Below are 115343 nucleotides of genomic sequence, written 5' to 3' on the forward strand. Positions count from 1 at the left end.
CAAACGAAACATCATCGATACCAATAATAGCGAGATCAGCAGAGATTTGAACTTGGTGATCTTTCGTATATTGTAATAACTCAAACAATACACGGTCATTTAATGCAAGAATGGCCTCTGGAGGATCTGCTAATGTAAGCATTTCCTTAATTCGTATGTGCATATCCGTGATTTCTCCACTTGCTAAATAGGCTGGTCTAAATTCGATCCCGTATTTTTTTAGTGCCGTTTTGTACGCCTCCATTCTCTCTCTTCTCGGTGTGACAGGCTGTTCCATTGGGGGTGAAATCATCCCTATTTTCTTGTAACCTGCTTTAATAAATTGCTCTATGGCTAAATGAACAGCTTTTTCATTATCAAGTAATACCGCATCCATAGCTACTCCTGGAACTAGCCTATCCATTAAGATAAAGGGATAGTTTTCCTCTAATAGACCTTGATATAAATCGATGTTTTCCCCTGTAGGAAAAGCAATTATGCCATCTACTTGCTTGGCCCGAAGCATTTCAATATATCGCTTCTCTTTCATTGGATCATCGTCAGCATTACAAACAATCACATGAAAATTAGAAGCATTGCAATAATCCTCGATTGCCCGAATAACCTGTGTGGAAAACACATGGAGTATATTTGCAACGATTACACCAATCGTTTTTGTCGACTTTTGCTTTAAACTCCGGGCAATTATATTCGGGCTATACCCTAAAGCTTTAATAGCTGCTTCAATTCGCTTCTTTGTATCTGCTCCCATATAATCGTATCGTTTATTTAAGTACTGAGAAACCGTACTTTTTGAAACGTTGGCATACGTTGCCACATCAGCAATTGTAATCTTTTTCATGTCTTTCTCCTCTTTATTTGCTTTGGACTAAACCGATTTACTAAATCGATTTAGTCCAAGTATAAATTATTTGTAAGCGGTTTACAAGAGAGAAATCGCAAACTTGTTCATGGATATTAATGGAATTAGAGAGCAATGACTAAATGGCCAGGTTACTCACAACGTATTCCATGTCATAGATGAATCTTGTCGGACATAGATATAAACTAAATAATCTAAATAGGGAGTTAGTGACATGGAAGAAACATTATCTATCACAGAGGAAGAAATAAAACGATACTATGTATTGCACGAGCAAAAAAAAGAAATGGAGCAGGAATTAAACCAGTTAAAAAAGAAATTTCACCACTACTTAGATAACACTACTGGAAAAGATAGAAAAGGTGACATTCAGCGAGGCAATTATCAAGTACTACGACAGATTCGTTCGGCCATCAAATACACGCCAGAACAAACGGTACAAAAATTGGAAGAACTACAATTAAGTGATTTTGTTATTACCGAAAAACGCCCAGATACAGAAAAGTTAGACGCTGCTATTAAGTTAGGGCTCGTAGATGAAGCAGCCTTTGAAGACTGTAAAAACACAAAAGTAACCCAGGCGATTGTAGTTAAAGAGGGAAAATAATAAACAAAAATAGTTGCCATTTCGTTCAACTTTGACTTGTAGTGAACCTTTCTCTACAAGTTTTTTTCTTGTCAACATCTAGTAGCTCTATTTTCCCCACTAGCTCGTTACCCCATCTAAAAAAGCCTTTCTAATTAAATTTTGAATTTGGAAGCAAAATGAATGATCAATACGTAGGTAGGAAAGAAAGGAGTTTAACAATGCTTAAAATCATTACTGGTATCGGGGTGATTGCAATACTTATTTCCGCAACTTTTTTAGGAATATGGACGAGTGGGCTGCAACAACGCGCTAACTACCAATCAGAAACGAGGGAGCACCGTGAATTCCGTACTAAAATTGGTTTATATAGTGGACTTATTGGCTTGATTTTTCTCGGAATTGCTGGACTAATATGGTATTTTTAAAGTAGATAGCATCACTTATTCCAAAAAAGGGGGTGATTACGTGCAAGTCAATCGTATACCGATACTTATTCTTGTCATGAGTATCGTATATATCTTTATCATTCCTTCCGAACCAGGTAATTTCAAATTGTTTTTTAAGATAATACCTATGTTATTAATTATTATCTATGCAATGAATCAGATGCCTAGACAGCGATCAAGCACGCATTGGTTAGTTATTATTGGACTCATTTTTTGTATAATTGGAGATGGTACATTACGATGGTTCATCATCGGACTTACTTTCTTCTTGGTTGGCCACTTGTTTTATTTAACAGCTTTTTCCTTGCAATGGAAGTTTTCTTGGTATCGATTCCTGATGATTATTCCACTAGCTATCCTTGGTTTTCTAATGGGAAATGAATTAATTCAGGCAATTGCTAGTTCAGGTGATGAAATATTCGTCCTACCTGTGATTAGTTATATCTCAGTGATTACTAGTATGGCCTGGCTGGCAATTATGACAGGAAATAAGTTTGCAATCATCGGGAGTTTGTTATTTCTTATTTCTGACGCTATTCTTTCCTGGAATATGTTTATTTCACCAGTTCCCTACTCACATGTACTAATTATGACGACCTATTATGCTGCACAATTCCTAATTGCCCATAGTATTAGCTCCGTCGTAAAGCAGTCTAGTCGAATGGTTTGGTAATTAACTATTCGTAAACACTTGCAACAGAGGAGGAATCACATGAAAATTGTACTAGCACCAGATTCATTTAAAGGGAGTCTTACTTCCTTAGAAGCAGCAACAACTATGAAACAAGCGATTCAATCCATTGACGAACAAGCAACTATCTCAATAAAACCGATGGCCGATGGCGGAGAAGGAACGGTAGACGTGCTGCTTGCTTCTACAAAGGGAGAAAAAGTACCTATTACATGCACCGGTCCACTTGGTACGCCAATACATACGTATTATGCTGTACTGAAAAACAATACAGCGGTCATCGAAATTGCGAACATAGCTGGGTTAACGCAGATAGCTAAATCACGCAGAAATCCAGACATAACCACTACTTACGGCCTTGGTGAAGTTATTAAGGCTGCGTTAGACAGAGGTTGTACGTCCTTTATTATTGGACTTGGTGGAAGCGCAACCAATGACGGGGGATTTGGATTATTACAAGCGTTAGGCATGCGAGCATGGAATCATGCTGGTAGTCAGTTGGGGATATTCGGCAAAGACATGCTTGCCGTGAAAGATATTTGCTTTTCAGATATAGATCCACGTCTACGTAAAGTCCACATCCAAGTAGCTTGTGATGTAGATAATCCTCTTGTTGGAGATAGAGGGGCAAGCGCTATTTATGGGCCACAAAAAGGCGCAACAAAGGAACAAATCATCATGTACGACAAAGCCCTATCTACGCTAGGAAAAAGACTGGAAGCAGAGCTGAATCAAGACTTCACCACCGTTCAGGGAGCTGGAGCAGCGGGAGGACTTGGTTTTGCCCTTTTAGCTATTGGTGCAGAACTTACATCTGGAGCTGCTTTAATCGGAAAAGCATCTGGCATCGATCATGCGATCAGACAAGCAGATCTAGTAATTACCGGAGAAGGCCAAAGCGATGAGCAAACACTCTATGGGAAGGCCCCAGGCTATATCGTGGAAGTAGCGAATAAAAATAAAGTACCGGCAATATTATTGTCAGGATCCTTGTCTGGTGATTTAGCTGCACTACGAGAGAAATTTGATGGGTGTTTCTCCATTATTACCAGTCCTTCCACTGTAGAAGCTTGCATGGAAAATGCAGATCGTTTGTTATTTAATCAGACCGTGAATATTCTACACCTGATACAAAACTTGAAAAGCTAGCGAGCTTCGTTTTCCTTTCAATACTGTAAGCATGTTGAAAGACAAATCCAACGTAGGAATGAATTTCTCGTGATAGGATTTATCTATCATTAGTAGAAAGGATACAGTTGGATGAAAAAATTATTTATCACAATTTTAGGATGCGGCCTCATTATTGGAGCCGGTTTACTAATTATGCAACTATTTTCAAACGAAGTAACGGATCGATTTAACCCGCTCGTACCAAAGAAAGAAATATATGTACAAGTCAATAAAGAAGGAACCGCTCTCAGTCCAGGAGGTTATAACTATACGTTAACTGGGTTCGATAAAGATGGCCGGAAAAAAGAAGTCACCTTCTATGCTAGTGGAGAATTAAGAAAAGATGCTTATTTACGTATTTTTACCAAAGGGAAATATATTGAAACTTGGGAAGAAGTACAACAGCAAGATATTCCTGAACAAGCCAAGCAAAAGTTATAACGCCTGCTCCACACATTTATACATTGCTTTTTAAAGAAAGGAATGTTAGGATAAATTTAATAAGTAAATATTGCATCACATGTTACTGATACGATCAGGCATGGTGGTACCTACGATGGATTTACTCCTCTTTGTACTGCCATGCCTTTTTTCGTGTCGTGCATGAATCTATATGATTGGATAAACTAAACCTAAGTGTATATCCATTCCATCATTGCGATCGCATAAGAAAGGAGAAATAAACTTGTTTAAAAACTTATTCAAAAAATCAAAAGATCAACATATCTATGCACCGGTAAATGGTAAAATAGTTTCTCTAGAAAACGTACCAGATCCTGTTTTCAGTCAAAAAATGATGGGGGAGGGCATTGCTATCCTGCCAAGCGACGGTAAAATTGCAGCTCCTTTTGATGGAAAGGTCGTGCAAATCCCTGAAACCAAACATGCTATCGGCCTTGTTACAGATGAGGGATTGGAATTGCTCATTCATGTCGGCCTAGAAACCGTTGGATTAAAGGGTGAGGGGTTCCGTGTTGAGGTGAATACCGGCGATACTGTTTCAAAAGGACAATTACTAATGGAAGCAGACTTGCCTTACATTAAAGAACATGCAGCGGATATTATCACTCCTATTATCATTACCAATAGCAATGATTTAGACAAACAGTTCACTTATGCAGAAGAAACCGTAGCAAAACAAGGCGAAACGATGATTATCACATTAAACTAAGTAACATGGAAGCATGGAAATAGGAGGTGTCTTCCGGTGAGAATCACAAAAATCTTAAATAATAATGCCGTTATCGTTATGGATGGGGACCAAGAAAAAATAGCTATCGGTGCTGGTGTTGCCTTTGAAAAAAAGAAAAAAGATATTGTTAATCCTGATAGGATTGAAAAGCTATTTGTAGTAAAGGAAAATGAAAAGCTTCAGGAATTAATTGTGCGTATCCCGGAAGAACACCTAATTATTTCTGAAGAGATTATTGATTTCGCTGAAAAACAGCTAAATACAAAACTAAATGAACATATTCTTCTAGCTCTAACCGATCACTTATCCTTTGCGATTGAAAGAGAACAAAAAGGTATTCATTTAAAAAACAAATTATTGCAGGAAATAAAAATTATGTATAGACAAGAATTTGACATTGGCGTTTGGGCACTTCATCACATGAAGGAGAAGCTAAATGTGGATATGCCTATTGATGAAGCCGCCTTCATTGCCCTGCATATCCACACCATGAAAATTCAAGGAGGTGATTTACACGAGACGGTTAGGCAAACAGCAATTGTGAAAGATATGATGGAAACGATAAAAATTGACTTGGACATCACCATTGCCACAGATGATCTAGCCTACGAGCGTTTAATGACACATCTCAGATTCGCATTAAATCGTATCTACCATTATGAAGTTCACTCGATGGACGAGGAAATGCTTTTTATGATCAAACGAAAATTCAAACGCAGTTATCAATGTTCCGAACGCGTTGCTAAGATGTTGTCCACTTCCCACGGTATCCAACTTCCTTCTGAAGAGTTAGGATATATTACACTTCATATTGAACGACTTAAAAAATATCAATGACCTTATACCAATTATCTTATTTATAGGGAACAATTATTATAAGAGACTACAACAATCAAGGGGGAATATGTATGATGAACTATTTACAAAGACTCGGTCGCTCATTAATGCTGCCGGTAGCTGTGTTACCAGCTGCTGCTATTTTAATGGGGATTGGGTACTGGATTGACCCGTCTCCAACTGGTTTTGGGTCGGGGAACCCGGTCGCTGCATTCTTTGTCAATGCAGGATCATCGATAATTGATAATATTTCCATTCTCTTTGCAATTGGGGTTGCTCTGGGGATGTCAAAGGACAAAGATGGGTCAGCCGCTTTGAGTGGGCTGGTGGGTTATCTTGTTGTCACTACATTACTTTCAACAGATACCGTTGCATTATTACAAGGCATCGAAGCAGAAAATGTAAATGCTGCGTTTGGGAGTATCGAAAATGCATTTATCGGTATGCTTTCAGGGATTATTGCCTCCATGATGTACAACCGTTTCAGCCATGTTAAGCTTCCAGATGCGTTAGCTTTCTTTAGCGGCAAACGACTTGTTCCTATCATGACGGCCTTTTCTATGATGATTATATCTGGCGTCTTATTCTTTGTATGGCCAGTTATATATAGTGGGTTAGTATCCTTTGCTGAATCAATTAGTCAACTAGGTGCAGCAGGTGCCGGACTATATGGATTCTTCAACCGTCTTTTAATTCCAACTGGATTACACCATGCTTTAAACTCGGTGTTCTGGTTCGATGTGGCAGGAATTAATGATATAGGGAACTTCTGGTCAGGTGAAGGGGAAAAAGGCGTCACCGGCATGTACCAAGCTGGATTTTTCCCAATTATGATGTTTGGTCTGCCTGCAGCAGCTCTTGCCATGTACCATACAGCTAAAACAAAAAGAAAAAAACAAGCAGCATCTTTACTACTTGCAGCAGGATTCGCAGCTTTCTTTACAGGAGTAACAGAGCCACTTGAATTTTCATTTATGTTCTTAGCACCAGCACTTTATTTTGTACATGCCGTGTTAACCGGTTTATCTTTAGCAATTGCAGCTTTCTTTAATTGGACTGCTGGATTTGGTTTCAGTGCCGGATTTATTGACTTGTTCTTAAGCTCACGACTTCCATTAGCCAATGAGCCCTATATGCTCGTTGTTCAAGGACTCGTATTCGCAGTGATTTATTATTTCTTGTTCCGTTTCTTAATCAAAAAATTTGATATGAAAACTCCTGGTCGTGAATCAGACGAGGATTTGGATGAAACAGATAAAGAAGGTGAAGAAGTATCATCCGATCAGAAATTCACTGCAATGGCTGCACAAATTTACGAAGGATTAGGTGGAGACGGCAACGTTACCTCTGTCGATAACTGTGTTACTCGATTACGTGTCGAAGTAGATGATATGAATAAAGTGGATGAGGCGAAAATTAAATCTACAGGCGTACCAGGAATTAATATTGTTGGAGCACATAGCATTCAAGTAATTGTCGGTACGAATGTACAATTTGTTGCGGATGAAGTGGCTAAAATTCGCGGCAAACAGGATTAACACGAACGAAAAAGCGAACTGTTTATACGGTTCGCTTTTTTCATTTATTGTAATCCTTTTTCCAGCTTGCTTGCCTTTGATATGATACTATGTAGTGAGAGAATAAGGAATATAACTTAAGGAGAATCGATGTATGGCTCCATTAAACGAAGACCAATTAACCCAAATTCGTATCGAACGGAAAAATCAAATAATGAAAGCAGCATTGAAAGTATTTGCTGAGAATGGCATAAGACTAACCAAAGTAGGGATGATTGCTAAGGAAGCTGGAATTAGTCATGGCCTGCTCTATCACTATTTTCACTCCAAAGATGAGGTGCTTTTTCATAGCCTTGAATGGGCAATGGAAGGGACAGATGAACTATTCAGGGAAATCCACACGCTATCATTATCTCCCTTGGAAAAAATAAAATATTTTACAAAGGTGGCTTTCACTGAGGGAAATAGTGATATTTTCCGAGTTATCCAACATATCACTAGAAGTAACGATAATATCTCCAATTCTACCGAACAATTGATTGAGAAAGTAGGAAAGGATTACTATGAACAGCTGCTTCCGTTAATAAAACAAGCGCAAATCGACGGCGATATCATTCCACATGATCCAGACGAATTGTTAAATCTTTACTTGACTGTTGTATCTGGAATTATTGTAGAAGACATTACTTGGATTCAAACAGATTTAGGATCAAAAGTGGACCTTATCTTACGGATGTTCACAACAAGGTAAAGAGGGAATACCTATCTCTTTCCAGATTTTCTCCACTGCAATTTGGATTGACACTGGCGTTGATTCCATTTATTCTTATATTGACTGATTAAGTCAATCAAAAAAGGAGGAAATGTATGGTTATGGAAATCAAGAAAGCAAGTGAATTAGAAAAGAATGTAAGCCACGATATTAGTTCCATTTTTGTCGATGGTTTTGGAGAACATCTCACTTTCTTTTCAAAGAAGAGGGAAACATTAACCGCTGCACTGGCACACATGTTTGTGACAGAAGTTTTTTATGTTGCAATCATTGATGGAGAAATTGCTGGAATAACAGCATGTACAGATGGTCATATCCTATCTGTTCACCCAAATAAACAGGAATTAAGAAAACACCTTGGCTTCGTTAAAGGTACATTTGCCTATTATGTTTTTAACCGTGAATTTAAAAAACCTCCCATTGAAACTGGATCGGGTAAAGTATCTATTGAATTCGTGGCTACTTCTCCCGCCTTTCAAGGAAAAGGGGTTGGTACAGCTATTTTAGAGCATTTACTTTCCTCCCCTACATTCACTGAATATATACTAGAGGTAGCTGATACAAATACAAAAGCGATGAACTTATATCGTAAGCTAGGCTTCAAAGAATTCACCAGAAAAAAACAAGCGTTTCGTAAGCTAAGCGGGGTCAATTACCGTGTTTATATGAAATGTAAAACGAATGACTAAGATCTCATTACTCCCCCTCTAGGCCATACAAAAGGAATCTTTCTATTTATTCTATGAAATAGTAAAATTATGTAATTACTGGAAAGTCTGTACGGAAGGATTCCTTATGGTATAATTAACTGGCTGTCCAACAACATCCCTCACACGTTAAGACATTCAACGCGTGACGTCCACATTTATGACGTTTCAACCTTCATTTATCCATTTTCATAGTAGGGGGTAATTTATCAAATGATTAATTTTGACATTTGGGCTTTAATGCTCGATGTAAGTATTATTTCTGGACTATTATTAATTGGAACCATTTTACGAGCGAAAGTTAAATGGATACAATCACTATTTCTTCCTGCTAGTATGATTGCTGGCTTTCTTGGACTCGCGTTTGGTCCAAGTGGGTTCAATTTGCTGCCTTTTTCTAATCAGTTCAGCACCTATCCTGGACTATTAATTGCAATTATCTTTGCCGCTATTCCAATTGGGGCAGCAAAAGTCAATCTAGGAGAAGTGTTTCATCGTGTTCGAAACATGTTTTCTTATTCCTTGATCCTCACCCTGTCGATGTGGGGGGCTGGTGCGTTATTCGGACTCGTGGTATTAGTACCTCTGTTCTCAGATTTACCAAGTGGATTCGGACTAATCTTAGGTGCTGGATTTTTAGGTGGTCATGGAACTGCTGCAGCCATCGGGGAAGGTTTTGCACATTATGGTTGGGAAGAGGCCATGGACTTAGGGATGACCTCTGCTACGATCGGTATATTAGTTGCTGTACTAGGCGGATTATTCTTAATTAAGCAAAGTACAGAAAAGGGACATACAAAGTTTATTACTAGTTTTAAAGATTTACCAGATGAACTTCGATCTGGATTAATGCCAAAACATAAACGGTTTAATATGGGGCAAGAGACGGTGTCTTCCAGTTCCATTGACCCTTTTGTTTTGCATTTAGCAATTATCGCTTTCGTAATTGGTGTATCCTATTGGTTAACTAATGTATTAACAGACTTGATTCCTTCTGTATCCATTCCGTTATTTAGTGTTGCCTTTGTTTTAGGACTTATCTTTCAAACAATCAGTAGAAAACTAAATGCCGATGCGTATGTGGATCAACGAGTCATGGAGCGCATTGGTGGTACCGCCACAGATTTTCTTGTAGCGATAGGGATTGCTTCGATTAATATAACCGTGGTAATGGACTATGCTGTGCCACTGCTCTTATTATTCGCATTTGGAGTGCTATGGGCTTATTTTCTATTCCGATTTATTGGTCCGAATATTTTCCAGCAATTTTGGTTAGAAAAATCATTATTTGGCTGGGGGTGGAGTACAGGGACAGTAGCGATGGGACTAGCCTTATTACGTATCGTAGACCCTGAATTAAAAAGCAAAACCCCAGAAGACTATGCATTAGCCTATATTGGGGTGGCCCCAGTAGATATCATCATCGTTACGTTTACACCAATTCTATTTTCACTTGGGTTCACATGGGTAATTCCTGCTGTACTCTTACTCATTTGTGTAATTATTGTTGGAATTTATATGTATACCGGCTTATGGGGAAGTAGCAGGAATCATCAGCCATAACAAAAATGACAGCTCTCTAAAAAGAGAGTACTGTTGAAGGAAAAATCAACTTATGATACACGAGGGAATGTCATAAGTATGCATCAAACCGGATGTGTAGCATGCTACAAGTACAAGGAAAACTCTATCAAGTATTTGTTAAGACAGCCGAGCAGTGATGTGCTCGGCTGTTTGTAATTCAGATGACAGCTGGCCCTACTAACGAATAGGCTTGCTTTCCCAGTAAGAGACTGCTTACATTACCATAACCAATATGTTTATAAGCTCCTAATAATGCTTGCAAGTCTTGTATATCTTGCTCTGATTTTAGTTGATCTACTTCTTTTTGATAAACGGATAAGATAAACGCATTCTGTACTTGCGGACGGAAGCTGCTCGGTTCTTCATTCATAATTAAACAGCCCATGTATTGATAATTAAATTGCAGCTGTCTGGTTAAATCAATGATTTGTTTAAAACGCTGGTATAATCCAGGTTTATTCTCTTTAAATTCGTCAATTGCTTGCTTTGCTTCTTCTAGTTCATGGTAACTTGTTGTAATAAGCATCCTTTTCACTCCTTTCGCCTATTCATCCCAAGGTTTTTTAATAGAAAGTTTCGATACTAAATCTTTATTTTGCTGTCTTTTTAATTTACGAATCTTCGCCCGTTCTTCTCCAGTATCATATAGGAATTGCTCCTCTTCTGATTCAGGAATAACGGTTGGAACTTCAATCGGTTTCTTATCTTCATCCAAAGCAACGAACGTTAAAAAGGCTGTAGCTGCAATTCGGCGCTCTGCTGATATCATATCTTCCGCTATGACCTTGCAGAAGATTTCCATGGAGTTCTTTCCTGTATAGGACACAAAGGATTCAATACATACGGAATCGCTTTGACGAATTGGCGATATAAAATTAACTGTGTCGGTGGATGCTGTTACACATTCCTTCACCCGAGCATGTCTTCTAGCAGAAAGTGTGGCACAGGCATCTAGCTTTTTCATAAGCACGCCACCAAATAGGGTATGGTAGTTATTCAAATCGTTAATCAATACTTGATCATTCTGTATGATACGAGTTTCTTTACTCTTTTTTGCTTGCATAACAATCACCTTATCTATTGATGTCATCAGTAGGCTTCGTACCTTACTGCTATTCCATTATAATCCCCTCTGTGGCGCAGCGTACAATGCCAATAACAAATGCGCATCATAACAAATTGTTATGGAAAGGCTTCACTGTTTGTCAGACCCATTCATTCTGTGAAAGCAATTGGTCTAAATAGATTTATAAGCTTTATTTACGAATTAATCCATGGCCATCTCCCTAAACTCCTCTACTCGAATCGGGAGAAGACTACCCGCAGATTAGCACTTTAACGAAAAAACGATTGCCCCCCCTGGATAGGGCGAGGGCAATCGTTTTCAGGTTCCGACAGTCCGCTGTCAGTAAGTTCAGTTTCAATTTGTTTATCTTGTTGAGTTTGAAATTTGATATTACCGCCTAAATCAAATCTCCAATATAGTATTCAAACCACCATCCTAATCGTAATACACGAAGACACCAGCGGAAAATGCAAGCGCAGAACGGAACGTTAGTGGAGTTGGAAGGGCTCACGGGTTCCCCGTGGAAAGCGTAGTGTATTCTATGCCGTTAGAGCCCATTAGAAAAGACTGTCGAGTTCCTTTCCCGACAGCCTGAGCCCCTCGTCAAATATGAAGTCCATCGATCATTCCTTATGCATTAGTTTTTCTTTGGCAAAACGAATAAATTCTTTCATCACTTCTGGCAGCTGACGATTACGCTTCCATATCAGAGCCAGATCCCATACAACGGTTGGGTTTTCAACTGTAATTGCTTTTACATCATTGGTTAGTTCAGTACTTGTACTTTCAGGTAATAAGGTAATCCCAACGTTGGAAGCTACCATTTCTTCTATAAAATCTAATTGAGAGGTTTCTGAAATAATACGAGGTTCGAAACCAGCATTTTTACATGCTGTAACGATACTATCACGTAGTGAAAAATCTTTATTGAACATGATAAATGATTCATGCTTCAAATCATTTACTCGGATTTGCTGCTTATCTGCAAGCTCATGTGTAGATGGAACGATCACTTTTAACCCCTCTTTCAGGAAGGAATAATAATGAAATTCATCATGAATTGTAGGGAAAACAACAACCCCAAAGTCAAGACTGTCTTCTAGTACCTGTTCTTCAATCCTTTTTGAACCGTCCTCTTCTAATTGAAACGTAATTTCTGGGTACTCCTCGTGAAATGCAGCAATTAAATGTGAAAAAAAGAAAGAATTTGTAATAGAGGGTAGTCCGATTCGGATATGTCCTTTATTTAATTGCTGCATTTGCTCTAATTCATAATGCATCGCTTTGTACTGCTGATCAAATTGTTTAGCATGCTCAAATAATACACGTCCGGCTTCTGTTAATATCAGTTGTTTTCGGGAACGAATAAATAAGGGAAAGCCAACTTCCTCCTCTAGTGATTTAATAATTCGGCTAATGGCTGGTTGCGTAATATATAAATGGTTTGCTGCTTGTGTAAAGCTGCCTAACCTAGTTACCTCCAAAAAGTACTGTAAATGTTTTATTTCCACGGCCTTGCTTCTCTCCCTGTAATCAGAATTACATTCTTCATTATCAAACAACTACTTAAAATAGGCCCTGTATGCTGAGATAAAAGCTTCTGGTGAAGACTTCACCGTGTACGTATAAACCCCTTTAAGCGTATGTAAATAAAGAATACCACCCTTGTCCGCGATTTTTCGAAATGAGAAATCCATTACATCGTCCATCGGGAATACTCGATTCTGGGTAACTACTTTATCGGTGTATAAATAAATTACCCGTTGATGCTCAATATCATATTGTTCAATACTCGTTACTTTTCTTTCTATTTTTATATAGGGGTGTTGTGCAATCAGACTCATATCTTCCTCCTAATACATAGGCTTGTCATTCATATGGTAGCACATTCTCCATTCCGTCAACTTCTTCCTAGCAATTCTATTTCTTTTATATAAATACTCCATTTTCATCAAACTTTCACATTCGATATGTATGATGTAACTATACCGAGCTTACGGAGGAGAAATATGCCATCAACTACGATTTTAATTACTATTTCCATAAATGTTGTTAGTTTAACAATTGGCTTTATTGCCTTTCAGCTGATGAATGAGCTGGATCGTTCAGATAAAAAGCAAATCACTGACCAAATGATTACCTCCATTATTAATATGATTTTATTTATTTGGTTAGCGAAGATTATCCTGCATCTGTCTATTTTCATTTCAGACCCTATCGCTGTGCTTGCTTATCCAAGTGATGCGAATGCATTCTATCTTGCTCTTATATTAACAAGTATACAGCTTGTCTACAAAGCGAAACGAAATGGTTTAAAACTAGCGAGACTCTTCTATCACTTTATACCGGTACTCGTATTTGCAGGTTTCACTTATCATTTTATTGAGATAATTTGGATGGATAACTCATTTGCCTGGGGAAATTTCATTTTAATGTTTATGCTCTTAAGTCTATTTTTGTTGCTAAAGCGTCTAATCAATCAAAAAACGATGCTATTGCTAATAAGCTATTGCTGGGTATTTGGTAAACTTCTGATAAGTTGGTTGTTACCTTTCACAACCATTTTTGGGTATATGGTCGAACCACTATTCCTAGTAATGGTTGCTCTAATAATCTCTGTTCTATACTTATTCAATCGAAAGCTGGTGTTCTTATGATCGAAACCGCAGACCTTACAATTTGGTTAGCATTAGGGGCAGGAATGTTATCATTCCTCTCCCCTTGTACCTTGCCTATATTTCCAGCGTACTTATCCTATATAACTGGAATGAGTGTAAAGGAACTGGAGCATCATGCCACCTTCAAAATCCGACGGAAGCTCCTTTTTCATGCTGTGTTCTTTCTATTCGGTGTATCCCTCGTGTTTATTAGTTTAGGAATTGGCGTATCTTATGTTGGACAATGGATACAAGGAATGTTAGCAGGAGAATCCGGACAATTTATTCAACGGATAGCTGGAATTTTCATTATCCTTATGGGGTTATTCGTCAGTGGTTGGTTAAAAGTTACTTCCTTTATGAAAGAAAAACGTTTTCGCTTCACTAAGAAACCAGTTGGCTATGTAGGAACTATCTTTGTAGGAATGGGGTTTGCTGCAGGATGGACACCATGTATTGGGCCAATCTTTGCATCTATTTTAGTTGTTGCTGCTGCAAACCCTACCCAAGGGGCATGGTATACGTTATTTTATATTGTCGGTTTTTCATTGCCGTTTCTTATTCTTACGTTTTTTCTTGGATCAACACGATGGATTGTTCGTTACAGTGGGATGATTATGAAAGTTGGCGGAGTAATTATGATTCTGATGGGTCTGTTGCTATTTACAGGGCTTATGCCTCAAATATCAGCGTTTTTATTAAAATTAGTTGAGGATACTTGGCTTACGAAACTAGGTTAGCTAATTCGGCAAAATGAATCCGAAGGAGGTTGTAAAAATGAAAAAGATAATACTTATTGGAGTTATTTTAGCTATGTTTAGTTGGGCGGCCTATGACTTTCTTACTTCATCTAATACAGCACCAGAACAAGATCAGCAAGCATCTGAAAATAAAATCACCTCGACGTTGAAGGAAAGTGAAGAAAAAGCAGCGCAATCAAATGAAGTTGGACTTGAGATTGGGAATACTGCCCCTGATTTTACGTTATCAACGGTAAATGGAGAATCCATTCAACTGTCTGAACTAAGGGGAAAACCAGTAATGATTAATTTTTGGGCTACGTGGTGTCCCCCTTGCCGAGCTGAAATGCCGGATATGCAAAAGTTTTATGATAACAAAGATATCGTTATTTTGGCAGTCAACCTAACGGAAACAGAAGGAAGTCAACAAGAGGTAGAGAACTTTGTGAAAGACTTTCAACTCACCTTTCCAATTCTAATGGATGAACAAACAGAAGTAGCAAATAAATATCAAATTCAACCAATACCGTCATCCTATATGATTGATGCAGATGGAAGAATTCAGTACAAAGCACTCGGCGCAATGAATTATGATTTAATGGTTCAGGAATACGAGAAAATGAAATAGGAAATTGCTTCTCATTAATTCGCCTGAATGATGTAAACTATTTTTGAGGTGAAATCATGAAACAAACAATTATGGTCGTAGAAGATGACAAGATGATTCGAAACCTGATACGAATTTATTTGGAAAAGAATTATTACGAGGTAATAGAAGCTACGGATGGAGAGGAAGCACGGTTATTATTTTTAGAACAGCTTCCCTGCTTAATCATTCTCGATTTAATGTTGCCTAAATCAAGTGGAGAAGACTTCTGTCAATGGGTGCGCACCCAAGCACATGGCGAGGTTTCCATTATTATGCTTTCAGCTAAAAGCCGCACAGAAGAAAAAATATCTGGCTTAAGGATAGGGGCAGACGATTATATGACCAAACCTTTTGATCCTAACGAACTTATTGCCCATGTAGAAGCAGTATTACGCCGCACCGGTCAATTTTGTCAAAAAATAGTCTGGGATGGCCTTTGCATTAAACCTCGTAAAGGTGAAGTGCTTCTGCATAATCAGCCAATTAAATTAACCAAATACGAATTTAATCTGCTTTATTATTTCATGCAAAACCCAAATATCATCCTTTCTAGGGAACAACTAGTAGAAAAGATTTACCCGAATACTACACATCATGTCATGGATAGAACCATAGATGCTCATATTAAGAAGCTCCGAGAAAAAATAGAAATCGTTCCTTCACAGCCTAAACGTGTACAAACAATACGTGGAATGGGGTATAAATTTGTCACAGCTACGTAAAACGTTAAAGATGCTTCTTCCTGATAGCTTTTTATGGCGATTGACCTTTTTGCACTTTATTGTTATTGGTATCGCCTCACTTATTAGCGGCTGGGCATTATATCATACTGCCTGCTTTCTTGCAGCGGGCGTTGGTAACCTCGGAGAAGAGCGCCAACAACAATTTAATCAATCCTTATTTCATTATGTGTGGATGTTTATACTTATCGCAGTAATTGCTGGAACGATCCTTTATTTCTATTTAACGAAACGTTTACTAAAACCAATACATGAGCTTATAAATGCAACGAGGCTGCTAAAGAAAGGAAACTATCCGCAACCTATTGCAGTATCAAAAAAAGATGAGATCGGTCTCCTTGTAGAACAATACAACCAATTAATCCAGCAGTTAAATAAAAAGGAGCAGGATCGTAAAAAGCTTGTTTCTGATATTTCCCATGAATTTCGAACCCCTTTATCCAATCTCAATGGTTATTTATTTGCATTAAAATCAGAAGACATCACAGGAGATAACGAATTATTCGAAGCGCTCTATCAGGAATCAAAACGGCTTACTTCTATGCTGGAACAGTTTGAACAATTAAAGCAATGGGATCATACAACTTCTACTATGCACCCAAACAAACAACTCATTTCAATAAAACAAGTTATTGAACAAAGCACATCTATGTTTACATGGTCATTAAAACAAGCCGATATTCAATTACTGCTTAACGTAGAAGATGTACATTGTCTCATCTATCCAGAAGGACTGCAGCAAGTCATTAATAATCTTCTCGATAATGCCATTCGCTATTACCGAAGTCCTGGTTCGATACGAGTAAGTGGGAAACAACAAGACAATTACTATAACCTAACTGTTTCTGGACCGAGCGAAACGATTCCAGAAGGAGAAAAGGAACAAATTTTTGAACGTTTGTACCGAATTGAAAGGTCACGAAGTCGAGAAACTGGAGGTGCTGGTTTAGGACTAGCCATTACGAAGGAAATCGTCGAGCAGCATAACGGTTACATTTATTTAGATACGTCCGAAGGTGAAAATAGCTTTCATGTTTATCTACCAATATAACAGACTCTCCCTGAATAATGAAGGGAGAGTCTGTTATTACTTTCCAGTTGCATTGAATTGTTTTATACGTTCACCAATTTCATCGCGTACACGTTGAAATACTGCCCATTTCTCCTCTTCCGTTCCTTCTGCTTTAGCTGGATCATCAAACCCCCAATGCTCACGCTTTACATGGGGAGGAGTCATCGGGCACTTATCTTTTGCATCCCCACACAATGTTACTGCTAAAGTTGCGTTGTTAAGAATGTCTCTGTTAATAATATCCGATGTTTGCTCTGAGATATCGATATCAACTTCCTGCATCGCTTTTACAGCATTTGGATTTAATCCATGTGCCTCGATTCCAGCACTCTTTACTTCCCAATCATCGCTTAAATAGAATTTCGCCCAACCTTCTGCCATTTGGCTTCTGCAAGAATTACCTGTACACAAGAAATAGATGGTCTTTTTGTTCATTTTTAATCTCCTTTTCATCTCATGTTTATATTAAAACAATACAAGTGTTACATATAAACCAATTAATGTAATTAATAGAATTGGTAAGGTTAAAATGATCCCTGTTTTGAAATAGGTACCCCAAGAGATTTTAACCCCTTTTTGAGACAATACATGGAGCCAAAGCAGCGTAGCAAGAGATCCAATGGGTGTGATTTTTGGCCCAAGATCGGAACCGATGACATTAGCATAGATAAGTGCCTCTCGAATCGTTCCTGTAGTATTTGTCTCTGCGATTGCAAGAGCATCAATCATTACCGTCGGCATATTGTTCATGACCGAAGATAAAATTGCTGCGATAAATCCCATCGCAACCGTGGCAATAAACAAGCCTTGTTCAGCACTGGCCTGAATAACATTCGCCAATACATCGGTAAGCCCCGCATTTCGTAAACCATATACGACAACATACATTCCAATCGAGAAGAAAACGATATTCCAAGGGGCACCTTTAACAACCTTTCTCGTATTCACAGTACTGCTTCTGCTGGCCATAACTAAGAAAAAGATAGCAGTAACCCCTGCTACAATGGATACCGGGATCTCAGCAAATTCACTTACAAAATAACCAATGACTAATATCGCTAATATAAACCACGATAAGCGAAACATTGGCAAATCGCGAATTGCCTCCCTTGGCGCTTGCAACTGTTCTGTGGCATAACTGCGTGGAATACGTTTACGAAAATAAAGTAGTAAAACGCCGATCGTTGCAACTAGCGAAAATAAATTCGGAATGACCATTCTAGAAGCATACTCCACAAAACCAATATTGAAGAAGTCTGCTGAAACAATATTTACTAAATTACTAACTACTAATGGAAGTGAAGTCGTATCAGCAATAAATCCACTTGCCATTATAAATGGAAAAACCATTTTTTCTGAAAAATTCAAATTACGTACCATTGCAAGCACAATCGGGGTGAGTATCAGTGCAGCTCCATCATTTGCAAAAAATGCAGCAACAATTGCACCTAATATACTAATATAAATAAACATTTTAATGCCGTTGCCCTTTGCTAATTTGGCCATATGTAAGGATGCCCATTCAAAGAAACCAATCTCATCTAAAATAAGCGATATAAGTATAATTGCTATAAATGCTAACGTCGCATTCCAAACGATTTGGGTTACTTCGATAACATCCGTAAATCCAACAACTCCTGCTATTAAGGCAAGAATTGCTCCCCCGCAAGCTGACCATCCAATGGATAGACCTTTCGGCTGCCAGATAACAAAAGTCAAAGTAATAATAAATATCGCTGATGCTATAAAAACCGTTGATGTCAAAACCTTCCCCCTCCTCTAACAACAAGTAATCCGTATTCCTTTTTCTTCTAATTCCTTTAATTTATCGTCCTGATCAGGGAGGTTTACCAGAATAGTTTGCACAAACGCATATGCTTCATGTTGTTTATTCATCGCGTAAAATATCCACTGACCCCTCCGTTCTTCTTTCACCAAACCAATATCCCTTAACTTCCGTAAATGCTGGCTGATCGAGGGCTGGCTAACTTGAAATATTTCTACTAATTCACAGACACAGCAATCTTGACTATCAAGAATTTTCATGATGGTTAACCTTGTTTTATCACCGAACAATTTACAAATTAATGAGGCTTTCTCCATTTCCATGACCTTATCACCACCTAATATAATCATATAAGCATATGCTTATATTTTCAATAAAAAAACCTCCTAAAAGCAAAATGCTGACGTTTCATGCCACCATGGCATACTTAGTCAGCGTTTTTGATTAACGGCTTTTGACAAGAAGATTAACCGCTTCTTGAATTAATTCCTCCGTACTCTCTCCATTTTTCTGTTCTTCACGAATACATCTTTCTAAATTTTGACTCACGATTAAAGCCAACGTGCGATCTAATGCGTTTCTTGCGGCTGACATTTGTGCCACAACATCTCTGCATTCCTTTTGTTCTTCCATCATTTTCTGTAGCCCACGAACTTGTCCCTCAATCCGCTTCATGCGATTCTTTACCTTTTCATCATATTGCACACGTCTTCACTCCTTTCTATTATCATAGCATAAAAAATAGGAATAGCAGCAAGATTATGAGGAAAGGAGCTGTTCTATAATCAGCTCCTTTTAAACAACAAGAGAAACACTCCTTACTACTATTCTTCCTCTAAATGCGGCTCATGCTTGTTAATTTGTACCCGCTTTATCGTACGGTCTTCAATTTCAAGTATACGGAATGTTAGCGTTTCTTTCGCTAATGTTTCTCCTTCTTCTGGAAAATAATGAAATTCTTTTAATAAGTAGCCAGAAAGGACGTCTTCTTCCTCTGGTATTTCCGTATGAAAAATGGTATTCAATCGATGTAGAGGTATCTTGCCATTACAAATAATTTCTGAATCCGTTACTTCCTCAACTAATGGTCCATTTCCACTATCCGTCTCATCTTCAATCTCTAAACCGATTAGTAATTCAATAATATCTTCATGGGTGATGATTCCTTCTGTTCCACCATATTCATCAAGTACAATCGCCATATGCTTTTTCTCTTGAATCATCTTGCGGAACACCCAATCAACCGAGTGAAACTCAAAGACAATTAACGGATCCATGTCACTATATGACTCCAGCGTTTTATCGGGATCCATCGACCAAGATAGCAAATACTTCGAATGAAAAACACCTACAATGTTGTCAATTTCTTCATCATAGATTGGATATCGTGTATACGGACTCTGAATGGCAATATTTCGCACCTCTTCAAAGTCAGAATCATACGGAAGCGCCAAAATATCTACACGAGGGGTTTTAAGTGCATCCTTTACATTTAAATTCGTAAATTCAAGCACCCCTTTAATTCGATGCGATTCGTCCTGCCTAAAAATCCCTTCCGTGCGTGCTACATCTACCATTGCTCGTATTTCGTCCTTTGAAACAGATGTATTGGCCTTTTCTCCCTTGGATAGAAACCGGATGATAAAGCCTGTTAACCAGTTTAACAGCATGGTTAACGGCTTAAAAACAAACACAACGGCTCGAATTACCGGGTAAACGATGTATGCAATTCGATCAGGAAAAGTCGCTGCTACTGATTTGGGGATAACCTCTGAAAAGATAATAATGGTGATGGTTAATACAGCTGAGGCTAGTCCAACATTAATTCCATAATCCATGGCTACCATCGTTACTAATGTAGGCAAGATAATGTTTGAAATGTTGTTCCCTATTAAAATAGAAGTAATAAATTGTTCTGGTTTGGATACTAACTTTAGTAGCTTACCAGAGCGTTTATCACCATTCTTCTCTTTCGTTTGCAGTTTCATCTTATTTGCTGCAGTTAGAGCAGTTTCACTGCCTGAAAAGAAGAATGATACAAATAATAAAACAATGATCACAATGATCACGTGCGTTTTCCTCCTTATGTAGTATGTAGTACCTCTAATATCATGTAGTTTAGGATGTGTTAATCCTAATTCTATGATACATGGATTTCCCAATTATACAAAAGAAAAACCTTTATTTTCCTTATAATGAACCATCGCATATTTTCCGTCCATAAAACGAAAAATAAAGGTAAAAGTAGGTGAAAAAATGAAAAAGGAACGTGCACAAGAAATCATGGATGCATTAGAACTTATCCAAGTTCGCTATCGAGGGATTCCGGTATATATAAAAGATTTACAAGAAACGACTGCAACAGTCTTCGCTTTAGATGAGATGGCTGAGGAACAAATCGTGGATTTACATGGGTTACAAGAAGTTGCTAATCATGATGAAATGGAATAGCTGGTGATACTGCACGCCAACTATTCCAACAATTAAAGCTGTAATCCAGTCCACTGCCAATACGTGAAGTAAAAGAATACCATAACTAGAATATATACAGGCATCAACACACCACTAAGTTGGAGCAACTGTTTCTTATCAAATGATGTATCTTCCGCAAACAGCAAAATTGCCTTCGAGCTAACTGGAAATGTCAAACAATAATTCATTCCGATTAAGCTAAGAAATACAACTGACGTGGAATCTAACCCAATTGTTTCACTAAAAACAATCAAGCTTGGAATGAATATAACAGCCCTCGTCGTATGCGAGTGGATATAGAAATGACTAGTTATTGTAATCAGTAAAATAATTAGCAATAACAACCATTCTGGCGCTTGGTTAATTAGGTTTAAACCAATGAATAACTCCTTTTCCAACCAATTAATTACACCGGTATCAATAAGTGTTCCGCCTAAAGTAGTAGCACAGGCTACAAATAAGATAAGTGGCCAAGATACAGAATTTACTGCTTGCTTCCAGGTTATCACTCCATAAACAGGAGCCATAAATAACATTGCTCCCAACATCGTAATAAATCCAATATCATAATGATGAATGGGATGCGTTAGCCACCCTAGTAAAACCAAACCAATAAATCCTAACGCACGAATCTCCTTTTGATTAAGCGATCCATCCATCTTTTGTTGTTGTGAAATGGTCACATGACTCTTTTCGTTTCGCTTTTCTTTCGGCCAAATCATCCACTTTAGAATATATAATGTAAGAAAACTAATTACGATAGTAAATGGTACACCCCAAATGAACCACTGGATATACGTAATCGATTGTCCGGTTGCATTTTCCAATAATCCAACGCCAATCAGGTGAGATCCTGCTCCAATTACCGTAGCTGAAGTACTTATTAAAATCAGAATCGGTGTAAATAATGCAAGAAAACGTTTCTCTTTTTCTGACTGCCACCGTTCACCTATTTGCGCAATTAATGGCTTCGCTAATGCAGCTCGGCCAGAGGTGGATGGAACGAAAAACGCAGATAATAAAAGTACATTTGTTAAACGCCGAAGGAGTTTTTCTTTACATGAAGCATTCTTCAGTAAATAATCGATCATGCGATCCGTTAACCCAGACTGTTTTACCGCTTCTCCCATAATAAAAGCACCTATCATAAGCCAAACAACCTCTTGCGCTAATGCATCATATAAGATGGAAGGAGTAGCTCCTCCTAATAAAATAATTGCCATTAAGGCTGCAATTGCTATAAAACCAGCAGGAAGTTTCGTCAACACCCAACAAGTCATTGCGGATAAAAAGATGAATAACGAAACTTTGGCCGAATAATCTAGCGCTCCTGGTAAGATCACTGCCATTAAATAGAAGAGATGTAAAATAAGAACAACTGTATTTTTGAAAGGCAGCCGCGATTCCAATAATCCTGATTTACTGATTTTGATAGATTCGGCCATTCCTCTTAACATGAATAACATCCTTTCGCTTCGCTACCTTCTTACCAATGTCGATTTGTCTTAATATCGATTCAATACTGTCTGCGATCCAGATAGGTGCTAACTCCAACGCTTCTTGAAGTACGACTGGCTTCTGTGTAATACTGGTATAGGCATGGATACCTGCTCGGTAATTCGCAGTTGCCCCTTTTCCAATTGCACCAGCGATAAGAATGACAGGCACATCATATTTCTTTGCAATTCTTGCTACTTCAGCAGGAACTTTTCCATTGGGTGTTTGGAAATCTAAACTTCCCTCTGCAGAGAAAACGACATCCGCAGTTGCGATTGCTTGTTCGATATCAATAAACCTACGAATTAATGAAAACCGTTCATGTAACTTCGCCCCTGTAAACGCTGCCAAACCTGCGCCTAATCCACCAGATGCGCCTCCACCTGGAATCATTCGTACATTTACACCAATTGCTGTTTCAATTACTGTTGCATAACGTTCGAATCCTTCAGATAAAAGGTCAACCTGTGACGGGGTAGCACCCTTTTGTGGTCCAAATATGCGGGCAACTCCTTGATTACCGCAAAGGACGTTCTTCCAATTACAAGCTACATCAACTGGAATATGATGCAGACGTTTATCTAGTTCACTTGTATCCACTTCTGCCACTTCAATTAATCGTTCTCCACCTTCAACCGTTATCAATTGCTGTTTATCATTATAAAAGCGGACACCTAATGCCTCAGCCATCCCAGCTCCTCCATCAGAAGTTCCGGAGTCCCCACATCCTATCAGAATATGATCCACACCGTAATCCAAGGCATGGATAATTAATTCTCCAACTCCATAGGACGTTGTCTTCAGAGGATTTCTTTGCTGAACCGGTACTAAATGTAAACCAGCTACCGCGGCCATTTCTATTACGGCAGTTCGCTTCCCATTCTCACGAATAACCCCAAAATAACTGGGAACTTTTTCACCGACTGGACCGACTACTTCTCGATGAACAAGTTGACCACCTTTTATATTAATAATGGTTTTCGTAAAGCCTTCTCCACCGTCGATCATCGGCACAACTTTGATGTCCATTGTCTTATCAAATCTTCTAGCTCCCCTTTCCATAGCTTCAGCAACCTCTCCAACCTGTAAGCATTCTTTAAAGCCCGAAGGTATCATAACTACTCTCACGTTAACCGCTCCTCATGAAAAATTTTTGATATGATAAATGTATCAATGAAAACTGAGTCCACCATGAGAAGTAGATTATAAATAATGAGAAGTTTATGAGAAGCATGAATTTAAAATGAAGGATAGCTAAAAGGAGCATTCGATTTTCGCTAGATTACTTGGTTCGTTATTCCACCATCTACCATTTCCTAGACAATAAAAAAGCTTGCAGAAGTCCTACAAGCTTAAACAAAATGAAAAGCTGGTTATTCTTTATCTTTTCCCTTATTACGATGCATCATCAATAACGTCCGTGGTTGCTCATCTCCAGTCATTAACTTCGTTACATAGGACGAAGTTAACTGATAACCATCTTCAATTTTTTCTGCCAGATAATTGGTTCGCTCAAACAGAATAGAGCGGATATTATCCAACTGCCTCACCATCTTTTCTGTTAACGCTTCTTGATTTTCTAAACGTGCATTTGTTTCTTTCTGTTTTTCATCTTGGTTATTCACACGTTCTACAAGACCTTCCTGTAATTCTAAATGTGCTTCAACCCTCTTGGCAACATCGGCATTCGCTTGTTCAGACATTTTTAATTGCTCCATTAATTTTTCATCCGAATCTTTCAGCATATCCATTTGCTTGTGAAAATCCTGTTTAGATAATTGATGGTCATTTAAAACATTTTCCAGATTTGCTGTGGTTGTTTCCAAATGATGTAGCTGTTGCATTACTTTCTGTTCTACTTGATCATGCTCGGTGTGCAATTCTTTTAATTGATTTAGTCGCTTGCTGACCTCTTTAAATCGAGTCGATGCCTTCACATCCTGCTGAGCAACCAAGCGATTTAGACGATTAAAAGACTGTTGCAATGCAGCATTTACCTTTTGCTGTTCTTTTACCATTTCGGTCGTATGGTTTCTAACAAAGAATCGTTGATTCGGCTCCTTCCTAGCTTCTTCATGTTCATAAATGGTTGTATGATTATCTCGATTTATATATAAGCCCATGTAAATGCACTCCTTTGATTCCATCTACACTACTAGTTTATGCCTCAATAGGTTAATTGGGACAGAAGACCACGCCCATTTTAGAAACGGCTGTGAAAAGATTCAATCGTGGATGAGAAATATGATAAGATAAGAGAAAACAATTCCATCCTTGATGAAGGCTTACCTTATAGGAAAAAGACAAGCTTTCTAATTCCAATAAATCAATAAGGTAAATAAAATGGAGGGAAGCATATTGCTAAAGAAGTGGCTAAATGAAGCAAGTTATGTTGTTGTTTTTACTGGAGCAGGCATGTCGACAGAAAGTGGTTTACCTGATTTTCGTTCAGCAAATCAAGGACTGTGGAACAACCAAGACCCTAGTCAGATTGCAAGTACAGAAGCATTAAATAACAATGTCGAGGCGTTTACACAATTTTATCGCGAACGCGTCATAGGTGTAAAAAACTATCAACCACATAAAGGCCACTATATCCTCGCAGATTGGGAAAAACAAGGAATCGTCCAATCTGTAGTCACACAAAACGTGGATGGTTTTCATCAACAAGCAGGCAGTAAACGGGTAGCAGAACTCCATGGAACCCTGCAAAAGCTTCATTGCCAGTCGTGTCAAAGAGAATATAGTAGTGAAGAATACGTTCAGAGGGGATACTATTGTGAGTGTGGTGGTATCTTACGCCCTTCCATTGTCCTTTTTGGTGAAACATTGCCTGTGGATGCCTTTCAAATGGCTTTATTAGAATCCGAGAAGGCTGACTTATTTATTGTTCTCGGTTCTTCGTTAAGTGTCACACCAGCAAATCAGTTCCCTTTAATTGCTAAAGAACGTGGAGCAAGATTGGTTATTGTAAATCGAGAACCAACTGCTTTCGACAATTATGCTGATCAACTCATCCAAAATCGTCAGCTCGGTGATGTTTTAGCAGAAATTGAATAAAAGATATAAGAAGTGCCGGAACATTTCATCCCAGCACTTCTTAAGCCATCCATTTTGGTGGTGTATTCTTATCCCAGTATATATCGCCAATATCATAATGTTTCTCAAAATTATCGTCTTTAATATGATAATGGAAGTTAAACCAATGCCCTTCTAATGGACGATGGTCTCTCCTTACGTGGAATTTCGCAACATACTGCTGATTCTTTACATCTAAAATATTAAAGATACGTTCTCCATAACCATCAGCAGGGTCTTCTGTAATCGTATAATAAGGAATTGGTTGGTTGTTTTCATCGAGCAAGATGGTTTGCATAACCGCTTCAATGTTTGGCAGAATAACCGATGTAAATTCATCACCTACACGACGCGTAATCCTTGGTCCCATTTTAAGCTCAGTCTGTGCCTTGATCTTATGACTAAGCTGCTCCATTGTTAAAGCTACGTTCGTCGATTGTTCTAGTACAGTAGTAGAAGTTGCTTCATTTACATTCGATCCCGAGTCATAACGTTGTTTGGGCTCCTCCGGATCGGCAGTTAAAGAAGCAGGAACGTACATCCCTAAAGTCATTATTGTAATTAAAATGACGGCTATTTTTCTCATCCATTGCTTCATGATCGGGCGCTCCTTTTTATCTATTACTATAGATTTTATCACTTCTTGTCCATTTGTCTATCCTATTTTTCAGAATTTAACCATTTATTAAATGAAGTGATATATTTTGTAATTATATCTTTGTCAATCTGCTTTCGGGGGAACGCGAGCCTAAACGGAAGAAACCTTTGTCATTTAAGAGGTTCAAGATCATTCTGTTCGTGTGCCAAGCGTTAATCCACCGTCAACAACAAATTCAGCACCCGTACAGTATGAACTCTGACTGGAAGCAAGAAAAGCAATAACATTTGCAATCTCTGTTGGTTCACCGATTCTTCCTAACGGTGTTTGCCCATAAATCGGCAGCGTTCCACTTTTCTTCGCCATTTCCGTATTTACACCTCCAGGGTGTACCATATTGATTCTAATTCCCAATTCACCAACTTCTACAGCAGTTGCCTTCGACATTGCAACCACAGCTGCCTTCGATGAGGCATAAGCTGCTGTACCATCCAACGGCGCAAAAGCGGAAATAGATACATTGTTAATAATGGATCCTGCCCTTTGCTTCGACATGACAGGAATAACGTTTTGCATACCAAGGAAAACACCTATTTGATTCACATTTATAATTTCACGGTAGCGATTCAATTCTGTGTCTGTTAAAGGACCATTATAATATAAACCAGCATTATTCACGAGTACGTCCAACCGCCCAAACACTGCGATGGTAGATTGGATAGCTTGTTCCCAATCTTCTTCGCTTGTAACATCAAGCTGAACAGGGAGCGTTTGATTTACTTCAGCTTCTTGGGAAAGTTTCTTAGCATCTTGCAGCTTACGGGAAGCAATGACGACTCGAGCTCCTAAGGACAAAAACTTGTTTACTTGAGACTCGCCTTGACCTTTAGAAGCGCCAGTAATCAGAACAACTTTATTCTCAAGATCATACATACGATCACCTTTTTCTTTATCTATTTTTGCATGATTTAATCATATCAAGTCAGCATCAAAACTTCACGAGAAATGTCACCTCTCATTTCTGGCTACACATCCCATTCTAACCTAAATCTTTCTTCTTCTCGTTTTACTTACGTATTACCGGGGAACATAAAAAAAGAAAGAATGCAAAAGACATCTATAGAATGACAGAAAAGAGGTATAAAATGAATACCACCAAAGCTTCTTCTAAATTACGCGATAGCTTTTGGTTTTTACCAATTATATATGGGCTATGTTCCATTCTTGCTGTCAGCATCATCACGTTAATCGATGTTACGCTCGTACCAAGATTTTCGAATAGTATTCCAAATATACTACTAACAGGACAAAGTATCGCAAAGAATTTGTATTCAGCTCTAATCACCGCGATGCTCACCATGATAACCATCAGCTTCTCAACAATCATGGTTGTATTAACCACTTATTCTTCCCAGTTTTCGCCGCGGGCCTTACAAGATTTTATGCGAAGTAAAATCACTAAACATGTCTTAGGTGTGTTTACCTTTGGGTTTATATTTGTGTTGATTAATTTATGGCTGTTAACAGAATCGAAGCAGAAAGACTTATTAAGCCCTTTTTTCACAGTGATATTCACTATTCTCTCTCTAGGATTTTTCATCTTGTTTATCCATTATGCCGCGCGTTATGTACAGGTGAACTTTTTAATTTCGACTGTACGTAATGAAACATCGAAATTAATTAAAGAGACCTTTGCAGATCGGACATATGGTGAGCACCAACATTGGGACCATTCACAAATTCAGGAGATAAAGGAAAAGGATAAGCAAACCACGTATGCATTGCGCTCTGGATATATTCAGCATGTTGATTACAACTATCTCATTCAATGGGCTAGTAAAAATAACATGGTACTCGAAGCAAATTTCCAAGTAGGAGATTATGTACCTAAGGGAATGCCCGTATTTTATTATTGGTCGTTTAACCACAAAGATGTAAATGAAGCCGAACACGATCAATTTCTTATGGTGGGAAATGAACGAACAAATTTGCAAGATATTGAATTCTCGATGGAAAAATTAGTTGAAATTGCTGTAAAAGCTTTATCAACGGGGATGAACGACCCAAATACAGCAATTAATTGTATTCATCGTCTTGGTGGTTTACTAACCGAATTAGCAGGAAATTACCGCCCGATCACGTACTTCTCGGATAATCAAGGAGATTTAAGATTAATAATGGAACAAAAAAGATTTCGGGATTATCTATATAAAAGCTTTTACCAAATTAAACATTATGGCAAAGATGATATATCTGTCGTAAGTAACATCGTAGACGTATTATATAAATGTGCGGTTGTCAGCAATCAGTCGATCCAAAAAGAGCTTTGGGACTTTACCCATTATGTTTTAGAAGCGGTAGATGTCCAAAGTCTTCCATCAATGGATTACCATTATTTAAAAGAGATCATGGTTAAATTTGCAAATGTGACTGGCAAAAATCTAAATTGGGGCTGACGCAAGCGTCAACCCCATTTGACTATAATTGGCGATGGTACGTTTTCTTCCCATCGTGAGAATAGATGACTTTCTTCTCCTCCACATAGGTTTCTAAATAAACCGTTTTGCCCCATAATTGATAAATATAAGGAAGAACATGTTCTAAATAAGTAAGGTCCAGTTCCGTTCCTTCATAATTATGAACTAAATAGAGCTCCCCATTACGTAGATAATCTCCATTTTCTACCGTAATATAAGGAAAACCACCATTTACACGCATGGTTACTAATTGATCTCGGACTGCTTCATAATCTTTATTCGTAATTTGATAATTCCTTCCTTTCTTCTCAAATAAATACATATCTTCTCGCTGTACCAATTCTTTCGTTAAATAATTACGAATAAATGATATGTCTGACTCCAGTTCTCGTACTTCGAAAATTTTTTCTCTACCTGAATTATCTTGAACACCCAATTCCTTCATCTCTTTGGTAGGATGATTATAACGTTCCTCAATATCTTCAAAGATCTTTATTCCCAAATAATAAGGATTAATTTGATGCCTCGATGGTTGAACAACTCCAGCATTTAAGGAAGCAAATTCAATCGTTTCATCACTCGTTAAATCCAGCTCACGTAAAATGCGCTGATGCCAATAGGAAGCCCAGCCTTCATTCATAATTTTCGTCTCTAACTGTGGCCAAAAGTAGAGCATCTCTTCACGCATCATGGTCAATATATCTCGTTGCCAATCGTCTAGCTCTCTGCTATATTCTTCAATAAATAACAGAAGATCTTTCTCTGGTCGAGGAGGAAACTTCTTTCTTTTTTTTATTTCCCTTTTTTGTTTATTCTCAGCCTTCTCATCCAAGCTCCATAAGTCATCATACGGCGTTTTTTGTATAGATAGCTGCTCTTCCTCTTCTTCTATTTGATAATCTGGTAACTTGGGTCTGATAATCGACGGATCAATATGCTCTTGAATTGCAAGAATAGCATCTAAAAATGCTTCCACTTCTTGTTTTCCATGAATCATTTCATAGTGAGCGATTCGTTCAGCCGTTGCCGTCATACTCTCTACCATATCCCTTCTTGTATTGGAAAAGCGCACATTATTCTTAAAGAAATCACAGTGCGCCAACACATGAGCAACGATCAATTTATTTTGAATAAGGCTATTAGTATCTAGTAAAAAGGCATAGCACGGATTAGAATTAATCACCAATTCATAAATTTGACTCAGTCCCAAATCATATTGCAGCTTCATCCGATGAAATTGTTTTCCAAAGCTCCAATGGCTAAAACGTGTTGGCATTCCATAAGCACCAAATGTATAAATAATATCTGCTGGACAGATTTCATAACGCATTGGATAAAAATCCAACCCAAATCCGGACGCAATTTCCGTAATTTCGTCAATGGCACGATCGAGTTTCTTCATTTCGGTCAAATAGATCCCTCCAAACGTACTTTATACAGTTTATGAACAAATAAAAGAATGATTACAGTTTATCCGAAAAGCTTTAGCGGATATAAAAGGGGGTCACTTTTATACTCAAATGCTACATGAGGACGATTGATCTAGTTAATAAGTGATACGTCCAAAGTTTTTAAACAAAAGTATTGATAAATTTAAACCATTGCCATATAATTTGCCTATAGGAAACTTTTTATAACCAATAAAACCTTTTGGACATAATACAACAAGAGCATGATTCACATATAATGCAAGAGAATTTTTTTAGGTTTGTTTTGCATTAATCAAACTTTATTAGAGAGGGGAAATACCACATTGAGAAAGATCGGATTTTTTATGATTACTACCCTATTTATTATCGGAGTTGCAGGCTGTTCCTCGGGATCAGAGGAGATACAAGGTTCAGAGGATAAACCGGTTGAAATTGTAACAACTACTGCCCAAATTGGAGATATAACAAAGAATATTGGCGGTGAGCTTGTAGAAGTAAATAGCCTAATGGGACCAGGGGTTGATCCGCATTTATATAAAGCAGTCCAAGGCGATATTCAAAATATGACAAGTGCTGATATCATTTTTTACAACGGCTTGCATCTTGAAGGACAAATGGGAGAAATCTTTGAAGAAATGAAAAAGGAAAAACCAACCATTCCAGTGGCAGAGCGTATTCCTGAGGATACATTACTGGCTGACCCTGACAGTCCAGATGTGAGTGATCCCCATGTATGGTTCGATATTAACTTGTGGAAATATGCTGCCGAAGCTGTCCGGGACGGACTTATCGAACTGGATCCCAGCAATGAAGAAACATATGTTAAAAATACCGAAGCTTACCTAGAAGAGCTTGATAAACTAAATGAATACGCTATGGATAGATTTGAGGAAATTCCAGAAGAAAGTCGTGTTCTTGTAACAGCTCATGATGCATTCAATTACTTCGGTGAAGCTTATGGCTTTGAAGTATTAGGGCTTCAAGGGTTAAGCACCGAATCGGATTATGGCGTCAACGATATTCAACGAATTATTGATGTACTCGTCGAACGAAATATTAAAGGTGTATTCGTTGAAAGCAGTGTATCCGAACGTTCTATTAATGCGGTAGTAGAAGGTGCGAAAGAGGAAGGACATGATGTCTCCATTGGCGGTGAATTGTACTCCGATGCAATGGGTGAAGAAGGTACAGAAGAAGGTACCTATATTGGGATGTTTAGACATAATGTGGAAACGATTGTAGAATCTTTAAAGTAAGGTGGAGGATAGCATGTATGCATTGTCAGTGAAGAATATATCAGTAACCTATGATAAACAGTTAGCACTTGAAAATGTGTCTTTTGCTGTACCAGAAGGGTCGATAACCGGGATTATCGGTCCGAATGGTGCTGGTAAGTCAACGCTTATTAAGTCTATTTTACAATTATTACCTACACTCTCAGGTAATGTAGAAGTATTTCATAAACCAATAAAATCACAGAAGAAAATTATCGGTTACGTACCACAGCGCAGCGAAGTCGATTGGGATTTTCCAACTAATGCACTCGATGTCGTACTAATGGGAAGATATAATCACATTGGTTTGTTCAAACGCGCCAACAAAAAAGAAGTTACATGGGCCAAAACCTGTCTTGAAAAAGTTGGCATGCAAGACTACGCCACTCGACAGATTAGTCAATTATCAGGCGGACAACAGCAGCGTGTCTTTCTAGCAAGAGCTATGGCTCAAGATGCGAAAGTCTACTTTATGGATGAACCATTTGCAGGTGTGGATGCATCTACGGAGAAAGCAATCATTCAATTGATGAAAGAATGGAAAGCAGAGGGCAAGACAGTCCTTGTTGTCCATCATGATTTACAAACAGTAAATGATTATTTTGATCACGTATTATTATTAAATAAATCACCTATTGCTTATGGAGAAACGCAGACCGTATTTACCCTTGATAATTTAGAACAAGCATACGGAGGAAAGATTGCATTCTTACAAAAAGCCCCGGCTACTGTAAAGGAGAGTACGTAAGATGGACGCTTTTTCATCTTTTTTTTCCAGTGCTAACTTGCAATGGGTGCTTGCAGGGAGTTTACTATTAGGTTTTGCGAGTGGTGTCATTGGAAGTTTTGTTTTACTGAAAAGGCAAAGTTTAATTAGTGATGCTATGGCTCACGCGGCATTGCCAGGTGTATGTATTATTTATATTCTATTTCAAGTCAAATCGGTACCTTTTCTCTTAGCAGGGGCGGCAGTTACTAGTTTGATCGCAACTCAATCGATTCAAACCATCGTGAATAAATCGCGTATTAAAACAGACGCAGCGATCGGCATCATTATTTCTGTTTTTTTTGGACTTGGTATTGTTTTGTTAACCTACATCCAGCAGAACTCCAGCGGAAATCAAGCAGGACTCGATTCATTTATCTTTGGGCAAGCAGCTTCCCTTGTAAGGAGTGATGTTCAATTAATAGCCATTGGTGCATTGGTTTTGATCATCCTAACGGCATTGTTTTTTAAGGAATTTAAAATTAGTATTTTTGATCCACAGTTTGCAAAAGGAATTGGATTACCAGTGACATTCTTTAATGGCGTTCTCTTGTTTTTAGTCGTTGCTGTAGTTGTCATAGGTATTCAAATGGTTGGTGTTGTATTAATTGCTGCACTATTAATTACACCGCCAATCTCTGCAAGGTATTGGACCGATCGTCTTGGATGGATGACGATACTAGCTGGTATATTTGGTGCGATCGCTGGTGTTAGTGGTGCTGTTTTAAGCACAGCTTTTAATAATTTACCAACTGGTCCAGTTATTGTTTTAAGTGCCTCCCTTATCTTTTTCATTTCCTTGTTCTTAGGATCAAAAAAAGGGCTTATCATTAAAGGGGTGAAGCACGCATGACCTATACAATGTGGATTATCTTAACTGGATGTCTTGTCGGTCTAACCTGTGGCGTGACAGGATCGATATTGGTTTTACGAAAAATGTCCATGATTGCAGATGCGATTAGCCATACGGTTTTATTAGGGATTGTTGGTGCATTCTTTGTTACACAATCACTGAATGGCGTACCCATGTTGATCGGTGCAGGAGTCGTCGGTATTTTAACAGCACTATTTGTGGAAATGCTCCATTCATCTGGTGTACAATCCGATGCGGCAATTGGTATCGTATTTACATCCTTGTTTGCATTGGGAGTTGTACTCATTTCCTTTATTGGGGATCAAGTTCACCTGGATGTACAGCATGCATTAATGGGTGAGATTGCTTTTGTACCTTGGGATACATTATCAATAAATGGTGTCAGCTATGGCCCTATTGCCGTATGGATGCTTGGTGCCGTACTCATCATCAATTTACTTTTAATCACCCTATTTTATAAGGAAATTAAAATGTCAACATTTGATGCGCAATTTGCAACGTTAATTGGAGTACCTGTTGTTTTTATTCATTATTTATTAATGACCATGGTATCCTTATCTACGGTAGCATCATTTGATAGTGTGGGAGCTATACTAGTCGTCGCTATGCTTATCGTACCTGGTGCAACTGCCTATTTATTAACAGACCGCTTTCTTATTTTACTTATTTTAAGTGGTGTCATTGGTGTTGTATCAGCATTAATGGGCTATTGGTTCGCTGTCAGCTTCAATGTATCTATTGCGGGTTCAATGGCCGTAGCAACAGGTGTGCTATTCCTTGCCGCTTTCTTATTCAGCCCTAAGCATGGTGTTATTTTGCGAAAGTGGAGAAATAAAATAGAAGAAAATGTACAACAATCTGCATAAACTATGACCAAGGAATAGAATTCCTTGGTCATTTTTTATAGGTAAATGGAAATGGATGGAAGTAGTGAGATGATAACGAAACCAAGTATCTAATCATTCTTTGTATGTTTCCTTTCATTCGGGAAAAACTACCTATTAGGAGGAATTAGTATGCCAGATCAATTTTTAACCATCGAACAATTTAATAAGCTGTTAAAAAGATGGAATGGAAAACGTGTAAAAATTGCAAAGCAGGAACTACATGATTATGATGAAACCATCATTGATCTCTCTGCGGTCTCCTATGAGACAAACACCCGAAGAATCGATGATTATCAACCACTACATGCACTACATTTAAATGGAGTTGGTGAAATAGAAAATGCTTCCAATCACCTAGAAGAATTACCTATGTCTATGTATGAAATACCGCTGGAGGATACCTCATTATATCAGTTTGATGGCGAGCGATTTGCATTAGTAACGGATCGGGCCATTTATACAATTGAGGTTGTCAATGAATAGAACCGGCGCATCACTGGGTCATGGGACTCCAGAAATGCCCGGTTCTCCTTTTATACCAACGCTTCTTCTTTTTTGAAGAATGTTTTTAATGCTTGGTAAATATCCGCTTTTTCCTTCACAATATAGTACCTAAACTTCGGATCATCGATTTCTTCAAAAGCGCGCATTAAGGTTGATTTTCGATTATAGCCATTTACCTCACCATAGCCAAACATACTAGACACCTTCATAACCTTTTCTACAAGGTCGATACAGGTAGGGTTATCGGAAGTGATATTTTCCCCATCGGATATATGAAATGGATAGATATTATAGCGAGATGGGTGATACTGTTCTTGGATTAGTTCTAACGCTTTGGAATAGGCAGAAGAACAAATCGTGCCTCCACTTTCTCCCTTCGAAAAGAAATCTTCTTCGGATACCACTTTCGCTTCCGTATGATGCGCAATAAATTCAATTTCCACTGATTCATATTTTGTTCGTAAGAAGCGAGTCATCCAGAAAAAGAAACTACGAGCCACATATTTCTCAAATGTTCCCATCGAGGCACTTGTATCCATCATTGCTAATACAACAGCCTTGGATTCTGGCTTGGTTACATCATTCCATGTTTTAAAACGTAAGTCATCATTATAGATCGGTGTTATCCCAGGTCTGCCCTCTCTAGCATTCCTTTTTATTGCAGTAAGAATGGTACGCTTTTTATCAATATTACCCATTAAACCTTTCTTACGAATATCATTAAACTCAATTCTTTCTGTAGTAATCTCGGCCTGTTCTTTTTCTTGGAGATTAGGTAATTCTAATTCTCGAAAGAGGGCATTCTCAATTTCTTCTAAGGATACTTCCGCTTCATAGTAATCTTCTCCTGGTTTATCTCCCGCCTTTTTGCCTCTTCCTTGGCCTTGCTCATCTCCTTTTGGAGCTTGGGCAATAATGTCACCGACTTGGCTATCTCCCTTTCCTTGCCCGACATGCTTTGATTTATTATAGCTATAGCGAATCTTATATTCATCTAATGACCGAATTGGAATTTTAATTACATCTTTTCCATTTGACATAATAATGTTTTCTTCACTTACCAAGTCCGGTAAATTATTCTTAATAGCATCTTTCACTTTATCCATATGACGTGTTTGATCCTGATAACCTTTACGGTGGAGGGACCAGTTTTCCTTCGATACGACAAAATTCCCCTTATCTTCTTGCATGCCTTCCCCTCCTATACAATTTGATCTACTTCTGTTTTGATGCTTTCTCTATCCTATGCAAGCACTAAGTTATTATTGCATTATTTAAACTATTTTGTAAAAATGGTTCATTTACCATCAAACAGAATTGCTATAAAAAATAACAGGGCGCGCGTCCACCCTGTTATTGGCACAAAGTTACTTATCTATTCAACAAACTTCCTACATATCGGAGCAGTTCATTCGCTGAGACAGAATTATAACCATATTCGTCAACCAATCTTGCAATAACCTCATTGATTTTCTTCAATTGTGATTCATCCGGTGTTTTCGTAGAAGTCGTTATTTTTACAACATCTTTCAAATCGGCAAACAATTTCTTTTGAATTGCTTGGCGTAAGCGTTCATGCGAGTTATAATCAAACCTTTTTCCTTTTCTGGCATACGCAGAAATACGAATAAGAATTTCCTCCCGAAATGCTTTTTTTGCATTTTCTGAAATTCCAATTTGCTCTTCTATCGAACGCATTAGCTTCTCATCAGGATTCATTTCTTCGCCAGTAAGTGGATCACGCAGCTTATTCTTATTACAATATGCCTCTACATTATCTAGATAATTATCCATTAATGTCTTCGCAGATTCTTCATAGGAATAAACAAAAGCCTTCTGTACTTCTTTTTTAGCAATCTCATCATATTCTTTTCTTGCAATAGAAATATAGTTCATATACTTTTCTTTATCTTCCTGAGAGATGGATGCATGCTGGCTTAAACCTTCTTTTAGTGAGCGCAACACATCCAGAGCATTGATCGATGGTACTTCCTTACGAATGATGGCAGAAGATATACGGTTAATTACATAACGTGGATCAATCCCGTTCATTCCTTCCACTGGAAACTCTGCCTTCAATTCTTCCACATCCATTTGATTAAAGCCTTCAACACTTTCCCCATCGTACAGGCGCATTTTCTTTACAATATCTACACCTTGCTTATTTGAATCTTCCAGCCTGGTCAAAATAGAAAAGATTGCTGCTACTTTTAGCGCGTGAGGAGCAATATGAACATGCGCCATATCACTTTCTTTGATCATTTTTTGGTAAATCCGTTCCTCTTGTGAAACTTCCAAATTATAAGGTATTGGCATCACAATAATCCGTGAATGCAAAGCCTCGTTCTTTTTATTGGAAATAAATGAGCGGTACTCAGCTTCATTCGTATGGGCGACAATCAATTCATCCGCACTAATTAATGCAAATCGACCTGCTTTAAAATTTCCTTCTTGTGTCAATGAAAGCAAATGCCATAAGAACTTTTCATCACACTTTAACATTTCCTGAAATTCCATCATTCCACGATTGGCCTTATTCAGTTCTCCATCAAATCGATAAGCTCTTGGATCGGATTCAGAACCATATTCGGCTATGGTGGAAAAATCAATGCTTCCTGTCAAATCGGCAATATCCTGTGATTTGGGGTCAGAAGGACTGAACGTACCGATGCCAACACGTTTGTCTTCGGAAAGGAAAATTCGCTCTACCCGTACATCTTCAATTTTCCCATTGTACTCTTTTTCTAAGCGCATTGTATTAAGTGGTGATAGACTCCCCTCAATCCGCACACCATATTCCTCAGCAAATTCCTCACGTAAATGATGCGGGATTAAATGCAATGGGTCCTCATGCATTGGACATCCTTTAATTGCATAAACAGCACCTTCCTCTGTCCGTGAATACTTTTCCAGTCCACGTTTCAGCATGGTTACAATTGTCGATTTCCCACCACTTACAGGACCCATTAATAATAGGATACGCTTACGTACATCCAGCCTTTTCGCTGCTGGATGAAAATATTCTTCCACTAATCTTTCCATTGCATCTTCCAGTCCAAAAATTTCTTCTCCAAAAAAGTCATACATCTTCTTGCCGTCTTTTTCTGTAATACCAGAACTCATGATCATATTATATATGCGTGAATGAGCAGTCTGAGCAATCTCTGGTCTCTCTTTCAATAACTCTAGATATTCCGCGAACGTACCTTCCCACTGCAGCTTGCGCTCTTCCTCACGATAAGTTTTCACCTTGTTTAATATATTCATTCGATCCCTCCATCAAGGTCGCGGTTTAATTACACTATATGCATTAGCCTACTTGATGATTCCCGTAAAAGAAATTACATTAAAAATCTTATAACCTTCCCTTATAGAAAAGCGCAAGTGTCCCAATCTCTACAGACACTTGCGCTTTAACCATTCAACTTTCGCTTCGAACCGAAGCAGGGAAATAACGGTTTTTCAATTGGGTAGACAATACCTCCAAGATAATAGCAATCAGTAGGATAGCATAGGTAATAAATCCAACCTCACTGAGATCAAAGTAAAATCCAGAAGCCATGAATAGTTCAAAACCAATCCCACCGGCACCTGCCGCTGCACCCATTGCAACAGCTACCGAAAAATTGATCTCAAATCTAAGAAACGTCCATGATAATAAATATGTAAACGTTGAAGGTAGTACCCCATGGGTAACTATATGCCACCAATTAGATCCGGTCGATTGTAATGCTTCTATGATCCCTTTATCTATCTCTTCAAATGCCTCGGAAAAAGCCTTTACTAAATAAGCAATTGAATGAAAAAGCATTCCAAGAACAGCGGCTTCACTTCCTAGGCCTGCTGCGATTGCAAAGATGAGGACCCATAGAACAGTTGGTACTGCTCGAATAAACGCAACGACAATTCGTACCGTTTTGGAAACCCATGCATTCGAAAGGTTTGTAGCAGCCATCAAAGAAAGAAACAATGCAATAACTGCTCCAATAACGGTAGAGAGCACCGCTAGTCCCAATGTAATACCTACTTGATAAAAAGCTTCTCCCAAACTAAAATGATTTAATGCAGGTTCAACGAACATTACCTTTAGATTATAGGCCGTTTCTGTAATTGCACTTGCTAAATCAAGGCCCGTATAATCAAATAGCAGAAAACCAATAAGACTTAAAATAATCAATGAACCGATCGTTGCACGCATAACCAATTGTTGTTTACTTCTAGCCTTAATTAAAATGCTGCCATCCCGGTTGCGTTTCATATACGTTGGTTTTGATAAAGTTTCCATTATAAGATCACCTTCCGTATATAGTTTGATAGCAATTCGATCACGATTACAGCGATAACAATACTAAAAGTAACCAATGCAACTGCATTATAATTCATTGACTTATAATACATATCAAACGTGTAACCAATTCCTGTTCCAGTTAGAATTCCTACCAGTGTGGCACTTCTAATATTCGTTTCAATCATAAACAGTATCCAGCTAATGATTTGGGGAAGGCTTTGTGGAATGACCGCTTTATTAACAATGTGAACATAGGTTGCTCCCGTTGCTGTTAAAGCCTCAACCGAACTATGACTCGCTTCATCAATCGATTCAATGAAAGCTCTCGTTAGAAAACCCACCGTACCGACAAATAAAGCTAAATAACCCGTTACGGAATTTTGTCCGAAGGAAAGTAATAATATTAATGCCCAAGCTACTACTGGGATATTTCTAGATACAGAAGCAATAAATCGGGCTGCCACGCTTAATACCCCATTTATACTCGTTGTTTTTGAACCCATTATACCTAAGAAAAGGGATACGACTGCAGCTGTTGTTGTAGCTGCAATCGACATAAATATCGTTTCTGTCAGCTTCTCTAAAATGGTTGGAAGCTTTTCTAGCGATTCCTGTGTAATCAGTAAATTAGCGAAAATCCAACCAATAGCTTGGGGGAATGCAGTTAAGCCTTCCATAAGGTTGAAGTTAGTAATAAAAGCTGATATATACGTAACAGCTATAATAAGGATGAAGAATAAGGTTGCTTGCCATTTTCGTTTTTGCATGACTTTTTCATTCACTTTAATTTCTCCCTACACCGTAATTAATTCTCGTGTTTGTGTTCCATAGATTCGATTAATCTTATCATCTGTTAATTGGTGATTTGGTCCATCAAAGACAACTTCTCCTTCGTTTAATCCAATAATCCGATCAGAATATTGATGAGCAACTTCTACTTGATGCAGATTAACTAAACAAGTAATACCTAGTTCTGAAGTAATGCTCTTTAAATGATCCATAATAATTTTTGAAGAATTTGGATCAAGGGAAGCAATAGGTTCATCACATAGTACAAGCTTGGGGTCTTGAATCAAGGCACGAGCAATGCCAACTCGTTGTTGCTGCCCTCCACTTAATTGATCACAACGTTTATATGCATGCTCTTCAATTCCTAGTTTGTGCAGCAAATAAAATGCCCGTGCTTTCTCATCTTCATTAAATCTCCCAAGTACACCTTGTAGGGTTGATTTATAGCCAAACCGTCCATGAAGAACATTTTCAATAACCGTTAACCTTGGTACTAAGTTATAATGTTGGAATACCATACCAATGTCCGTACGGAGTTTTCTTAGATCCTTTTTCTTTAATCTACTTACTTCTTGATTATCAAATAGTATACTTCCCTCACTTATCGATACCATCCGATTGATACAACGAAGTAAAGTTGACTTCCCAGCACCAGATGGACCAATAATAGAAACAAATTCCCCTGCTTTTACATCGAAATTAACTCCTTTTAATACACGGGTTTCTGTGTTGTAGGACTTACCAAGCTCAATAACTTGTAATAATGCCATCTTCATTACTCCTTTCTGTTTATAGTGAAGCTTCTATCGGTGGGAGTTCTTTTATCCCCCGTCAATTGTTAATACTCCGAGATGCTTAAAACCTCTGAACACAATCGTACGTATACTGGTAGCCTCCTAAGGATCACTGTCAGTTACATGGTAGGATAAAAGAGTATGCCGTTCTACCGTGCATACTCTATTGGTTTATTGACAAGCTTTATTTACTTATTGATTTCACGAATCGGATCAAACCATGCATCTTCTACAGGAGCGAATCGTTCGGCACCAGATTTAAAGAATAAAGCAGATCCTTCTGCATCTTCTGGGACAAAAATGGATGCATTATTTGCTACTTCATCAGAGGTTAAAGCTTCTTGTAATTTCTTATAATCTTCTTCGCCTAACGTGTCCATATTAGCAACAAACGGTGCATTTAATACTGGCGTAACACTCATTAGTGTAAATTTACTACCAGTCACTTTATTGAATGGTTCAGCGGCATCATCCTTGACACGATAAACGGAGCCGACCTTATTCTCTTCTCCTTCTGTAATTTCCACATAATTTTCCACACATGTATCACAGAAAGCAGCAACATCGGCATTACCAGATAATAAATTCACGGCTGAACCTTGATGGGAATTACCAAACAGTACCTGAGAGAAAAGTGATCCACCTTCCATTAAATCTTCTTCTGTTAAATCGGCATATTGATCTTGTTCGGTAAAGTGTGCAAGAATACTAGAAGAAGGTACTTTAAATCCTGATGTGGAGCTATTTGAAACAAATGAGAATGACTTGTCAGCAATCGTGTCTAATGAAAATTCGCCATCCTTTTTAAACGTTTCTTGGTCATCAACATTGACAGCTAACCAGCTGTGATAAACAGCATCGTCTAGTGTGCCAGAAGGACCTGTTGGAACAACCAGCGGCTGAATCGAATCATTACTGTCATTTGCTTCGATATATCCTTGTGCACCCATAAATGCAACATCTGCATTATTATTAACTAGCGTTTCAATTGCAATTGCATAATCTGTAGTTAAATGATGTTCTACTTCTTTCCCTGTTGCATCCGCTATTACTTTCCCAATCTCATCACGAGACGATTTCAAATCTTCTCCTGATTCATTTGGATACCAAACAATATCAATGACATCATCTACTTCGGGTTCTCCATTTGCATTACCTGTTGAACAGCCAACAGCAAATACAGCTAATAAAAGTAAAACAGCTAACCTAGAAAATGCTCTTCTCATGTTAAACGCCCCTTATTTATAGATTTATGACCATTAAATAGACAGACTGATTCTTAAGCCTATTCAATTGTCCTATATCATTGAAACATAAATAATTTAAAAATAGCTTATATTTACAATAGTTTAACTATTATTTAAGCTTGTTTACAATTACTCAACAGTCGATTTGTTTTTCTTCTTTCGAAGTGGAAGCATCGGACTAGTCAGCGAGCCAATTTCTACCTGAGCACCGAAATATCCATGATAATCTGTTCCACCAGTCATGACTAAGTGATATTCCTTTGCTAATTCCTCTACTTTAAGAACATCCTCCTCCGTATGATCAGGATGATTTCGCTCTATTCCACCTAAACCAACTTCCATTAGCTCTGGAATTAATTCATACGAATCAAGCTGTCCGGGATGAGCTATTACAGCCAGTCCACCGTCCGCAACAATTGCTTTTACAGCATCTGTCGCATCAACATACGTAATATCACCTGCTGCAGGACCCTTCCCTTTAAATAACCGTTGATATACCTGTTGATATTCAGCTGAATTGAAATCAGCCTCCGTTATATGTTCCATCACATGTTGTTTATAAATAATCGAGCTTGGCTTCGCTGATTCAATGATCATTTGTTTATCCAAGTAATAACCATGACGATTTAACTGGTCAATCTGCCATAACGTATGACGTTGCCTTCTCCTACGTACTGCTTGACAAAGCGCATTGATATGTTTCGCCGGCGTTTGATAATGATAGCCTAGGACATGTACCTTTCGATCTCGCTTAAAATCATAAGCAGAGATCTCAATTCCCGGAATTACTTCGATTCCAAAGGTACTGCCAAGGGTTTGTTTTTCTATCAAACCATCCGTACTATCATGATCCACAAAACTCAGATGGGTAACCCCCTGTTGTGCCGCCTTTTTTAGAACAGTACAAACAGCATCTGACCCATCAGAATAATAGCTATGCACATGGAGGTCAGCCTTCACGGATAACACCTTCCTTGGGAGATCGTATCGCTCTTGTTCTCATATCAAAGACTTTGTCACAGAGGCCATTCATAAATTCAATATCATGGAAAATCCCGATTAGTGTAGTTCCATTTGTTTTCAATTTTTCGATGATTTCCCGTACTTTTACCTTTGATTGTTGATCCAAACTAGCAGTTGGTTCATCTAATAATAGTAATCTTGGTTGTTTTACGGTTGCCATTGCAATATTAAGCCTCAGTTTTTCTCCACCCGAAAATGTATTTGGGTAGGTATCCCATAATTCCCTATCAAGCTCAAAATGATTCAATGCTTTTTCTGCTTCTATCTTAGCAATCGCTGTTGGCTCTCCCATTTCCAGCATTGCTTTTTCGATAAGTTGTCTAGATGTTGTCCGTGGCATGACGTTTAAAAATTGCGATACGTAGCCAATTTCATGTTTTCGGAGATAGAGAACCTCACGTTCTGTTGCATGTGCTAAGTCGATCAACCCATAGCGCTTCGAGTCATATACAATACTTCCTTTATCTGGCAAGTAGGTACGGTAGATACTTTTTAGTATGGTAGATTTGCCACTACCACTCTTACCCGCAATGCCGATAAATTCTCCTGCATCTAAAGAGAAATTAATCTGTTCTATGGCTTGCATGGTTTTGCCTAGATGATGAATTGTAAATCGCTTGCCAAAATTCGTAACCTCTAACATTGCCATTATCGTACCTCCTGTTCTTCTTAATTTGTGCGATAATTCGTCGTTGTCATTAATGCACCATTCACCATCGCAGCTGTTAGCATTGGATAACCATCATCCATTCGTTCAATAACAATTATATCTGCCCTCTTCCCAGCCCGAATGGAGCCAATCTCTTCATCCATTTGTACAGCTTTTGCTGGGTTGAGTGTAACCTTCATAAACATATCATGTAAGTTATTGTCATACGTGTCAGTCAATGTAAAGATGGCATGAAGTAAGGCAGCGGGATAATAATCACTGCAAAGAATATCGATACAATTTTCGGATATAGCTTGAGCTGCTGATAGATTCCCAGAATGGGAGCCCCCCAGCATGACGTTAGGAGCACCTGCAATCGTCTGCAAACCTATCTCTTTCGCCTTTTTAGCTACATCTAAGGTTATCGGAAACTCACTAATTGTCGTTCCATAAGAACGTACTAAATCTAGTTTTTCTGAATAATCATCATCATGAGAAGCTACTGCAATGCCTTTTGAAATGGCGACAGCTGCGATTTCGCTAATTTGATGAATAGTTAAACATTCCGTATTCTGACGATCTAAGATAATCGTTTGCACATCTTCGTCAGATAGATTACGATACCCTTTTAGTGTTTTCCGATATACTTCTAAGTCACGGTACTGTCCTTGTCCTGGTGTATGGTCCATAAAAGATAATAGATGTACTTTATCATTATTAATATTTTCTATGAGTCGATCCACCTCATTCACATTGTCAATCTCAAATCGAGCATGCAATCGATGACGAATTAAATGCGGTTGATTATGTGTTGCTGCTATTGCATCTACCATACGTTGGACATTGGCTGGATTACGCATCGGCTTATGATTAAAAATGTCATCGCGATAAAAGGATAGTGAATGAAACATGGTAGTAATACCATGGCTTATCAAGATTTTTTCTGCCTCTCTTAAACTAATACCGAAATCCATCATAGTCGTAGGTCGAGGAGAGGCCAGTGTTTCAATATAATCGGAATGAATATCGATAAACCCTGGAGAAATAAAGCCACCATGTGCGTCAATTTTCACTGCATCCGGATAATCCAATACTTGATCCTCTGAAATAATTTCTTTAATACGTTCCCCTTCGATGACAACGGCACATCCTTCTTCAATTGTTTCTTCTGTGATTACCTTCCCATTATGAATAACGTACACCGTAGCTATCCCTCCTACAATAATGAATAAACCAACCGCTGCGTATAAGCATGCTGCGGGTCTTCCAAGATTTGATCTGTCAGACCTTGTTCAATAATGGAGCCGTTCAACATGACAACCGTACGGTCTGCCAACATCCGAATAACCGCAAGATCATGAGATACAACGACCATACTAATCCCAGATTCACGTTGAATCTTTTTAATTAAGTCCAAGACATTTGCTTGAACAGACAAGTCCAGTCCAGTAGTAACCTCATCTAAAAATAGAATTGGTGGATTATTAGATAGTGCTTTTGCAATTTGAACACGCTGCTGCATCCCACCTGAAAAATTGCTTGGTTCTTCTTTGGAACGGAATAATGGAATATGCACACTTTCTAATAATTGGTTACCTGTTGTTTCCATTTCAGATACATTTCGTTTTCCAGCACTAATTAGCTTTTCCGCAATATTACCCATCGAGGAAAAATTCATTTTCAGTCCATTAACCGGATTCTGGTAAACCATGCCATACTTATGGTTACGAATATATCTTTTCTTCTGAGAGGATAGCTGGAACATATTTTCATCTTGTAATTCCGGGTCATTCAATGTGGCTTCTCCCGAAGAAACATCAGCGTCAAAGTATAAGCATTGCATCATGGTTGATTTCCCACTGCCACTCTCTCCAACAATACCTAAAATTTCACCGGGAAATAAATCGAAGGAAACATCTTGGCAAGCGTAGACAGTACCACAAACAGAGCAATAGTTCTTCTCCAAATTTCTATTCGTTTTTTCCTTACATTCTGGACACCCTGGCCCAAAACGTTTATCTAAATTTCGAACGCGTAATAGTGCTTCCTCACCCATGGTTATGGACCACCTCCTGTCGTTCTCCGCTATTTAGCCGTTCCATACAATAACTGGTATCATTACATTGATAATATGTTTCACCTGTAGCTTCATCGATTAATTCATCTAAGAAGACATCTTCTGCCCCACATAAATGACAATGTTGCCCAGCAAATGATTCCACCGTAAATGGATAATCTTCAAACGCCAAGGATACTACATCCGTATATGGCGGGATTGCGTAGATTTTCTTCTCTCTTCCAGCACCAAGAAGTATTAATGCCTCTGATTGATGCATCTTCGGATTGTCAAATCTAGGAATAGGGCTCGGAGCCATCACATAACGATGATTAACAAACACTGGATGATCCGCACCTGTTGCCGTCTTACCATATTTCATAATTTGTTCAAATAACATGAGCCAAGCTCCGCTGTATTCATCTTCTGCATGCAGTCTTTTTGTCACGTATTCACGAGCCTCGACTTTGCGGAGTGGTTCGGGTGTTGGAACCTGAAGAACGAGAATTTGGTCTTCCGTCAACGTAACTTCCGGAATCCGGTGCCTTGATTGAATCAACGTTGCTGCTTCGGTTTGTTCTGTTAGGTCTACACCAGTTGTTTCCTGAACTAATTTCTTAATACTAACTGCATTAACTGATTCATCAGCACCCTGGTCAATAACTTTCAATGTATCCTGGGTTCCAATTAAAGACAATGTCAGCTGTAATCCCCCCGTTCCCCAACCTCTAGCAATCGGCATTTCTCTTGAGGCAAATGGAACTTGATAACCAGGGATCGCAACTGCTTTTAATGTAGCCCGGCGAATTTCTTTTTTTGATCCTTCGTCAAAAAAGGCAAAGTGTGTCGCAGTCATCACTGTTGTTTCCCCTCCTTTTTCACTTCACGGATGCTATCTAACTTGGATTGGAAGGTAACATAATGTGGAAGTTTTAAATGGGAAATGAATCCTGTTGATTCCACGGAATCGATATGTAATAGCACAAACTCCTCATCATGTGTTGGAAAATCCGCCTCTGGATGTTCTAAACATTGATCTAAAATACTCATTGCAATTGCTTTTGTTTCGTTTTGGCCGTAGCATATTCCGTAACCAATTTCAAACTCCAGCTCATTTTCATTTTGTTTATTTTTTACAGAAACAGGCACAAACGACTCGACTTCTGAAACTTTTATATTACCTATATAGTAGTGATCTGCTTCGTCCTCGTCAGCTTCATTTGGGTGACCAACGGAAATCGGCAGTGTTCCAACTCGAACTTCCCCAACCGTTGGATGTACTTGTCCATATCCACGTAATGATGCATAACCTAAAGCGGTAACTGCTCCTGTTTGGCCGCGGGTTAATGTTTGTAACCTGGCACTTCTTGTAGCTGGAAAACTCAAGTTTTCTTTCGTGATGTCTGTTGGTTTGCTATTATCCCAATCATAGGTTTCGAATAGTCCCTCATGCCTTAAATGATCGACTACCTTTGGAAAATAGATAACTTCATTACCATCACCTACATGTTGTAATGCTTGTTCGTAGTCATGGAGCCAAGATTCGTTCGTACTAGCACTCTCATTGATTAAGGTAAAATCTAGTAATCGATGGGTATAATCATTTGTGGCCCCGAGTAATTGCCCACCAGGAATATCTTTGAAACTTGCAGAAATACGACGTTCTACGAACATGGTTTCAGATTCAACCGTTTCACTATAGTATAACCTCGGCAGCGTAGATCGATGAGCTCGCATAATAAAAACCGCTTCTTCCATACTTCCATTCGCCTGTTTGATGGATAGTGCTGCTAAATACGGAGAATAAAGACTGCTTTCCGACATGACTTGATCAACAAGCGATCGCATGGTAGCCATAATGGTTTGAACTTCAATAATTTCTCCATCCTTTAGCCGTTCATATGTTAGTCGTTTTAAGGATGCTTCTATCGCGTTAGTTCCGCCTTTTACAGCAACATAGCCCATTTAAACCACCTCCAATATTTCGATCTTTGTTGTTCGCGGCACACATACAAGATTTGCCTCGTTGTCTAAGCAAATCAAATCTATTCCTAATGGATATTCCTTTACACGTTTATTTCGAGTTGTCCATAATTCCTTTGTTAAACCTATTTGTAATTCTGTTTCATCCTTAATCCCTGGTCCAGTTAATAGCAACTCTGCTTGATTCACGATCCCAGAACTTTCTAGAAACCACGTAGATGAAAATTGCGGATCTATTAAATTCCCTATCTTGCATTGCTGCAAAGCTTCCACTATATCTTGTTGCAACGCATCTTGAAGAACAATAATGTAATCTGCTTCATGAATTGGCGCTGACTTTGCCAAGGTATATGCAGTAAGCTTCGTACTTAATTGCTGGCTATTTTCAGAAATTATAGCAAAGGTCACCTCTGCATCTAATAATGTCATTGCACTAAGAAATGTTGCCTCGTAACATGGCAAATCATAATCCACTTTTTCGGCAAACGGTTCTAGATTTGAAATCGTGCCTGGATGAGACATACTATGCAATATTTTCCGATATACTTGCTGTAGGTCATGAACTTGATCCATCGCCATAAAATCTCTCCTGAACTGTATTTTTCATGCTATTAAACGTCCATCGTTTCAAAATGAACCTTGGTCTCAAATAATTCAGCTTGTTCCTTGGCTTTTTTAGCTTTAAGGTCTGCCTCAGCTTGTAAGAGCAAATCTTGCCACTCCCTTGTCTCTGGTAAGGTGGCATTATAGGCGGCATCGATAATTGCTAGATGCTTTGCCAGTTCTTCTTCCATTCCCTGTACAATACCAATACCAATATACTGATTGATTTCCACCTTTGCTTCTGTAACTAGAACTTCACCAATATAAAATAATGACTGCTTCGCCGATTCTCGCATCTTGACCATCGTTAACCCATGATGTGGGGGGACGATTTCTTTACAGGTGTATGTCTGCAAAATCGTTTCAGCCAGATGTTCGGCTAGGTCAGCATTTGATTGAACCAGGATTTCAGTCCTTCTACGCCTTTTCATTCAAGCAACCTCCTTTACACACTTATCGTAACTTGTTGCCAAGTGCTTGTGTTTTAAGAGATCGTAAAGTATTTGTAAATCAGATTTACAGGTACAACCTTAATAAACAAAAAGGATAGATAAAAAAACAAACAAGATCCCTTGTTCTTTTAAGGAGACTGAAAAACTAATTTCACACGCTTTTTTCGCTAAAGGTTCGGTATCTTCATTAAAATAGCATCGAAATAGGAACAAAATAAAAAGCTGGCATATGCCAGCATCCAGTTTGTTTTGTATTTCTGTAATTTCGTTGTTGTTCTGTTGTATTAAGCAGTAATTTATAAGGGAAAGTTATTTTGTCATGTATAAAAATGTTGACAGGATATTATCTATGTACCGAACCGCCTATTCATATAAACTAACCAAAAATCATTTGAAACAGCTCACTGCCCCCGAGGTATACATATAGTAAAATGATGAGGCCAAAAATAGTATTCTTCACCTTACCGTTTTGATCAGTCTTATCAATGTGTTTTGAATTTAGTAGATACAACAGGACAGCAGCCAGAATTGGCATAAATGCCGCACCAAGAGCACCGTATAGAAGCACAATCGCCACTGGCTGTTTAAATAACAAGAGTAGCATCGGTGGGAATGTTATCCAAAAGAGATAGAATCGAAATGACGAATCCTTTTCATTTATTGGCTTTTCTTTTCCTGAAGCCTTATGCCCTTTATTCTTTACTATACGAACAAAATCTGCAAACAAATAGGACATCCCATGCCAAGGTCCTACGATAGATGTGAAAACAGCACCCCATACTCCAATTAGAAAAATCCAGCGAGCTAGATCTCCAAACCTCGCACCATAGGCATCAGCTAGACCTACAAGTCCCTCATTGCCACTAATTGTTATTCCTGAACCAAACAATAATTCCGCGGCAATTATCATGACGCTTATTGCAAATATACCTGTAACTATATAAGCTACTGACACATCCAGTTTCATAATCGAAATCCAACGCCTGTCCCTCCAGCCCTTTGCATAGATCCAATATGCATAGGAGGTAAGGGTAATAGAAGCACCAACTCCTCCTAATATGCCCAATATCTTAAAAAATGAACCTCTTGGTATGGAGGGAGCTAGCCCATATGCTACGTTTCCTGTATTTGCGACAATCATGATCGCGGATCCAATTATACTTATAAACATTACACCAATTAATATCTTTAAGAAATTCTCAATCACTTGATACCTGCCGAACCAAACAAGTAGGAAACCACAAATTCCCGAGCTGATTGCCCATAAGGAAAAAGAAGTACCCGGGAACATAGCAACCATTATCATTGCACACGTTCCTGTTATCGCTGAACCGTATATTAATCCCATTAAAATAAGGTATACTCCAAAGTAGCCAGTTGCCCACCAACCGGTCATATGCCATCCTTCTAAAATGGTTTTTCCAGAAGCTAAATACCAACGCCCTATTCCTTCAGTTAGGACAAATTTAATAAAAGCTCCTACAATGATGACCCATACCAACGTCAACCCAAAACTTGTTCCTGCAATGGAAGCCATAACAAAATCACCAGCTCCTACACCGGTAGCTGCAACAACAAATCCAGGCCCAACGAATTTCAATTTGTCTTTTAAGTTTTTAGGTAGCGTAGCCTTGGAAGTCCTTTGTGGATCGACAATTTTTTTAGTTTCCACCTTCATTCCTCCCTTAAAATAATTGAGATTTGTTTTGAACGCTTATCAACTAATCCAAAGATTGAAACCGCATTATGATATACATTTAATCGATTTAACATATAAAAAGAATCCAAATGAGTTTTTTTACATTCATTTAGTTATTTATAAGATTATAATTGGTTTATTTTCGAAAGTCAACAATATTCAATAAATTATGTTTATTCTAACTATTGATCTCACAGGTAACTAAAACTCCATTGGTAGAAGCAAAATAAATATCCTCGTTCATCATCGATAGCTTTTAATAACGGGGCAATTCTTTGAATGGTATAATTTCTTCGCTCTAAACTTCCTTGTTAGGTGCTTACACTACCTTTTCAAATACAATTATAATGAAGTATTCCATTAAAATTGCAGCATTAAAAAAGCTTGTAGAGAAAATTCCTCTACAAGCATAGGGAGGAGCGCATACTGCTGCTCCCATTTACTTCATCGTGATATCATATTTAAATTTATCACTGCGGTATAAAATTTTCGTATACTCAAGTACATCCTGTGATGGTACATCTACACATTCACTTTCTACAACGATCAGGGGAACCATGCTACTGCAAGATAATAATTTTTGTTCATCAGATGTGGGAAAGCTCGTGCTTAAATAGCTTTGATTACTTGTAAATGACGTATAACCTTGACTTCGATAATAAGCAAACATAGATAGAATCCCCTGACCCTCTGTAGCAATATCAAGAAATTTCGCTTCCCTAACAAATGACTGATGAATCGCAATCGGCTCTTCATCTATGTATCGTAACCTGCCAATATTAAACACCGTTTCTGCTTCATTCGCCTGTAAGATTCCGTAAATCTTTTGGTCATAGGCAATTGGTTCACAATACATATTTTCCGTTGTTAGATGATAGCCGGCCTGTTTCATCTTTTCTGTAAAACTTGTCTTTCCTGTTAGATGTAATTGGATCGGTCTAGATGCGTCTTTCAGGAAGCGTCCGGTGCCTTGCTTTGAATAAATATACCCTCGATCTTCCAACGTAGTTAATGCTTTTCGAGCAGTCATTCTCGGTACATCATAGTCTTGTGATAACCTGTTTTCAGAAGGAAGCTTTTCTCCAGGCTTTATGGACTTACTAATAATCTTTTCCATGATGTCGTCAATGATTTGTGCTTCTTTATCCACCCTCATACAAATCATCTCCTTTTTTACGTAAATGGAAATGTTCGAAATCATTCATGGAACGTAGGATTTATAAGTTTTCTAAAAACACACGAATTACATCTACTCCGCCAATAAAGGTTCCAAGTGAGCTTCCTAAGTTTGCAAGCACAATAATTAATAGTACTCTGGTTACTTTGTTTTTCCAAAACCCTTTGACGGAAAAGACATCTTCCGATAATGTCTCAAAATCTCGTACATGCGGCCTGCGAATATATGCTTGTACAAAGCCAGCGAACCAGCCTGCAGCTAGTAAGGGATTCAGCGAAGTAATTGGCGCAACGACAAAAGCAGTAAGAATGGTCAATGGATGGCCCATAGCAATTAATGCACCAATTGCCGATAGACTACCGTTCCAGATGATCCAACTTAATGTTTGTTCCCATCCAGCTTGAGGATTTGCCATAAACGTATAGACAATAATCGCTAAAATAAGAACGGGAATGGACCACCCAATTATTTTTGGAATATTTGATTTCGGAGGTACCTCTGCCAATGTATGTAAATCATGATCCTGTTTAATTTGTTCTTTAATCCCCGGCACATGGGCAGCTCCTAATACCGCAACGATTTTATCGCCGGATGCCTCTTTGATTTTCTGTGCTAAATATTGGTCTCGCTCGTCAATTAATGGTTTCTTCAACTTCGGAAATGAATCGGTAAATTCTTGCAAAATGGTATGAATGGTATCCTGATTTTTCATTCTTTCTAATTCTTCTTCTGATATCGTTTCTCTACTGAAGATACTAGCAATTACCTGCGCAAGCAAGATTGCCTTCCCTTTTAATCCAATGCTGCTCCAAATTCGAGCAAATGTAATTTGGATATTTCGGTCAGCCAACACTAGCTCAGCATCAACAGCTTGAGCAGATTCCATCCCTTGAATCATCTCTTGCCCTGGATTAATTCCAAATTGTTTGGCCATCTTTTTTTGAAACGACGAAATAGCTAGATTCATTAATAATAGGGAGGCTTTCTTATCTTTAATCACCTTAAAAATATCCATATCTTTCCAACTGTTTCCATCTTTCACTGATTGATAACGTTGTTCATCCAACTCGATACATACCGAATCTGGCCGTTCTTCTTCAATTACAGCTTTCACTTGTTCCGCGCTATGCTTGGAAACATGTGCTGTTCCAATCAGGATATATTCTTTATTATTTATATGCATACGTGTTATATTTTCTTCCGTCATGAATTACCTTCCTTTAGTTTCAATCATTTAGCATTCATAGGTTAATTATACTGTATATACAAAAAATTTTATAGGAAATTAACGAAGAACATTGTTGTAGTTAAATTACTCGGTCTTTTTATTGACGAATGTTTATCTATTTAGTACTATTAAATCGTGCGCAATTTAATTTTATAAAATTTAAATGAGAGAGGGTTATATAATGAAACCAATGTTTACAACCACCGTTTCTTCTGTAGGAGGTAGAAATGGGAAAATTGTTTCTAGCGATGGCAGATTAGAACATGATATTGCAATGCCAGGCACAGCAAAAGCCAAAGAGAAACCAGAAGCTACCAACCCAGAACAGCTATTTGCTGCTGGATATGCTGCTTGTTTCGGTAGCGCGTTAGAAATGACAGCAAATCAACAGAAAATTGACTTAGATAGTGAAGTCATCGCACATGTTAGCATGTACAAGGATGAAAAAGATAATGGATTTAAATTAGGTGTGAAGCTAGAGGTAATTGGGACCGGTATCACTCAAACAACATTAGACAATCTGGTAGAAAAAGCGCACCACGTATGTCCCTACTCAAAAGCAACTACAGGCAACGTGGAGGTTGAATTAATTACAAGCGTTAAGTAAGCTACAACCGCTTTATATCCTACTCATAGGTAAACAGAAATCAAAAAGCCATTGAGATATAGAATAACCCGAACGATAATCTGCATATAACTTCGTTTATGCAGATTATCGTTCGGGTTTTTTAAAATTCTACTGAGACCGTACCTGGGAAACAGATGAGGTAAAATTATGTTTTAGCTACTTTTGATGATTTAATCGGTCCAGGAGCAGCTCTAGTTGATTTCGAAGTTGTTCGATTTGTTCTATTTCCATTCCAAATTTATCTATAATTTTAATAGGAATATCAGAAGCTTCCTGTTGTAATTGTTCTCCTTTTTCCGTTAAAACCACATTTACGGTCCGCTCATCTTCAATTGAACGAATCCGGCGAACAATATCCTGTTGCTCCATACGTTTCAACATAGGTGTGAGAGTTCCTGTATCAAGATGTAAATAGAGTCCAATCTGTTTCACCGGCATTTTTTTATATTGCCATAGTAGTAACAGCACTAAATATTGTGGATACGTAATATTTAGTTTTTCTAAAAGCGGTTTATATTGTTTGGTAACTTCTCTTGAACTGGCATATAGTAGAAAACATAGTTGATTTTCTAAATGCATGTGTTCAGCGCTCATTTCACTCACCAGTCCTTTATTTCCTACAATAATCGTTTTTCCTAATTATACTGGAAAAGCAAATACATCTCAAAGGATCTTACATCTACCCATCCCGCTAGCCAATTTTTTTGCCAGATTGTTTATAAAAGTTACTGAAATAATCATTCGTCTCAGTTGCAACTACTTTATATAAGAGTAATAGCCCAATAAGGTTTGGAATCATCATCAAGGCGTTAGCCATATCAGCAAATGCCCACACCGTTGTTAACTTCGCAATGGTTCCGATAAAGGTAGCTCCTATATAAATCGTACGATAAACACTAATATAGTTTAATCCGAATAAATACTCAAAACATTTAATACCGTATACATACCATCCTAAGATAGTCGAGAATCCAAAGAAAACGACAGATATGGATACAATATATTCACCGATATTACCTAATGATGAACCAAAGGCTGCACTTGTTAAGGCACCCGCTTCAAGCCCTGCATCATGCGTAACTCCTGAAAGAAGCCCGCCTGTTGTATCCCAAAAACCCGTTACTAATAATACAAGCCCAGTCATCGTACAAACAATGATCGTTACAATGAAAGTCCCAGTCATTGCCACTAAGGCCTGTTTCACTGGATGGCTAGTCTTTGCATTTCCAGCAATCAAAGCAACTGTACCAAGTCCAGCTTCATTCGAAAAGATTCCTTTCGATACGCCATTTCGAATCGCCTCTGTCACAACCACACCAGAAAATCCACCTACAGCTGATATGGGATGAAATGCATAGGTAAATATTAAATCAAAAGCAGGGATAATTTTATCATAATTTAAACCAATGATTAGAAGTGACGCACCAATATATAGAATTGCCATGAGCGGCACAAACACACTAGCCACTGAACTGATACGCTGCAGCCCACCGAAAATGATCAACGATGTAAATATAACAAGAATAACACCCGTAGTTATACCATTTATATTAAAACTATTTTCCATCACGTCTGCGATTGTGTTTGACTGTACACTATTTCCAATTCCTAATGCCGCGAAAGCACCAAAAAATGCAAAGGCAAGAGCAAGGGGCTTCCATTTCTTCCCTATACCTCTTTCGATATAGTACATCGGGCCACTGGAATATTCTCCGTCATCATTTTTAACACGATATTTCATAGCAAGTAAAGCTTCTGCATATTTCGTCGCCATTCCTACTAGTCCAACGATCCACATCCAGAAGATTGCTCCTGGTCCACCGAGGGTAACCGCTGTTGCTACACCAGCAATGTTTCCATTACCAACCATTCCAGCAAGTGATGTCATTAATGCCTTAAAATTGCTGACATCACCTTCCGTACCATCATCTTCTTTGTCTTTTGTAAAGGCAATTTTAAAAGCATATCCAAGATTTTTAAATTGTAAGCCCTTTAAAACAAATGTTAAAAATAATCCAGTCCCAACTAATAATATTAAACTTGGTGTTCCCCAAAGTACTTCATTAATATTTTCAAGAATGTTAAGCATACATATCCTCCTATGTGAGATCTCGAGATGTTGTAAAAAGTTAAACTTCATTGTTTATTTGATGTAATGGGGGTATTTCCTTTGTTACGATATAGTAGGAATAAAGCCATTTCTATCCTAGCATATTACCTAATCCAATGCATGCGCTTTCAATGGACAATGCAAAAAATTTTTATGCACATTTAACGATGTTAATACATTTTTGTATTTATGTACAGTACTTCGTTACTACCCCACATAAAAACAACCATGAGTCAGCCCCTCATGGTTTAAACATGTATTTATCCATGCCTTTTTGTAAACCCAAACCCACAGGTAAAAGCAGATTGTAAGCGCATATAATTATATAGGGTTCTAGCGTGTCTCCCTTTTTCTGTTCTTGGATTGATTTTTGCTCGAAGTTGATCCATAAATATCTGATCGCATTTACATGGATCACCATAGCGTTGATAACATTCATCATGTGCCTTACATACAGCATCTACATCATTGATTGGCGTTCCAGGACCACTACACCCAGGTCCGCACCACCTGTATCCCCGTGGAAAACAAAAGCCAGGTCTGCTAAACGCTCGATCTCTACGCAATGCAAACACCTCCTCTAAATAGAATCTACTATAATCTATTCCAGATGGTGTCTGCCGGTCTATGCATCTTCATTATCTATGGTACAATCTCCAGTCGTTGTACAGAAAAAAGAAGACTTATGCTAGCATATTCAGAAATACTTTTAAATTAGGGGAAAGCCACTTGTCTTTATGTCTTGCGGCATATACCCCAATTATATTTGAAGGGCTGAAGGACGGCGTTTCTACCAACTTCCCTTCCAATATCTGATCTTTTACTACGAAATAAGGCAGCATGGAATTACCTAATCCACAAAGAACGCATTGTTTAATTGCTTCAATACTTGGTAATTCAACTTTAGATATTACCTTATTCTCCATTGCCTTCAGATGCTGGTCAATAATCGTTCTCCAGCTGCACGTATATTCCGTAACAAGCATCGTTTCTGTAGTAGAAGAATGCGCAGCATGATCTGCGGATTGTACGAGCGCTAACGTTTCCTCACTTATTTTATCAATGAATAAAGCTTCGCTATGCCAATTCTCATCTTCTACTAATACAGCAGCATCTATCTCTCCGCGTTTTAATTGACCTTCCAAATCATCATATTGAATCGTTTTTAGCGTTAACTCTACCTTGGGAAACTGTTGACGAAATTGCATAATAATCGTTGGCAGCCAATAGATCATCAAAGATTCGCTTGCACCAATTGTTAATGGACCAGATGGTTCATTACTTGCATGTATCGTTGCTTTTGATTTTGTATATAGTTGAATAATTTCTGTTGCATATGGAAGAAAGTTTTTTCCTGCCTGCGTTAAAATTACTTTCTTTCCTAAACGGTCGAACAATGGTTGTTCCAATTCTTCCTCTAAGTCTTTTATATGTGCTGTAATTGATGATTGAGCATAACCCAACATTTCCGCTGCCTTTTTAAACCCGCCTAAGTCTACAATCGTTGTAAAAGTAATGAGCTGACGTAATTCCACCTTTACTTCACCTCTTTATTATCAAAAATACTGATCGATTAATTCAAATATATCTATTTTACTGAACTTAGTAATCAGTATATGCTAGAAGTAACTTTAATACAAGGGAGAGAGATTGATATGAAAATTATGACCTTATTAGGTAGTTCTAGAAAAGACGGAAATACTGCTTACCTAAGCAATAAAGCATTGGAAGGCATCGACCATAAAGAAATTTTTCTACTTGAGAAGAAATTGAACCCCATTGTTGATCAACGGCATGATGCCGGAGGATTTGACATGGTAAACGACGATTATGAAGAACTTTTCTTTGATTTTTTGCAATATGACACTTATTTCTTTGTCACCCCTGTTTATTGGTTTGGTGTATCTGGGCAAATGAAAATCTTCTTCGATCGTTGGAGTCAATATATGAAAGATGAACGCATCGATTTTTGGGAAGCTTTTCGAGGTAAAAAAGCTTACGTTATTGTTACAGGTGAAAATCCACACCCTAAAACAGCTGCATTGCCACTAATCTTACAATTCAATGCGATATTTGAGTATTTGAATATGGAATTTGTGGATTATGTCATCGGTAAGGCAAATAAACCAGGGGATATTCAATCAGATGCTTATGCTTTAGAAAAAATGAAACTGTGGAACCAACAATTAAAGGCTGATTCATCAGAATTAACGATACGCTAACCGTTCCATCATTCATATCATCTTGTGATAAAGACACATTTTTAGTCACATTTGAATACGATATGGGTGAATATAAGGAGGTTGATGAGATGAATTATCCTAATAATCAAACAGAAAGCAACGGCTCTGAGTATCCTACGCAGGAGCAACGGATGAACATGAAGGAATTTTGCAACAATTATATATACCAGTTTATCCAGATCGAAACGAACGACGGTAGTATGCACATCGGAATCTTACACAGTTTTGATGATGAAAAATTATACATTCTAATGCCTTCAACTGAAGACAATCAACACAACCGATTTGAAGGGAATGACGAACGCTTATTTCCTTTCTTTGGACCGTTTGGCTTATTTGCCTTTCCATTCTATGGAGTTAGAAGATTTGGACCATATCGCCCTTATTGGTGGTAAATGAAAAGAGTCACTAATTTAATTAGTGACTTTTTTCATTGATTGCAGTCCTTACTACAGCCCACTAAATTATTCAATAAAAAAATAAGCAAAACCACTAGACATATGTCCAATCATGATATATTATATCTCCTTTCGTTTCTAAAACAGAAGGAGGTAAAAGCATGACTTCTATCCAACCAACTCGTAATTTAATCTTAGCTATCTTTATGATATCGACTTTCGCTATTGGCATGACAGAATACGTTGTTACAGGCTTACTAACACAGTTTGCTGCTGATTTAAATGTATCTGTATCGACAACTGGACTCTTGCTAAGTGTTTATGCCATTAGTGTAGCAATCTTTGGTCCAATACTGAGAATGGTTACGATTAAAATATCCCCTAAACCTTTGCTTATTTCTTTAATGGGGTTATTTATAGTTAGTAATATGATGGCAGCAATGGCACCAAACTTTGAAACACTTTTAGTATCTAGGTTATTCTCAGCAGCCATGCATGCACCGTTTTTTGGCTTATGTATGTCCATTGCTTATAATATATCCCCTCCCACAAAAGGTCCACGTGCTATTGCAGCAGTCCAAGGTGGTCTTACAATTGCTGTTATGCTAGGTGTTCCCTTTGGTTCTTATCTTGGCGGTTTTTTGGATTGGCGCTATGTGTTTTGGTTTATCTCAGCACTCGGTGTACTCGCACTCGTTGGCCTCATTTTATGTACACCAAATCAAAAGCCTGAAATAGCACCTAACTTAAAACAAGAGCTCACTATCTTTAAGAATAAGAATGTATTATTAATTCTAGCAATTATTGTTTTTGGGTTCTCCGGGGTGTTTACCGCTTATACGTTTATCGAACCGATGTTACGTGAATTTGCTGGATTAGGAGTAACAGGAATTACCGTGGCATTTTTCTGTTTCGGTTTAGGCGCAGTAATTGGGAATTTTGTCTCAGGAAGAATTCGTCCTGATTTCTTAACCGAACGATTGATACTAGCATTAGCTATTTTAGCAATGGCACTTGTCGCGTTCACATTTATGATTCAACTTACACCGTTAGCTTTTGTTATGTGCTTCTTATTCGGTGCAGGTACATTCGGTACAACGCCAATCTTAAACTCAAAAATTATTCTTGGCGGAAAGGAGGCACCATCTCTCTCAGGGACCATAGCTGCTTCTGTATTTAATTTAGCCAATAGTATCGGTGCCACATTAGGTACCCTCCTGCTGCATAGTGGGGCAAACTACAGGTGGATTACAATTATTGCTGCAAGTATGATTATATTAGGCATGATCCTTACTATCGTAACAAACAAGGTAGAAGATAAGTCATTATTTGCTGTTGAAGCGTAGAGGCTGAGTCAAAAGTGAACGAACTTCGGATAATCGACAAACCGATTAAATTGCAACCTGAAATATGGCATGCTTTCTGCGAGAACGGACTCAGTTACCGTAAGTAAGCAAAAATCCCTAGTGGGGCATTACGACTGTGCCGTGCCTGCAGGAGCTATGCCTATTTATTTTGTATGAGTAGCGGACAAGACAATCCCATTTTGATAGTAATTATTATTTTCAAAAACGAACGATAACGAATACTACGTTGAATAGGCTGATTGTTTTTCTATAATATTTTTGTTTCGCGCTCTACTCCAAATGTTTAATAAGTCGTGCCGGATTACCACCTACAACTACGTTATCAGGAACATCCTTTGTAACTACCGCTCCTGAAGCAATAACTGCATTATTACCGATTGAAACTCCAGGGTTAATAATTGAGCGGCCCCCAATCCACACATTATCTCCAATTGTAACCGGTTTTGCGAATTCCTTCCCAGAATTTCTTGCTTGGGCATGAAGTGGATGTGTGGCTGTATAAATATGTACACCAGGAGCAAGCATACAATTGTGCCCGATACGAACCTCGCACGCATCAAGGATGACACAATCAAAGTTAGCATAAAACTGATCCCCAACATGGATATTGTAGCCATAATCACACCGGAATGTTGGTTCAATAAATATATTTTCCCCCATGGAGCCAAATAAATCGTTGAGCAATACTTCTCTATCCGTACCTTCCATTTCTAATGATTGATTATAAAGTCGTGTCTTACGTCTACTTGTCCTTCGGTCATTTACTAAGGTTTGATCAGAAGGATTATATAATTCCCCATCTACCATCTTTTCTTTTTCCGTTTTCATATCATTCCTCCACATCTACGTTTGTTCTATTGTATTCAAATTATTTCCGTTAAGCCAGTTTCCGTAACGATTGTCTATTTATTAAACATAGAAAGAAGTATCACATCAATAGATATATCTCCACTCCTTCTTTTCCTATTCAAGTCAGAATAGAATAAGATAAATCGAAGTTGAAAGGAGAGATCTATCGGTGTGTGCTATTGCAAAGACACCAGAAGCTCCATATTATGCGGCTATATTCACATCACAACGCACGGATATTGATAAGGGGTATGATCAAACGGCAAAAAAGATGATCGAAATTGCTGAAAAACAAACTGGCTTTTTAGGCGTGGAGAGTTCTCGGGATACAAATGTAGGAATTACCGTATCCTATTGGGATTCATTAGAGGCGATTAATCAATGGAAAAACCATGCCGTCCACCAAATTGTGCAGAAAAAAGGGAAAGAAGAATGGTACCAGGCATTCGCTGTACGTATTTGTAAAGTAGAGCGTGCGAATAATTTTGAACTTTAGAACGAAGGAGGCGGGGCAGAACGAAAATAGTTAGCCCCAAAAGCCCCCTTAAAACTTAGCTTCTGCGGGAACAACTCCCCCTCGGAAAGCAGATATTGCTTACCGAGGTAGCTGAAGCCGCGGAAAGCGAAGGATTTGACGAAGCGATGATACAACCTATTTTAACTAATTGAAATGAAATGGTTCATATAATTATTATGAATAAAAACCTTTTGACCAGCCTCTAATAGATTTATTTTATAAAAGATAGGAATGAATTTAAACGAAGAATATAACGAGTAAATAACCCAAACCTGCTAATAAGACGGAACCGATTACTCCCGCTGCAAATGATTTCATACCTAATTTTCGAAACGTTTTGATATCCACATTCAAGCCAAGTCCCGCCATAGCCATTGCAATAAATAAATAAGCAATCGTAACAATAATTTCAGCCACATCCTGTGATACAATACCAAGTGTATTAAAACCACTCATGGCAATAAAGCCCAAAATAAACCATGGAATAATCGACATCGATACCTTTTTACCGGAATTACTGCCTATACGTTGAAACAAATATCCGATGATAATGGCTACTGGAACAAGTAATGCAACCCTCGTTAATTTAACAATCACTGCTATATCGATGGCATGACTGCCACCAGCTCCCGCGGCTGCTACTACATGTGCAACTTCATGTAATGTTGCACCAGTAAAAACACCGTACCCAGTTTGTGATAGATTTAAGAATGCATATAAAAATGTATAAATTAACGTAAACATTGTCCCCAAGACTGCCACAGTTGCTGCACCCACCGCTGTTTCATCATCTTTTGCCTTTACTTGTGGCGCAATTGCGACAACAGCTGCTGCTCCACAAATGGCCGTGCCACATGCAGTAAGTATGCCTAATCGCTTTTCTACCCCGAACAAGCGAGTTAATCCATAGACGACAAGTAGTGCAAATACAAGACATATTGCTGCAATCATAAATACACTTAACCCAGCGTTATAAATATCTGCTAAGTTGAGTCGCATCCCTAAGAGAATAATACCAAGACGTAACAGTTTCTTACTTGAGAAATTGATACCCGATTGTAAATGATCTCTAACACCAATCGTCGCTTTCCATATCATTCCAATAATGATTGCAATGACCAACTGCCCAAGTATAGATAAGAATGGTAAAACTGCTGCATATTTTGCCATTATAGCAATGAGTAATGTTAACCCAATTCCTTTTATAAATGCATATTGATTAGCTTTTGGTTCGCCCACCATATTCCCCAATTGTATCACTCCTTCAAAACCGATGATCGATATCAACTAAAACTTTAACGGAAGTATTGTTATTAGTAAAATACATATATATAATTGTAACTATTAATATTAATAATAGTTAAGGAGGATACCGAATGTATTATGATGCATTACGCACATTTATTACACTTGTCGACGTTAAAAATTTCACCAAAACAGCTGAAATATTACACATCTCGCAGCCAAGTGTCAGTCTACACATTAAAAACCTAGAAAAAGAGTTTGGAACCAATTTAATTGTTCGTTCTCCAAAATCTTTACAGGTATCACCAACAGGGGAAATCTTATATCACCGCGCAAAACAGATCATTACGATTTACGAACAAGCAAAGCAAGAAATTAGCGAGCATCATCACGCCGTGAAAGGAGAACTAAAAATCGGTGCTAGTTTTACGATTGGAGAATATATTTTGCCTGTAGTACTTGCTGAACTACAAGCAGCTTATCCAGAACTGGAATTGGAAGTAATGATAGGCAATACCGAAGAAGTTGTTCAAGATGTAAAACTATTCCATGTAGATATTGGGTTAATTGAAGGACAAACAAATGATAAAGAGCTGTCCGTTTATCCATTTATGCAAGATGAACTTTTTATTCTTGCTGGGGTGAATCATCCATTAGCAACAAAACCAAAAGTAACGATGGGGGATTTGCAACATCAAGCGTGGGTGACAAGAGAAGAAGGGTCTGGAACACGTGAGTACCTTGACCATGTCATTCGTTCCAATGGGTTAAAAGTCAAATCATTACTCACCATTAGTAGTAATCAAGGGGTTAAAGAAAGTGTTATTAAAGGATTGGGATTATCGCTCCTTTCTCACAGTGTGATTGAACGAGATGTACAATTACATCAATTAACCATTCTCCCATTAAAGAACATCTCATTCAATCGAACGCTTTCTTATGTTTACTCACCAATTATGAGAAAAAAACAGAATGTCGAGGCTTTTATACAGACGATATCAAAAAATAGAAACAACGTTTCAGAGTAAGACCGGTATATAAATGAAGCGATCTTACTCATTTTTTCTATTCTTAGCTAAAAATAGAGTAGTGTTACACAAATTAAGAGTAAAGAAATGATGAAACTAACGATTCCCATTAGCGTTCGTTTCTCCTTACATTCTCCTATTCCCATAATTATTGTCATTATCCAATGCAAAGGAGAATAAGACTGACTGATTTTGAAACACCTGTAATGAGGGAATAACTAAATAATACACACATAATGCATACAAGTAATTTCCTAACTGTATATAACAATCACTACATCCTCAATATTAAATTTAAACAACTGTATTCCAGTATTGTTAGAAGTCATCGAGCATGAATGTTCTAAATGTTATATTCTATCTCTCGTATCAGCTTTTTCGCACCTTCCGGACTAAGAATAATTCTTCCATTTGCAAGCGATAGGTTATTTCTTGAAATCTGCCCAGTAACTTGACACGTTTTATTGACATTGCATTTTTTTAAAATTATCTTATTATCCTCTACAAACACCTCAACTTCATCTCTAATATCAATATCTAATGTACGACGGAGTTCCTTGGGAATCACCACACGACCTAAATCATCAATTTTTCGTACAATACCAGTTGATTTCATTATTATTCTATCTCCTTTTTTATAAGAAAATTAAAGTGCCACTCGGGGATAAATTTTAAGTATTCCGAATTTATCAATGTGTCGTTACCAACAAACGAAATGATCTATTCATACTTCATATACTCAATATCCTCCACTTTCCAATCATCTTGAATGCGAATCATCTCAAGTCTTAGAAAAGTAGGACTGCTTGTTTTATTTTTTTCTACTTGGATTTCACTGTTGAAATGAGCAAATATCTCTTGACGATATGCTTCTTTATCACCATAATACACTTCTAAATCTTTAACATTTGTTACAATATTCGTAAAATCATGCGTTGTTTCTATTTCATTATGGAAGCGTAAACTTTTTTCTACACCTTTTGCTAAAAAAGATTTTACTTGGCGCTCATCCGGTTGATCTGTAAATTTAAAATAGGTTTGAATAAAATTCTGTGCTGCTTCTTTGGCTTGTGGAAATACTTCCGACTTTTCGATTCTTTTCATCTCTTGTATTTGGGTTTCCATTGAATGTATATCTGTATTTAAAGATGAATTACTAGCTTTTAATTCCTGATTTTGTATAATTAGCATACAAAGGAAAATGAATAATCCTATAGAGAGAAGAAATACAAAACTTCTCTTCTTCACTATCTATCACCTCTATTTATAATGACACATTTTTACCTTGTTTCATTCTAATTACGGATAAATTTAAACCACCTGATTTTTTGATATCTCATTTAGATTCTCTAATATGAATCCTGTACCCAAGGCTACACAGTTTTTTGGTTCTTCTACTAAAAATACGGGCACCTTTAATTCTTCTATAAGCAGTTCTTCTAACCCATGAATAAGGGCACCTCCACCAGTTAGCGTAATCCCCCGATCTATAATATCACCGGATAATTCTGGCGGTGTCCGTTCAAGTACGGATTTAACAGCTTGAACAATTAGAGATACTGATTCTCGTAGAGCTTCTTGCAATTCTACAGAATGAACAGAAATATTTCTCGGGAGACCAGAAACCAAATCTCTGCCACGAATATTCATCTCCTCACTACGACTGCTTTCATGTACTGTCGCAATGGTCGTTTTCATTTCTTCTGCCGTTCTATCCCCTATTAAAAGACCATATTTTTTCTTTATGTATTTAAGAATCTCGTTGTCGAATTTATCACCGGCCATATTGATAGATTCTGATGTTACAATATCTCCCATAGATAAGACTGCTATATCGGTTGTACCCCCACCGATATCAATTACCATATTTCCACTAGGTTTGTAAATATCCATTCCTGCCCCAATGGCTGCTACCTTTGGCTCCTCCTCCAAAAATACTTTAGACCCTCCCGCATTCTCTGCCACTTCCTTAATTGCTCGTTGTTCTACCTTTGTTACATTCGTAGGACAACAGATGAGCATTCTTGGTCTAGACATGAATCCTTTGACGTTAATTTTATTAATGAAATGTTTTAACATTGCCTCAGTACTATCAAAATCAGCGATTACACCATCTTGCAACGGACGAATAGCTACGATATTTCCGGGCGTTCGTCCAATCATTCTTCTTGCTGCTTCACCTACCTCGATCACTTTACCTGTGTTTCGGTCAAGCGCAACAACAGATGGTTCATCCAATACTATCCCTTTGCCTTTCACATGAATAAGTACATTCGCTGTCCCAAGGTCAATTCCAATATCCCTATAATTCATAGGTTAAATCCTCCTATAAAGCCATTAATAAAATGTGTAATTTGTCCCCTTTATTGACACCAATTAAGTATTTTAGCACACCGATTCCTAATAATCTGCCTTTTGTAATTTATTGACATTAAAATAATCCTTTTGTCCATGCCATTTCAACCACATACATACTTTTCATCCTACAGATTAAATAAAGTTTTTAGTCAATTAAGACATAATACCTATACATGCTATATTAGATATAGAGGAGGTGTTTCGAAATGAACTTATATCGAAAAAAAGAACAAAGCAGACTCCAAAAATGGACAGTTATTGGACTAGAAACACTCATACTTTTTCTAGCGGCTTGGTTGTTATTTTTCGTAGACGAGCAGCTTTCCCTGCGTAACTTTTTGCTATTTGGTTTGTTTTTAATTGTATATGGAAGAATGTACGTCACTATATTCTATTTATTAAAACGGAAGATGCCTTGGCAAGAGGCAATGACGATACCCGTTGCTTTTTCGTTATATTATATTGGATTTAGCATTTTCACACTGATAACCGACAAGCCTGTTGACCTTCTTGACATTGGCTCTATCCTTTTGTTTTTAATAGGGTCTTTTATCAATACTTATTCAGAAATCCAACGTGATCGATGGAAACGGGAACCAGCTCATAAAGGGGGATTATATACCGAAGGATTATTTACCTATGCTATGCATATTAATTATTTTGGGGATCTCGTCTGGGTGACTGCTTTAGCCTTATTCACAAGGTCAACAGGGGCACTAATTATCCCAATTATCTTGTTCTGCTTCCTCGCATGGTATAACATTCCAATACTTGATACCTATTTAGCTGACAAGTACGGAGAACAGTTCAAAAGATATAAACAATCTACGAATAAGCTGATTCCGTTTCTTTATTAACAGGAAGGGAAATCATTAAGAAAAGCTACTGTTAAAGGGTAACAGTAGCTTTTATGATGATTGCTCAAATCGATAGATTCCCTTTCTATCCCTTAACTTACAGTGATTCTGTAGAAATATCGATATCATAGGCTGGTAGCTGTATCTGTACTTCCCACATAATATGTTGCTTGCATGTCTTTAAGTAACACTAAGGCGATTTGATGAATTTTTGTTCCGTTACCTTGGTTACGCCATTTAGGAACAACGCCAAAATAAAACAACCTTCCCTCATTAACTGTTCCCATTTCAATATGAGGGATAGCTAACCCAATAACTTCATCTCCGCTCTTAAAATAATAGCAGTGTTCCCGCCATGTTAAACCAAGCTCGCTTTGCAATGAACGCATGAATTCATCTACCGACTGCTGTTTATTTTTATTTGCCGTACCAGAACAGCATGTTTGATATAATACAGCAAAATCTTGGTCGCTCATCTTTCCTTCGATTAACGAATGAGTCAGAATGTTAGATTGGTGTCTAGATACCTCCTGGAGTTCCCGCGTATATTCCACAATCGAGGAAATTTTTGAAAACCCTAATTCAATCATTTGCTTGTGATTGGTTTCATCCATTAATACCGAAATATAATGACAATCCTGTTGCTTCCATTCGTTGAACAATTCTGTAAATGCTTCGATATAAGTATGAGCTGAGACTTGTTCTTGTTTAACTTGATCGACTAACCAATACATATGATCATTTTTTATCGTATGAAATAGTTTCATTTACTTATCCTCTCCCAAATACATATATTACCATTATTAACCATCATTTAAAATTATGGGTATTTGATCCTATTTTTACATATATTAGAAGGATTATTGATAGATTAGCAGAATATTAGAGTTACAAACAATATAGGGGGTCTATTTGTATGTATCTTAAACGAGTTGTTTCGATTGCACTTGCTTTTTCCATTTTATCCTCACCAATTACTGTATTAGGAAGCGCATCCTCGGTACATCACCATAATCATACGGAATCCACCTTGTACATGAATGCATTACCAAAGGCGAAAGAAAACACTCCTGATGAAGGTCCAGCTAAGATTGAAAAGTCTACTAAAGTAATAGAGTTCGGAGAAAACGGTGAGATAAAAGATATTACCAGCACAGAAAAAACAGTTTCTCCGAGTATAAGCAAAAGAAGCGACGTACAGCCTCAAGCTAGCAGAACAGTTACCGTCCTTGCAGTAGCAGACGAGGAGTATCGTACAGCTTACAGTGACTGGCAAAATCGTGTACAGCAAATCGTTGAAAATGCAGATGATGCATTCATTCGCGATCATGAAATTGATTTCCAAGTACAAGCAGTCGCTAGTTGGACATCTCAAGGTGCCAATAGTGGGCAAATACTTGCTGACTTAAGTGTAGATCATCCAGGTCAAAACTATGATTTTGTCGTTGGGTTTACCAACGATGTTAATTTTGATGCTGGAGGCATTGCATATGTGTACAATACAGATCCAGGCACTGCCTTTAGCGTTAATTTGGACCAAGGGATAACAAATACATCTAAGGCAGCACAACATGAATTCTCACATAATTATGGGTTGGGCCATGACCCTCAAGGAAGCGGAATACAATGTATTATGAACTATGATTATGCATACTCAGTAGATTATTGGGATCCTGCCCATAATAATCAGATTGCTAATAATAAATATTGGTATGGCCAGTAGTCCTAACCCGATCGCCCCTCCAAATAAATGGAGGGGTTTTTTAACGCCATCATTCAAATCCCCCCTTCAACTTATCATCCTATTTTTATATTATCAATCTTCACCAAGATACATATACTATATCGTCATTCGCATACAAAGGGGGAAATAAATTGGACTATCACCATTCCCGGTTTTTTAAGGAGACAGATCCTTCTTCAAATCATTTTATTTTTGACTTACCATATACATGGGAAACGAGGTTTTATGAATACGAATGGGTCAAAAATTTTGCTAAAAAAGAAGATATCGTATTAGATGCAGCTTGTGGCATTGGTCACCCGCTAAAATTTTATTTAGCAGATGAATGCCACTCTGTTTACGCATGCGATATCGATGATCGAATTTTATCAAGAGAAGCGATTTGGGAAGACGCTGTATCCTCCTACCCTGAAGAAATAAAAAAATCTGTGATTGATAACTATTTAGACAAAATTGAATTAGCCTGTTGTTCTCTGACAAACCTTCCCTATCCCGATCAAGTCTTTAACAAGGTGTTTTGCATTTCAGTATTGGAACACTTAAACCATGATGATATCCTTCGTTCGTTTCGTGAATTAAAGCGTGTCTTAAAAGATGATGGGCAACTGATTTTCACCTTTGATTATCCAACGATCTCCATCAATACATTGGCAAATATTATGAAGGAAACCGGGGTAGAATTCTATGATCAGTTCACCCTGAACAAACCAGACAATGCTGTTGTTTCGAGAATTTGGCATGAATTGAGTTGCTTTCGTGCCGTATTAAAAAAGATTTGATCGGCTAAATTTGAATAATCGATTCATTCGTTACACCACAACCTGAAATATCGCATACTTCCAATAGAGAGATTCAGAACTGTGTTGTTCTCGGCGGAGTCATGCTATTTCAGCTGTTTGGTTTCATGGACAAGCCTATCCATTCATGTCTTATCTAAAATCTTGACAAAATTTATCCAAAACAAATAAAAAGACTAATAATTAAAAACAAACAAAAACATGATATACTTCAATTAAAGACAAATAAAGATTATTTGGATGGGGGTATTCTTCTTGAAGGCGAATGGCGAGCGTCAAACATTTATCTCTTTATATGAAAGTAAACATAATGAAAAAGGAATGGTCCAATCTCATTATCATGAAACCTATCAACTATTATACACACTGGAGGGAAAAGGAATTTGTACTTTAAATCATCAAGCGTATTCAATTGTACAAGATAGTTTTATTATTATTCCTCCATTAACGGAACACTCCATTGCTGCAACATCAAAAATGACTGTCTTAGTGCTTGAATTCGAAACAACCGTATTAAGTCCTGATGTCCGAATCGAACTGATACCTGAAGTATTTCGAACAGCACGTGTACAAAAACTCAGTGCATTTGATAGTAGCGAGATTCGTCAACTACTTCGAAAAATGCTTTATGAACAATCCCATGGGGATAGATTATGGGAGACAGGCCTCAAAATCTATATGGCAGAATTATTTTTTACCATTGCGCGTTCTACCCATGAATCTACCCAAACGGATATAAACACATTGCGTGTCGAGCAACTAAAGCACTATATTGATACACGTTATTTTGATATAAAACATGCGGAAGATATTGCCGATCGAATGGGTATCAGCAAACGATATATTCAAAGTATTTTCAAAGATTATTACAATAGTACACCAATGCAATACCTGACAGAAGTACGACTAGGATTAGTAAAACAAATGCTAGCAGAAACAGACAAAGACATTGTGTCCATCTGTTTTGAAGTAGGATTTGAATCTCTATCTACCTTTTACCGATTATTTAAGAGAAACGTTGGTATACCACCAAATATGTATCGGCTAACGCAAAGAAAACATTGATGTTTATAGTAATGAATTGAGTTCCAAAATTGAGAATCTGTTTCCCCTTCTAATAAGACACTTCATTACCATTATGTTTACACTTAACGTAATGAGCTTAGGAGGGAAACGAATGAGTACAAAAAAGATTGGTATCATTATGAATGGTGTCACCGGGCGTATGGGAACAAGGCAACATTTAATACGATCAATTATTGCAATTAGAGAACAAGGAGGAGTCCCACTAGCAAACGGGGATTATCTCATGCCAGACCCTATACTTGTAGGTCGTAATAAAAACAAACTGAAAGCGCTTGCCGAAAATTATAACATCGATCGGTGGACGACCAACCTTGATGATGCTTTGACCGATGAAAACAACATCATTTACTTCGATTCTCAAACGACTTCACTTCGGGAAAAAGCGATTAAGCAGGCTATTGAAGCAAATAAGCATATTTATTGTGAAAAGCCAACATCCACTTCCTTGGAAGGGTCGTTAAAACTTGCAAAACTTGCGAAAGAAGCTGGCGTTAAAAATGGCGTCGTACAAGATAAATTGTTTCTTCCAGGTGTTATGAAGCTAAAGCGACTAATAGATGCTGGATTCTTTGGAAATATTCTCTCTGTTCGTATGGAGTTTGGTTATTGGGTATTCGAAGGAGACTGGCAGGAATGTCAACGACCTTCTTGGAATTACAAAAAAGAAGAAGGTGGAGGAATTATCGTTGACATGTTCCCCCATTGGCGGTATGTATTAGACCATTTATTTGGTTCTGTGCAAGCACTGTCTGCAGTGGCTACAACACATATTACTGAACGTATGGATGAAGCAGGAAATACGTACAAGGCGACGGCTGATGATGCTGCATATGCAACCTTTGAATTAGAAAATGGCGTTATTGCCAGTGTCAATTCCTCTTGGGCGGTCCGTGTAAATCGCGATGATTTATTAACGATACAGGTAGATGGAACGGAAGGAAGTGCGGTAGCCGGCTTACGTGACTGTAAAACCCAGCATCGCGTGAATACGCCAAAACCTGTTTGGAATCCGGATATAGAAAATACCATCGATTTTCAGGATCAATGGGAAGAAGTACCAGATAACCAACTATTTGAGAATGCATTCAAAATTCAATGGGAAATGTTTTTAAAGCATGTATATCAAAACGACTCTTTTCCATGGGATTTGTTAGAAGGTGCTAAAGGGACGCAGCTTGCAGATCTTGGCCTTCAATCTTCGGAAGAACGCCGTTGGCTTGAAGTACCAAGCTTGAATGTCTAAGGGGAGGAAACGATGATGAATCAACTTATCTATTTACCTCATACTGATGGATCCATCTACCCATATGAATTATCTCATAGCGAAGCTTTATCCCAACCTTCAAAGGGTTCCTTTCATTCCCGTGTTGCCTATTCAGCTGCACATGTGGTAGCTCATCCATTTGGCAGTAGTGATCCAGTACGGGAACCTGCAATAGATTGGGATCTCACTATGCAATACCGTCATTATCTTTGGTCACTTGGTATGTCCGTGGCCGAAGCAATGGACACTGCACAACGCGGGATGGGTCTCGATTGGGAACACGCGAAAGAATTAATTACTCGTTCTGTAAAGGAAGCGAAAAGTGTTGGTGGAAATATTGCCAGTGGTGCCGGCACTGACCACCTTCCCCCGAGTCCATATGTTAGTTTAGAAGATGTGATAAACGCTTATGAAGAACAAGTATCGTATGTCGAAGGAGCAGGTAGTAAAGTTATTCTTATGGCTAGTCGTGCTCTCGCGGCATGTGCTACATCTGCAGCAGATTATGAATATGTTTACGATCGAATTCTTAGCCAGGTCTCGCAACCCGTTATCCTACATTGGTTAGGCGATATGTTTGATCCTAATTTAACAGGGTATTGGGGGCATGAGAATTTAGATGAAGCGATGGAAGTATGTCTTCGAATTATCCATTCTCACGCAGACAAGATTGAAGGTATCAAGCTCTCGTTATTAGATGACCAAAAAGAAATTACCATGCGGAGACAATTGCCAGACAATGTACGAATGTACACAGGAGACGACTTTAACTATACTTCACTCATTGAGGGAGATAACCAGGGATACAGTGATGCGTTGTTAGGTATTTTTGATGCTATTGCTCCGGCTGCCGCATCTGCTTTCCAAGATTTAGATCAAGGCAATCTCAATGCCTATCGAGATAAATTAAACCGGACGACGCCTTTAGCTCGCCATATCTTTCAAAAACCAACATTTGCCTATAAAACTGGCATCGTCTTTCTAGCTTATCTTAATGGACATCAACCTCATTTTCGTATGATAGCCGGAGCAGAAAGCGCACGGTCTATTTTGCACTTCACCAAGCTATTCGAGCTGGCAGATCAAGCGAATGTGCTCACAGATCCGGAACTTGCAATTACCCGTATGCGACCGATGCTAGATTTAGCTGGGGTACAGCAAATGGAGGCGAGAACATGAGTAAAAAATTGGATATACAGCGTTTAAGTCTTAACCAAATAACAACAGAAAACTGGTCCTTGCAGGAAGCAATTCAAGGTTGTACGGATCATCAAATACCTGTAATTTCAGTATGGCGTCATAAGATTGCTGAAGTAGGACTACTCGAAGCCAAAAAGCTAATTGCCGCATCAGGATTAGAGGTATCCAGTGTTTGTCGAGGGGGAATGTTTCCTGCGCTTACTGCTTCCGAGCGAAAGGAACGGATTGATGATAATAAATACGCGATTGAAGAAGCAGCAGAATTAGGGGCGGATGTTCTTGTACTTGTTTGTGGCCCATCACCGCATAAGGATTTAGCTGAGAGCAGAAAATGGGTCCAACAAGGTATTGAAGAAATAATCCCGTTTGCGGAACAACATGGTGTAAAACTAGGTATTGAGCCGCTCCACCCGATGTTTGCTGCCGATCGTTCCGTCATTACCACGTTAGGAGAAGCGAATGCCTTGCAACAATCCTTAGGATCTTCGCAAGTTGGAGTCATTATAGATGCTTTTCACGTTTGGTGGGATCCTGATTTATATAGTGAAATAGAAAAAGCAGCAGGAAAAATACTAGGATATCATGTATCAGATTGGAAAGTGCCACTCCCCGATATTTTTAAAGGGCGTTCCATGATGGGAGATGGCGTCATTGACTTACCCCGTATTCGTCGCGCAGTTGAAGCGAACGGCTATCACGGACCAATTGAAGTAGAAATTATTAACCAAGCAATTTGGGATATGCCTGGAAAAGAAAGCTTAGAGCTAATCAAACAACGTTTTTTATCTTGTGTTTAGACGAGGAAACAACGGAGCACATACTGCCCCGTTGTTTCACATTTTTAAAGGAGCGATCAATGCTATGGAGACATCATATCATCCAACGCAGCATACGGAATTTGAACCAATCCATCATCAGGAAACACCGGTTGAACATGATACATTATTAATCGCTGCTTGTGGGCTGGAGCATGGGCATATTTATAGTATGTGCGAGGGCATGAAGAAGGCTGGTGCTGTAATTCATTGGGTGTGGGATGAAGATCCTGATAAGGTAGAAGCTTTTCAGCAAGCATTTCCTGAAGTTAGGACTGCCTCCTCCCTTGACCAAATCTTACAGGATAAACGAATCCAAATGGTTGCCTCTGCCGCCATCCCTTCCGAGCGTTGCGACATCGGATTACGTGTATTAGACGCAGGCAAACATTTCTTTTCTGCCAAAACACCTTTTACATCACTCAAACAGCTATATGCAGCAAAGAAAAAGGTTAAAGAAACAGGACTACACTGGGCAATTTTTTATAGTGAGCGATTACAAGTTGAGTGTAGCGGTTTTGCTGAACAATTAATTCAACAAGGAGCGATTGGGGATGTTATTCAGGTTCTTGGTTTAGGCCCTCATCGTTTAAATATCAATGACAGACCGGCATGGTTTTTTAAAAAAGCTACCTATGGAGGAATTATCTGTGACATTGGCAGCCACCAAATTGAACAATTTCTATCGTTTGCTCATGCACAGGACGCAACAATACAAAGCAGTATCGCTCTCAATATTGCACATCCTGATCATCCAGAGTTTGAAGACTATGGAGATGCTCATTTAATTGGCGATAATGGCACTCTCCTCTATTTCCGTGTCGACTGGTTCACGCCGAACGGTTTAACCAATTGGGGTGATGGACGTACGACTATCTTGGGCACAGATGGTTATATTGAATTACGGAAATATGTAGATATAACGAATAATTCAATTGGCGAGCGTTTATATTTAGTAAATCATGGCGGTGAAAGACAATACGATGTGAAAGGAAAGGTTGGATACCCTTATTTTTATCGACTTGCACATGATGTTATCGAAAACACTTCCACTGCGATGCATCAGGAACATGCCTTTAAAGCGGCAGAGCTCTGTCTTTTAGCACAACAACAAGCAGACAATCTAAAGAAAGAAGGTGCGATTCGGTGAACCGTACATGTGATATTGTCTTAGTAGGGATCGCTGGTTATGGCGAAATTTACTTAAATGCACTAGAAGAAAAAGGATACCTTTCCTGGATTAAAGGGGTTGTTGATATAAATCCAGAACGAAGTAACTATTATACCAAGCTACAAGAAATGGGTATCCCTTGTTTCGCCTCACTAGAGTTATTTTATCAAACAGCTGCTGCTGACTTAGCTATCATTTCCAGCCCGATTCATTTTCACGCCGAGCAGACTATTACTGCAATGGAGAATGGTAGTCATGTTCTTTGTGAGAAGCCAATTGCTGGTTCTGTAGAAGAAGTCGAACGATGCGTCAAACAAGAGATAAAACAGGAAGATTCTTAGCTATCGGATTTAATTGGTCATTTAGTACGTCTGTTCATTTGTTAAAAGAAGATATACAACAGGGTCTTTTTGGAAAGCCATTACGAGGCCAAAGCCTTGTTCTCTGGCCAAGAACAAAACACTATTATCAACGTTCCAATTGGGCTGGAAAACGTCTTGGTCCAAAAGGAGAGCCTATATACGATAGCATTGCCAATAATGCTGCTTCCCACTTTCTTCACCATCTCGTCTATGTATTAGGGAAAACAAAGGAACATAGTGCAAAAATAAATACTTTAGAAGTAGAGGTCTATCGGGCAAATCCGATTGAAACCTTCGATACATGTGCATTACGAGCAAAAACAGATCAGTCAGTAGAGCTGCTGTACCTCGCTTCTCATGCAGTGAATCATCAAATTGGACCTAATATAACGTTAGAGTGTGAACATGCCACTATTACCTATGAAGCTGGGGAAGACATGCGAGCAACTTGGGAAGATGGCACCATTAAAAGCTATGGAGATCCCGAAACAGAACATACCCATAAATTAGATGTCTGTATTCAGGCTGCGTTGAATGAAGAAACGACTATTCCTTGTAGTATAGAAGCTGCTTATTCTCATTTACTTAGCATTGAACAAATACACCATACCATATCAACAATTGCTCGTTTTCCGGACCATACAATAAAACAAGATCCAGATACGCAATTGACGTATGTTCCTCCATTAGCGGAGACACTTTTGTCCTGTTATCAAGCACATAGGCTCCCAAGTGAAATAGATGCTGGTTGGGCGCAAAAACCAACGACTATCAGAATCCCTGAACAAAGCTACCCTTACTAATATAGGAATCAAGAGCGGAACAAACTTCAAGTACAGCTACACAAAGCAGAATAAAGCGTCCTTTATATCCGAAAAGAATAGGTTATTCCTATAATAATCCGAACGATTCCATGCAAATCCGTTCGGATTATTTATCTTTCGTTAAGATTTATAACCAAAATCAGTGAACCTTAGTAAATAAAACAGGCATGATTCTTGCGGGAACAACGCGGTCTGAAGACAGCGTTCACCCTTACCCGATTTAGCTGAAGCCGTGCCCATGAAAACGCACCCTATTTTAGTTCACGATTTACCATTGTAAGTACTCATTCGGATTTAGATTTTAGTTGAAAATGCAAAGGGTTCCGATATTGGGATTTTTATTCCAAATTTAATAAGACGCTGTATCCACCAACTGTTACCATAATATTCAAACTAGAGGGAAAATAGTAAAGGAGCGTGGCGAATGTAACAGCTATTTTGTAAGGGATTTCAATCATTACATAGGATTATAGAAAGGAGATCGCGGCGATGACCAAGTGCAATAAATGGATTCGAAAACCATTTCTGTTATTATTTTGAATGATTGTTATTTTTTCCTTTTATCCAGGCAAACAGGATGCCAATCAGGTAAGTGCCCATAAAGAAAGTATGCATGATTCCCCTCGTCAAATGGAAAAGCTCGACCGCGGGCTAGTTGCAATTAAGACAGCTGATGGGGTATTTATTAGCTGGCGAATGTTAGGTACAGATAGGACAAACATATCCTTCAATTTGTATCGCAACGGCAAAAAGATAAATCAATCTCCTATAAAGAAAAGCACCAATTTTCTTGATTCAGAGGGTACTGCGAATGACACATATATGATTGAACCAATTGAAAAAGGAAAAAAACAACCAAGATCTGAGGCGGTAACGGTTTGGTCCGATGCTTCCTATAATGTCCCATTACAAAAACCACAAGGCGGTACAACAAAAGATGGCGTAGAATATGCTTACCAAGCGAATGATGCTAGTGTAGGTGACATTGATGGAGACGGCAAATATGAGATCATTCTTAAATGGGATCCTACCAATTCAAAAGATAATTCACACACTGGATTTACTGGGAATGTATACATCGATGCGTACGAGTTAGATGGTACCCATTTATGGCGAATTGATCTTGGCAAGAATATCCGAGCAGGAGCTCATTACACACAGTTTATGGTGTATGACTTAGATGGGGATGGAAAATCAGAAATAGCAATGAAAACGGCAGACGGATCGGTAGACGGTACGGGGGCGATAATAGGTGATGCAAACGCGGATTACCGTAATGAAGAAGGACGAATCATAAACGGACCAGAATATCTCACTATATTTGACGGACAAACTGGGAAAGCATTAGAGACCACGAATTATTCTCCTGCTAGAGGAGACATTTGTGATTGGGGGGATTGCTATGGAAACCGTGGCGACCGATTCCTAGCAGGTATTGCTTACCTTGACGGCACTAAACCATCGCTGATTATGGCTCGGGGTTACTATGAAAAAACAATGTTAACAGCATACAATTATCGAAATGGTAAATTAGAAAAACAGTGGACATTTGATAGTGATGAACCTAGTAATGAAGGGTATGCTAGTCAAGGAAATCATAATCTCAGTATTGCAGATGTAGATGATGACAATAAAGACGAAATTATTTATGGAAGTATGGCGATTGATGATAATGGTACGGGGTTATATACCACTGGATTAGGACATGGAGATGCCATGCATGTAGGAGATCTTGATCCTGAACGCTCTGGATTAGAAGTCTTTCAAGTACATGAATCTTTTCCAAATGAGGCTGGTATGGAATTTCGTGATGCCGATTCAGGTGAATTAATTTGGGGTATCCCTACCGATTATGATGTTGGTCGTGGATTATCAGGAGATATTGATCCGAGATTTAAAGGGGAAGAAAGCTGGGCAGTTGATGGTGCCTGGAATAGTACAACTGGCGGCCTTTACACATCAAAAGGCGATAAAATCTCAACAGCCATTCCACCTGCTAACTTTTCCATCTGGTGGGACGGTGATTTATCAAGAGAACTCCTCGATCATCGTTGGAATGAAGACCAGAGTGTTGGAGTAGGCACTATTGCAAAATGGGACTATGAAAATAGCAAAACAAGAACATTATTAACTGCTGATGGAACTTATTCCAATAACGGCACAAAAGGAAACCCTTCCTTACAAGCAGATATTATCGGGGACTGGCGTGAAGAAGCCGTATGGCGAACCGAGGATAGTGAAGCATTAACGATTTATACAACGACAGCGTTAACCAATCACCGAATCTATACATTAATGCATGACCCAGTATATCGATTGGGAATTGCTTGGCAAAACGTTGCTTATAATCAACCGCCACATACAAGTTTTTATTTAGGTAACGATATGCAAAATCCACCCCCTCCAAGTATTTACGTTGTTGATTAATATGAAGCAGTATTCCAATAGGGGTACTGCTTAGATAAAGGATGAAAGTTCGATGTTCGATACGATACGAAGCCTTTGCATTTGGATCATTCGCTTAAGTTATGTCAATATTCTATGGCTGCTATTTATGGTTATCGGTGGAGTTATTTTTGGTTTTATGCCTGCTACCATCTCCTTACTTACCATTATAAAAAAATGGGTAAACAAGGAGGACGTCCATTCGGTTTTATGCTTATTTATTCATACCTATATTCAAGCGTTTCTTAAAGGAAATGGGTATGGACTGTTATTTCTTTTGATTGGCAGCATATTTTATGCCAATATCACCATTCTACTGCCAAATCAGAACTTGCTTACCACGATCTTTCTATATAGCAACATTACCCTATTTATCGTGTATGGGCTGGGTGTTGTTACATTTTTTCCGGTATATGTTCATTTTCAATTAACGATGAAAAATTGTATCAAGCTAACCTTCTTATTTGCTTTATCTCGCTTTCCTATCTCATTCTCGATCCTCCTTACCCTGATTATCTGGCTGTATGTCATTCGATGGTATCCAGGGTTGTCCCTATTTTTTAGTGGAAGCATGGTATGCTTCATCATGGAATGGATCAGTCGAAAGCCTCTATCAGCGTTAACGTCCGTTTCAAATCAAGATGTTTATTTAATAAAAAATGCTTAGGATGATGCATGTGAAAATAAAATGGAACGTTTTTATATTGACCTTGATCATATTATCCTTCCAAGCTGCCTGTGAAGCTACAGAGAGTACAACGGAAGTAAATATCCCTCGTGACCCAGAACAGATATCTGGTGACATTACTGTTTGGGCATGGGCATTAGAAGCAGATTTTTTAGAATCAATTGTTCCTCAATTTCAAGAAAAATATCCAAATGTCAATGTAACGATTAATAAGCAAGGACCTGACCAAGTATATCAACGTCTCATTACTGGTTTAGCAGCAAACCAAGGGGAACAACTCCCGGATTTAGTCCAAGTCGAAGAAACACAGCTACTATCCTATAAAGAAAATTTCCCTGATCGTTTTACAAATTTATCTGAGTTAGGCTACGGCAAATATGAGGGTCAATTTGCCCCAGCCAAAGAGGAAGCAGTGAAGGATGAGAATGGCGATTTCCTAGCAATGCCAAGGGATTTGGGGCCAGTTGGAATCTTTTATCGAAAAGATATCTTTCACCAAGCGGGCGTTGAACCAGCTTCTATCGAAACATGGGAAGATTATATAGATGCCGGTGAAGTAATTCAAACAAAAACAGGAGTGAATATGCTCGGTTTAACCTTAAACGAAACCGTCCCCCTCTACAAATATATGCTGCATCAACAAGGGGCATTTTATTTCGATTCTAGTGGAAATATTGATGTGCATTCAAGTGAATCGATACGAGCACTAGAAACGATACAGCGAATGCAGGATAAGAAGCTGATCACGAACGTAACGAATTGGGATGGTAGAGTATCTGCCCTTAAAAATGGGCATGTCGCGACTTTACCTGGAGCTATTTGGTGGACGGGTACCATGAAAGATCAAATGCCTGAATTATCCGGAAAATGGGGTGCCATGCCACTTCCTAGCTTTAACGAAAAACAAGGCCAAGGGGCTAATGGTGGCGGTTCTAATTTAGTCATCCCCAAAGCATCTACCAATAAAGAAGCAGCTTATGTCTTCGGAGAATTTGCGACAACGGAAGTGAACTTATTAATCGGTGGTTTAAAAAATCAGGGATTATTCCCTTCCTTGTTAGCTACATACGAAGAAAAAGAATTTCAGGAAAGACAAGCGTATTTTGATAATGAAGCGGTTTATAATGTTTTTGCCTCGATTGCAAAAGAAACACCTGCAGTTAATTACACAAGTGACTACGCAAGAGCCAATGACATCGTAAACGATGAAATTGTGTCGATGCTATTAAATGGTAAACCATTGGATCAGGTGGTCGGTGACATCGCTAACACCCTGGGTCCAAGTACTGGTAGAGAAGTAAATAAATCATAGAAAACAACTAAATTTCTGTGAAAGGTGGATATGAATGAGTATTCCTTCTTCGGTGCAATACAATGAAGATCCGTCTCCTCCGCAACCTAAAATGAATGCAAAGAAAAAAAGAAGTTTTATTACTGTGAAGCGGGCACCCTATCTATTCTTATTACCTGCTATTGTTCTATTTATAATCTTTACGGTCTATCCAATCATCTATTCCTTTCTATTAAGCTTTCAAACCAATGCAGAAGCTGGCCGTGTCTTTGTAGGGCTGGACAATTATATTCGCTTATTCCAAGATCGGCTATTCTATGAATCTTTAGCAAATACGTTTATTATCTTAATCTTTCAACTCCCTATCATGTTAGGTTTGGCTGTTGTATTAGCAACTATATTGAACGCTGGATTCATAAAATTAAAAGGATTCTTCCGTGTGTCTTTTTTCGCCCCAGCGGTTACCTCTTTAGTTGCGGCTTCGATTATTTTCTTGCTGTTACTAAATAGGGACTACGGCATTGTCAATTATTTATTGTCCATGATTGGCATGGATGCCATCGGCTGGTTAAGTGATCCCTTTTGGGCAAAGGTATCACTTATTTTAGTAACTACCTGGCGATGGACTGGGTATAATATGGTTATTATATTAGCTGGATTACAGAATATCCCAAGCAATCTTTATGAAGCAGCGAGTATTGATGGTGCGAATAAAATCAGACAGTTTTTTTCAATAACGATCCCTCAGCTAAAGCCGGTTATCCTATTCGCTGCCATTGTTTCTACCATTGGTACCTTACAACTATTTGACGAACCATATACGTTGACAAATGGTGGACCAATTAATGCCACCACTACTATTACTATGTATCTTTATCGTAATGGTTTTGAGTATTTTGATTTTGGTTATGGTTCAGCAATTGCTTATGTCATCGTTATATTAATAGCACTATTATCTTTTATACAATTTAAGTGGGCAGGTGTTACAAAATGATAAACCAGCGAATGGTGAGACAAATCTTGCTTTATAGCCTTTTAATTATTGGGGTCATCGTAACCATTGGTCCCTTGTATTGGACCATTGTTGGCGCTACAAATCCTTCCGGCGAAACATTACGAATACCGCCCAACTTCGTACCAGGCACCCACTTAATTGATAACTTACAAAACCTACTGGCCTCTGTTGATATCTGGCAATCGTTAATTAATTCTATAATAATCACGGTTATTTACACGCTTTTAGCTGGATTTATTAGCACAGCAGCAGGTTTTGCCTTTGCAAAGTATACATTTAAAGGCAAAGAAGCCATTTTCCTTATGTTTCTTATATCTATGATGGTGCCATATCAGGCTTTAGTCATACCGCAGTTCGAACTATTTGCTAATCTAGGGCTGTTAGATACATATAGTGCTATTATCCTTCCACAGCTTGCTTATCCTTTTGCCATTTTTTTAATGAGACAAAACATGCAATCTATTCCTGATTCTTTAATTGAAGCAGCGAGAATAGATGGAGCTAGTGAATTCTATATTTTTATCAAAATCGGCTTGCCAACGATGGTTCCAGCTATTGCCGCGGTATCAATCTTTTTATTTACACATCAATGGAATAACTTCTTATGGCCATTGATCGCATTGATTTCAGAAGAAAAATATACGCTACCTGTCGCTTTAGCAACCATTGCTGGTCAACGTTCCATTGATTACGGGCAATTAATGCTAGGAGCCGTCATATCCATCTTACCTATTTTTTTAATGTTTCTCTTTCTGCAACGTTATTTTATATCAGGAATTATTGGTGGTGCAGTAAAAGAATAAGTCATGTTGATAATTTTGTAAACAAGTGCGTTTCCCTTGTAGTAAGCTTTTCATTTGCTTTATTTCTGAAATTGAGAGAATAATTCTTATATTAATAAGACACCGCTTTTGAAAGCGCTTAAGATATAATTATCTGAAAAATAAATCCGTTTCTATTCCTTATAAACAATAATGGAAGGAGGAAGGACATGAAACCTCTTTTTCGTAAACGTATTGTAGTTAGTACTTTGTTCTTAGGGTTACTTGTTCTAGGCGCTTGTTCCCCTGCAGAACAGGTAGCATCTGGGCAAGGCAATGCGTCAGAGGCAGGAACGAAAACATTAACCTTAGCCCATATCCATAATGATGCAAGTCCTGTATACCAAAGCTTAGAAGAATTCGCTGAAAAAGTAGAAGAGAAAACAAATGGCAGTGTAAATATCAAGATCTATGCAGAAGGAGTTTTAGGTGGCGAGACAAAAGTAATGGAACTTGTACAAAATGGAGTCATCGATATGACCAAAGTGAATGGTGGTGTTGTATCTCAATTTGAACAGACATTTTCTGTGTTCAGCCTCCCTTATGTCTTCCGTAATGATGAGCATTTTCGTAAATTCATGGAAACGGATACAGTCAAACAAATGTATAAGGATCTAAAAGATGTACAATTAAGAGGAGTCACGTATTATGATGCAGGAGCACGCAGTTTTTATACCGGAGAGACAAAGGTAGAGACTCCTGAAGACCTTGAAGGGCTCAAAATTCGCGTGATGAATAACGTTACTGCGATACAAATGGTAGAAATGTTAGGCGCTGCTCCGACACCAATGTCAGCGACAGAGGTGTATACAAGCTTGCAGCAAGGAATTATCGATGGTGCCGAGAGCAGTCCCATTGCCTTAACTGACGCCAATCATGGCGAAGTTGCAAAACAATTCTCCTTTGATGAACATACAAGGATTCCAGACTTCCTCATTATGAGTAATGCATCATGGAACAAATTAAATAAATCGGAACAACAGGCCCTTATAGAAGCTGGTGAGGAAACAACAAAAACACATAATGAAAGATGGGATCAGATGATTGAAGCCAGTATCGATCAAGCAAGAGAAGAAATGGGAGTGGAGTTTTCAAATCCTGATCAAGCACCATTTCGAGAATTAGTGGAACCACTTTTACAGGATCGTCGAAAAGAAAATCCGGCGATTGATACACTGCTTAAAAAAATAGAAGCTATACAATAAAGAAGGTTTGGAGGGGGTTCATTTGAAGAAAGTAAAACGCTGGATAGACTTGGTACTGCTAACCATTGGCAGTATATTAATTATATTTTTAGTTGTTGCCGCAATTTGGCAAGTATTCACCAGATTTGTGCTAGAAGACCCAAGTATAGTTACCCAGGAGATTTTACGATTTTCTTTGATTTGGGTAGCTCTGATTGGTGCAGCTTATGCATTTGGCCAGGATGAACATTTATCACTTACGTTTCTGAGGGATAAGATTACCGGGCAAGCTCATAAACGGCTACGTTGGTTCATTGATATGCTCGTTATTGTATTTGCGTTATTTGTATTCGTAATTGGTGGATATAACATATCCCAAGCAACGATGGCAGAATTATCACCTATCCTGAACATGCCCATGGGATTGGTCTATGGTATCTTACCAATCTGTGGAACCATTATCATATTCTATCAATTGATACATATATCAGAACGTCGTGAGATTGAACGTACCGGTTCGTTTGAAAAGGGTGAACATACATGGATGTAACCGTTTGGACTGCAATCATACTTTTTGGATTGTTTTTTTTACTCTTATTTATTGGTGTACCTATCGCAGTAAGTATCGCCATTGCTTCCTTTGTGTCCATTTTGATGCTGTTACCAATGGCACCTTCCCTATTAGCCGTGTCTCAACAAATCATTACTGGTTTGGATAGTACTGTATTATTAGCCTTGGTTTTCTTTATGTTGGCTGGAAGTATTATGAATAATGGTGGAATTGCAGATAGACTCATCAATTTAGCAAAATTAATTGGTGGGAGAATGTCAGGATCATTGGCGCACACGAATATTATTGGAAATACACTGTTCGGTGCCATATCTGGGTCAGCCATTGCAGCAGCTGCAACCATGGGGCGAATTATGCATCCCCAAGAAAAAAAGGCGGGTTATGATCCTTCGTATGCAGCAGCTGTAAATATTGCCTCAGCACCAACAGGTTTAATTATTCCACCAAGCGGGATGCCAATTATATATTCCCTGCTAAGTGGTGGTACATCAATCGGCGCTTTATTTATCGCTGGTTATCTACCTGGGATTCTAATGATTTTATTACTCATGATTGTGGCATATATCTTGGCTAAGAAAGCGAACTACCCTGTAGTTAAACCAGTCAGCGGTGGAGAATCCATAAAAGTAATGATGCAAGCCATTCCTAGCTTATTACTAATTATCATTGTAATCGGAGGAATTGCCGGAGGAATCTTTACAGCGACAGAAGGAGCAGCAGTTGCTGTCTTATACGCAGCATTACTTAGTTTACTATACCGTCAGTTAAAAATAGCAGATATTCCTAAAATACTTAAAGAAACCATTATCTATTCTGGTATCATTATGTTATTAATTGGAACATCGACAGCCATGTCATGGGTGCTTGCTTATGCTGGTATACCTCAGGCAATTACGAGTAGTCTATTAAGCATTACCGATAACACGATTATTCTATTGTTAATTATGCTATTCATCTTATTAGTGGTTGGCACTTTCATGGATATTGCACCAGCTTTATTAATATTTACACCGATCTTTTTTCCAGTAGCAACGCAAATGGGGATCGATCCTGTTCACTTTGGAATGATTATGGCAATCGCCCTTGCAATTGGGGTGACAACGCCTCCCATCGGAACAGTCTTATTTATTGGAAGTAGTGTCAGTGGCGTAAAAATAGAAAAGATCATACCTAAGCTAATTATTTTCTATATCCCATTAATCATAGCACTTTTACTCGTTGCGTTTATTCCAGAAATAAGCTTATTCTTGCCACGATTATTTGGTTTAGTAGATTAAACAAGAGGCAGAGATAAATTCATAGATTTAAAGATACCTCATCTACCGCTTTTTGCCGGCAAAACCATAGTATAAAGCGGGTAAGCAAGAATAGCTTACCCGCGTAGAAATTCGGATGTCTTCATGACCTTGGTTGCCCTGCCTGTTTATTTATTAGCAGCCGCTATACGCGCTTCATGCTCAAGCAGCCATTTTTTTCGCCATAAACCACCTGCATAGCCTGTTAGTTTTCCATTGGAACCAATGATTCGATGGCAGGGGACGGCGATACTTATCTGATTCTTGCTATTAGCACTTCCCACTGCTCGAATCGCTTTATGATTATCAATCGCTTTAGCAATATCTAGGTAACTCGCTGTTTGCGCAAAGGGGATTGTCGTTAAAGCAGTCCACACGTCCTTCTGAAAGGCTGTTCCTTTTACTTCATATGGAAAGCGAAATGATTGAAGGTTCCCTGCAAAGTATGCCTCAAACTGCTGATAACACATCTTCATAAACTCTGGGAAATCCTCGTAAAAACCGTATTCCACTTTCTCTCGATCCGCAAATAAAACAGAAGTAATCACTTTCTCCGTACCGGTTATTTCAATAATCCCAATAGGCGATTGATAATCTATTTTATACTTGTTCATCATATAACGACCTCCATAGATAAAAGGTGGCATAGGCTTGCCAACCTTCCCATTTTGTTGCCATCATTTCAATTTGTTTCAATGCTGGTTTTTCGTGTAAACCCAATTGCACCTTTATCGCATTATGCAGCCCGACATCCGCAATAGGAAAAGCCTCTGATCGACCAAGGCATTTCATTAGCACATAATCGGCAGTCCAATTCCCTATTCCTCTTATAGCTACGAGTGATTTCTTTACACTGTCATACATTCGCTTACCCAGTTCAGCTTTAGTCAATTGTCCATCGCGGATTAATGCAGCAACATAAATGATGTATTCTGCTTTTCTCCGGGAGAGTTGTAATCCCCTTAATTCATCAACAGTAAGTTCAGCAATGCTTGCTGGATCTGGAAACAGCCAATACCTTTTATCGCGAAATGTCCTATGTTCGCCATACATTTCGGTCAAGCGTTTCTTCAGTTTATATGCAAACGTTAAATTGACCTGTTGACCAATGATAGCCCATGTCAGCGCCTCAAATAAATCAGGTATTCTAATCATGCGTAAGCCTTGATACCGAACTACTAATTTATGAAGTATTTCATCCTGGCTAGCTAAATGATAAAATGCTGTCAAATCTCTATCCAAGTCAAGCCATTCACTGATAAAGCTAACCACTTCTTGTTTAACAGCAAAGGTTGGTACTTCATTAGAAAACTGCACATGAAGGACATTTTCTTTGTGGGTTATATCACATAAAATAAATGCGGTGTCTATTTTTAAAAGCTTATACAAATGCCCTTCATTAATCGTATAAACCAATTCTTGGTCCGACCGGCCTAGAAACCGTAGACATTCTTGGAAACTGAAGTCAGCTGGAAGCGCAATCTCAACATGTGTATGGTGATCCTCCCACTTCATGCTTTCACCTCTCTCCTTTGCTGTTTATCCGTAACGTCACGAAATTCAGTTGGAGAACAATGGTGATATTTACGAAACACTTTATAGAAATTAGACGGGCTATGAAACCCAATACGATTACATATTTCTAAATTCGTCAGATCAGAGCTCTTTAATAAATACACCGCCTTGTCCATCCGAATTTTCTCTAAGTAGATCCGCGGCGTTTCGCCTGTTTCTTCTTTAAAAACACGTTCTAAATAATAGGAGCTGATACCAATATGATCGGAAATGTCCCGCAATTGCAACCGTTCTTTATAATGCTGTAACAAATAAGCAATAACACTTCGAACAAGCATGATATGAGGGGAATGCTCTATCTCCGGCTGACATCTTTTACAAGGTCTGTATCCGGCAGCTTCCACTTGCCCGATGTCCTGATAAAATTCCACATTGCTTTTTTTCGGTTTGCGTGAACGGCAAGAAGGCCGGCAATAAATTTTCGTTGTTTTTACAGCTGTAAAGAATTGTCCATCATACGTACGATCACATGCGAGAATACACTCCCACATCTCATCAAAGGAAAGATCTGTCATGGCTATCTCACTCCTTGATTATCTTTTTATGGATACCATTAGTTTAACAAAAAATTCTTCTTTTTATCGTCCTTATTCTTGCGGTTATGGTCAGATGATTACACACGCTTCGTCTTAATATTAGGATGTTCATGTTATAGAAGACTTCTTCTATGAAGATCATTCGATTCGTCTTTACCAGATTACTCATCTCCCGTTCTCCTTTAAACAAGTTATTTCACAACCTCAAAAAACTCCAAATAGCTATCAATATGATAATCGGCATCGACTTGAGAATTCTGGAAACTACATGTTTGTATGCCTAATTTCTTCGCTGGTATTAAGTCAATAGCGCGATCGCCTACTGCTAAATCTAGGTTGTGTCGATCATGTAAATACGCATACGAAGCAGTATCCGGTTTACGTGGGAAGCCATCATCGATTGTTACCACATCCTTAAAGTATTGATCCAACCCATGCCGTTTTAAAATGCGCAGTAAATTTCTCCGATCCTTATGGGTCATAATCACATTTGTATCAGCAACACGTAGTACTTGCTCTATTCCTTCAAACGGAAGCAATTCAGCAGGTGAAATCCTATCTACAAGGTTGCGAACTTCTCTTTCTTGTGCTTCTGTCATTTGAAAATAACTTACGGTATGGGAAAAAGAGATCTTTAATTGCTCATAAATCGTCTGCTTATCTACGCTATTAGGCAGTACTTGTTGGAATTGCCTTGCATAACTAGGATATGTATTGATTAACGTCCCGTCAAAATCCCATAATACCTTCATTCGATTCACTCCTGTGATAATTACTCTACTTACTTAAAATAGATGCTTTAAAGCCCAAAAGTCAACAAAAGGGCCCTTTCATTCTTAAAGGCTATTGACCTCTTTATAGATATATGATTTCATTATTGTTAACCTAAATAATATTAGGTTAACAATAATTTTTAGGGAGGTTTAACAATGACAAACATCGACGAACTAGTAGAGATGAGCAAACAACATCTCTGGCTGCCGTTTACCCAAATGAAAGATTATGATGAAAATCCACTCATAATAAAAAGTGGTGAAGGGATCATGCTCAAGGATATTCAAGGTAATACATACTATGATGGTTTCTCATCCGTATGGCTTAATGTCCATGGCCATCGAAAGGAAGAATTAGACCGTGCCATTCGTGAACAATTGAATCAAATCGCTCATTCTACACTACTGGGTATGACTAATCTACCAGCAACGGAATTAGCGAGGAAATTGGTAGAGATAACTCCCCCTAGCCTAACTAGAGTGTTCTATTCTGATAGTGGTGCGGAAGCCGTTGAAATAGCTCTCAAAATGGCTTTTCAATATTGGAAAAACAAAGGGATAAACGGAAAAACAAAGTTTGTCACGATGAAAGATGGCTATCATGGGGATACAATTGGTGCTGTTAGTGTAGGTGCCGTTGACATTTTTCACCGTATTTATCAGTCACTTACTTTTGATAGCTTTCACATTCCCTTCCCTTATGTGTATCGACATTCAAGTGGAGATCCAGATGCTTGCAAAGATGAAAGTTTATTAGAACTAGAAAATCTATTCTATCATCATCATCAAGAGATTGCGGGTATTACAGTAGAGTCTATGATGCAAGGGGCAGGCGGAATGCGGCTCATGCCTTCCGGGTACCTAGCCGGTGTAAAGGCATTATGTAAAAAATATAATGTTCTGCTAATTCTTGATGAAGTTGCAACTGGCTTTGGTAGAACAGGAGAAATGTTTGCCTGCAACCATGAAAATGTAGATCCAGATATTATGACGGTTGGAAAAGGAATAACAGGAGGGTATTTACCAATTGCTGCCACCATTTCAACAGAAGAAATATATTCCGCATTCTACGATGATTATACAAAATTAAAAACGCTATTTCATGGACATTCTTACACTGGTAATCAATTAGGATGCGCGGTCGCTCTGGCTAATATTGATCTGTTCGATAAACAAAAAACCATTGATCATGTCAAAGAAAATACGACTTTCATACAGAATAAGCTCACTACACTATCTAAATTAAAGCATGTTGGCGATATTAGGCAGCTTGGCTTCATGACGGGAATTGAAATCGTACAAGATAAAACGACTAAGAAACCTTTCCCTTGGGACCAAAGAGTTGGTTATGCTATCTCCTTAAAAATGCGTAAGCTTGGTATGTTAACAAGGCCAGTGGGCGATACGATCGTGTTCATGCCTCCACTCGCTAGTACAAAACAAGAACTACATGAAATGATAGAGATTATGACGGAATCGATCGATATAGTAACAAATCGAATAAATGTCGGACTAGCATCTACTAAAAAATAATAAAGTGAGGGTAGGAGATGAATAGAAAAGGTTTTTTTATTACTGGAACTGATACGGGAATTGGTAAAACCTTTGTTGGTGCCGGAATAGCAGGTGCATTAAAGCAGCAAGGGTTAGATGTTGGAGTTTTTAAGCCAATGTTAAGTGGAGAAAAAAGAGAAGATCCGATGAGTGACACATCCATTTTAAAAGCATTCTCCGGAGATGCGAATTCACTTGAACAGATTACGCCGTTTCAATTTGCTGAACCTTTAGCTCCATATGTAGCAGCAAAACGAGAAGGTCGCTTGATTACACTTGAAAAGCTCGTCCAAGCTTGGGAAAAGATTCAACACACACATGATTTTTTCATTATAGAAGGCGCTGGCGGCCTTGCCGTTCCTTTCGGCAGAGAATATTCTGCTGCACACGTAGCAAAGGCCATTGGAATGCCATTGTTATTGGTTGCGAGAGTGGGGCTAGGTACGGTAAACCATATATGGTTAACCATTGCATACGCAAAACAGCTGGGAATTGAAATAGCCGGAATTATATTAAATGGACTAGATGATAAAAATCAAGGAGTCGCTGAACAAACGAATCCGGAATTTATTGAAGAATTAACAGGTATTCCTGTTCTAGCTGTACTACCGTGGATAGCGTCATTTCATGCGAAGGATGTTGCTGAGTTACTAAATAAATCCTTACCGCTTAAAAGTTTGTTAGATTACAAATGTGGGGAAGGCTGGAAGGGGGCATGATCTTGAGACAGCCGAAACAGCTTTCTGTTACTGATCTTAGCCTGATAGCCATGTTTGTTGCATTTATGAGCATTGGTGCAAATATAACCGCCTGGGCACCTTTCCTGCAAATTGGTGGTGTACCAATTACTTTACAAACATTTTTTTGTTTTTTATCAGGAGCTTTGCTCGGCGGTCGACGAGGAGCTATTGCTATGGTTGTTTATGTTCTTATTGGACTAACAGGCATGCCCGTGTTTGCAGGATTAAAAGGTGGTCTTAGCACCCTTCTTAGTCCAACATTTGGGTTCATTCTTTCATTTATTTTTACCGCCTATATAACAGGAAAAGTAATCGAATATAAGCAACAACCAACGATGAAACGATTTATCGCTGCATCCATAATTGGGCTGCTCTTTAATTACCTCATTGGAACCAATTATATGTATCTTTCTTTCGCCTATTTTATGGATGCAAATCAGAGTATTACCTATGTGGATGCATGGTTGATAATGCTGGCATACTTACCTATTGACCTATTAACAATTTTTGTTGCAGCAATGATCGCACCACGTATTTATTTGATCATCCATCAATCAGCACGAATGCGATTGGATACAAGCGCTTAAAAAAGAAATATATTGTTATAGATGACGTGAAGGAGGAATAGAATGATTCATTTTCAATCGTTAGCAGAAGATGTACTAGCAGGCTATACCATTACGGAAGGGGAAGCAATGCAGATTTTAGAATGCCCAGATGACCGTATTCTGGAATTACTACATAGTGCCTATCGTATTCGAAAAAAATATTATGGAAACAGAGTGAAGTTGAACATGATTATAAATACAAAATCAGGAGCATGCCCTGAAAATTGCGGATACTGTGCACAATCTAGAGACTCTACCAATCCGATTGAAAAATATCGGATGATGCAAAAGGATACGATCGTACAGGGTGCTGAAAAAGCACATCAACTTCATTCTGGCACCTACTGCATTGTTGCTAGCGGGCGTGGGCCGACCAATCGTGAGTTGAATCAGGTAACAAGCGCAGTCAAAGAAATTAAAGAGAAATATGATTTAAAAATTTGTGCATGCCTTGGTATCCTCAAGCCAGGACAGGCTGAACAGCTGAAGGAGGCCGGGGTAGACCGTTATAATCATAATATCAACACATCGGAAAACCATCATGATAATATTACGACAAGCCACACGTATCAGGATAGGGTGGCTACCGTTAATCACGCAAAACGGGTAGGCATTTCCCCTTGTTCTGGCGTTATCGTTGGAATGAAAGAGACAAAACAAGATGTAATCCAGATGGCAACAGCCTTGAAATTATTAGACGCCGATTCGATTCCGGTTAACTTCCTTCATGCCATGGAAGGAACATTATTAGAAGGAACCAATGAGCTGAATCCGTTATATTGTTTGAAAGTATTATGCTTATTCCGATTTATTAACCCAACTAAAGAAATTCGTATATCTGGGGGCCGTGAAGTAAACTTACGCAGTCTCCAGCCACTTGGATTGTATCCTGCAAACTCTATTTTTATAGGAGATTATTTAACAACTGCAGGGCAAGAAGGAACAAAAGATCACCAAATGTTAGAGGATTTAGGGTTTGAGGTTGATTATGAAGGGGATCAACTCCCTGTTTAATGAAGCATGCTTAAGAAAGGGAGTATCGATATGAAAGCAAACGTCGCTCCCTCACCTAGATGGACTCAACGAAAGGTGGGAGCGACGTTCATTAATACCCTTTTTCGAAATTCACGAGATTCTTATTGGGCGTTTCTCCTTGGATATAATGTTCAAGGTTCGGGAGAAAAATATCCTCTATGACCCGGGTGGCATAATATTCTGTAGCGCCCGCTGTATGCGGGGTAATAATGACATTATCCATTTCCCAAAGCGGACTATCCTCCGGTAATGGTTCTGTAGCAAAAACATCTAACCCAGCACCAGCAATTTCCTTCTGTTCCAAAGCTTCAATTAAGTCTTCTTCTTGAATAATCGGACCTCTACCTATATTGATAAGTAGCGCGGAATCCTTCATTCGCCTAAATTGAGGAGCAGCAAACATATGGGTTGTCTCAGTCGTTAACGGAAGGGTAATAACCACATAATCACATTGCGGCAGCATCTCATCCAGTTGTTCTGGCTGAAACATTTGATCAACATCGTCGGCCGGATTACCAGAATGACGTACGCCAAGAACTTTCATCTTAAATGCCTTGGCTATTTTGGCGGTTTCCTTACCAATTGCACCCACACCTATGATGCCAATGGTTTTCTTGTGTATTTCCCCACTAAGATGCGCATGATGCCATGTTTTCACTTGCTGCTGGCGCACATAGGTATGTATTTTTCGGGTAAAGCCAAGCATTAAGGCAAAAATAGTCTCGGAAATGGGGTACGCATGCACACCATTTGCACTGGTTACACAAACCCCCCTTGCTTGCAGTGCTTCCAGAGGCAGATTATTGACACCAGCACTCCATGTTTGGATCCATTTTAACCTCGTATTTTCTTCTAGGATGGTTGGAGCAATAGCCTTTTTCCAGTGCAAAATAATTTCTGCTTCCTTTAAGTAATGTTCGAGATGATCTGGGTCATTATCTGCTACCACTTCCCAATTTGGCAGCATTTGCTTTAATCTTTCTATTTGTACGAGTTCGGGTTTTAAATTGATTACAAGTATTCGTTTCTCCATCTTATCCTTCCTCCAATATAAAGATCATTTGTTATGCTTTCAGATACCCATTTATGAAGTTTGGTTCTTGTTGGATAACGGTCTTGGGGAAAATAAACGTCCAAGGCATGCTGCATTTCGCATCTAATATCAAACGTGGATCAGAAAACGTATGCGTAGCAACGCAATTTTCGTTTTCATAATAAGTTAATGTGATCGGATCAAGCGTCCATTGTTCACTCGTATAATTTTGAATTATTACCATGATCAGTAAATCGCCACGATGATTACGTGCTTGCTGTAATGGAACAAAGCTTTGGTTTGTTTCCGATGCATTTGCCTCTGCAAACACCTGTTCAATCGTACGACGATCATTGGGATCAATTGTTTTAGCCCATGCTTGTTCAAAGATTAGACGTTGCATCTTCTCTGGCTCACCTCTCTTAGCATAAGTATAACATCAAATGGACAAATAAAGCCCCTGATTAATCCATCAGGAGCTGTTACAATGAAGTTATTTGGATAGTTGCTTCTTATCTTTCTTCAATGCCTTATAAAACGAGACAATCATCAGCAGCATGATAATGGAAAACGGAAAAGCTGCAGATATCAACGCATTTTGCAATGCTTGAAGTCCTCCGGTATATAAAAGGACAGCAGCTATCGCCGATTGGGCAAACCCCCAGACGAACTTCACAGGGGTGGATGGAGATAATGATCCATTTGTCGTCTGCATTCCAAGAACAAAGGTTGCAGAATCAGCTGATGTAATAAAAAAAGTGCTTATTAATAGGAGAGCCAAGATGGAAAGTACAACACTAAACGGCAAGTTGGAAAACATTCCAAATAATGCTTGCTCATCCGGAAGGCCTGCGATATCCACGCCGCTATTTTGCGCCTGAATCCCGGCCATCCCAAAGGCTGAAAACCATAGGAACCCAACTACCGATGGTACGATGAGCACACCGGATAGGAATTCACGAATCGTCCTCCCTCTGGATATCCGTGCAATAAAGATACCCACAAAGGGAGACCAGGCAATCCACCACGCCCAGAAAAAGACCGTCCAATCGATAATCCATTGTTGTTCATCTGAATCATTGGGCGCTATACGAAAACTCTCGATTGGCAAGCTTTGAATATAGGTTCCAATCGTATTCGTAAATGAATTTACAATGTACATGGTTGGTCCAAGTATCAAAACTGCCAGAAATAACAATGCTGCTAGAACCAAATTCGTATTACTTAAATACTTGATCCCTTTACTAAGCCCTGTATAGGTAGACAACATAAATAGCACAGTTACTACTAGAATAATTACGAGTTGTACCCAGAACGCATTATCAATTCCAAGCAGATAAGAAAGCCCGCCATTAATTTGTGCAGCACCAAACCCTAACGTGGTTGCCACACCAACAATCGTAGCGAATACCGCAATTACATCAACCGTTTTTCCCCAGACACCTTCCATTGCATTTCCAAACAACGGTTCTAATGCTGCACTGATTAACCCAGGCTTGTCATGACGAAAGGTAAAATAAGCAAGTACCAATGCAATTACTGCATAGATCGCCCATGCATGAACACCATAATGGAAAAAGGTAAGACGTAGCGCATCCTCAAGCGCCTTAACCGTACCAGGTTCAGCTACTGGAGGTGTTTTTATGTAATGTGAGACAGGGGAGGCAACACCATAAAACACTAATCCAATCCCCATTCCTGCACTAAACAACATTGCGAACCAAGTCGGATAGCTAAATTCTGGTTTATCATCGTGCTTCCCCAGTTTAATCTTTCCGTATGGACTAAAAATTAAATACAGACAAAAAATCACGAAGAAAGAGACAATAATTAAATAAAACCAGCCAAAATGTCCCGAAATAAAATCCATGACGGTTACCGAACTATCCTCAAATTGTGACGGAGCTATCGAGCCCCAAATAGATAAAGCTAATGTAATCCCTAATGTAATCCAAAATACACTTGTCACCTTTTTCATCTCTATCTTGTCCTTTCTAGACGGTTATTGATGAAGGTTACATGATTTGATTACATTAGTATTTCTTTATTCCGTAGATCTATGCATAAGCAGGTTGTGATAAAAATGGATATCCTTCTCCCTATGATCCATATAGACTCGTAGAATACCGATAGAAGAACTTAATTAATTATTCTCTAATGCCACCCTATGTGCATCGTCCACGGATAACCGATAAAAATCTGGTAACTGTGACTCATTTGTTGCTTTAACAGCATAGATCTGATTTGTGTATTTTCCTAGATCATAATTAAAGTGGCGAATATTATCCCAACCCCTTTCTGCCATCTGATGGTCTCCAGGAAATGGCACCGGATGCCAACTTTGATATAGCTCCAAGTAAACCTGCCCATTGTCTTTTCTTCTTACATAATGAGCATTTCCGCCTTTCCATTGAATCATATCGCCAACACAAATAACCTTATCCTGATCTGACAGGTTATTTACTCCTTTTTTAAACTTGTCCTGCATGTTGGTTTCCTCCCCTTAAAGTTAATGAATGGTAAAAATCTTCCGCTTTTCCCTATATGGGTCTTCAACAACCTTCATTGGATTATCGAAGATCAAAGTTTGACGATCGTTCAAATGATAAGTTGGCCATGCTAATTTTTCTGTATTATTTGGATTACCCGTCTTTGCAAACGACACCCATGCTTGCTGCGATAATGCTAGCATCGAAGGATCTATTTGAACCTCAAATGGGGTAAAATAGAATAAATTTTGAAACACAAACGGTATTTCAAGTGCATGCGCTGCCTTGTTAAGTTGTGGATGAGAAGGGATATGCCAATCAAACCGATACATCCAGACGGAGGCATGATCAGCTTGAGCCTCCGCTAATTCAATAGACGGCTTCCAGAATACAAAATCGGTCATAAATTGTGATTGCCCTTCCAGTGACGGTGAATAAAGGCCGCTCACCTGTTTAGCAGCTGGTTTTCCAATAACCTTTTCAATCATCGCTGTCATCGCTTCTTCAGAGGCGATTGGTGATTCAGGTGTAAAGAAGAAAGCTCCTTCATCATGATTTGTACCAATGATAATTGGAATATGTGCAGCAAGCCCATCCCATTGCGAAATGCGTCAACTGGTTCTTCAAGTAATGTATACCCATCAATTGTTGGTTGGAAAGGCATCGGTAATACCCATTCTTTCCCTTGGCCAACACGTTCACTAGCAGCTAGGATTTCTGAGGTTGCGGTATCCTTTAATTGATCTACTTGATGGATATCGAGCCCAAGTTCTTGTATAAACGCTTCAGCTATTGCGGCAGCCTGCTCTTTCGGTAATGCTATTCTCTTTCACCCATTTCAGTGCTGCGATCTGATCTAATAAGCCAATGTTTCCCGTGAAACGTTCATCCAACCCAGCAAGATATAAAAATCCAAGTGGACCCAATCGATAATTGATGGTGACGACAACCACATTTCCCTGTGCAGATAAGGTTGCTCCATTATACAAGGGGCTATTACCCGCACCAGCTCGAAAAGCTCCCCCATGAATCCATACCATGACAGGAAGTTTAGCGGCATCTTTCGTTGGTGCCCATACATTTAAGTTCAAACAATTTTCTGACATCGGGGCCCCGGTTGCCCCAATCGATGCTGCTACCTCTGGATTTTGCGGGCTCGGACCATATTCAGTGGCGTCTAGTTCCCCCTCCCAATGATTTAACGGTGCTGGGGGGCGAAACCGTAATTCTCCGACTGGGGGCTTTGCATAAGGTATCCCTTTCCAAACTCTTGTACCTTGCTCAACTTATCCTCGAAGCTTCCCTGACTTTGTTTCAATTCGAACTTTTGCCATTTCCAATCCTCCCTTCCACTATCTCTTTCCATTCTTTATACATATTCATTATCTACATTTTTTATCGTATCAAGCAAATCATTGATCCTCCCGTTGTTTTCCGGTTGTACAGGGTGATGTTTTGAATATACTAGTACAAGCACTTTTAAAATGGAGGTTTTCCCGTTCATGAATACCTTTTTCAGTTATGTTTTATTAGGTCTTTCCTTATCTGCTCCAGTTGGCCCGATTAATGCTGCTCAATTGAATCGGGGTATTCATTATGGATTTCTTCATGCATGGCTTGTAGGTCTGGGGGCAATGATTGGTGACCTTTTGTTTATGCTGCTGATTTACTTTGGCGTTGCTCAATTCTTAACCACACCTTTAATGAAAACTTTTCTTTGGCTGTTTGGCTTTTTTATCCTTGTCTATACAGGGATCGAGAGTATTGCAGGTGCGAAGAAAACATTACATGCAAATGCTGCCGTTCCAGCAACGACAAAGGGAAAATCCTTTCGAAACGGTTTCTGGATGGCCATTTCAAACCCGCTTAATATTGTTTTTTGGTTAGGTATTTATGGCGCAGTGCTGGCAAAAACAAGTGATATGTATAGCAATCAGCAACTTCTGATCTATAGCAGCGGAATCTTTATCGGAATTATTCTATGGGATGTGTTTATGGCAGGTGTTGCAACTAGCTTTCGACGATTTTTTAAGTCACGTGCATTATATGTGATCACCATTATTGCTGGTATAACATTAATTGGCTTTGGAATTTACTTTGGATACGAGGCCTTGCTGTTATTAATGGAATAACGTAAGCTTCCTTCATTTTATTAGGCATGCACCTATTTGGTTCTCCGTTAATACGTTATTGTAAAAGGAGGAGAGCTACATGGGAATACTCGTAGAAAAAACATGGCTCGATGAACATATGGAATCATTGCCCTTATGGCAACAGAAAGTTTATCGTTCCTTCTCTTCCATGCTCGCTGATACAAACACGTATCCATGTGTTCCAGCGCGACAAGGCTTCTTAAGTAATCAACTTCGATTCACGTTTGTCAGTGACCCAAGAAAAGAAGATGCAGCGAAACAACTTGCCACCGCATTAAGGGAATACGGGAATGGTTCTCGTGAAACAGGTAAGTATACGTCATTGGTTGTTTTTTTTGAAACACCTGCTGTCATAAAAGCGAATTATACGATATCGGATTACCGCGAATTATTCTGGTCCGTATTAAATCATGTTACGGCATATGATGAACAAGAGTGGCCAGCAGACATCCCAACAGACCCAATGCACCATACATGGGAATTCTGCTTCCATGGTGAGCCTTACTTTGCTTTCTGCGCAACACCGGAACATTGCTTGCGGAAAAGCAGGCAATTTCCAGCCTTTTTCATCGCTTTTCAGCCAAGGTGGGTTTTTGAGGATTTAAATGACCATACCCGTTTTGGGCGTAAAATGAAAAAGGTAATACGCCAGCGCCTTGCTAATTACGATGAAATTGCAGCACATCCTGACCTTAAATGGTATGGAAAAGCGGATAATCATGAATGGAAGCAGTATTTCTTAAGTGATGATACATCCAGCCCTTCTAGTTGCCCATTTATGCGCATGAAAAGTAAGCTCACCAGCTTTCTCAAATAGTGCTTCGGTTCCTTTTATCGTTTACTTTTGCAACAGTCCCAATAATGGCAAGAAAGAGCAGGCTTACGTAAAACCCTAGTCTGCTTGTTTGCTGCATTGTCGTACCAGCTACTGTAATGACAATGAGCAGCGCCCCAAGCAAAACTTTCCCTTTCTCCCAACTCGACGTATTCTCAAGCTTTGTAAATGCAGCCAAGATGAACAACCAATTATAGATAAGCATTAAACCCGCAGCCGTTGTCATATATTCAAAGATCTTCTCTGGTAACAATAAAGCAATGATTATGGAAAAGAAAAGAACAGCAGCTGTAAATAAAAAAGCTGGCATCGGAACCTTGAATTTCCCCTGTTTTGCTAATATAGCTGGGGCGTCCTTATCCTCCGCAAGTGATGTTACTAATGTTATAACAGCATAAAGCGCAGCTACCATGGTCGAAAATCCAGCAACAATTAAAATGCCAGTAAATAGATCAATGATTAATGGGAGTTGATACAGCTCGAGTGCAGTAATAAATGGACTTTCATCTGGGTTCACCATTGTCCAAGGAACTAATGCTAATACGAGCGCTATCGAAATCAGATAAATTACAGTAAGTAGGATAAGCATTACCTTCCCTGCTTTGGGTGCTGTCCTGGGATCTTTCAAATCGATGACTACTAGTCCCATTACCTCAATACCGCCAAAGGCATAAACTGCATACAATAAGGCTTGCCAGATGCCAGTAATACCTTGTGTAAAGAAATGCTGACCATCCATTAGATAGGGCATTGTTCCAGACGAATTTCCATTTAATCCTCTGATTAATAGGATAATGGAAACAAAGATAAATATTAGAATGGCAGCCAATTTCACGATACCGAATCCATTTTCAATCTTCTCAAAGCCTTGCATGCCTGCTAATAATACGAGCAAGCCCAAGCCCCCATATATTGCTGCAAGCATCCATAATGGCAGCTCAGGAAACCAAAATTGTGTAAAGATCCCTAATGCGATCAGCTGACTACCCATTATCAATACCTCAGATAAACAGTATATCCAGCCATTACTGAAACCCGCCCACCTTCCGAACGCCTTTTTCGCATAGGAGCGGAATGATCCTTTATCAGGATCATTTACCGAAAGCTTCGCCAATGCATCGTAAACAATATATGTGCCAATAGCTGCTAATAAAAATGCAATTAAAACCGCATTGCCTCCGCTTTGAATTGCGATGCTAGATCCAAGGAAAAAACCTGTACCAATCGTACATCCAATACCAAGCAATGACAGCTGCCACCACTTCATCTGTCCTTTATTCATTCTTCTGCCACATCCTACTTTAAACGAACGAGAGGAAGGGTCATACAACGAATCCCGCCACCTGCTTTCTCTAATTCAGTGACATCAACTTCAATAATCTTTTTCTTGTCCATTTTTGGATGCTTTTTCAGCATCTGTTTATGTGCCTGTTTACTAATTAATATCGTTTCCGGGTCCAAATTAAGAAAGTTGATATCTGGTATCGTATTGTATTTTTCTAACCAGTAAACCGCGAAACCGTGGCGCTCTAAGAATTGCTTCGGCATTTCATAATGCGATCCTTGCTCTGTCCATACATGGATTGGAAAATGGCGAACAAACTGCTTCGCAACCATAAGCTCTCCTCCAGCTACATTGCAATTCATATCTAAATGCAGGGTATCCGATCGCCTCGGTAAGCTAAGGATACCTATCTCAGAAAAACCTGCTTGAAAGATACGATCCTTTACTTCTTCCACACTTTCCAAGCTTGTTCGCATCCCTACATTAATCCAAACAACGTCTTGATTAAGAATTAATACATCACCAAACTCCAGAGCTTTCAAATGATTAGTTGCCTCCATACGAAACGCTTGTGGAAACCATGTATTCATTAGTTGATGGACCTGGACATATTCTGGCCGTCTCATAAAGGTTCCCGCTGCCCCAGGCAGCATCGTCTTTCCAAATACACAGGCAAGATCTCTAACAAAAAACCGATTGATCAACTGACTACTTAGCTGCTGCCCTTGGGAATCCAAGTATTGCGAGTAATCGATTACTTCCACTCCCGCATCTTCTAAAGCTGTTTTAAAGGAAGCAAAATTTGCTTGTGCCGTTTCATGATGAACTGGTGCACTCCATTGCACATCCTCTGCCGTTTTTAGATCAGGGATGCTTATTTGTGATGGTGAACATACGAATACCACCTTTAATTCCCCATGTTCTGACCAGCAGCCAGGCTCCCATGTCCCCATGCTACCTCCTACCTTCCATTATGTATTGACCTTAGCGTTACCATTTCAGAGAAGGATTATGAATAGGTTATGGTTGAAATCTTACCAATTTATACATGAAACGAAGAAAACAGGAAAATATAAACTGCGATGAATAATTAATAGGAGGAATGTAAGATGCAAAATATGAATCAACCTGGAAATCAACAGCAGCCAAGCAATATGCCACAAAATCAACCCATGCAAAACCATGGCGGTCATGAATTATTTGATGCGCACGAGGTGATTGCAGGGATTATTAGTATGCTGGATCAATACCAAATGTATGATCAGCATATTCAAGATCCGGAATTAAAGGATATCCTAACGCGCCAATCGGCGTTTGTTACCCAAACATACAATACGATTGTTCAGACTTTCCAGACAGGTCAAGACCCGCAAGTACCTACAGGACAATATGAAATGATTCAAGATAACAATACGGTCTATGGAATCAAATCTGGACAACCAAAAAAACCAAATGCTTCAATTAACGAACTGTCCGACCAAGGATTATCTGCCTATATGTTAGGACAGACAAAATCCTTAACTTCACTACTAGCAATGACAGCTGTAGAGATGACAAACCCTGTATTACGTCGGGTTATTGCAGATACCGTTCCTAACTTTATTGAGTTAAGCTATGAAATTTTTCTTTATCAAAATAAACACGGTTACTATCAAGTTCCACAATTAATGCAGCAGGATATGACACAAATGTTAAACAGCTATACTACCGTGCCACAACAAGGAAATCAGTTACAATAGATAGACAAAAAGAGGTCAGGGATAGGCTCTCTAGATCGTGGCCTCTTTTTTGTAATTTATTTTAGAGCAATCTCTAAATAAACTTGCATTTCATCAAATCACATGATATTATTAAAGTTAATTATTTTTGTTCGGTGTAAAGGATAGCATGAGTAACTACTTTTCGTCTTGAGATTCGCTTTGGGCAAGGATAGTAATATAATGTGCGAGAACGCACGAGGAGGCAACAAAATGGAACAAGGTACAGTTAAATGGTTTAATGCAGATAAAGGATTTGGATTTATCGAACGTGAAGGTAACGACGATGTATTCGTACACTTCTCTGCAATTCAAAGCGAAGGCTTCAAGACTTTAGACGAAGGTCAAAAAGTAACATTTGACGTAGAACAAGGTAATCGTGGACCACAAGCAGCTAACGTTCAAAAAGCATAATAAAAAACAGGCACTAAACGATAGGGCCTGCTAGCTTCATTGGCTTGTAAAGAAACTTTCTGTTTCTTTACAAGCTTTTTTATTTTAACGATTAAAAGCAAAGAGGATGATTACAAGGATAAACAATGGAATACCAATTGCAGTGGATGTAATAGCAACTATTTTTTTCGCTTTTTCCGTGGACTTTACAAATAACATAATTAGGTAAAATAGAATGATGCCAAGCAATCCGCCGAAGCTATTTAATATAACATCATCAATATCGGTCGCACCAATCGCAAATGTATACTGAATAATTTCTACAGCAACACTCATCACAATGATGGTTAAAAAAACACCTAAGGTCGAACGCGTTTTACGCAAAAGCATAAAGTAAATTCCAGCTGGGATAAAGATGAGGATATTCCCCCAAACATTTACATCAACCAACCTCGTTTGTATTCCGTCATCGACTTGGATATAATCGTTTATCGAAGCGAAGGGGATAAAGTTCACACTACGGAAGTCAGCATCCCCTCGCATAAATAGTAATTGAATTAATAAACCTACATAAAAGAGCAACATCGCCCAAAACATAATTGATGATAGTTGTATTTTTCGCACGTCTTCCATACCTCTTCTGATAGATGATTTTTCTACTATAAACGATATCATAAAGGGTAGATAGCAAGCTATACGTCTGAAGATTTATTCTATAATTGTAATATTTCTCGAATATCTTCCTCTGTAAGCGAGGAGGCTTTGTTATCATGAGGGTCAATGATCTGTTCAATAAGATCTCGTTTTTTTTCTTGTAACGCATTCATTTTTTCTTCAATGGTTCCTTTTGAGATTAACTTGATTACCTGTACGTCATTTTTCTGTCCAATCCGATGGGCGCGATCGGCTGCTTGCTCTTCGACTGCCGGGTTCCACCACATGTCGTAAAGGATAACCGTATCCGCACCGGTTAAATTCAGCCCCGTTCCACCTGCTTTCATAGAAATAAGAAAGAAATCACGTTCTCCCGAGTTGAAGCGATGACAACGATTCACTCGCTCTGCAGAAGGTGTCTCGCCATCCAAGTAAAAATACGGAATACCTTGCACCGTTAATTCCTTACCAATCAAACCTAGCATGTTGGTAAATTGTGAGAAAATCAATACCCTTCGCCCTGCATGCCTTGACTCCTCAACCAAACCTTTTACCTGTTCAAATTTTGCAGAAGTTCCTTTGTAGCCGTCTACAAATAAGCTTGGATGACAACAAATCTGACGTAATCGCGTGAGTCCAGCCAGAATCTTAATCCGATTTTTCCGGATGGTATCCCTATCTAAATGCTTCAACGTATCATGTCGCAGCTTTGCCAAATAAGCAGCATAGAGCTTTTTCTGTGCAGGGAATAATTCTACCGATTCACTAACTTCTATTTTTTTCGGAAGCTCGTTCAGGACATCCACTTTTAGCCGGCGAAGCAGAAATGGACGCATCCTCCTGGAGATCTGCTTTCTCGTCAAATTACTGTACGCCTTTATGCCTTGGAATAATTCTGGGAAGACCACGTGAAAAATCGACCACAATTCTTCTAATGCATTCTCCATTGGTGTCCCTGTAAGGGCAAAGCGATTGTACGCCTGTAATTTCTTTACGGATCTTGCCGTTTGTGTGACAGGGTTCTTAAAGGCTTGTGCTTCATCAAAAAAGACCGTATGGAAGACTTGCTTTTCAAACCAGTTTATCTCTCTACGCAGTAACGGGTAAGAAATAATCACAACATCCTTTTCCATTATGTTCTTTTGGATTTGCGTTCGCGCTGCTCGATTGCCATCAATCAGGCCTGCCCGAATTTCAGGCGTAAACCGCTTCAATTCCTCTAACCAATTATAGGTTAGTGAAGATGGACAAACGATCAGCACTGGCAGCTGTTGCTTCCGAATTTCATCCAGCTCCGCCATGATAAACGCGATACTTTGAATCGTTTTTCCGAGACCCATATCATCTGCTAAAATGCCGCCAAAACCATAATCAGCTAGGGTTTTCATCCAACGAAAACCATGTTTTTGATAGTCATGCAATACAGACTGTAACGCATCTGGAACCGGATAGCGATCAGGATTTGGATGCTGGATGCGTTTTAAAAACTGTAGAAAGGATGCTTCTAAGGTGAAGACTGCGTCATCCGCAGCATCCAACAGCTGAAATCCCTTCGTAACAGGAACATGCACACCTATTTCTAAATCATCATCCTGCGTTGGAACGGCTTTTAAGAACCGCTGGATTTCCTCAAATTCTTTTGTCTCTAGTGTCAGTAAGGAACCATCTCGCAGTCGATAATACTTGCGTTTTTCCTCCAACGCTGCTAATACTTCGCGAATATCTTGCTCAGGAAATCCTTCCATTTCAAACTTGAATTCCAGCCAGTTGATGCGATCCTTCTGTGCCTTCACCTTAATTCTTGGTGGAACAGCGCTTTTTGTAACACGAGCACGGACCGCCGTCGTCGCATAGACGTTCACAAGCGCATGAAGTTTTGGGAGCATATGATATAAAAATTCATACTCAAGCTCCTCATTATGCAAGAAGTACCCTTCATCGGTTACCGCAAATTGACTATCTTCCATCAATTTCAAAATAGTATCTTCCTTCTCGACGTCTCGAATAATGAGTGATCCTGTTTGAATGGGCTGATGTGACAATGGATGGATCACGATATTTTCATAATGAAACTCTACACTGGCAAGCAGCCGATTTTTCACCCGATCCAAGTATAGCTTAGCTTGAAGCGGGATTTTTGCAACTTGATTCGTTACCTTATTCGATAGATGGACTGATCCTAATCGCCGTAATCTAGGAACCATATTTTCCATAAATAATGGGAATCGTTCCTGTGGGATCGTTATAGGTTCGGTTTTAGCAGCCTGCAGCATCTGCTTCAAATCCATCAGATACTTCATATCTTTTTGTTCTAGAGACAGGATCACCCCATCATACAGAACTAAGTTATACGCCGAAAATACACTGACACGATCAAACCCTGTCACTTCAAGCAGGTACCCATTGCCATCCTTTGCTTCCATAACGGAAAACTGCATCGGCAAACGATCCTCAGCTAAACGAATCCCGGCATAAACATGTCCACCATATTCAAGATTTACATTAGACACATCTGTAAGTAATGGCATGATTCGTTGCCAAGCAGACGTTGGAATGAACAGTAACGGATTGGGGCTTTCCGCCTTTGAATGTACATATATATGCTCATCAATCACCACTTGGATCAGCTCATGGACAACGGCATCTGTATCCGTGTCAAAATAATGCAGTTCTGGGTCATAACCGCTCGCTGCATAAGGCACCCCTTCTCTGACGGCTGTCAGGAAGGTACGAATATCCCATACATCTGATGTGCCTAACTTTAGTGCAATGCCAAACATATTCTCTCCGGAATCCAAGGTGAGCTGTTTTACGGAAAATAGCACAGAAAGCCCTTGCCTATTTTCAAAGTGACGCTGTTTCCCGCTTGGCCGTTCAGTGCACCGGTCCAACATAGCTATCATTCCATTTGCTAGCTCCGCATCCGCAACGTGCTGTTCTTGTTTCTGGCGATCATGTATCGCAAGCAACACCGCAGCAATATGCTGACAATCCTTTTTCACAGATGCTAATGCCGGACAACTGCACCGCGTTTGTACCACCTTACCTACATTCATCTCTACTGTCACATAAAAATTCTCTTTTCCACTGACAGTAGCTTCACAATAAGCATCCGTAAACTTGGTGAAGGTTACCTTATTTGCCCGATAAAAAGAGCCTCCTTTTTTGAAGGAGGATGTGCCGCACATTTCTTCAATTTTTTTGTGAGTTAGTTTTATATTCAAACGTCTCGCCCGCTTCTATACATTTCCTAATTGTTAATATGATTGTACCATACGAGGTTCAAGAGACAAATGGATTGGCTTTTGCAGGATGGAAGGCGTTGATAGTATATAATTTTTTCTGATCTTTTGGGATATTTTAACTCATCGTACTCGATTACCAGCAAATAACTCCTAACAAGGATAAGCATAAAACAAAGGTGCAATACTAACCAAAGTATAACGATGATAAAATTACATTGACGATCACAGTAATATGTTGTATGATATACATGTGAAAAGGAGTGACACAATGGGAAATAATAAAAGCTCATCAGACTTACTCAGAGGACATACAGATACGATTATTCTGAAGTTATTGATGGGTGGCGACAAATATGGATATGAAATATCGAAGTTGATCCTTTCCAACTCCAATGGGGAGTATGAATTGAAGGAAGCCACGATGTATTCAAGCTTAAAGAGACTTGAGAAAGATGGACGCATTACTTCATATTGGGGTGATGGGAGCCAAGGGGGAAGGAGAAAGTATTATCGGATTACTGAAATCGGAAAAAAGACTTTTTTTGAAAACAAACAGAACTGGGAGTTTGCAAAACGCGTTCTGGACCAATTATTAAAAGAGGAAGGTGGTAATAACAATGAATAAGAAATTAATGACGTATTTAGATGAAGTATTCTCACCCTATGAGGACTTGCATGTAGTCAGAGAATTAAAGGAGGAGTTGTCCAGTGATTTGCAGGAAAAATGGAGTGACTTGAAAAATCAAGGTTATAATGACGAAACGGCTTACAGCATGACCGTCGACTCTATAGGAGATATTTCGGAGATCATCGAAAGTATTTCTTCAAAAACAATAGAGTTAAAACAAATGGTAGGCAGGGATTTCTCAAAAATCGACCTACGAGACTCCGATCTAAAGCAGGTAGAAGTGCATGAAGGAAAATTCAACAAAAGCGCCATGGATGGATCGGACTTCAGCGGTTCCGACTTAACAAATAGTTCTTTTCAATCCAGTGATTTGAGAAATATTACATTCGATGGCTCTAATCTGACTGGAGCAAAACTCATTAAATCTGCCTTGTCAGGTGCAAGCTTTCAAAGATGTGTCTTAAATTATACGGACTTCAGCTATTCCGATTTATCTGGCATATGTTTTGCTAATCACACATTTGAGGGAACTATTTTTGATAAAGCAGGGTTAAAAGGAACATCTTTTAAAAATGCAGTTTTTAGAAATGTTTCTTTTAGACACTCCTATGACGTGAAAAAGGCTGATTTTGACGGAGCTACAATGGATAAGTTAACCTATGCCGTTTTGAAAGGAAGTAAAGCAAACTTGAAGAATGTAACCGTAATATAACCATATTTTTTAAAAATGGGGGATACAAATGATTCAAACTAATACAGCTATTGCTGTCAAAGGCCTTAAGAAGTCCTACAAGAATCTGAACGTACTGAAGGACATTGATTTTACTGTACAAAAGGGTAGTATTTTCGCTCTCCTTGGCTCCAATGGTGCGGGGAAAACAACAACAGTCAAAATTCTAACGACTTTGCTTCTTCCAGATAAAGGGAGCCCAGAGATTTGCGGTTTTGACGTCATCCGGCAGCCGGATCAAGTTCGTGAAAAAATCAGCCTGACGGGCCAATCCACCGCAGTTGATCCTGTGTTGACCGGGAGAGAGAATTTACGTATGATTGGCAAATTACGTCATCTGCCCGATGCAAATCGTCAGGCGGATGAATTGCTTGAACAGGTGCAGTTGCTTGACGCCGCTGACCAGAAAGTCGCCACTTATTCCGGCGGTATGCAGAGACGGCTCGACCTGGCAATGGGTTTGATCGGGGGCCCATCTGTTATATTCCTCGACGAGCCGACCACCGGCTTGGATCCGCAAAGCCGTAAAGCTTTGTGGCAAATCATTAAAGACCTTGCTGATTCAGGCATCACCGTGTTTTTAACGACCCAGTATTTAGAGGAGGCAGACCAGCTTGCCGACCATATCGCTATTCTTAATGATGGGGAAATTATAGCGGAAGGAACTGCAGCAGAACTAAAAAAACTACTTCCCCATGGGCATATTGAACTTAAATTTAGTGATGAAAAAGAATTACAATTAGCACGTAATCTGCTTATTCAATATAATATAAGCCTAAGCAAGGAGAACCCTACGATGACGATTACCACCGATGGGAGCATCCAACAGATGACGGCGATTTTAAGCCAGCTTGACCACGCAGACATAACGGTGACTGAATTTTCTCAAAAGAAACCGACACTCGAGGATGTTTTCCTCGCGATGATCGGTGAAAACCATGGAGAGGAAAATGCTTTATGTTAACTGCTAGAGTTAAGAATAAAATTAGCGAGACGATGGTTTTGACAAGGCGCTCCATGCGCCATTCATTAAACATCGATACCCTGCTTACTGCAATTGCAACACCGATTATGATGATGCTGATGTTTGTTTATGTGTTTGGCGGCGCGATGGATACGGGAGCCATAGACCATATCAATTATATGGTTCCAGGCATCCTTCTTATGGGCATCGTCAGCGGCGCCATTTACACTTCTGTACGAGTAAACAACGATATGACCAGTGGTATTATTGATCGGTTTCATTCTATGCCAATTGCAAGATCATCGATATTGACGGGGCATGTCATGACATCCGTTGTATTCAATGCTTTTTCAACTTTATTGGTCCTGTTGGTAGCCCTGTTTATGGGGTTCAGGACGGATGCCAGCATTACCGCATGGCTCCTTGTTATTGGAATCCTATTGCTGTTTACCCTTGCAATGACTTGGGTCTCGGCATTCTTCGGTCTTTTAGCAAACAGTGTTGAAGGCGCCAGCGCTTTCAGCTATCCTGTGATATTTCTGCTGTTTATAAGCTCAGCCTTTGTGCCAACTGATACTATGCCTGGGGTGGTTCGAGCCTTTGCTGAGTTTCAGCCCATGACACCACTTATTGAAACCGTACGTTCCCTGCTGATGACTGAATCTGCTGGAGATAGCGTTTTGATTACTATTTTATGGTGGTTTGGTATTCTCATTGCCTTCTCTATTGCCGCCATTCAAGTTTATAAGCGTAAGACGTGATAAATTAATTTAAACAAATATCTGAATCAAACATTTATCTAAAAAGCACTTGCTGCCTCTAAGTCAGCAAGTGCTTTGTTAGTTAAAACCTTGATAGTTTTTCACCATTAAGGTTTGAAATTGAGGTTTTTATGTTCATACCTTTTATAATTCTTTTAATAATTTCTACACTTTATGTATTTCTTCTAAATAACGGATTTTCATAGTCACTATAAATATCCATATAAGCCCTTATACCACCAGTGATATGAATACCTTCAATATCTTTATTATTTTCTAACTCCAATGTTTTATATCATTTATATATAAGTTGCAAGACACCACTTTTTATTTCACTATTAAAATCTTTTCCAAGATTACTTAGCACTAATCTTATATGTTGAATTAATTGCTTCTTTTTTCCCATTTGTAACCTATCACTCTATATAGCTTTCTACTAAAAGACACATTCCTTAGAAATTCTATATCTATTCTATCAACTCCTCTTACCTCACCATTCCTCCCCCACAATTGTGGATAGTCAGTAAAATAAATACTCATCTTCATCATAAACAACTATTCCAACATCAATGAAATCTTATTGCAAAAACCCTCTTAAATAATATTCATAACCTGAATCAATTCGTTCTAGTTCTTTCCTAAATTCTTTAATTTCCTGAATTTTTAACGCATTTAAAATTGTAAATCTATTGATACAGGATAGCTTTTACCTTCTTCAATTTTATAAGGGAATACAAAAGCAAAACCTGTAAATTTAATACCCTCGATGACAATTGTTCCTTCCTCTTCAATTTGAGAATTTAGTTTTTTTACAAAGCCATTACTCAGCTGGATTAACTATGGAATGTTTTCTCCATTAATAGTTTTCCAAAATTTCTTTCCACTCTGTGTATGATATGTAGTAATATCACCTTTGTTATTAGTCCATACAAATGCTAACTTTGCTTTACCATTTTTATTATTTCCCATAAATTTAGCATACCGGTTCGTGTTTTCCCACTTGGTCCTAAATCATTAGACTTCGGTTTGGTAAAAGCTGCTTTGCCACCAACCGCGATGGAAAATAGACCAAAGCTGGAAAGCAAATGCCCCTTTGAAAGCGCCTCATCGTAATGCTCCCTTTGCTGCATCCACTCCGCCAAGAGTTAGCCAGTTAACGAAATCAGACGGTGTGTTCAGCGTATTTTCGGCCCGGCTACTCAGTCCATTAAAAAAGTCTTTCCCTGCATCGAATGCACCGAGTGTTATATAATTACCAAAATCATACCATGAATCAAGACTTTTATCTCCACTTTAAAAAGCACTTGTTGCCATATGCAACAAAGTGCTTTATTCGAACTAGATTAATTAATTTGTTATTATAAAGTAAGTAATTAATCACAGTTATCTATTGCCTCTTGAAAGCTATCTTCCAAATAATCATCAAATGTCGAGTACCTTTCTATTTCCAGTTTACTTACATCGTCCCAACGCACAACATTATATTTATCCACTGTATTTAAACAATAGACAAATTCATCCACCTCTTCAATGACCAAATAATTTTTTGGTAACCCCGACTTTCTATTTCTCTCGGTACTTTCAACTACAGAAGCATATTCTTCCCCTTCTACCCCTAAAACATCAACACCACAAATACCACCAGAACCTAGTTCTTTAACAAATTCTTTATATTCCAAAGGGAATTTAACTTCCAATCTCATTTGTGCCTTTTTTATATATTGTTCAGAAATTTCTCCGATAAAATCGCCTTTTTCCCTATACTCTTTTATCATCTCTAACAATTTATTATTCAAAACAAGTCACCTCATTCCGTATAAGTTGAGCGCCATTTCCAATACTTCTTTCTGAAATTGTTGAATTGCTTATCAAGTACAGTATCATTTCTAAAACTATCTCCATTTTTTATTAACCCATGTAATATTTTTTTATAATCATCATGAGTAGTTGCCACGATTTCTACCATATTACCGGATTCTTTCTGAATTAAATGATGCAACTCAATTTGTACTTCTTTACCATCTTTATCAATTACATATGGCGGTCTACCTTTTTCTGCAAGTTCTTTATTTGAAAGTCCTCTAGCTTTTGGATGCTTCGGAGTATAATCCCAATTTATATCATTCATTTGATAAACTCGCCTAGAGATATCCAAATCTTTCCCAGCAACTTTTACTGTACCCTTAATCTCTATGGCTCTATAATTATCCCCTAACCAATCTAATTTAACTTCCTTTCCATAAAAACTTGATGGTTTAGTAGATATACTGCTTGTTCCCTTACTTCCTCCACCTTCTCCTTGCTTCACTGCAAAGTGGTATCCACCAGTTGTATCGCTTACTACTGTAACCTCTGGCAAATGCGTTCGATACCATTCTTTGATATTGGTTAGTGTAGGAAGTTTGGACGGTGTTGCGGTTGATACACGATTTTCACTACTAGTTGATTCCACTTTCTTATGATTCGATTTCCCACTTGGTCCTAAATCATTAGACTTCGGTTTGGTAAAAGCTGCTTCGCCACCAACCGCGATGGAAAATAGACCAAAGCTGGAAAGCAAATGCTCCTTTGAAAGCGCCTCATCGGGATGTAATGCTCCCTGTGCTACATCCACTCCACCCATAGTTATCCAATTCACGAAATCGGACGGCGTGTTCAGCATATTTTCTGCACGGCTGCTCAGTCCATTAGAAAAGTCTTTCCCGGCATCAAATGCACCGAGTGTCATATAATTACCAAAATCATACCATGAATCAAGGCTCTTATCCTTTCGTTCTTCCATCTCCTGCCATAGATCGGAACCAATCTCTTGGATGCTTTGGCCTGTTTTTTGAAATAGATTCTGTTCTCTATTCTCCGGAATGGCTGAGACAAATTCATAACATACTGTGCCTTCAGCGTTTTCAAATGCTCGAATCTTTCTATCATCCGCTAGTGTATAATAAACACCCTGCCACTCTCCTTTGTAATCTGTAATTTCCACATCTGAAACGATCTGATCCTTTAATGTAACGAATTCCCCTTTGGTCAATACATCTCCTGAGGCAGCAGTAATAGCACGTATTGCACGCATGCTATAATCGAGTGTCTTTACATCAAAAGCTTGCTGAAGGTACGTCCCAACGACCTCCGCTAAAGGCGTAAATTGGGACAAAAGCTGTTTTCCAACTATACCCATAAGTACTTCTGGTGCTATGGCACTTGTTTCTGCCTTTTTTCTCAAATCGCTTAGTAATTCCAAGTGAAAGTTATATCTAGTAATACTCCTGGCGCGATAGGTTGGAATCGAAATCTCCCCATGAATAACTACCTGATTCAATTTACTTACATAGCGTTGCATGGATTGGAGATCCTTTTCAACAATAGCAAGCTTCGATGTGTTCTGATGATCAAAGGTATGTAAGTTTTCTAATGCCTCATTCGCCATTTTCTTAGAATGCTGAACCGTATCGAAGAACGAACGATCATCTACCATCGGAAGTTCTACAATATCTTGAATCGATTGAATAACGCGATTTGCATCATCTGTTAAAGACATTGTAACATTTTCGATCATGTTTAAGCCGCGTTGTATATCTTGGTCAATAAAATCCTCGCGAATAACACCATTTTCATCTGGTTCCAGCGTGCGTAACATTCGTTTCATGCCATCAAGTGTATCCGAATACGTTGTAAGGAAACCTTCTAAAAAAACGAGCAAAGGAACATGACATTCCTGATAGAAAGATCGGATGGATGCTGCCGTCCTACCTGTAAAAGAATTCTCCAACGATAAAACCGCTTCGATTCGTTGTTGGATCGTCTGGACCTGTTTATGTAACGCTGCTAGATGAACTTTGGTGTCATCGATATAACTGTGTATGTCTTTTGCATAGATTGCTTTTATATTCCTCCACCTCACATTCACAATTGGAAAATAATGATAATTACCTAGCTTAATAGAATTATACTAAAAGAACTAGATTTTGAGAATGTTTGGTACGCACAACTAGCAAGCTTTTATGACTTTCACTTATAACGTTACCTCGATCTCCCCCTCCATTCCAGCTTCTTTATGACCAGGAATGGTACAGATATAACGATAGGTTCCTGGTACAAGCGGAATAAATGTAATTCCCTGCTTTTCACCAGCATTACTATGAATTTGAATTTGACCACTTATTTGTTGATGGTGTTGGGATGAAGGCAATTCCCTGGCTTCCAAACCTATGAATTCTAAAATATGCTCAGACTCTCCCATATTATTTAATTCAAGCTTTATCGTCTCTCCAGTCTCCACCTGTATCCGATTCGGACGAAAGGCGTATTCGTCTGCTTCAATCGATAAATTTTTTACATTCACATGAGGGTTATCATGGCCGATTTCATTTGAAGGAGGAGGGATAAGAGGTTCTAATTGATTATATCCCATAATAAAAAGCAGAAATCCAAACACCATAACGACAGGATGGTGTAACCAATCTCTCTTGTTTGTAACCGGCTGCTTTAGAATTTGAAATAGCAAAAGGATCGTAGCAATAAATAATACAACCATGATTCTAATCATTGGATCTTGAAATTCCGGAGCAATCATCTCTCCAAGCATTGCGCCCATCATACCGCCCATGACACCTGCTAAAGTACCATCTAAGACAGCTAGGATGCTTACTGGTATTCCTGCTAAATAACCAGTAACCATTCCAATAATCATCGCCATAACAGTGGAGTAGAATAAATTTCCGGATAATAAAATCCCTATCATCACACCCGTTACAAGTCCAACACTCATCCCCAGTGCCATCGCCACCATCATACCAGTCATGGTAGTAATCCTTTTTCGGCAGACAAAGGTTTGCCATATTATAATGGAGGTTAATATGCATATGCCTATTAACGTTATATATAACGGAATCGCCATCTTTACCTCTCCTTACTAACTTGTCCTATTGCTTCATTATATGATTGGTCGAAGAGTTCATTCATTTGAAATCAACAAACCTTTTAATGTCACAGAAAATTACGCTTTCATGCATGGTTTCTTCACATCTTCTCGATAGACTTTTGAGAAGGAGGAGATGCAATGAAGAAGGTATTCTTATTAACTTTAATCGGATTAATGAGCGTTATCATAGCAGCATGCTCACAACAATCTGCTGAAACCATCACGAATGAGAACCAACAAGACGCTGTAGAAGTCAAAGCAGAAGATATGGCAGGAAAGAAAGTGAATGAATTTGACCTAACTGCAAAAGAGACCTCATGGAAACTAAGTGCTGAACATACCATAAATGCTTGGACTTATAATGGAACTGTCCCGGGCGAGCAGATACGTGTCACAGAAGGAGAGGTCGTCAAAGTTAATCTGACGAATCAGCTAGAAAAGCCCGTATCTATTCACTGGCACGGCATTCCAGTTCCAAATACGGAGGATGGAATCCCTGGTGTAACACAGGATGCTGTAAAACCTGGGGAAACCTATACGTATGCATTTGTTGCCAGCGATCCAGGCACCTATTGGTACCATTCCCATCAGAATGGGGTCGAACAGCTCGATAAAGGATTATATGGAACAATTATCGTGGAACCAAAAAATGAAACTAATCGTGATCGGGATTATACGTTAGTGCTTGATGAATGGGAATCTGAAAAACATCAGGAAAAGGATACGGAAGCTATGAATCACTCCAGCATGAGCATGGATAGCATGAATGAATTGAACCAAAAAGGGTCTATGAAGGGCCATGACATGTCTTCTTATGACATCTTTACCATTAACGGAAAAACATATGAAGGGAATAAAACGTTAAAGGTCAAAAAAGGCGATCTTGTTAAGCTTCGGTTCATTAATGCTGGATACATGGCTCATCAAATTCATATTCCAATAGACTATCAGATTACCCATGTCGACGGGCAAAAGGTAAATTCACCGCAAACCATGAAAGGATCTATGTTTGAGGTTGCCCCAGGAGAACGGGTCGATGTTGAATTTCGCGCAGATGATAGTAAGGACTTTTCGATTGATCGTCACGGTGAAATGGAAGCATCCCAAGATATGAAAATAGATATTGCTTATGAGGAAGGGAATGGACAAAAATTAAAGCACCTTTCATCGCCGGGTAAAATAGATATTACAAAGCTTGGCGAGCAAACGGAATCACAGTTCAAAACAGACGATGAGTTTGATGTGGAATATGAGCTGGATTTAGGTACAAGAATGGACATGGATACTGAAATGGGGATGGTGTGGACGATTAATGGTAAGACATATCCTAATGCACCACCTCTAAATATTGATAAAGGAGATAGGGTAAAGGTCACCCTGAAAAATAACAGTATGGATAACTCCTCACACCCTATGCATCTACACGGTCATTTTTTTCAGGTCCTCAGCAAGAACGGAAAAGCCCTTAGCGCTTCCCCGATTAGGAAAGACACATTAAATGTCAAGCCGGGCGAAACCTACGAAGTAGCATTTCTAGCAGATAACCCGGGAAATTGGCTCTTCCATTGTCATGATCTGC

At 38.7% G+C, this 115343-nt stretch carries 123 protein-coding genes and 1 pseudogene (2 of these 124 only partly in view); 61 read left to right on the forward strand and 63 right to left on the reverse strand.

Annotated elements, in window-relative coordinates; genetic code table 11:
• Positions 1–841 carry the 5' portion of a LacI family DNA-binding transcriptional regulator gene (locus M948_RS29425; RefSeq protein ID WP_021290028.1) on the reverse strand. 161 nt of this gene lie to the left of the window's left edge, so 841 of the gene's 1002 nt are visible here — the first part of the coding sequence; its start codon is at positions 839–841; its stop codon lies beyond the left edge, outside the window.
• A gap of 235 nt (positions 842–1076) precedes the next feature.
• Here M948_RS29425 and M948_RS29430 point away from each other — a divergent pair, with 235 nt between their 5' ends.
• The 11 genes from M948_RS29430 (at position 1077) to M948_RS29480 (ending at position 10346) form a co-directional block, all read left to right on the forward strand.
• Positions 1077–1469, forward strand: a complete 393-nt coding sequence (locus tag M948_RS29430) for a hypothetical protein (RefSeq protein ID WP_021290029.1) — start codon at positions 1077–1079, stop codon at positions 1467–1469.
• Positions 1470–1669: 200 nt separating this feature from the next.
• A complete protein-coding gene (locus M948_RS29435) occupies positions 1670–1876 on the forward strand; it encodes a DUF5316 family protein (RefSeq protein WP_021290030.1) in 207 nt (68 codons plus the stop codon).
• Positions 1877–1916: 40 nt separating this feature from the next.
• Positions 1917–2570 (forward strand): lysoplasmalogenase, encoded by a 654-nt coding sequence (locus M948_RS29440; RefSeq protein WP_021290031.1) that lies wholly within the window; start codon positions 1917–1919, stop codon positions 2568–2570.
• 39 nt (positions 2571–2609) lie between these two features.
• A complete protein-coding gene (locus M948_RS29445; RefSeq protein ID WP_021290032.1) occupies positions 2610–3737 on the forward strand; it encodes a glycerate kinase in 1128 nt (375 codons plus the stop codon).
• A 111-nt stretch (positions 3738–3848) separates the two neighbouring features.
• Positions 3849–4199 (forward strand): YxeA family protein, encoded by a 351-nt coding sequence (locus M948_RS29450; RefSeq protein ID WP_021290033.1) that lies wholly within the window; start codon positions 3849–3851, stop codon positions 4197–4199.
• Between the two features lie 244 nt (positions 4200–4443).
• The gene (locus tag M948_RS29455) at positions 4444–4929 is read left to right on the forward strand and encodes a PTS sugar transporter subunit IIA (protein WP_021290034.1); all 486 of its coding nucleotides are present in this window, start codon (positions 4444–4446) and stop codon (positions 4927–4929) included.
• 36 nt (positions 4930–4965) lie between these two features.
• Positions 4966–5787, forward strand: a complete 822-nt coding sequence (locus tag M948_RS29460; RefSeq protein WP_021290035.1) for a PRD domain-containing protein — start codon at positions 4966–4968, stop codon at positions 5785–5787.
• A 71-nt stretch (positions 5788–5858) separates the two neighbouring features.
• Entirely contained in the window at positions 5859–7325 is a 1467-nt protein-coding gene (nagE, locus tag M948_RS29465) for an N-acetylglucosamine-specific PTS transporter subunit IIBC (RefSeq protein WP_021290036.1), read from the forward strand.
• A gap of 133 nt (positions 7326–7458) precedes the next feature.
• Positions 7459–8055: a TetR/AcrR family transcriptional regulator gene (locus M948_RS29470; protein WP_021290037.1), complete on the forward strand. Its 597-nt coding sequence runs from the start codon at positions 7459–7461 to the stop codon at positions 8053–8055.
• Between the two features lie 116 nt (positions 8056–8171).
• Positions 8172–8765, forward strand: a complete 594-nt coding sequence (locus tag M948_RS29475) for a GNAT family N-acetyltransferase (protein WP_021290038.1) — start codon at positions 8172–8174, stop codon at positions 8763–8765.
• A gap of 231 nt (positions 8766–8996) precedes the next feature.
• Positions 8997–10346: a sodium/glutamate symporter gene (locus M948_RS29480; protein WP_021290039.1), complete on the forward strand. Its 1350-nt coding sequence runs from the start codon at positions 8997–8999 to the stop codon at positions 10344–10346.
• Between the two features lie 178 nt (positions 10347–10524).
• Here M948_RS29480 and M948_RS29485 read toward each other — a convergent pair whose 3' ends face one another.
• The 4 genes from M948_RS29485 to M948_RS29500 form a co-directional block, all read right to left on the reverse strand.
• A complete protein-coding gene (locus tag M948_RS29485; protein WP_021290040.1) occupies positions 10525–10893 on the reverse strand; it encodes a hypothetical protein in 369 nt (122 codons plus the stop codon).
• Between the two features lie 18 nt (positions 10894–10911).
• Complete coding sequence (locus M948_RS29490; RefSeq protein WP_021290041.1) at positions 10912–11430, reverse strand: acyl-CoA thioesterase; 519 nt, start codon at positions 11428–11430, stop codon at positions 10912–10914.
• 626 nt (positions 11431–12056) lie between these two features.
• Complete coding sequence (locus tag M948_RS29495) at positions 12057–12944, reverse strand: LysR family transcriptional regulator (RefSeq protein WP_021290042.1); 888 nt, start codon at positions 12942–12944, stop codon at positions 12057–12059.
• 51 nt (positions 12945–12995) lie between these two features.
• Positions 12996–13277: a hypothetical protein gene (locus M948_RS29500; RefSeq protein WP_021290043.1), complete on the reverse strand. Its 282-nt coding sequence runs from the start codon at positions 13275–13277 to the stop codon at positions 12996–12998.
• Positions 13278–13442: 165 nt separating this feature from the next.
• Between M948_RS29500 and M948_RS29505 the strand changes: the two genes are divergently transcribed.
• The 5 genes from M948_RS29505 to M948_RS29525 are packed head-to-tail and all read left to right on the forward strand — an operon-like array spanning position 13443 to position 17270.
• Complete coding sequence (locus M948_RS29505; RefSeq protein ID WP_021290044.1) at positions 13443–14090, forward strand: hypothetical protein; 648 nt, start codon at positions 13443–13445, stop codon at positions 14088–14090.
• Entirely contained in the window at positions 14087–14830 is a 744-nt protein-coding gene (locus tag M948_RS29510) for a cytochrome c biogenesis CcdA family protein (protein ID WP_021290045.1), read from the forward strand. The genes M948_RS29505 and M948_RS29510 overlap by 4 nt, the downstream gene beginning before the upstream one ends.
• 37 nt (positions 14831–14867) lie before the next feature.
• A complete protein-coding gene (locus tag M948_RS29515) occupies positions 14868–15458 on the forward strand; it encodes a peroxiredoxin family protein (RefSeq protein ID WP_021290046.1) in 591 nt (196 codons plus the stop codon).
• A gap of 56 nt (positions 15459–15514) precedes the next feature.
• Positions 15515–16201, forward strand: a complete 687-nt coding sequence (locus M948_RS29520; protein ID WP_021290047.1) for a response regulator transcription factor — start codon at positions 15515–15517, stop codon at positions 16199–16201.
• Positions 16185–17270, forward strand: a complete 1086-nt coding sequence (locus M948_RS29525; RefSeq protein WP_021290048.1) for a sensor histidine kinase — start codon at positions 16185–16187, stop codon at positions 17268–17270. The genes M948_RS29520 and M948_RS29525 overlap by 17 nt, the downstream gene beginning before the upstream one ends.
• A gap of 36 nt (positions 17271–17306) precedes the next feature.
• Here the strand turns inward: M948_RS29525 and arsC are convergent, their stop codons facing one another.
• From arsC to M948_RS29550, 5 genes are all read right to left on the reverse strand, one after another.
• Entirely contained in the window at positions 17307–17726 is a 420-nt protein-coding gene (arsC, locus tag M948_RS29530) for an arsenate reductase (thioredoxin) (protein WP_021290049.1), read from the reverse strand.
• A 30-nt stretch (positions 17727–17756) separates the two neighbouring features.
• Positions 17757–19055, reverse strand: coding sequence for an arsenic transporter (locus tag M948_RS29535; RefSeq protein WP_021290050.1), 1299 nt, complete (start codon positions 19053–19055; stop codon positions 17757–17759).
• 15 nt (positions 19056–19070) lie between these two features.
• Positions 19071–19400 carry an ArsR/SmtB family transcription factor gene (locus M948_RS29540; protein ID WP_231378657.1) on the reverse strand — a complete coding sequence of 110 codons (330 nt, stop codon included), beginning with the start codon at positions 19398–19400 and terminating at the stop codon, positions 19071–19073.
• 121 nt (positions 19401–19521) lie between these two features.
• The gene (locus M948_RS29545) at positions 19522–19782 is read right to left on the reverse strand and encodes a metal-sensitive transcriptional regulator (RefSeq protein WP_021290052.1); all 261 of its coding nucleotides are present in this window, start codon (positions 19780–19782) and stop codon (positions 19522–19524) included.
• Between the two features lie 119 nt (positions 19783–19901).
• A complete protein-coding gene (locus M948_RS29550; RefSeq protein ID WP_021290053.1) occupies positions 19902–21146 on the reverse strand; it encodes a hemolysin family protein in 1245 nt (414 codons plus the stop codon).
• A gap of 187 nt (positions 21147–21333) precedes the next feature.
• On the opposite strand from M948_RS29550, the gene M948_RS29555 reads away from it, so the two are divergent.
• On the forward strand, positions 21334–21528 hold the full coding sequence (locus tag M948_RS29555) for a small, acid-soluble spore protein, H family (RefSeq protein WP_021290054.1): 195 nt from the start codon (positions 21334–21336) through the stop codon (positions 21526–21528).
• A 32-nt stretch (positions 21529–21560) separates the two neighbouring features.
• Here M948_RS29555 and M948_RS29560 read toward each other — a convergent pair whose 3' ends face one another.
• From M948_RS29560 to M948_RS29570, 3 genes are all read right to left on the reverse strand, one after another.
• Positions 21561–23006 carry an SLC13 family permease gene (locus M948_RS29560; RefSeq protein ID WP_021290055.1) on the reverse strand — a complete coding sequence of 482 codons (1446 nt, stop codon included), beginning with the start codon at positions 23004–23006 and terminating at the stop codon, positions 21561–21563.
• Positions 22969–24174, reverse strand: coding sequence for a glycerate kinase family protein (locus M948_RS29565; RefSeq protein ID WP_021290056.1), 1206 nt, complete (start codon positions 24172–24174; stop codon positions 22969–22971). Before M948_RS29565 ends, M948_RS29560 begins: the two co-directional genes overlap by 38 nt.
• Positions 24175–24419: 245 nt before the next feature.
• On the reverse strand, positions 24420–25169 hold the full coding sequence (locus M948_RS29570; protein ID WP_021290057.1) for a hypothetical protein: 750 nt from the start codon (positions 25167–25169) through the stop codon (positions 24420–24422).
• A 235-nt stretch (positions 25170–25404) separates the two neighbouring features.
• Between M948_RS29570 and M948_RS29575 the strand changes: the two genes are divergently transcribed.
• A complete protein-coding gene (locus tag M948_RS29575) occupies positions 25405–26106 on the forward strand; it encodes an NAD-dependent protein deacylase (RefSeq protein ID WP_021290058.1) in 702 nt (233 codons plus the stop codon).
• A 40-nt stretch (positions 26107–26146) separates the two neighbouring features.
• Here the strand turns inward: M948_RS29575 and M948_RS29580 are convergent, their stop codons facing one another.
• Positions 26147–26722, reverse strand: a complete 576-nt coding sequence (locus tag M948_RS29580; RefSeq protein ID WP_021290059.1) for a YpjP family protein — start codon at positions 26720–26722, stop codon at positions 26147–26149.
• Positions 26723–26911: 189 nt separating this feature from the next.
• Positions 26912–27655 carry an SDR family NAD(P)-dependent oxidoreductase gene (locus M948_RS29585; protein WP_021290060.1) on the reverse strand — a complete coding sequence of 248 codons (744 nt, stop codon included), beginning with the start codon at positions 27653–27655 and terminating at the stop codon, positions 26912–26914.
• 212 nt (positions 27656–27867) lie between these two features.
• On the opposite strand from M948_RS29585, the gene M948_RS29590 reads away from it, so the two are divergent.
• Entirely contained in the window at positions 27868–29178 is a 1311-nt protein-coding gene (locus tag M948_RS29590; RefSeq protein WP_021290061.1) for a DUF2254 domain-containing protein, read from the forward strand.
• Positions 29179–29200: 22 nt separating this feature from the next.
• On the opposite strand, the gene M948_RS29595 is transcribed toward M948_RS29590, so the two are convergent.
• Complete coding sequence (locus M948_RS29595; protein WP_031335241.1) at positions 29201–30601, reverse strand: SpoVR family protein; 1401 nt, start codon at positions 30599–30601, stop codon at positions 29201–29203.
• 351 nt (positions 30602–30952) lie between these two features.
• Between M948_RS29595 and M948_RS29600 the strand changes: the two genes are divergently transcribed.
• The 5 genes from M948_RS29600 to M948_RS29620 all read left to right on the forward strand — a co-directional run bounded on the left by M948_RS29600 (position 30953) and on the right by M948_RS29620 (position 34913).
• Positions 30953–31885 carry a metal ABC transporter solute-binding protein, Zn/Mn family gene (locus tag M948_RS29600; protein WP_021290063.1) on the forward strand — a complete coding sequence of 311 codons (933 nt, stop codon included), beginning with the start codon at positions 30953–30955 and terminating at the stop codon, positions 31883–31885.
• Positions 31886–31898: 13 nt separating this feature from the next.
• Positions 31899–32651 carry a metal ABC transporter ATP-binding protein gene (locus M948_RS29605; protein WP_021290064.1) on the forward strand — a complete coding sequence of 251 codons (753 nt, stop codon included), beginning with the start codon at positions 31899–31901 and terminating at the stop codon, positions 32649–32651.
• 1 nt (position 32652) lies between these two features.
• On the forward strand, positions 32653–33522 hold the full coding sequence (locus M948_RS29610; protein ID WP_021290065.1) for a metal ABC transporter permease: 870 nt from the start codon (positions 32653–32655) through the stop codon (positions 33520–33522).
• A complete protein-coding gene (locus tag M948_RS29615) occupies positions 33519–34409 on the forward strand; it encodes a metal ABC transporter permease (protein WP_021290066.1) in 891 nt (296 codons plus the stop codon). Before M948_RS29610 ends, M948_RS29615 begins: the two co-directional genes overlap by 4 nt.
• Positions 34410–34559: 150 nt before the next feature.
• Positions 34560–34913 (forward strand): hypothetical protein, encoded by a 354-nt coding sequence (locus M948_RS29620; RefSeq protein WP_021290067.1) that lies wholly within the window; start codon positions 34560–34562, stop codon positions 34911–34913.
• Positions 34914–34963: 50 nt separating this feature from the next.
• On the opposite strand, the gene yhbH is transcribed toward M948_RS29620, so the two are convergent.
• The 17 genes from yhbH to M948_RS29705 all read right to left on the reverse strand — a co-directional run bounded on the left by yhbH (position 34964) and on the right by M948_RS29705 (position 52901).
• Positions 34964–36124, reverse strand: coding sequence for a sporulation protein YhbH (gene yhbH / locus M948_RS29625; protein ID WP_021290068.1), 1161 nt, complete (start codon positions 36122–36124; stop codon positions 34964–34966).
• Between the two features lie 181 nt (positions 36125–36305).
• Positions 36306–38201 carry a PrkA family serine protein kinase gene (locus M948_RS29630; RefSeq protein ID WP_021290069.1) on the reverse strand — a complete coding sequence of 632 codons (1896 nt, stop codon included), beginning with the start codon at positions 38199–38201 and terminating at the stop codon, positions 36306–36308.
• Positions 38202–38355: 154 nt separating this feature from the next.
• Positions 38356–39219 (reverse strand): ABC transporter permease subunit, encoded by an 864-nt coding sequence (locus M948_RS29635; protein WP_021290070.1) that lies wholly within the window; start codon positions 39217–39219, stop codon positions 38356–38358.
• Complete coding sequence (phnE, locus tag M948_RS29640) at positions 39219–40004, reverse strand: phosphonate ABC transporter, permease protein PhnE (RefSeq protein WP_021290071.1); 786 nt, start codon at positions 40002–40004, stop codon at positions 39219–39221. Before phnE ends, M948_RS29635 begins: the two co-directional genes overlap by 1 nt.
• A gap of 12 nt (positions 40005–40016) precedes the next feature.
• Entirely contained in the window at positions 40017–40781 is a 765-nt protein-coding gene (phnC, locus tag M948_RS29645) for a phosphonate ABC transporter ATP-binding protein (RefSeq protein WP_021290072.1), read from the reverse strand.
• A 212-nt stretch (positions 40782–40993) separates the two neighbouring features.
• Positions 40994–42031 (reverse strand): PhnD/SsuA/transferrin family substrate-binding protein, encoded by a 1038-nt coding sequence (locus tag M948_RS29650; RefSeq protein WP_021290073.1) that lies wholly within the window; start codon positions 42029–42031, stop codon positions 40994–40996.
• A 150-nt stretch (positions 42032–42181) separates the two neighbouring features.
• Entirely contained in the window at positions 42182–43012 is an 831-nt protein-coding gene (locus M948_RS29655) for a PHP domain-containing protein (RefSeq protein ID WP_021290074.1), read from the reverse strand.
• Complete coding sequence (gene phnL, locus M948_RS29660) at positions 43002–43724, reverse strand: phosphonate C-P lyase system protein PhnL (protein ID WP_021290075.1); 723 nt, start codon at positions 43722–43724, stop codon at positions 43002–43004. The genes M948_RS29655 and phnL overlap by 11 nt, the downstream gene beginning before the upstream one ends.
• 20 nt (positions 43725–43744) lie before the next feature.
• On the reverse strand, positions 43745–44926 hold the full coding sequence (gene phnM / locus M948_RS29665; RefSeq protein WP_021290076.1) for a phosphonate metabolism protein PhnM: 1182 nt from the start codon (positions 44924–44926) through the stop codon (positions 43745–43747).
• Positions 44927–44940: 14 nt separating this feature from the next.
• Entirely contained in the window at positions 44941–45780 is an 840-nt protein-coding gene (locus M948_RS29670; protein WP_021290077.1) for an ATP-binding cassette domain-containing protein, read from the reverse strand.
• Positions 45773–46636, reverse strand: coding sequence for an alpha-D-ribose 1-methylphosphonate 5-phosphate C-P-lyase PhnJ (locus tag M948_RS29675; RefSeq protein WP_021290078.1), 864 nt, complete (start codon positions 46634–46636; stop codon positions 45773–45775). Before M948_RS29675 ends, M948_RS29670 begins: the two co-directional genes overlap by 8 nt.
• Complete coding sequence (locus tag M948_RS29680) at positions 46636–47745, reverse strand: carbon-phosphorus lyase complex subunit PhnI (protein WP_021290079.1); 1110 nt, start codon at positions 47743–47745, stop codon at positions 46636–46638. Before M948_RS29680 ends, M948_RS29675 begins: the two co-directional genes overlap by 1 nt.
• A complete protein-coding gene (gene phnH / locus M948_RS29685) occupies positions 47746–48342 on the reverse strand; it encodes a phosphonate C-P lyase system protein PhnH (protein ID WP_021290080.1) in 597 nt (198 codons plus the stop codon).
• A 32-nt stretch (positions 48343–48374) separates the two neighbouring features.
• Positions 48375–48797 (reverse strand): phosphonate C-P lyase system protein PhnG, encoded by a 423-nt coding sequence (phnG, locus tag M948_RS29690; protein ID WP_021290081.1) that lies wholly within the window; start codon positions 48795–48797, stop codon positions 48375–48377.
• A 397-nt stretch (positions 48798–49194) separates the two neighbouring features.
• Positions 49195–50490, reverse strand: a complete 1296-nt coding sequence (locus M948_RS29695; protein WP_021290082.1) for an Nramp family divalent metal transporter — start codon at positions 50488–50490, stop codon at positions 49195–49197.
• Between the two features lie 466 nt (positions 50491–50956).
• The gene (locus M948_RS29700) at positions 50957–51673 is read right to left on the reverse strand and encodes a GntR family transcriptional regulator (RefSeq protein WP_021290083.1); all 717 of its coding nucleotides are present in this window, start codon (positions 51671–51673) and stop codon (positions 50957–50959) included.
• Between the two features lie 61 nt (positions 51674–51734).
• Positions 51735–52901 carry a TraB/GumN family protein gene (locus M948_RS29705; protein ID WP_021290084.1) on the reverse strand — a complete coding sequence of 389 codons (1167 nt, stop codon included), beginning with the start codon at positions 52899–52901 and terminating at the stop codon, positions 51735–51737.
• A 199-nt stretch (positions 52902–53100) separates the two neighbouring features.
• On the opposite strand from M948_RS29705, the gene M948_RS29710 reads away from it, so the two are divergent.
• Positions 53101–53529, forward strand: coding sequence for an organic hydroperoxide resistance protein (locus M948_RS29710; RefSeq protein ID WP_031335245.1), 429 nt, complete (start codon positions 53101–53103; stop codon positions 53527–53529).
• A 177-nt stretch (positions 53530–53706) separates the two neighbouring features.
• Here M948_RS29710 and M948_RS29715 read toward each other — a convergent pair whose 3' ends face one another.
• From M948_RS29715 to M948_RS29730, 4 genes are all read right to left on the reverse strand, one after another.
• Positions 53707–54144, reverse strand: a complete 438-nt coding sequence (locus M948_RS29715) for a MarR family winged helix-turn-helix transcriptional regulator (protein WP_021290086.1) — start codon at positions 54142–54144, stop codon at positions 53707–53709.
• 97 nt (positions 54145–54241) lie between these two features.
• The gene (locus tag M948_RS29720; RefSeq protein WP_021290087.1) at positions 54242–55639 is read right to left on the reverse strand and encodes an alanine/glycine:cation symporter family protein; all 1398 of its coding nucleotides are present in this window, start codon (positions 55637–55639) and stop codon (positions 54242–54244) included.
• A 281-nt stretch (positions 55640–55920) separates the two neighbouring features.
• Positions 55921–56226 (reverse strand): hypothetical protein, encoded by a 306-nt coding sequence (locus M948_RS29725; RefSeq protein WP_021290088.1) that lies wholly within the window; start codon positions 56224–56226, stop codon positions 55921–55923.
• Positions 56227–56343: 117 nt separating this feature from the next.
• Positions 56344–57195, reverse strand: coding sequence for a LysR family transcriptional regulator (locus M948_RS29730; protein WP_021290089.1), 852 nt, complete (start codon positions 57193–57195; stop codon positions 56344–56346).
• Between the two features lie 120 nt (positions 57196–57315).
• On the opposite strand from M948_RS29730, the gene M948_RS29735 reads away from it, so the two are divergent.
• From M948_RS29735 to M948_RS29745, 3 genes are all read left to right on the forward strand, one after another.
• Positions 57316–57882, forward strand: coding sequence for a flavodoxin family protein (locus M948_RS29735; RefSeq protein WP_021290090.1), 567 nt, complete (start codon positions 57316–57318; stop codon positions 57880–57882).
• 89 nt (positions 57883–57971) lie between these two features.
• A complete protein-coding gene (locus tag M948_RS29740; RefSeq protein WP_021290091.1) occupies positions 57972–58298 on the forward strand; it encodes a hypothetical protein in 327 nt (108 codons plus the stop codon).
• Between the two features lie 164 nt (positions 58299–58462).
• Entirely contained in the window at positions 58463–59647 is a 1185-nt protein-coding gene (locus M948_RS29745) for an MFS transporter (RefSeq protein WP_021290092.1), read from the forward strand.
• A 291-nt stretch (positions 59648–59938) separates the two neighbouring features.
• On the opposite strand, the gene M948_RS29750 is transcribed toward M948_RS29745, so the two are convergent.
• Positions 59939–60496 (reverse strand): maltose acetyltransferase domain-containing protein, encoded by a 558-nt coding sequence (locus M948_RS29750; protein ID WP_021290093.1) that lies wholly within the window; start codon positions 60494–60496, stop codon positions 59939–59941.
• A gap of 190 nt (positions 60497–60686) precedes the next feature.
• On the opposite strand from M948_RS29750, the gene M948_RS29755 reads away from it, so the two are divergent.
• Entirely contained in the window at positions 60687–61013 is a 327-nt protein-coding gene (locus M948_RS29755) for an antibiotic biosynthesis monooxygenase family protein (RefSeq protein WP_021290094.1), read from the forward strand.
• 258 nt (positions 61014–61271) lie between these two features.
• Here M948_RS29755 and M948_RS29760 read toward each other — a convergent pair whose 3' ends face one another.
• A complete protein-coding gene (locus M948_RS29760) occupies positions 61272–62276 on the reverse strand; it encodes a YeiH family protein (protein ID WP_031335251.1) in 1005 nt (334 codons plus the stop codon).
• Between the two features lie 134 nt (positions 62277–62410).
• On the opposite strand from M948_RS29760, the gene M948_RS29765 reads away from it, so the two are divergent.
• Positions 62411–63307, forward strand: coding sequence for a LysR family transcriptional regulator (locus M948_RS29765; RefSeq protein WP_021290096.1), 897 nt, complete (start codon positions 62411–62413; stop codon positions 63305–63307).
• 47 nt (positions 63308–63354) lie between these two features.
• On the opposite strand, the gene M948_RS43985 is transcribed toward M948_RS29765, so the two are convergent.
• The 4 genes from M948_RS43985 to mreB all read right to left on the reverse strand — a co-directional run bounded on the left by M948_RS43985 (position 63355) and on the right by mreB (position 65620).
• Positions 63355–63465, reverse strand: coding sequence for a DUF3953 domain-containing protein (locus M948_RS43985; protein WP_148530674.1), 111 nt, complete (start codon positions 63463–63465; stop codon positions 63355–63357).
• A gap of 185 nt (positions 63466–63650) precedes the next feature.
• Positions 63651–63923 (reverse strand): AbrB/MazE/SpoVT family DNA-binding domain-containing protein, encoded by a 273-nt coding sequence (locus M948_RS29770; protein WP_021290097.1) that lies wholly within the window; start codon positions 63921–63923, stop codon positions 63651–63653.
• A gap of 104 nt (positions 63924–64027) precedes the next feature.
• Positions 64028–64555 carry a hypothetical protein gene (locus tag M948_RS29775; RefSeq protein ID WP_021290098.1) on the reverse strand — a complete coding sequence of 176 codons (528 nt, stop codon included), beginning with the start codon at positions 64553–64555 and terminating at the stop codon, positions 64028–64030.
• A gap of 63 nt (positions 64556–64618) precedes the next feature.
• Positions 64619–65620 carry a rod shape-determining protein MreB gene (mreB, locus tag M948_RS29780; RefSeq protein WP_021290099.1) on the reverse strand — a complete coding sequence of 334 codons (1002 nt, stop codon included), beginning with the start codon at positions 65618–65620 and terminating at the stop codon, positions 64619–64621.
• A 251-nt stretch (positions 65621–65871) separates the two neighbouring features.
• Between mreB and M948_RS29785 the strand changes: the two genes are divergently transcribed.
• On the forward strand, positions 65872–66522 hold the full coding sequence (locus M948_RS29785) for a methyltransferase family protein (RefSeq protein ID WP_021290100.1): 651 nt from the start codon (positions 65872–65874) through the stop codon (positions 66520–66522).
• 125 nt (positions 66523–66647) lie between these two features.
• Here M948_RS29785 and M948_RS29790 read toward each other — a convergent pair whose 3' ends face one another.
• Positions 66648–67289, reverse strand: coding sequence for a GNAT family N-acetyltransferase (locus M948_RS29790; protein ID WP_021290101.1), 642 nt, complete (start codon positions 67287–67289; stop codon positions 66648–66650).
• 149 nt (positions 67290–67438) lie between these two features.
• Between M948_RS29790 and M948_RS29795 the strand changes: the two genes are divergently transcribed.
• From M948_RS29795 to M948_RS29870, 17 genes are all read left to right on the forward strand, one after another.
• Complete coding sequence (locus M948_RS29795) at positions 67439–68245, forward strand: zinc-dependent metalloprotease (protein WP_021290102.1); 807 nt, start codon at positions 67439–67441, stop codon at positions 68243–68245.
• Between the two features lie 152 nt (positions 68246–68397).
• Positions 68398–69045 (forward strand): class I SAM-dependent methyltransferase, encoded by a 648-nt coding sequence (locus M948_RS29800; RefSeq protein ID WP_021290103.1) that lies wholly within the window; start codon positions 68398–68400, stop codon positions 69043–69045.
• Positions 69046–69318: 273 nt separating this feature from the next.
• Positions 69319–70128, forward strand: a complete 810-nt coding sequence (locus tag M948_RS29805) for an AraC family transcriptional regulator (protein WP_021290104.1) — start codon at positions 69319–69321, stop codon at positions 70126–70128.
• 112 nt (positions 70129–70240) lie between these two features.
• Entirely contained in the window at positions 70241–71392 is a 1152-nt protein-coding gene (locus M948_RS29810; protein ID WP_021290105.1) for a Gfo/Idh/MocA family protein, read from the forward strand.
• Positions 71393–71407: 15 nt separating this feature from the next.
• Positions 71408–72592 carry a dihydrodipicolinate synthase family protein gene (locus M948_RS29815; protein WP_021290106.1) on the forward strand — a complete coding sequence of 395 codons (1185 nt, stop codon included), beginning with the start codon at positions 71408–71410 and terminating at the stop codon, positions 72590–72592.
• Positions 72589–73410 carry a sugar phosphate isomerase/epimerase family protein gene (locus tag M948_RS29820; RefSeq protein ID WP_021290107.1) on the forward strand — a complete coding sequence of 274 codons (822 nt, stop codon included), beginning with the start codon at positions 72589–72591 and terminating at the stop codon, positions 73408–73410. The genes M948_RS29815 and M948_RS29820 overlap by 4 nt, the downstream gene beginning before the upstream one ends.
• Before the next feature lie 64 nt (positions 73411–73474).
• Positions 73475–74578: a Gfo/Idh/MocA family protein gene (locus tag M948_RS29825; protein WP_021290108.1), complete on the forward strand. Its 1104-nt coding sequence runs from the start codon at positions 73475–73477 to the stop codon at positions 74576–74578.
• Positions 74575–74940, forward strand: a complete 366-nt coding sequence (locus M948_RS43600) for a Gfo/Idh/MocA family protein (RefSeq protein WP_021290109.1) — start codon at positions 74575–74577, stop codon at positions 74938–74940. Before M948_RS29825 ends, M948_RS43600 begins: the two co-directional genes overlap by 4 nt.
• The gene (locus tag M948_RS29830; RefSeq protein WP_021290110.1) at positions 74904–75764 is read left to right on the forward strand and encodes a hypothetical protein; all 861 of its coding nucleotides are present in this window, start codon (positions 74904–74906) and stop codon (positions 75762–75764) included. Before M948_RS43600 ends, M948_RS29830 begins: the two co-directional genes overlap by 37 nt.
• 630 nt (positions 75765–76394) lie before the next feature.
• Complete coding sequence (locus M948_RS29835; RefSeq protein WP_051170052.1) at positions 76395–78212, forward strand: rhamnogalacturonan lyase; 1818 nt, start codon at positions 76395–76397, stop codon at positions 78210–78212.
• Positions 78213–78264: 52 nt separating this feature from the next.
• On the forward strand, positions 78265–78897 hold the full coding sequence (locus tag M948_RS29840; protein WP_021290112.1) for a YesL family protein: 633 nt from the start codon (positions 78265–78267) through the stop codon (positions 78895–78897).
• A gap of 10 nt (positions 78898–78907) precedes the next feature.
• A complete protein-coding gene (locus M948_RS29845; RefSeq protein ID WP_021290113.1) occupies positions 78908–80230 on the forward strand; it encodes an ABC transporter substrate-binding protein in 1323 nt (440 codons plus the stop codon).
• Positions 80231–80321: 91 nt separating this feature from the next.
• Positions 80322–81203, forward strand: a complete 882-nt coding sequence (locus tag M948_RS29850; RefSeq protein WP_031335258.1) for a carbohydrate ABC transporter permease — start codon at positions 80322–80324, stop codon at positions 81201–81203.
• Positions 81200–82027: a carbohydrate ABC transporter permease gene (locus M948_RS29855; protein WP_021290115.1), complete on the forward strand. Its 828-nt coding sequence runs from the start codon at positions 81200–81202 to the stop codon at positions 82025–82027. Before M948_RS29850 ends, M948_RS29855 begins: the two co-directional genes overlap by 4 nt.
• A 188-nt stretch (positions 82028–82215) precedes the next feature.
• Positions 82216–83250, forward strand: coding sequence for a TRAP transporter substrate-binding protein (locus tag M948_RS29860; RefSeq protein ID WP_021290116.1), 1035 nt, complete (start codon positions 82216–82218; stop codon positions 83248–83250).
• Between the two features lie 22 nt (positions 83251–83272).
• A complete protein-coding gene (locus M948_RS29865; RefSeq protein ID WP_021290117.1) occupies positions 83273–83779 on the forward strand; it encodes a TRAP transporter small permease in 507 nt (168 codons plus the stop codon).
• On the forward strand, positions 83770–85077 hold the full coding sequence (locus M948_RS29870; RefSeq protein ID WP_021290118.1) for a TRAP transporter large permease: 1308 nt from the start codon (positions 83770–83772) through the stop codon (positions 85075–85077). The genes M948_RS29865 and M948_RS29870 overlap by 10 nt, the downstream gene beginning before the upstream one ends.
• Before the next feature lie 146 nt (positions 85078–85223).
• Here M948_RS29870 and M948_RS29875 read toward each other — a convergent pair whose 3' ends face one another.
• The 4 genes from M948_RS29875 to M948_RS29890 form a co-directional block, all read right to left on the reverse strand.
• A complete protein-coding gene (locus M948_RS29875) occupies positions 85224–85709 on the reverse strand; it encodes a methylated-DNA--[protein]-cysteine S-methyltransferase (protein ID WP_038244724.1) in 486 nt (161 codons plus the stop codon).
• Positions 85696–86610, reverse strand: coding sequence for a DNA-3-methyladenine glycosylase family protein (locus tag M948_RS29880; RefSeq protein WP_021290120.1), 915 nt, complete (start codon positions 86608–86610; stop codon positions 85696–85698). The genes M948_RS29875 and M948_RS29880 overlap by 14 nt, the downstream gene beginning before the upstream one ends.
• On the reverse strand, positions 86607–87185 hold the full coding sequence (locus tag M948_RS29885) for a bifunctional transcriptional activator/DNA repair enzyme AdaA (RefSeq protein WP_021290121.1): 579 nt from the start codon (positions 87183–87185) through the stop codon (positions 86607–86609). The genes M948_RS29880 and M948_RS29885 overlap by 4 nt, the downstream gene beginning before the upstream one ends.
• 212 nt (positions 87186–87397) lie before the next feature.
• Positions 87398–87958 (reverse strand): HAD-IA family hydrolase, encoded by a 561-nt coding sequence (locus tag M948_RS29890; RefSeq protein ID WP_021290122.1) that lies wholly within the window; start codon positions 87956–87958, stop codon positions 87398–87400.
• Positions 87959–88135: 177 nt separating this feature from the next.
• Between M948_RS29890 and bioA the strand changes: the two genes are divergently transcribed.
• From bioA to bioB, 4 genes are read left to right on the forward strand one after another with little or no spacing between them, the layout of a single operon-like run.
• Positions 88136–89512, forward strand: a complete 1377-nt coding sequence (bioA, locus tag M948_RS29895) for an adenosylmethionine--8-amino-7-oxononanoate transaminase (RefSeq protein ID WP_021290123.1) — start codon at positions 88136–88138, stop codon at positions 89510–89512.
• Positions 89513–89529: 17 nt separating this feature from the next.
• Positions 89530–90252, forward strand: coding sequence for a dethiobiotin synthase (gene bioD / locus M948_RS29900; RefSeq protein ID WP_021290124.1), 723 nt, complete (start codon positions 89530–89532; stop codon positions 90250–90252).
• A complete protein-coding gene (locus M948_RS29905) occupies positions 90249–90860 on the forward strand; it encodes a biotin transporter BioY (protein WP_051170027.1) in 612 nt (203 codons plus the stop codon). The genes bioD and M948_RS29905 overlap by 4 nt, the downstream gene beginning before the upstream one ends.
• A gap of 42 nt (positions 90861–90902) precedes the next feature.
• Positions 90903–91895: a biotin synthase BioB gene (gene bioB, locus M948_RS29910; protein ID WP_021290126.1), complete on the forward strand. Its 993-nt coding sequence runs from the start codon at positions 90903–90905 to the stop codon at positions 91893–91895.
• 91 nt (positions 91896–91986) lie between these two features.
• Here the strand turns inward: bioB and M948_RS29915 are convergent, their stop codons facing one another.
• The 7 genes and pseudogenes from M948_RS29915 to M948_RS43930 form a co-directional block, all read right to left on the reverse strand.
• Positions 91987–92949, reverse strand: coding sequence for a D-2-hydroxyacid dehydrogenase (locus M948_RS29915; protein WP_021290127.1), 963 nt, complete (start codon positions 92947–92949; stop codon positions 91987–91989).
• A 31-nt stretch (positions 92950–92980) separates the two neighbouring features.
• On the reverse strand, positions 92981–93352 hold the full coding sequence (locus M948_RS29920; RefSeq protein WP_021290128.1) for an SLAP domain-containing protein: 372 nt from the start codon (positions 93350–93352) through the stop codon (positions 92981–92983).
• Positions 93353–93442: 90 nt separating this feature from the next.
• The gene (locus tag M948_RS29925) at positions 93443–94927 is read right to left on the reverse strand and encodes a glycine betaine uptake BCCT transporter (protein WP_021290129.1); all 1485 of its coding nucleotides are present in this window, start codon (positions 94925–94927) and stop codon (positions 93443–93445) included.
• 165 nt (positions 94928–95092) lie between these two features.
• Complete coding sequence (locus M948_RS29930) at positions 95093–95437, reverse strand: hypothetical protein (protein ID WP_021290130.1); 345 nt, start codon at positions 95435–95437, stop codon at positions 95093–95095.
• A 21-nt stretch (positions 95438–95458) separates the two neighbouring features.
• On the reverse strand, positions 95459–96010 hold the full coding sequence (locus tag M948_RS43920) for a carboxylesterase family protein (protein ID WP_337191357.1): 552 nt from the start codon (positions 96008–96010) through the stop codon (positions 95459–95461).
• Positions 95932–96102 (reverse strand): hypothetical protein, encoded by a 171-nt coding sequence (locus M948_RS43925; RefSeq protein ID WP_021290131.1) that lies wholly within the window; start codon positions 96100–96102, stop codon positions 95932–95934. The genes M948_RS43920 and M948_RS43925 overlap by 79 nt, the downstream gene beginning before the upstream one ends.
• Before the next feature lie 121 nt (positions 96103–96223).
• Positions 96224–96703, reverse strand: a pseudogene (locus tag M948_RS43930) (carboxylesterase family protein); the annotation flags it as partial.
• Positions 96704–96940: 237 nt separating this feature from the next.
• On the opposite strand from M948_RS43930, the gene M948_RS29940 reads away from it, so the two are divergent.
• Positions 96941–97570, forward strand: a complete 630-nt coding sequence (locus M948_RS29940; protein WP_021290134.1) for a LysE family transporter — start codon at positions 96941–96943, stop codon at positions 97568–97570.
• A gap of 79 nt (positions 97571–97649) precedes the next feature.
• Positions 97650–98408 carry a YqcI/YcgG family protein gene (locus tag M948_RS29945; RefSeq protein ID WP_021290135.1) on the forward strand — a complete coding sequence of 253 codons (759 nt, stop codon included), beginning with the start codon at positions 97650–97652 and terminating at the stop codon, positions 98406–98408.
• On the opposite strand, the gene M948_RS29950 is transcribed toward M948_RS29945, so the two are convergent.
• Together M948_RS29950 and M948_RS29955 are read right to left on the reverse strand one after the other, a co-directional pair.
• A complete protein-coding gene (locus tag M948_RS29950; protein WP_021290136.1) occupies positions 98401–99708 on the reverse strand; it encodes an amino acid permease in 1308 nt (435 codons plus the stop codon). The genes M948_RS29945 and M948_RS29950 overlap by 8 nt on opposite strands.
• 14 nt (positions 99709–99722) lie before the next feature.
• Positions 99723–100664, reverse strand: coding sequence for an arginine deiminase family protein (locus M948_RS29955; protein ID WP_021290137.1), 942 nt, complete (start codon positions 100662–100664; stop codon positions 99723–99725).
• 156 nt (positions 100665–100820) lie between these two features.
• On the opposite strand from M948_RS29955, the gene M948_RS29960 reads away from it, so the two are divergent.
• Positions 100821–101450 carry a spore coat protein gene (locus M948_RS29960; protein ID WP_021290138.1) on the forward strand — a complete coding sequence of 210 codons (630 nt, stop codon included), beginning with the start codon at positions 100821–100823 and terminating at the stop codon, positions 101448–101450.
• 231 nt (positions 101451–101681) lie between these two features.
• On the forward strand, positions 101682–101882 hold the full coding sequence (locus tag M948_RS29965; RefSeq protein WP_021290139.1) for a cold-shock protein: 201 nt from the start codon (positions 101682–101684) through the stop codon (positions 101880–101882).
• Positions 101883–101966: 84 nt separating this feature from the next.
• On the opposite strand, the gene M948_RS0121730 is transcribed toward M948_RS29965, so the two are convergent.
• Both M948_RS0121730 and M948_RS29970 read right to left on the reverse strand, forming a co-directional pair.
• Positions 101967–102485 (reverse strand): VanZ family protein, encoded by a 519-nt coding sequence (locus M948_RS0121730; protein WP_051170030.1) that lies wholly within the window; start codon positions 102483–102485, stop codon positions 101967–101969.
• 89 nt (positions 102486–102574) lie between these two features.
• Positions 102575–105739: a DEAD/DEAH box helicase gene (locus M948_RS29970; protein ID WP_021290141.1), complete on the reverse strand. Its 3165-nt coding sequence runs from the start codon at positions 105737–105739 to the stop codon at positions 102575–102577.
• A 289-nt stretch (positions 105740–106028) separates the two neighbouring features.
• Here M948_RS29970 and M948_RS29975 point away from each other — a divergent pair, with 289 nt between their 5' ends.
• Genes M948_RS29975 through M948_RS29990 form a run of 4 tightly spaced genes read left to right on the forward strand, consistent with a single transcriptional unit; the run spans position 106029 to position 108843 of the window.
• A complete protein-coding gene (locus M948_RS29975; protein WP_021290142.1) occupies positions 106029–106385 on the forward strand; it encodes a PadR family transcriptional regulator in 357 nt (118 codons plus the stop codon).
• On the forward strand, positions 106378–107100 hold the full coding sequence (locus M948_RS29980; protein WP_021290143.1) for a pentapeptide repeat-containing protein: 723 nt from the start codon (positions 106378–106380) through the stop codon (positions 107098–107100). The genes M948_RS29975 and M948_RS29980 overlap by 8 nt, the downstream gene beginning before the upstream one ends.
• 28 nt (positions 107101–107128) lie before the next feature.
• Positions 107129–108082, forward strand: coding sequence for a daunorubicin resistance protein DrrA family ABC transporter ATP-binding protein (locus M948_RS29985; protein WP_021290144.1), 954 nt, complete (start codon positions 107129–107131; stop codon positions 108080–108082).
• Positions 108076–108843: an ABC transporter permease gene (locus M948_RS29990; RefSeq protein WP_021290145.1), complete on the forward strand. Its 768-nt coding sequence runs from the start codon at positions 108076–108078 to the stop codon at positions 108841–108843. The genes M948_RS29985 and M948_RS29990 overlap by 7 nt, the downstream gene beginning before the upstream one ends.
• Positions 108844–109778: 935 nt before the next feature.
• Here M948_RS29990 and M948_RS29995 read toward each other — a convergent pair.
• The 4 genes from M948_RS29995 to M948_RS30005 form a co-directional block, all read right to left on the reverse strand.
• Complete coding sequence (locus tag M948_RS29995) at positions 109779–109973, reverse strand: hypothetical protein (protein WP_021290146.1); 195 nt, start codon at positions 109971–109973, stop codon at positions 109779–109781.
• Between the two features lie 243 nt (positions 109974–110216).
• Complete coding sequence (locus tag M948_RS30000; RefSeq protein WP_021290147.1) at positions 110217–110639, reverse strand: SMI1/KNR4 family protein; 423 nt, start codon at positions 110637–110639, stop codon at positions 110217–110219.
• 11 nt (positions 110640–110650) lie between these two features.
• Complete coding sequence (locus tag M948_RS42780; protein ID WP_021290148.1) at positions 110651–112750, reverse strand: T7SS effector LXG polymorphic toxin; 2100 nt, start codon at positions 112748–112750, stop codon at positions 110651–110653.
• A 105-nt stretch (positions 112751–112855) separates the two neighbouring features.
• Entirely contained in the window at positions 112856–113740 is an 885-nt protein-coding gene (locus M948_RS30005; protein WP_021290149.1) for a plastocyanin/azurin family copper-binding protein, read from the reverse strand.
• A 162-nt stretch (positions 113741–113902) separates the two neighbouring features.
• On the opposite strand from M948_RS30005, the gene M948_RS30010 reads away from it, so the two are divergent.
• Positions 113903–115343, forward strand: partial view of a multicopper oxidase family protein gene (locus M948_RS30010; RefSeq protein ID WP_021290150.1) — the 5' portion only. The gene runs 95 nt beyond the window's last position; only the first 1441 of its 1536 coding nucleotides appear in the window; its start codon is at positions 113903–113905; its stop codon lies off the right edge, out of view.

Source organism: Virgibacillus sp. CM-4 (genome assembly GCF_000445495.1).
GTDB lineage: Bacteria > Bacillota > Bacilli > Bacillales > Amphibacillaceae > Virgibacillus > Virgibacillus salexigens.

Excerpts from the sequence above, each read along its gene's own strand:
- M948_RS29430 (WP_021290029.1), top strand. The coding sequence starts at position 1,077 with ATGGAAGAAACATTATCTATCACAGAGGAAGAAATAAAACGATACTAT.
- M948_RS29435 (WP_021290030.1), top strand. The coding sequence starts at position 1,670 with ATGCTTAAAATCATTACTGGTATCGGGGTGATTGCAATACTTATTTCC.
- M948_RS29445 (WP_021290032.1), top strand. The coding sequence starts at position 2,610 with ATGAAAATTGTACTAGCACCAGATTCATTTAAAGGGAGTCTTACTTCC.
- M948_RS29450 (WP_021290033.1), top strand. The coding sequence starts at position 3,849 with ATGAAAAAATTATTTATCACAATTTTAGGATGCGGCCTCATTATTGGA.
- nagE (WP_021290036.1), top strand. The coding sequence starts at position 5,859 with ATGATGAACTATTTACAAAGACTCGGTCGCTCATTAATGCTGCCGGTA.
- M948_RS29470 (WP_021290037.1), top strand. The coding sequence starts at position 7,459 with ATGGCTCCATTAAACGAAGACCAATTAACCCAAATTCGTATCGAACGG.
- M948_RS29475 (WP_021290038.1), top strand. The coding sequence starts at position 8,172 with ATGGTTATGGAAATCAAGAAAGCAAGTGAATTAGAAAAGAATGTAAGC.
- M948_RS29480 (WP_021290039.1), top strand. The coding sequence starts at position 8,997 with ATGATTAATTTTGACATTTGGGCTTTAATGCTCGATGTAAGTATTATT.
- M948_RS29485 (WP_021290040.1), bottom strand. The coding sequence starts at position 10,893 with ATGCTTATTACAACAAGTTACCATGAACTAGAAGAAGCAAAGCAAGCA.
- M948_RS29490 (WP_021290041.1), bottom strand. The coding sequence starts at position 11,430 with ATGCAAGCAAAAAAGAGTAAAGAAACTCGTATCATACAGAATGATCAA.
- M948_RS29500 (WP_021290043.1), bottom strand. The coding sequence starts at position 13,277 with ATGAGTCTGATTGCACAACACCCCTATATAAAAATAGAAAGAAAAGTA.
- M948_RS29505 (WP_021290044.1), top strand. The coding sequence starts at position 13,443 with ATGCCATCAACTACGATTTTAATTACTATTTCCATAAATGTTGTTAGT.
- M948_RS29510 (WP_021290045.1), top strand. The coding sequence starts at position 14,087 with ATGATCGAAACCGCAGACCTTACAATTTGGTTAGCATTAGGGGCAGGA.
- M948_RS29515 (WP_021290046.1), top strand. The coding sequence starts at position 14,868 with ATGAAAAAGATAATACTTATTGGAGTTATTTTAGCTATGTTTAGTTGG.
- M948_RS29520 (WP_021290047.1), top strand. The coding sequence starts at position 15,515 with ATGAAACAAACAATTATGGTCGTAGAAGATGACAAGATGATTCGAAAC.
- arsC (WP_021290049.1), bottom strand. The coding sequence starts at position 17,726 with ATGAACAAAAAGACCATCTATTTCTTGTGTACAGGTAATTCTTGCAGA.
- M948_RS29540 (WP_231378657.1), bottom strand. The coding sequence starts at position 19,400 with ATGGAAATGGAGAAAGCCTCATTAATTTGTAAATTGTTCGGTGATAAA.
- M948_RS29555 (WP_021290054.1), top strand. The coding sequence starts at position 21,334 with ATGAAAAAGGAACGTGCACAAGAAATCATGGATGCATTAGAACTTATC.
- M948_RS29560 (WP_021290055.1), bottom strand. The coding sequence starts at position 23,006 with ATGTTAAGAGGAATGGCCGAATCTATCAAAATCAGTAAATCAGGATTA.
- M948_RS29570 (WP_021290057.1), bottom strand. The coding sequence starts at position 25,169 with ATGGGCTTATATATAAATCGAGATAATCATACAACCATTTATGAACAT.
- M948_RS29580 (WP_021290059.1), bottom strand. The coding sequence starts at position 26,722 with ATGAAGCAATGGATGAGAAAAATAGCCGTCATTTTAATTACAATAATG.
- M948_RS29585 (WP_021290060.1), bottom strand. The coding sequence starts at position 27,655 with ATGTATGATCTTGAGAATAAAGTTGTTCTGATTACTGGCGCTTCTAAA.
- M948_RS29590 (WP_021290061.1), top strand. The coding sequence starts at position 27,868 with ATGAATACCACCAAAGCTTCTTCTAAATTACGCGATAGCTTTTGGTTT.
- M948_RS29595 (WP_031335241.1), bottom strand. The coding sequence starts at position 30,601 with ATGAAGAAACTCGATCGTGCCATTGACGAAATTACGGAAATTGCGTCC.
- M948_RS29605 (WP_021290064.1), top strand. The coding sequence starts at position 31,899 with ATGTATGCATTGTCAGTGAAGAATATATCAGTAACCTATGATAAACAG.
- M948_RS29610 (WP_021290065.1), top strand. The coding sequence starts at position 32,653 with ATGGACGCTTTTTCATCTTTTTTTTCCAGTGCTAACTTGCAATGGGTG.
- M948_RS29615 (WP_021290066.1), top strand. The coding sequence starts at position 33,519 with ATGACCTATACAATGTGGATTATCTTAACTGGATGTCTTGTCGGTCTA.
- M948_RS29620 (WP_021290067.1), top strand. The coding sequence starts at position 34,560 with ATGCCAGATCAATTTTTAACCATCGAACAATTTAATAAGCTGTTAAAA.
- yhbH (WP_021290068.1), bottom strand. The coding sequence starts at position 36,124 with ATGCAAGAAGATAAGGGGAATTTTGTCGTATCGAAGGAAAACTGGTCC.
- M948_RS29630 (WP_021290069.1), bottom strand. The coding sequence starts at position 38,201 with ATGAATATATTAAACAAGGTGAAAACTTATCGTGAGGAAGAGCGCAAG.
- M948_RS29635 (WP_021290070.1), bottom strand. The coding sequence starts at position 39,219 with ATGGAAACTTTATCAAAACCAACGTATATGAAACGCAACCGGGATGGC.
- phnC (WP_021290072.1), bottom strand. The coding sequence starts at position 40,781 with ATGGCATTATTACAAGTTATTGAGCTTGGTAAGTCCTACAACACAGAA.
- M948_RS29650 (WP_021290073.1), bottom strand. The coding sequence starts at position 42,031 with ATGAGAAGAGCATTTTCTAGGTTAGCTGTTTTACTTTTATTAGCTGTA.
- phnL (WP_021290075.1), bottom strand. The coding sequence starts at position 43,724 with ATGGCAATGTTAGAGGTTACGAATTTTGGCAAGCGATTTACAATTCAT.
- M948_RS29670 (WP_021290077.1), bottom strand. The coding sequence starts at position 45,780 with ATGGGTGAGGAAGCACTATTACGCGTTCGAAATTTAGATAAACGTTTT.
- M948_RS29675 (WP_021290078.1), bottom strand. The coding sequence starts at position 46,636 with ATGACTGCGACACACTTTGCCTTTTTTGACGAAGGATCAAAAAAAGAA.
- M948_RS29680 (WP_021290079.1), bottom strand. The coding sequence starts at position 47,745 with ATGGGCTATGTTGCTGTAAAAGGCGGAACTAACGCGATAGAAGCATCC.
- phnH (WP_021290080.1), bottom strand. The coding sequence starts at position 48,342 with ATGGCGATGGATCAAGTTCATGACCTACAGCAAGTATATCGGAAAATA.
- phnG (WP_021290081.1), bottom strand. The coding sequence starts at position 48,797 with ATGAAAAGGCGTAGAAGGACTGAAATCCTGGTTCAATCAAATGCTGAC.
- M948_RS29700 (WP_021290083.1), bottom strand. The coding sequence starts at position 51,673 with ATGAGGGTGGATAAAGAAGCACAAATCATTGACGACATCATGGAAAAG.
- M948_RS29705 (WP_021290084.1), bottom strand. The coding sequence starts at position 52,901 with ATGACGGAAGAAAATATAACACGTATGCATATAAATAATAAAGAATAT.
- M948_RS29715 (WP_021290086.1), bottom strand. The coding sequence starts at position 54,144 with ATGAGCGCTGAACACATGCATTTAGAAAATCAACTATGTTTTCTACTA.
- M948_RS29720 (WP_021290087.1), bottom strand. The coding sequence starts at position 55,639 with ATGCTTAACATTCTTGAAAATATTAATGAAGTACTTTGGGGAACACCA.
- M948_RS29735 (WP_021290090.1), top strand. The coding sequence starts at position 57,316 with ATGAAAATTATGACCTTATTAGGTAGTTCTAGAAAAGACGGAAATACT.
- M948_RS29740 (WP_021290091.1), top strand. The coding sequence starts at position 57,972 with ATGAATTATCCTAATAATCAAACAGAAAGCAACGGCTCTGAGTATCCT.
- M948_RS29745 (WP_021290092.1), top strand. The coding sequence starts at position 58,463 with ATGACTTCTATCCAACCAACTCGTAATTTAATCTTAGCTATCTTTATG.
- M948_RS29750 (WP_021290093.1), bottom strand. The coding sequence starts at position 60,496 with ATGAAAACGGAAAAAGAAAAGATGGTAGATGGGGAATTATATAATCCT.
- M948_RS29760 (WP_031335251.1), bottom strand. The coding sequence starts at position 62,276 with ATGGTGGGCGAACCAAAAGCTAATCAATATGCATTTATAAAAGGAATT.
- M948_RS29765 (WP_021290096.1), top strand. The coding sequence starts at position 62,411 with ATGTATTATGATGCATTACGCACATTTATTACACTTGTCGACGTTAAA.
- M948_RS43985 (WP_148530674.1), bottom strand. The coding sequence starts at position 63,465 with ATGACAATAATTATGGGAATAGGAGAATGTAAGGAGAAACGAACGCTA.
- M948_RS29770 (WP_021290097.1), bottom strand. The coding sequence starts at position 63,923 with ATGAAATCAACTGGTATTGTACGAAAAATTGATGATTTAGGTCGTGTG.
- mreB (WP_021290099.1), bottom strand. The coding sequence starts at position 65,620 with ATGAATTATAGGGATATTGGAATTGACCTTGGGACAGCGAATGTACTT.
- M948_RS29785 (WP_021290100.1), top strand. The coding sequence starts at position 65,872 with ATGAACTTATATCGAAAAAAAGAACAAAGCAGACTCCAAAAATGGACA.
- M948_RS29790 (WP_021290101.1), bottom strand. The coding sequence starts at position 67,289 with ATGAAACTATTTCATACGATAAAAAATGATCATATGTATTGGTTAGTC.
- M948_RS29795 (WP_021290102.1), top strand. The coding sequence starts at position 67,439 with ATGTATCTTAAACGAGTTGTTTCGATTGCACTTGCTTTTTCCATTTTA.
- M948_RS29810 (WP_021290105.1), top strand. The coding sequence starts at position 70,241 with ATGAGTACAAAAAAGATTGGTATCATTATGAATGGTGTCACCGGGCGT.
- M948_RS29815 (WP_021290106.1), top strand. The coding sequence starts at position 71,408 with ATGAATCAACTTATCTATTTACCTCATACTGATGGATCCATCTACCCA.
- M948_RS29820 (WP_021290107.1), top strand. The coding sequence starts at position 72,589 with ATGAGTAAAAAATTGGATATACAGCGTTTAAGTCTTAACCAAATAACA.
- M948_RS29825 (WP_021290108.1), top strand. The coding sequence starts at position 73,475 with ATGGAGACATCATATCATCCAACGCAGCATACGGAATTTGAACCAATC.
- M948_RS29830 (WP_021290110.1), top strand. The coding sequence starts at position 74,904 with ATGCGTCAAACAAGAGATAAAACAGGAAGATTCTTAGCTATCGGATTT.
- M948_RS29835 (WP_051170052.1), top strand. The coding sequence starts at position 76,395 with ATGCATGATTCCCCTCGTCAAATGGAAAAGCTCGACCGCGGGCTAGTT.
- M948_RS29840 (WP_021290112.1), top strand. The coding sequence starts at position 78,265 with ATGTTCGATACGATACGAAGCCTTTGCATTTGGATCATTCGCTTAAGT.
- M948_RS29850 (WP_031335258.1), top strand. The coding sequence starts at position 80,322 with ATGAATGCAAAGAAAAAAAGAAGTTTTATTACTGTGAAGCGGGCACCC.
- M948_RS29855 (WP_021290115.1), top strand. The coding sequence starts at position 81,200 with ATGATAAACCAGCGAATGGTGAGACAAATCTTGCTTTATAGCCTTTTA.
- M948_RS29860 (WP_021290116.1), top strand. The coding sequence starts at position 82,216 with ATGAAACCTCTTTTTCGTAAACGTATTGTAGTTAGTACTTTGTTCTTA.
- M948_RS29870 (WP_021290118.1), top strand. The coding sequence starts at position 83,770 with ATGGATGTAACCGTTTGGACTGCAATCATACTTTTTGGATTGTTTTTT.
- M948_RS29875 (WP_038244724.1), bottom strand. The coding sequence starts at position 85,709 with ATGAACAAGTATAAAATAGATTATCAATCGCCTATTGGGATTATTGAA.
- M948_RS29880 (WP_021290120.1), bottom strand. The coding sequence starts at position 86,610 with ATGAAGTGGGAGGATCACCATACACATGTTGAGATTGCGCTTCCAGCT.
- M948_RS29885 (WP_021290121.1), bottom strand. The coding sequence starts at position 87,185 with ATGACAGATCTTTCCTTTGATGAGATGTGGGAGTGTATTCTCGCATGT.
- M948_RS29890 (WP_021290122.1), bottom strand. The coding sequence starts at position 87,958 with ATGAAGGTATTATGGGATTTTGACGGGACGTTAATCAATACATATCCT.
- bioA (WP_021290123.1), top strand. The coding sequence starts at position 88,136 with ATGACAAACATCGACGAACTAGTAGAGATGAGCAAACAACATCTCTGG.
- bioD (WP_021290124.1), top strand. The coding sequence starts at position 89,530 with ATGAATAGAAAAGGTTTTTTTATTACTGGAACTGATACGGGAATTGGT.
- M948_RS29905 (WP_051170027.1), top strand. The coding sequence starts at position 90,249 with ATGATCTTGAGACAGCCGAAACAGCTTTCTGTTACTGATCTTAGCCTG.
- bioB (WP_021290126.1), top strand. The coding sequence starts at position 90,903 with ATGATTCATTTTCAATCGTTAGCAGAAGATGTACTAGCAGGCTATACC.
- M948_RS29915 (WP_021290127.1), bottom strand. The coding sequence starts at position 92,949 with ATGGAGAAACGAATACTTGTAATCAATTTAAAACCCGAACTCGTACAA.
- M948_RS29920 (WP_021290128.1), bottom strand. The coding sequence starts at position 93,352 with ATGCAACGTCTAATCTTTGAACAAGCATGGGCTAAAACAATTGATCCC.
- M948_RS29925 (WP_021290129.1), bottom strand. The coding sequence starts at position 94,927 with ATGAAAAAGGTGACAAGTGTATTTTGGATTACATTAGGGATTACATTA.
- M948_RS29930 (WP_021290130.1), bottom strand. The coding sequence starts at position 95,437 with ATGCAGGACAAGTTTAAAAAAGGAGTAAATAACCTGTCAGATCAGGAT.
- M948_RS43925 (WP_021290131.1), bottom strand. The coding sequence starts at position 96,102 with ATGCCTTTCCAACCAACAATTGATGGGTATACATTACTTGAAGAACCA.
- M948_RS29940 (WP_021290134.1), top strand. The coding sequence starts at position 96,941 with ATGAATACCTTTTTCAGTTATGTTTTATTAGGTCTTTCCTTATCTGCT.
- M948_RS29945 (WP_021290135.1), top strand. The coding sequence starts at position 97,650 with ATGGGAATACTCGTAGAAAAAACATGGCTCGATGAACATATGGAATCA.
- M948_RS29950 (WP_021290136.1), bottom strand. The coding sequence starts at position 99,708 with ATGAATAAAGGACAGATGAAGTGGTGGCAGCTGTCATTGCTTGGTATT.
- M948_RS29955 (WP_021290137.1), bottom strand. The coding sequence starts at position 100,664 with ATGGGGACATGGGAGCCTGGCTGCTGGTCAGAACATGGGGAATTAAAG.
- M948_RS29960 (WP_021290138.1), top strand. The coding sequence starts at position 100,821 with ATGCAAAATATGAATCAACCTGGAAATCAACAGCAGCCAAGCAATATG.
- M948_RS29965 (WP_021290139.1), top strand. The coding sequence starts at position 101,682 with ATGGAACAAGGTACAGTTAAATGGTTTAATGCAGATAAAGGATTTGGA.
- M948_RS29975 (WP_021290142.1), top strand. The coding sequence starts at position 106,029 with ATGGGAAATAATAAAAGCTCATCAGACTTACTCAGAGGACATACAGAT.
- M948_RS29980 (WP_021290143.1), top strand. The coding sequence starts at position 106,378 with ATGAATAAGAAATTAATGACGTATTTAGATGAAGTATTCTCACCCTAT.
- M948_RS29985 (WP_021290144.1), top strand. The coding sequence starts at position 107,129 with ATGATTCAAACTAATACAGCTATTGCTGTCAAAGGCCTTAAGAAGTCC.
- M948_RS29990 (WP_021290145.1), top strand. The coding sequence starts at position 108,076 with ATGTTAACTGCTAGAGTTAAGAATAAAATTAGCGAGACGATGGTTTTG.
- M948_RS29995 (WP_021290146.1), bottom strand. The coding sequence starts at position 109,973 with ATGCAGCAAAGGGAGCATTACGATGAGGCGCTTTCAAAGGGGCATTTG.
- M948_RS30005 (WP_021290149.1), bottom strand. The coding sequence starts at position 113,740 with ATGGCGATTCCGTTATATATAACGTTAATAGGCATATGCATATTAACC.